We start from the raw sequence: 115,343 nt of genomic DNA on the forward strand, positions 1-115,343 counted from the left end.
CTTTAAATCATTTTTTTTTGTATTGAAAATTACTTTTTTCAAACTTTTTTAGATTGTGCAAAAAATAAATTATTAAAAATTTATGCTAATGTTATTTTTTATCTTAAATTCAAATATTTTTAGTTAGAATTCAAATTCATTTTTTAAAAAAAGGAAAAATCATGAAAAAAATTTTATTTTTAATCTTTGCTTTTGTAGGATTTTTATTTGCTACTATAAATATCAATACTGCCACAATAGATGAATTAAAAAGTTTAAATGGTGTTGGTGATGCAAAGGCTAATGCTATCATAGAATATAGAAACGAACAAAATTTCACTAGTATCGAAGATATTAAAAAAGTAAAGGGTATTGGTGATAAAATTTATGATTCGATTAAAGATTCTATCAGCGTTGAATAAATAAATTTAAAGCTTAAAAATCGCTTTTATTAAGCGATTTTTATATAAATCTCAAATTTGCATTTTTTTTTAATTTATAGCACTTGATTAAGACAAACCCTGTTAAAATTAAAAAAATACATTTAAATGTAATTTTTTTACTTTTCAAAATTGCTAAAAAATGTTATAAACTTATTCTTTTATAAATTAATATAAGTCTTGTAATTACTAAAAATTAACACTTTTACTTAAAACTGACATGTTCTTATGAAATAAAAAAATAATAATTTTTATATGAAATACACTCGAAAAAAAGTAAATAAAAAAGAATAAAGAAATCATAAAAAAACAAAGTCCGCAATGAGCTACTTTCCCCATGTCAGTAAGACGTAGTATCATCACCCACGATATGCTTAGCTTCTTGGTTCGGGATGGAACAAGGCGTTTCCACATCTGTATAATCACGGACATTGTTATATAAATATTTTTTTAAAATATTTATATAACAATGTTAAGAAGCAAGTTTAAAAACACTATAAAACCTTAACAAGGAAGTGATGCTATTAAAGTAAGCCAAACGCTCTATTAGTACTGGTCAGCTAAAGGACTTTCATCCATTACACACCCAGCCTATCAAACTAGTAGTCTACTAGAGAGCTAAGAGAAGATTCATCTTAGAGTTGGCTTCACGCTTAGATGCTTTCAGCGTTTATCCTATCCAAACTTAGCTACGCTGCGATGCTCTTGGCAGAACAACAGCTACACCAGTGGTTTGTTCAACCCGGTCCTCTCGTACTAGGGTCAAATCTCTTCAATCTTCTTACGCCCACGGCAGATAGGGACCGAACTGTCTCACGACGTTCTGAACCCAGCTCGCGTACCGCTTTAAATGGCGAACAGCCATACCCTTGGGACCTGCTCCAGCCCCAGGATGCGATGAGCCGACATCGAGGTGCCAAACCTCCCCGTCGATGTGAGCTCTTGGGGGAGATCAGCCTGTTATCCCCGGGGTACCTTTTATCCTTTGAGCGATGGCCCTTCCACTCAGAACCACCGGATCACTAAGACCGACTTTCGTCTCTGCTCGACTTGTATGTCTTGCAGTTAAGCTGGCTTATACCTTTATACTCTGCAAACGATTTCCAACCGTTTTGAGCCAACCTTTGTAAGCCTCCGTTATTATTTGGGAGGCGACCGCCCCAGTCAAACTACCCACCAGACATTGTCCTACTTGAGGATAACTCAAGCTAGTTAGCTACCCAAATAAGAAAGAGTGGTATCTCAACAATGGCTCATAATAAACTGGCGTCTATTACTCAAAGCCTCCCACCTATCCTGCACATTCTTATCCAAGCAGCAGTGTCAAGCTATAGTAAAGGTCCACGGGGTCTTTCCGTCTTGCCGCGGGTAGGAGGAATTTTCACCTCCACTACAATTTCACTGGATCCCTCTTTGAGACAGCTCCCATCTCGTTACGCCATTCATGCAGGTCGGTATTTAACCGACAAGGAATTTCGCTACCTTAGGACCGTTATAGTTACGGCCGCCGTTTACTCGGGCTTCGATCAAGAGCTTCGCTAATGCTAACCCCATCAATTAACCTTCGAGCACCGGGCAGGCGTCACACCCTATACATCCTCTTGCGAGTTAGCAGAGTGCTGTGTTTTTGGTAAACAGTCGGGAGGGACTCTTTGTTGTAAGTTTCTTTGCTTTCGCAGTAAATGCTAATACAAAGCTAACCACACCTTATACCGAAGATACGGTGCTATTTTGCAGAGTTCCTTAAAGAGAGTTCTTCCACGCGCCTTAGAATACTCATCCCACCCACCTGTGTCGGTTTACGGTACGGGCAACATAAACTAAACTTAGAAACTTTTCTTGGCTCGACGGCATCAGGGGTTCTCCTCGCTATCCGAAGACTTTGAAGAGCCTTTCAGCTCTCGGAGTATTCTTATACGGATTTGCCTATATAAGCTCCTACAACCTTAGACTAGCACTTCCATCCGCTAGCCCCCCTAGCCCTAAGCGTCCTTCCATCGCACATTTATGTTGGTATAGAAATATTAATCTATTTGCCATCGCATACCCCTTTCGGACTTTGCTTAGGACCCGACTAACCCTACGATGACGAGCATCGCGTAGGAAACCTTGGGTTTACGGCGAATATGATTCTCACATATTTTATCGCTACTCATGCCTGCATGCTCACTTCTATTCGCTCCAGCACTCCTTACCGGTATACCTTCAACGCAAATAGAACGCTCTCCTACCACTTGCACTTAATTCTAATTACTTTTATGTTGATAAAGTTTACAACTAAAATCAAAGAATATTGTATAAAATTTCTATATTTGCTTTATAGTTTGACATCAAATAAGATATTGAATTTATACAAGTTAATTTTTTTATTTTTTTGTTCTTAAATAACTAGAATTAAGTGCAAGTCTAAAGCTTCGGTACTCATTTTAGCCCCGTTATATTTTCCGCGCAAAATCACTAGACCAGTGAGCTATTACGCTTTCTTTAAAGGATGGCTGCTTCTAAGCCAACCTCCTGGTTGTTTAAGTAACTTCACATCGTTTTCCACTTAAATGAGATTTAGGGACCTTAGCTGTTAGTCTGGGTTGTTTCCCTCTTGACGACGGATTTTATCACTCGCCGCCTGACTGCTATGATTACATTAAAGGTATTCGGAGTTTGATAGGGTTTGGTACATTGGTGTATGCCCTAGCCCATTCAGTGCTCTACCCCCTCTAATTACGACATAACGCTATACCTAAATATATTTCGGAGAGAACCAGCTATCACGAAGTTTGATTGGCCTTTCACCCCTATCCACAAGTCATCCCGGGGCTTTTCAACGCCTATGGGTTCGCTCCTCCACTAGCTCTTACACTAGCTTCAAGCTGCTCATGGATAGATCACTTCGTTTCGGGTCTGCAGCATCTGACTATATGCCCTATTAAGACTCGCTTTCGCTACGGCTTCGCGTTTGCTTAACCTTGCCAGACACCACAACTCGCAGGCTCATTATGCAAAAGGCAGTCCATCACACTTATGAATCCTTTTGAAGAATTTTGGCTTTGCTTTTTAGCTTAGATAAATTTAGAAAGAAAAATTTAAAGTCTAAACTTATTTTTTATAATTCCTCAAAAGGACTCATAATAGTGCTCTGAATGATTGTAAGCAAATGGTTTCAGGTTCTATTTCACTCCGCTCACCGCGGTTCTTTTCACCTTTCCCTCACGGTACTTGTTCGCTATCGATCTGGTATTAGTATTTAGGGTTGGAGAGTGGTCTCCCCAGCTTCGGACAAAATTCCACGTGTTTCGCCCTACTCAGGATACTGCTAGCTAAATCTTGGTTTCGCACACGGGGCTATCACCCTCTTTGACTATCCTTTCCAGAATATTATGCTTACCGTAATTATTGCACATTGCAGTCCTACAACCCCCAGTGCAAGCACTAGGTTTGCCCTCTTACGTTTTCGCTCGCCGCTACTAACGTAATCTCTTTTGATTTCTTTTCCTAAGGGTACTAAGATGTTTCAATTCCCCTCGTTCGCTCCATTTAGGTAATATATATCTCTAATATATTGGGTTGCCCCATTCGGAAATCTATGGATTAAAGCTTCTTGACAGCTCCCCATAGCTTATCGCAGTCTAGTACGTCCTTCATCGCCTTTACCAGTCAAGGCATCCACCATTCGCTCTTAGTAGCTTACCTTTTTGATTTACTTTTTAACGCACGTAGTAAATTCGTGCTAAAAGTAACAAAAGTTAAAAACCTACCCCACCAAGCCTTATAAAAGCTTGAAAGTTTAAGCTTAACTTTATCACTTAATTAAAAAGTATTGTGCATAAATAAGCATTTAAATTTAAAAATTAAATTTAAGCTGTATTTATATAATTCTAAAACGCATCACTTCCTTGTTAAAGTTTTATACGATTAAATTCTTTTATCTAAGACGGAAAGCATTCAAAAACTTATATTAAGCAAAAATATAAGACGTGATATTTGAAACTTATATCTTTAAAAATTTAAAGATAAAGATAAAATTCTTTAATCCCTTTAACAAGTCCTGTAAAATTGTTTAAAAACTTGCTTGTGACTCTTAACAATGATAATTAAAAGAACATATAATAAAAAAATTATTATCTTAGGTCTTAAAACCTAAAATAAAATTATAAACTATAATCTTATTTTAGCTTTCAAGACTAGTTATTAATAAATCTTACTAAGATTGATAAATAATGGTGGGCCTAACAAGACTTGAACTTGTGACCTCACCCTTATCAGGGGTGCACTCTAACCAGCTGAGCTATAGGCCCTTTATGGTGGAGAATAGCGGGATCGAACCGCTGACCTCCTGCGTGCAAAGCAGGCGCTCTCCCAGCTGAGCTAATTCCCCGAATTATCTCGTATTTTAAGTTAGCTTAAAATTTATATTTATTTGCACTATTTTTATTATCAATCTTTAAAATCTAAACAAATGAGGATTGAGTTTTAGTAAGTCTTGTGAGAGAACTTACTTTGTACTCTAGAAAGGAGGTGATCCAACCGCAGGTTCTCCTACGGTTACCTTGTTACGACTTCACCCCAGTCGCTGATTCCACTGTGGAGAGTAGCTAGTTTAGCATCCCCTCTTCGAGTGAAATCAACTCCCATGGTGTGACGGGCGGTGAGTACAAGACCCGGGAACGTATTCACCGTGACATGGCTGATTCACGATTACTAGCGATTCCGGCTTCATGCTCTCGAGTTGCAGAGAACAATCCGAACTGGGACATATTTTATAGATTTGCTCCACCTCACGGTATTGCGTCTCATTGTATATGCCATTGTAGCACGTGTGTCGCCCTGGGCGTAAGGGCCATGATGACTTGACGTCGTCCCCACCTTCCTCCTCCTTACGAAGGCAGTCTCCTTAGAGTGCTCGGCCGAACCGTTAGCAACTAAGGACGAGGGTTGCGCTCGTTGCGGGACTTAACCCAACATCTCACGACACGAGCTGACGACAGCCGTGCAGCACCTGTCTCTAAGTTCTAGCAAGCTAGCACCCCTTTATCTCTAAAAGGTTCTTAGGATATCAAGCCCAGGTAAGGTTCTTCGCGTATCTTCGAATTAAACCACATGCTCCACCGCTTGTGCGGGTCCCCGTCTATTCCTTTGAGTTTTAATCTTGCGACCGTACTCCCCAGGCGGTATGCTTAATGCGTTAGCTGCATTACTGAGATGACTAGCACCCCAACAACTAGCATACATAGTTTAGGGCGTGGACTACCAGGGTATCTAATCCTGTTTGCTCCCCACGCTTTCGCGCCTTAGCGTCAGTTAAGTTCCAGCAGATCGCCTTCGCAATGGGTATTCTTGGTGATATCTACGGATTTTACCCCTACACCACCAATTCCATCTGCCTCTCCCTCACTCCAGATTATCAGTTTCCCAAGCAGTTTAATGGTTAAGCCACTAGATTTCACAAGAGACTTGATAATCCGCCTACGCGCCCTTTACGCCCAGTGATTCCGAGTAACGCTTGCACCCTCCGTATTACCGCGGCTGCTGGCACGGAGTTAGCCGGTGCTTATTCCTTTGGTACCGTCAGAATTCTTCCCAAAGAAAAGGAGTTTACGCTCCGAAAAGTGTCATCCTCCACGCGGCGTTGCTGCGTCAGGCTTTCGCCCATTGCGCAATATTCCCTACTGCTGCCTCCCGTAGGAGTTTGGACCGTGTCTCAGTTCCAATGTGACTGATCATCCTCTCAGACCAGTTAAGCGTCATAGCCTTGGTAAGCCATTACCTTACCAACTAGCTGATACTATATAGTCTCATCTTTTGCCGAAAAACTTTCCCATTTTATCTTGTGATAAAACGGAGTATAGGGTATTAGCACTCATTTCTAAATGTTGTCCCCTAGCAAAAGGCAGATTAACTATATCTTACTCACCCGTGCGCCACTAATCCACTTCTAGCAAGCTAAAAGCTTCATCGTTCGACTTGCATGTATTAGGCACGCCGCCAGCGTTCACTCTGAGCCAGGATCAAACTCTCCATAAAATAAAGAAAGTTTAATCTTTTATAATCTTTTTTCAAAGACTTCAAAGAAAATTTATAAGCTTAAAGCTTATCTCTGACTCAATCGATCACTTATTTAGATTTCAAAGATTGACTAATAAGATTTAAAAATAACAATACTAAATTAAAGAACAAAATTCAAAACAATACTAAAATTATTTTGGATTTGAGTTTCGTGTTTTTTGACGAAACGAAGTGAAATTATATAGAATTATTCTTAAATGGAGTTTAAAAAGGTAAGGGTTAGGTGGGGAATTTGGAAAAAGTTTTTTTTGTGAGTTGAAATTTAATAAATTTATAGAAGTGGGAAAAATTAAGGATATAAAGATTGATAGGATAAGTACAAAGCTTGGAGGCTTTGCATTAAAGAACCTTTAAAACTTTGTTTAAATTATCTTTTTTAATACCTTTCCATACAAAAAAATCAAGCCATATCCAAAGTCCCAAAGTAAGCCACCATAAAAATAATTTAGCAACGCCTAATCCCATATCGCCTTTATAAAATCTATCTACCCCAAGGGTACCAAGGAAAATACCTAAGATAAGCCATATAATAGGATTTTTAAGATTTAAAAATGGCAATTTAACATTAAAATCTTCCATTTGTTGTGGTGAAAGCTTATCTAACTTGCTTTTTAATAATGGAGCACCTTCTGATGATATCTTATCTTGTAGCGACATAAGTACAATGTTTGAGTCCATGTTTTCTCCTTTTTGTAAAATTTGAAAACGCATTTTATTAAAAAAAAAAAAAAAAAAAAATCAAGTTGCCCTAAAAGCTATTTGCTTGAAAGCTTTATAGCAAATTTTACTGCTTGCTTGTAACTTTTTGTATTTAGTTTAAGTCCTTTAAATGCCTTATCAAATGCTGTTCCATGGTCTACGCTTGTGCGAATTATTGGTAAATTTAAACTTACATTAATGCTTTTTTCAAAATACAAGGCCTTTAAGGGTGCAAGGCCTAGGTCATGATACATTGCAATAAGCCTATTGCAATGCTTTAAATTAGCCTTTAAAAAAGCTGTATCTGCTACCAATGGATAAGGGATAAAAACATTTTTTTTATGCTTTATAATTTCATTTTGTAAATTTTCATTATCTAAAAATTCTTTAAGTTCTTTTGTATCGCCTGTTGTGTTTAAAAAATTTATATAAGCGTTTGTAAACTTAATCGCTTTTTTTATGATGAGTTCTTCTCTTCCACCTATTACTCCATTATCAGATGCATGTGGATTAAAGCCTAAAACACCAATTTTTTTAAATTTGCTTTCTTTGTAAAAATCATAAAAAAACTCACACAATGCCTTAAATTCAATCTTTGAACTTACTTCATTTAAGGCAATATGCTCAGTAAAAAGCCCTACAAATAACTCCTTGCAACCTAGCATCATAATGGCTTGTTTATTATAAAATTTTCTTAAAAATTCAGTATGCCCTTTAAACTCGATACTCGCCCTACTCCAAGCTTCTTTATTTATAGGCAAGGTTACAAGGGCATTTGCACGTTTTTTTGCTACAAAATTATTTGCTGCTACAAAGCTTAAAAAAGAATACATTCCACTTTGTTCGCTAACCTGTCCAGGTCTTATTTTAAAATCTCTGCAAACTTCAAAGTTTATAGCACTTGTATAAGAATAAATATTAAATTTCTTGCCCTTTTTGATTAGTTTAAAACTATCATTTACGCCCTTGTGAAATTCCACTAAATTAACATTTTTAAGCCCTAAATTTGCAAGTTTTAAACCTTGTTTTAATAAATTTTTATGCACAAAATAAAAAGGGATGCATATCTTGCAAAGTTCCTTGTGAGTTTTTGCTAAAAGTTCGACGCTAATGCCGTTTATATCGCCTATGCTAATGGCTATTTTTTTCATCTTTTAAGCAAGGCCTTCATTTCTAAAATCGCTTCTTTAAGCCCTACAAAAATAGCCCTTGCAACTATGCTTTGGCCTATATTTAACTCACAAATTTCATTGATTTTAACTATTTCTTTTACATTATGATAATTTAAACCATGTCCAGCAGCTACTTTTAAACCCAAGCTTTTGGCCTCTTTTGCACAAATTTTAAGCTTATTTAATTCATCTTTAAGTCTTTGTTTAAGCTCAAATTTTGAAAGTTTAAGCTCATCTAATGCAAAAGCTGTATTATTGATATTTGTAAATAAGGCATTATATAAATTTGCATAATTACCTGTATGAAGTTCAATAAACTGGGCTTTTAATGCAAATGCCTTTTTAATATCCTTTAAATTTGGATTGATAAATAAAGATATCTCAATGCCAGCATTTTGTAATTTTTCAATGCTTAAAACAAGGTCTTTATTGTCTAAATTTAAACCACTCTCAGTTGTTAATTCTTCTCTTTTTTCAGGCACCAAAGTAACCCTGCTAGGTCTTAAAGTCGTAGCTAAATTTATAATTTCATCCACACAAGCACATTCTAAATTTATAGGTAATTTGCAAAATTTAATTAAATTTATTAAATCAAAATCTTGGGTATGGCGACGGTCTTCTCTTAAATGTATAGTGATTTGTTCGCACAAATTTTCGCATATAAAAGCTGCTTTTAAAAGGTCTGGGTCATTTACCATTCTTGCTTGTCTTAAAATGGCAATGTGGTCGATATTTACACCTAAAAACATTAATTTTCCTTTAAAAATTTTTGCTATTATACTAAAAAATTTAAAGGAAAAGTTTATGCTTGGGATTGATTTGGGTTCAAATACTATGCGTGGCGTTGTAATGGATGAAAATTTTAAAAAAATTGATAGTTTTGAATTTATAATTGGGGCTGCTAAAAATCTTAATGAAAGTGGCAAAATAGGAGATGAGGCTATTTTAAGACTTAAAAATGCCCTTACAAAGCTTAAAAAATATGATTTAAAAAATGCTAGAGCCTTTGCTACTGCTGCCTTTCGTAAGGCTAATAATACAAATGAAATTTTTGAAAATTTAAAAAATGAATTTGATATAAATTTTAAGACAATTGACGCAAAAACTGAGGCAAGATTAAGCATTTTGGGTATGAAATTTGGGCTTAGAAATTTAAAAATGAGTGGTGAGTTTGGCTTTATTGATTTAGGTGGGGCGTCATGTGAGTTTACTTTTAAAAACTATTTTCAAAGCTTTGATTTTGGCATTATTAGCTTTTATGAAAGGGCTATTGAAAACCCCCTAGTAATGCAAAGTGCTTTAAAATGTCCTTTTTTAAAAAATACAAAAAATAAAAGGCTTAAATTACAAGCTGTGATAAAAGATAAAAAGCTTTTAAACCTTGCATTTAAAGCCTTTGAAGAGGTAAAATTTATGAAAAAAATGATTCATAAAATGAAGTGTAAAAATATAGTTTTAAACTCGGGCGTTCCTACTACTTTAGTCTCTTTAAAACAAGGGCTAAGATATGATGAGTATGATTCAAATTTAATAAATGGTAAAAGTTTAAGCAAAAATGATTTTTTATATCTAGGGCTTAAAATTTGGTCCATGAGTGAAAACGAGGCTAAAAAATGGGTCGGGTCCATGAGAAAAAATTATCTCGTAGCAGGTTGCTTTTTATTTTACTCCCTTTTAGAAAATGAAAAGATTATAGTAGTTGATGAAGGTTTAAGGGAGGGAATTTGTCTTGAAAAGGTGATTAGTACCTTTTCTTAAATTTTCTTTTTATTAAAAATATATCTATTAAGACAAATTTTATTAAACCCCCAAGATACCAGTATTTATAGGCTTTGATAAAGCCTTGACCTAGTTTATAGCTTAAATGTTCTTTGCATTTTAAACCATCTTCGTAATTTGCATAGCTTTCAAGTGGTGATAAAATGTGCTTGTGCTGCTGAGTAGCTAGTTTAAATTTAGCACTTTCTTCTTTGTGAAGTGTGTAAATATAACTTAGCACGAAAGGCAATCTTATGAAACCCATGAGGGATTTTGAATTTTGTATCATTACAAAACCAAGCTTATATGAGAGCTGGTTTTTAACCCTTGCTACAGCGTTTGTTTTAATATCTTGTGAAATGCTAAGATTGACATTTAAATTTTGATATTTTTTATTTAGTTCTTTTTTAAGGGCTATCGTTTGAAGTTCTTTAAATTCGCGTTTTGCCTTAAATAATCTTAATTCTTCTAAGTCCTTTTGTTGTGCTATATTTGGATTAGCCCTTAGTTGTTTAATGGCTTCTAAATCAAGTTTTTCTTTATTTATATAAGATAAAAGTTTATACATTTTGCTTTCTTGTAAATCAATGTCAATTAAATCAAGTCTATCAATAAAGCCAAATTCATTAACGCAAATTTTGTAATTTACCATACATTCGTAAAGGCAAAATAGTATATCCTTGTTTCTCCAAGGTTTATTCGCAAATCCTGATAAATGCCAAATATCGCTACTTGCACTACTAAATACTGGATTAACATTTGCAAATGGAAATAAATGTTTAGTATTTAACTTATATTTATCAATTAAAACCCCAAAGGGTGATTCATCGCTTAGGCATAAATCATGATGTCTTTGTACTTCAAAAATAAAACGTAAATTTTCAAATCATTCTTTAGTTAAATTATTTTGTGTTTTTTCTAGTAAGGATTTGTTTAAATGAAAGAGTCCACCATTTGGATTTATATTTTCGCCCTTTATACCAAGGCTTTTAAGATACGGCTTTGTGATATATGCATTTTTTTCCATAAAAGCCCCCCCATGTCATAATCAAAGCTAAGGGCTCTATCAAAGATATCACGGGTTACTAACATATCGCTATCAAGCCATAAAACGCTATCAAATTCTTTTAAAAGTTCAAAAATATAAAATTTAGCATACAGTATATATCCATTGCCCCATCTTTTATTATCTGGCCAAGGAATTTTATCTATATCCCCCGGATAATCTTTTTTAAAATCTTGTATACCATAATATCTAAACTCAACCACTCCCGGCCAAATGCTTTCAATCTGCCTTTGAATCTGCTCACTTATACCATCATACATTACAATAATCTTTGTAATATCCTTTTTATTATACCTTTTAAGCCCTACTATAACATTTGCCACAGCAAAGTCTAAATTTTCATCACTTGCCATTAAAACTGCAAAACTCATTTTATTCCTTAATATAATTTAATATCCTTACTATTTAACTCCTTATAAATAGCACAAGATTGCTCATGTCTTTTATCACAACCCATAGCAAAGTATCTTTTTGCCATATTTATCTCGTTTTTTTCTTTTTGATAATAACGACCCAATAAATAACAAGCCTCTCCAAAATCTAAACTACAAGACTTTGAGTAATAACTAAGGGCAGTTTTTAGATTCTGCCTAACTAGTGTCCCATTTTCATAAATAGAAGCTAGTTTATAACAAGCCCTACCATCTTTTAGATTACAAGAAGTGTGATAAAAATAAATAGCCATTTCCCCATCTTTTTCCTTTTCATAAAAAAGCCCTAAAGTGTTACAACTTTGCGTATCATTTAGCTTACAAGCATTGTGAAACTGCAAAAGAGCTTCATTTTCCTTGCTCTCACTTCTTAAATTAATAGCTAAATTTGAACAAGCCTTAGCAAGTCCAAAACGACAAGATTTTTCATAAAATTTATTTGCATTTGTTATATTTTTACTAACGCCTTGGCCATTTTCATTCATGTAAGCTAAGAAAAAACAAGACTTTGCACTGCCCTTTTCGCAAAGATAATCAAAAATTTCATAGGCCTTTACAAAATTGTTTTTATCATAAAATTTCATGGCCTCGTTTATATCTCCAAAGGCAAAAATGCTTAAAAATAACAAAAGCAAAATTCGCATTTATAAGTTCTCCAAGTCTTTTTTTATACTTAAAATCAAGCTTAATCTTTTATTTAATTCGCTTTTTTTCTCATCTATAAAGGAATTTTTCTGACTAATAATATCAAAATTTTCATTAAAAAAAGACTTAATAATCTTAGTAATAACTGGCTTAGATATAAGCAAGGCTTCAAATTCATATACATTTAACTCGGTTAAAACCCTTTCATAAATTTCACTTTTTTTAGGATAAAAAAGTGAAAATTGCGTGCTGTCTAGCTCGTAAAATGCTCTGCTTTCATTAATCTTTCTACTAAAAAAACTAAGACTTAATTTTGTAGCATTTTCATAATTTGCAAAGGCCTTTAAATTCAGTTTTTCAAAAAAGATATCGATTTCTAAACAATGCTTAAATAAAGCCTTTTCAAAGTCCTTTAAAAAATACTCATCACTTGCATTTGCAAAGGCCCTAAGTTCGCTAAAATTAATCTCGCTTTGCAAAAAATTATCCTTTTGCAAATTTGAAAACCTAGCCTTAAAAAGCAAGATATCCTTATGTAATTTCTCAAAACCTTGCCTTAAATCGCTTTTTAAATTTTCAAAAGAAATACCTAATTCATTTTTCGTTTTTTTAAATTCCTTACTCATAATATCAGAATTGTAAAACATAGCCAAAAAGGCATCATCACTTGATATATAAGGACTTTTGTAATCATATTTAATAAATAAGCCATTTTTTAAAAAGCCCTTAGCCTCTTTGTAAAAATGAGCGTCCTTTTCCTTTACATAAGAAAAAATCTCCGTACTTATTCGCTCACTTATGCTTTTAAGCTTATCTAAAAGCTGGTGACTTAAAATTTCTACCCTTTCAAGCAAATTTTTAAAATACTCTTTTAAATAGCTTTCAAAGTCTTTAAATTCATTTTGTAAACGCGTAAAAACCTCTTCAAAAAGCCTTGTTTCATTTTCTAAAATTTGAGTGTAATAAAGCATTTTTCTCTTGGTAAAATTTTCTTTCAAGCTTTTTTTATCCAAATTTTCAAAATATTTTAAAAGCAAAGGAAAATTTGATTTTTCATAGCTTTTTTCTTCTTTTGCCTCTTTGCAAGAAATGGCAATTACTTCTTTAAAATATTGATTAAAAACGCCCTTTGCATAGTTTAAAACATTATTAAGCTCACTTTCATTTAGCTTATCTTTTTGATTTAAAACGCAAATGCTTTGACCCCCTAAAAGTTCTAAATTTGCCTTTATAGCATCTTCTTCGCTTTTTTTACCTGCATTGTCAATCAAACTTAGCCACACTACAGCGTGAGTGTTTGATAATTCTTTCATAGTTGTAAGTGTGTCTGTATCGTTTGCATTAAGGCCTGGGGTATCTACAAGGGTGATTTCTTGCAAGATTGTTGCAGGGGCATAAATGTGCAAAGAGGTTGCTTCTTTATTGCTTTGTCTTTGGTCTGTATAACTTGCTAACTCGCTAATATCGGTTACCTTATCACTACCATCTTTAAATTTAATTCTTAAAAAATAATCCTTTCCAAAGTGCAAAAAAGTAGGCTTAAAGGTAACGGGGATAACGCCTGTTGGAAGACATTCTTTTTTTAATAACAAATTTAAAAGGCTTGATTTTCCACTTGAAAATTGACCTATGATTGCTATATTTACATTTTTATCAAGGCTAAAAAGAAGTTCGTCTAATTCATCAGTCATAGCCTTACTAAGATGCATAAAGGGTTCTTTTAATCTTTTGCAAAGGGCGTTAATCTGCCCCTTAAAGCTTTCATCAAATTTTACTTCAAAGGCATTATTATAAGCGTTTATAAAGTCATTTAAAATTTTAATTTGCATTTAAAAGTCCTATTTTTAGCTGATTTAAAAGAGCTATTTTTTCGTTATTTTCTTCGTAGGCACTGGTAAAATTTACATTTTCATTATTTAAATTTGAAAGCAAGGCTTGTAAATTTTGTAATTTTTCATTTTGCATTTTTTCAAAATGTTGCAATTTTTCATTTAAAAAATTAAAAAAGGTGGAATTTATATTTAAGCTATCAAGCATTTTATTTAATTCAAAATCCTTGAAACCCTGTAAAATCATAGTATCAAGTTCTTTTTCAAGCATGAAAAGTTCCATTTTTTGCTCACACAATTTTGAAATTTGCATTCTTAAAAGGGCGAATTTTTCTCCTGAAAATATATTATCAATATTTTTAGAAATACCGTCTTTAAAGGCTTCAAAGCCGTTATCAAAATCATCTTGCAAGAATTTATACTCAATGCTTAATTTTGTCTTTATATCATCAATCTTTTTTAAATTTTCAAACTTAACCTCTCTTAAAATATCATTTATCCCATCTTTTACGCAAATATCAATAATATTTAAAATACGGGCTAAATTAAGCTTTTTAGCATTATTTTTAATATAGCTAAGCTCGTCAACAAGCCTTTCTTTAAGCTTTTTAGCCAAAAGTAATAATAAATTTTCAATCCCACTTTGGATATTTTCTAACTTATCCTTACTAAATTTAATCTCGTTTTTTGCAGATTCTAAGGCCTTTTTTTGTTCCTTAAATTCCTTTAATAAATTCTCATTTTCAAGGCTTAAATTCGCACTTTTATCCTTTAATAATTTATTTGCAAGTTCATATTCTTCAATAAGGGCATTTAATTCTAGTAAAAGTTCTTTTTTATAAGCATTTAGGGCAATTTTGCTTTTTTGCCCTCCATAAAGGGCATTAAATAAATATTCTTCAAATTCTAGCATTTTGCTTTCTTTTAAAGAATTTTCATTAGCCTTTTTTTGATAAAAATCACTAGCCTTTTTTGCACTAACACATAAAAAATCAATCTTTTCTACTAAATTTATATCAACTGCTTCAAGTCTATTTTGAAGGCTATTTTTAGTATATTCTATCACTTCATCAAGTTCATTTTGACTTAATAAATCAGCCTTGGTAAGTACTATTAAGAATTTATTTAAGCGAGAATTTAACAAACAATTTATTAAAAATTCGCTATCTTTTTGCGTTAGACTTTGACTTGCATTCATAAGGTGTATTAAAAAATCGCTTTCTTTTAAATACTCATTTGTGACAATCTCCCTTTGAACCACTATATCATCAAGCCCCGGAGTGTCAACTACTGAGATATTATTTTGTAAAAATTCTAAATTTGTGTAAAGTTCGATCTTTTTAATAAGAGCTGATAGCTTATTTTTAGCACTGCTAAAATCCTTTAAAGTATTTATTGGAATTTCTTGTATTTTATTTTCTTTAAATACATAATCTTTTATATTTACTTCTTTTTCTAACTTCAAAACAAAATCATTTAACTCGTCACTAAACTTAGCCGATTTTATTATATTTTCCCATTCATTTTCATTCCAAAAATAAATTTTAGCTATATTAGAATCCCCATATTTTAAAATGGTTAAATTTGCAGTTTCAGGTATATTAGAAACGCCTAAAAAATCTTCTTTTAATAAAGCATTTAAAAGGCTTGATTTACCAGCATTCATAACGCCTGTAATAGCTATGTTAAATTCTAAATTTTTAAATTTATGTAACGTACTTTGCAATCTTTGTTTTGTATTTTCACTTAAGCTAAGTTCTTGTAATTTTAAATTTATACTATCAAGTTCTTTAAAACTTGCTTTAAATTCGGCTTTTTTATCGATTTTATTAACTTCTAATTTTTGTAAAAATTCACTTATTAAAATATTATTTGAAACATTTTCTAAAATTTTTAACGCCTTTAATAAATCATTTTTATCTAAAAAACCTTCTTTTATAAGCTTTATAAGGCAAAGTTGAGTGTTTTGAAGTTCAAAAATATCAACCCTGCATCCTATTTTTTGAAAAATGTTTTTAAATTCTTGTAATAAAAAATATCTTTCATAATTTTGTAAATTTGCACTTAAAATTATGGCACATTCTGAAATATCAAGGTCACACTTAAAATTAGCATTTATATCTAAAAATTGTAAGCGATTTTGCCAAGTTTGTTGTAAAAACTCTTGTAAGTTCATTAAGAATTCCCCCTAAAAATAGGGGAAATTTTATTTATTAGCTTGTGAAACAAGTTGTCTTCTCATGTAAGCAATTTTACTTTGCAAAGGTAGAGATTTAGGACAGTTATCCTCACAAGCTAACAAGGACATACAACCAAATGCTCCATCATCATCACCAACTAATTCATAAAAATCTTCTATGCTTCTATGATCATGTGGGTCTTGCAAATATCTAGCTGTTCTTAAAAGCCCAGTAGCAGCTATGAAATTTGGTCTCATCAATTTTGTAGCACAACTTGCAACGCAAATTCCACACTCTATACATCTATCAAGTTCAAAGGTTTCATAAGCAACAGCAGGGTCGATTGGCTCTTCTAGCTTAGAAATATCAACTTCTTTATCATTATGAACCCAGCTTTCAACTCTCTTACACATAGCCTCAAACCACTCACCCGTATTAACGCTTAAATCCTTAATGTGTCTAAACGCTGGCATAGGCATTAATTCAATCTCGCCATCAGGATAATCCTTTGTCAAGGTCTTACAAGCAAGTTTAGGAACGCCATTAATCATCATCGCACAACTTCCACAAATACCAGCACGACAAACAAAGTCAAAACTCAAATCAGCATCCATTTTTTCGCGAATTGTAGTAAGACAAACAAAGACTGTCATAAAAGGAGTCTCCTCAAGTTCATAGGTCACAAAATGTGGCTTAGAAATTTTGCTTAAAGGATTATATTTAAAAGCCCTAATTTTTAATGTTCTACTCATAATCTACTCCTACTCTTTGATTTAATGCTTTATATTTTGCTTGAAGTTCATAAGGCATTAAAGCGTGTTGAATTTCTTGTCGGCTTTTGCCCTCACTTTCCATTTTTTCACGAATCGCATCAACTTCTGCTTGACGTTTTTCACTTAAAGGATTTTCTATGATATTACCCTTTGCACCATATCCACGAAAGGCCGGTGGCATTTCCATTTTCATAATATCAAGTTCATCATACTCAACCCTTGGCATAGTTTCACCCTCAACCCAATAAGTAAGTGTTCTTTTACACCAATTTAAGTCATCTCTTTTTGTATAATCTTCTCTATAATGTGCCCCACGACTTTCAGTCCTATCTAGTGCACCCTTAGCAACGCAAAGTGCAACTTTTAGCATTCTAGGCACCCTGTAAGCTTCTTCAAGTTCAGGGTTTGCAGTGTCTAATTCTTTACTATGAACCTTAACATCTAAAGAATGCTTATAAAGTTCTTCAAGTTCATTAACTGCTTCTTGTAAGCCCTGTCCTGTTCTAAATATAGCTACCTTATCCCACATTAACTCTTTCATTCTGTTTTTTATCTCAAAAACATTATATTTTCCTTCCTTAGTAGTTAATGATTTAAGATATTGATATTCTTTGCTTAAAAAATCTTTTACTATATTTGTATCAACCACCTCGCCATTATTCTTACAATAATCAGCAAAATAATCACCTATAATCATACCAGCTACAACCGTTTCAGCACAAGAATTTCCACCTAAACGATTAAAGCCATGCATATCCCAACAAGCTGCCTCACCACAAGCAAAAAGACCATTTAACCATTGGCTTTCACCTGTTGGCTTAGTGCGAATTCCACCCATTGAATAATGTTGCATAGGTAAAACAGGAGCCCAACCCTTTGGACCCTCATCTGCTGGGTCTATGCCATTAAAGGTTTTACATATATCTTGTACGTCGCGTAAATTTCTTTCAATATGAGCACGGCCAAGTATTGAAATATCAAGCCATAAGTGATCTCCATAAGGACTTTTTACACCCTTACCCTTACGAATATGTTCCATCATGCGACGACTTACGACATCTCTACTTGCAAGTTCTTTTTTTTCAGGTTCATAATCAGGCATAAAGCGATAACCATCAACATCACGCAAAATTCCACCATCTCCACGACAGCCCTCAGTAAGTAAAATTCCACTCGGTACAATAGGAGTTGGGTGAAATTGCACTGCTTCCATATTTGAAAGTCTGCAAAGCCCTGTTTCAAGTGCTATAGCTGCACCTGTTCCTTCACAAATAACTGCATTTGTAGTTTGTTTATAAATTCTACCATACCCACCAGTAGCTAACATTGTCCCTCTTGCTATATAAGCAATTAATTGACCATTTGTTAAATCTCTAGCTATTACACCTAAGCATTTTTTGCCATCGTGCATAATGCGTACTGCTTCCATTCTATCTATAATCTTTACTTGGTGTTTAATGGCCTCATTTGCTACGCCATAAAGCATACAATGCCCTGTCGCATCGGCTATATAACAAGTTCTCCATTTCTTAGTACCACCAAAATCCCTTGCATTTATAAGTCCATGAGAGGCTTCTTTTTCTTCGATAACGGTTTTTTGTGCGTTAATAACAACCGTTCTTGGACCCTTTGTAACTCTAGTCCAAGGCACACCCCAAGAGGCTAATTCACGTACTGCTTTTGGGGCAGTTTGTGCAAACATTCTAGCTACTTCTTGGTCGCATCCCCAATCCGAACCTTTTACCGTGTCGGCAAAGTGTAGATCCTCATTATCACCCTCTCCCTTAGCTCCATTTCCTAAACTTGCTTGCATACCACCTTGAACAGCTGCTGAGTGCGACCTTTTAACAGGACAAATACTCAAAAGTGTTACACTTTGACCACTTTTTGCTACTTCAATGGCTGCACGAAGACCTGCTAAACCTCCACCTATTATCAAAGCATCACTATATTGTATATTCATAAATTTGCTCCATTAATATAAATTTGAATAACCGATTTTTGCAAAGGCTGCAAGACTTAAAATTCCTAAAACCAAGAAAATAATACCTATAATCCATTTTGCAGCTTTTAACTTTTTACGGCTTTGTTTTGTATCTTTTCCTTCAAACCAACCCCATTTAACACAAAGTCTATAAAGACCTATACTACCATGAAATTCAACGCAAAGAAGTAAAACTATATAAAATAACCACATAAAATGATTTACAACTCTAGCACCTGATAGCTCACCTGTGATTTTATCAGCATTTGTAATAATAATAACTAGGTGCGCAGAACCAAGAAAGAACATTATAAAACCTGTGAAAGCTTGAACCCACCAAAGTGAAGTATCGCTATGTTTCATCTTTTTAGTATGTGTTCTTAGAATTTGGTATTGACGATAATTTATAGGAAATTTTCTCATCGCCAAACAAGCATGTATAATAAATATGATTAAAACACAGGCTGCTAAAAACGAGGTTACATAACTCATAACAGGGTTATCATAAACAAATTTTAATTCTAAAACATGAACAACAGAATTAAAAAACTCTTCGCTAACTAAAATAGTCGATACAAAAATCATATGTATCCACATAAAAAGCCCTAAGAAAAGGCCAGTAGCACTTTGGATAAAGTCTAATCTTGCAGGTATTCTACTTTTTTTACCCTCAAGCGACTTACCAAAATATCCTTCGATAAGCTGAGTACTCATCTTTACTCCTTAAAATTAATGTTTGAAAATGTAAGTATTATATTACATTAGCCTTTAATATAAATTAAATCCCTTGTTTTTTAAATTTTAGGTGAACATAAAGTAACATTGCACAAAAAAACATTAGTAAACTAAGCACTTGACCCATGCTAAAATTAAGCCATACAAATCCCATACCAAAATCAGGTTCCCTATAAAATTCACAGATAAAACGAGCTAATGAATAAAGTCCGGCATATGCTATTATTAACTCACCTTTAAAATTTTGTTTAATTTTAATTAAATAAATAAAGACAAAAACCACAAGACCTTCTAAAATGGCCTCGTAAAGTTGTGATGGATGCCTTAAAACATCATTTACATAAATGCCCCAGGCTACATCAGTAACACGTCCAAATAATTCTTGATTTAAAAAATTTCCAATTCTACCAAAAAAATACGCCAAAGGTACGCTTAAGGCCACTAAGTCTAAATATAGCCAAGCATCTTGTTTGTGTCTTTTACAAAAGGCAAAGGTTGCTATAAAAAATCCAAGCACTGCCCCATGATAACTCATGCCACGAATTCCTACAAATTCGCCATTATGATAGGGATTAAAAATTTCCCAAGGTCTTGTTAGATACCAAAGGGTATTATCATCATAAATTAAAATATAACCAAGTCTAGCCCCTAAGATTACGCCAATTTCTACCCATACAAAATAATTATCAAGCATAGCATTGCTAATATTAATCTTAAATTTCTTAACAAAGAATTTTCCCAAAACCAAGGCTAAAAGTAAGGCAATAACATACATAATGCCATACCAATGAACCTTAAAACCAAATATAGAAAACGCTACTACATCGAAATTTGAATAAATATTTTGCCAAAAATTCACAATCTTTTCCAAAAAATTTTGTAAAAATATAGCAAAAAAACTTTAACTTGTTATAATTTCACAAAAATTTCTAAAAAAGGTTTAGCAAATGAAAAAATATCTGCTCATTATAAGCTCTTTGTCTTTAGTGATTTCCTTATTTTTCGCAGCGTGTGGAGGTGCTAGTTCTACCTTTGTAAATGTTTCTATGCCAAATTTCAAGCCTCAAGTTAATCCTGATATAAAGCCTGTAAGTTCAGGTGCCCGGGTAGCTTTACAAGAAATAAACATAGAAAGAAACAACAACTACACTGATTATTTTGAAAATTCTGTTTTAAGGATAAGGATAGATGAAGAAATAGAACTTTTAAAGCAAAATTTAGAAGAACAAATGAAAAATATTATCGCCTTAAAGGGCTATGAGTTAAGCAATTCCAACCCTCATTATAAGCTTACAAGTAATATTACAATTTATATTGATGAAAGTAACGCCCAAAAAAGTGAACAATGGCTAAGTGGCGAGTCAATAACTTCAAATTTAGGACTTAGATTTGAAGGACATATTGATTTTATCAACGCAAATAAGCCTCAAAGTGCGACAAATATTAAAAGCAATACCCAACTTGATTCTAATGTAGAACTTGTATATCCTATAAAAAGCACAGAAGGAGTAAACATGTTTAAAACCACGCTTTCTTCTGTGCCAACTCAGTTAAATAAGGGCTTAGAAAGACCTGCCTTTGAGATAGATAAAAGCTTTTTATCCTTTTATAAAAGTACTTTAAAAAGCCTTTATGAAAATATGCCAAAGGCTACAGGCTTTGAAGGTAGTGAAACACAAAACGAGGAAGGTTATGCTGAATTTAATATAGATAATAGCTTTGATGAAGAAAATGTTAAAGCTGTAGAAACAAGCACAAACGAAAGCCAAGAAAACATACATAAACACGAAGATGATGGCTTTGTAATATTTGATTAAAAAAGGATAAATTATGAGAAGTGATGCGATAAAAAAAGGACATTTAAAGGCCCCAAATCGCTCTTTATTAAGGGCTTGTGGCTTAAAGGATGAAGATTTTAATAAGCCCTTTATAGCAGTAGCCAATTCCTATATAGATATAATACCTGGTCACTTTTTTTTAAATGATTATGCAAAAATTATAAAGGATGAGATTAAAAAAAATGGCTGTGTGCCCTTTGAATTTAACACTATAGGCGTTGATGATGGCATTGCTATGGGGCATGGGGGTATGCTTTATTCTTTGCCAAGTCGCGAACTTATAGCAAATTCTATAGAAACTATGATGAACGCTCACCAACTAGATGCCCTTATTTGTATTCCAAACTGCGATAAAATAACCCCTGGAATGCTTATGGGTGCATTAAGGGTAAATGTACCTACTATCTTTGTAAGTGGTGGTCCTATGAGTGCTGGTTATAGTAAAAGTGGAGAAAAACTTACCTTAAATAGCGTTTTTGAAGCTGTTGGGGCCTTTGAAGTAAATAAAATAGATGAAGATACCTTAAAGGATATTGAGTGCAAGGCCTGTCCTGGAGGAGGTAGTTGTAGTGGTATGTTTACAGCAAATTCTATGAATACATTGTGCGAAGCCATGGGAATTGCCTTAGAAGGAAATGGGACTATCTTAGCCCTAACCCCACAAAGAGAAGAATTGCTTAGAAAGGCAGCAAAAAGAATTTGTGAGATTGCCTTAGATGATAAATTTAAAATAAAAAATATTATAAATGAAAAAGCCGTTAAAAATGCTATGGTTGTTGATATGGCTATGGGTGGAAGTTCAAATACGATTTTACACATGCTTGCAATTTCAAGAGAGGCAGGTTGTGCCCTAGATATAGCTAGTTTAAATGAGATTAGCAAAAAAACAGCCCATATTGCTAAGATAGCCCCTTCTTTACCTAGCGTTGTAATGAGTGATATACATGAGGCCGGTGGCGTAAATGCTGTAATGAAAGAAATTTCTCTGCAAAGTGAAAATTTATTAGAACTTGATGCATTAACAATAACTGGCGAAAGTATAAGAGAAAGAATTAAAAATGCTACAACTCATAATAAAGAAGTGATTAGAAAAATAGACAATGCCTATTCAAAGGTAGGAGGTCTTGCTATTTTATTTGGAAATTTAGCCTTACAAGGTTGTGTTGTAAAAACTGCTGGTATTATGGGAGAGCGTAAATTTAGTGGCAAGGCTGTTTGTTTTAATTCACAGGACGAGGCAATAAAGGGCATTATAAAGGGTTCAGTTAAAAAGGGTGATGTATGCGTAATTCGCTATGAAGGGCCAAAGGGAGGCCCTGGTATGCAAGAAATGCTAAGTCCTACTAGTTTATTAATGGGAATGGGTCTTGGAAGTGATGTAGCTTTAATAACCGATGGTAGATTTAGTGGGGCTACAAGGGGTCTTTGTATAGGTCACATTAGCCCTGAGGCTGCTGAGTCTGGTTTAATAGGACTTTTAAGGGATGGTGATATTATAGATATTGATGTTGATTCTTATACAATAAATGCTCGTTTAGACGAAAGTGAGATTAAAAAAAGAAAAAAAGAATTTAAAATACCAGAAAAAAATCTAAATTCAAGATGGTTAAAAATGTATCAAAAACTAGTAAGTAATGCTAGTAAGGGTGCAGTACTTGACATGGATTAATTTAACTAATGGTAGGTTTAAATGAATATTATTTTTATGGGGACTCCTGATTTTGCTGTGCAAATCTTGCAAGGCTTAGTTGGTTATAATATTAAGGCAATTCTTACACAAAGTGATAAAAAGGTAGGTAGAAAGCAAATTTTAAGCCCTAGTGCTGTTAAGGATTATGCCTTGCATAATTTAAAAGAAGTACCCATTTTTACGCCAAAAAATTTTAATAATGATGAATTAATAGTTAAAATTAAGGCTTTTAAGCCTGATTTTATAGTAGTTGCTGCTTATGGAAAAATTTTACCAAAGGCTGTTTTGCAAATCGCCCCTTGCATAAATTTACACGCTTCTTTGCTTCCAAAATATAGAGGGGCAAGTCCTATACAAAGTGCTATTTTAAATGGTGATGAAAAAAGTGGCGTTTGTGCTATGTTAATGAATGAAAGGCTTGATGAAGGAGATATTTTAAAAAGCGTTGAATGTGATATTAGGGGTAAAAATGCAAAAGAAGTTTTTAATGATTTAGCAAATTTAGCAAGCATACTTTGCAAAGAGGTACTTTGTAATTTTAATAACCTAAACCCTATAAAACAAGATAACACAAGGGCATCGTATTGTACTAAGATAAAAAAAGAAGATGGGCTTGTAAGTTTGCAAAATGCAAAAGAACTTTATCAAAAATTTTTAGCCTTTACACCTTGGCCAGGTATTTTTTTAGAAAATGGCTTAAAATTTATAGATATAGAATTTATAGATGAAAAAGAACATGAAAAAATGGGTAAAATTTTAGCCCTTGAAAAAGATTCTTTTTTATTAGCTTGTAAAAAAGGGACATTAAGGATAAAAAAAATACAAGAAAGTGGTAAAAAAATTTTAGATGCTAGAGTGTTTTTAAATGGAAAAAGGCTTAAAAATGAAGATAATTTGTGTTGAAAATTTACCTTCTACTCAGATTTTTTTATGCGAACAAATTAGACAAAATAAAATTACACAAAATACTGCCATTTATGCCTTAGAACAAAGTAGTGGCATAGGTAGTAGAGAAAATTTATGGACTAGCTTTAAGGGAAATTTACACCTTTCTTTTTGTATAAAAGAAGATGATTTAAGCAAGGATTTAAAATTAAGTTCAGCTAGTATTTATTTTGCTTTTTTATTAAAAGAATGCCTTGCAAAAAAGGGTTCAAATGTATGGCTTAAATGGCCAAATGACCTTTATATAGATGATTTAAAGGTAGGTGGGCTCATGAGTTCAAAGATAAAAAATTTTGTTATAGTTGGAGTTGGTTTAAATTTAAAAAAGGCCCCAAATGGTGCAGGAATTTTAGATATAGAGATTGATTTAAAGGAACTTGTGCATGATTTTGTAAAATATTTAGATGAAAAAATTCAATGGAAAGATATTTTTAATAAATATGTGCTAGAATTTGAAAAATCAAGAAAATTTAGTGTTCATTACAAGGGCAAAAAATATCCATTAGATAATGTTTTGCTCTATGAGGATGGATCAATTTTATTAGATAATGTGAGGGTATATAGTTTAAGATGAGTGAGATTATTACTATTGCAAATCAAAAGGGTGGTGTTGGAAAAACGACTACAGCAGTAAATTTAGCTGCTTCTTTGGCCGTGGCTGAAAAAAAAGTTTTACTTGTTGATGTAGACCCTCAAGCAAATGCTACAACAGGGCTTGGCTTTAAAAGAAGCACTTATGAATATAATATTTATCATGTTTTCATAGACAAGAAAAAACTTTCTGATATTATCCTTAAAACAGAACTTCCTCAACTTCACCTTGCACCCTCAAATATAGGTTTAGTAGGCATTGAACAAGAACTTGCCGAAAGTAAAGATAATGAAACAAAACTAGTTTTAAAAAATCAATTAAAAGAAGTGATTGACGAGTATGATTTTATAATTATCGATTCGCCCCCAGCACTAGGAAATATTACAATAAACGCCTTTGTTGCAAGTGATAGCGTTATCATTCCTATACAATGTGAATTTTATGCACTTGAAGGCGTAGCAATGGTATTAAATACGATTAAAATTATAAAACGAACTCTAAATCCAAAGCTCAAAATTCGTGGCTTTTTGCCTACTATGTTTAGTGCTCAGAATAATCTTTCAAAAGACGTGGTTGCTGATATTAAACAAAATTTTACAGACCAATTATTTAGACTTGACAATAGTAAAAAAGATGAATTTATAATCATTCCTCGCAATATAAAACTAGCTGAAAGCCCAAGTTATGGTAAGCCTATTATTTTATTTGATATTAAATCGCCCGGTTCTGTTGCTTATCAAAATTTGGCATATTCTATTTTAGGTTAAGAAAATGGGTTTAAATAAAGAACAAGGCTTAAGTTTTATATTAGGTGATATGGATGCAGTTTATAGCAAAGAATTAGGACTTGATAAAAAAGAGATTATAGAACTTTCAATCGCTAAAATTAAGACAAATCCTTTTCAACCTCGTAAAAATTTCAATGAAGAAGCCTTAAATGAACTTGCCCAATCAATCAAAGAACACGGCTTAATCCAACCTATAATTGTAGTAAAAAATGGTACAGATTTCACACTTGTAGCGGGTGAAAGAAGACTTAGGGCTAGTAAAATTTTAGGCCTCAAAAAAATTTCGGCCATAATTTGCGATGCTAAAGAAGATAAGCTTAGAGAACTTGCCTTGATTGAAAATATACAAAGGGAAAATTTAAATCCTATAGAATTAGCACATTCTTATAAAAGTTTGATTGAAGAATATAAAATAACACAAGAGAATTTATCTACTCTCATACATAAATCAAGAACTCAAATAACAAATACACTAAGGCTTTTAAATTTAGATGAAAAAACTCAAAAATTAATAGCCCAGGGTAAGCTTTCACAAGGTCATGCTAAGGTGCTTGTCGGGCTTAATAAGGATGATGAAAAGGTTATAGTAGATAGCATTATAGGGCAAAAATTAAATGTTAGACAGACAGAAAAGATTGCACAAAGTGTTAAAAATAAAGAAGTGCAAAATTTACCCAATAGACTTGAGTTTGAAGCTCAAATGCAAAATCTTAAAAAAATACTTGAAAAACTAGGTTTTGAGTGTAAAAACAGCAAGGAAAATCTTACCATTTGTTTGAGTAGTATTGAAAAAATTAAAAAATTAGTAAAAATTTTAAAATAATTTAAGTGAATCTTAGCTTTTTTTAGATAAGATTTTAAAGATTTGTTAATAAATTATAAATAAAGGAGAGTTATGTTTGATGATATGAGCCCTTCCATAATGATAGCTACAGTAGCGATATTTTTAGCTATGATAGTTATCTTAAATGCTATATTTTATAAGCCACTTTTAAAATTTATGGATGAAAGAGATGATTCTATTAAAAAAGATGAAAACAAAGTTAAAGAAAATTCAAAAGAAATGCTTGGTGCAAATGATGAAGTAGAATTGATTTATAAAAAAACTAGAGAAGAAATTCATAATATTAAACAAAGTGCGATTAATGAAGCAAGAGTAGAAGCTGATCAGCTTATACAGGCAAAAAAAGATGAGTTAGAGCGAAAAATGGCTCTTTTTTACACAGAACTTGAAACGCAAAAACAAGAATTAAAACAGCAATTATTTGCCTATTTGCCCGATTTTAAACAAAGTTTGCAAAATAGCATTAAAAAGGTTTAATTATGAAAAAAATACTTTTATTTTTATTCCCTTTATATCTTTTTGCAAGTGCTGGTGGAAGTGGCGAATATGACATAGTTCCAAGACTTATAAATTTTATTATTTTTGTTGCTATTCTTTATTATTTTATAGCTTCTCCTTTAAAGAATTTTTTTAAGTCTAGAAAGGATAAAATTTCAAATAGACTTGATGAAATTCAAAAAAAACTTAATGAAAGCAAGGCAAAGAAATTTGAAACTATGAAAAAGCTTGAAGATACAAGGCTTAGTTCAGTAAATGCAATAGCTACCGCCAAACAGGAAGCCGAACTTTTAGCACAAAAGATAAAAGATGATGCAAAAAAAGAGTTAGTGTTATTTGAAAAGCATTTTGAAGAACAAAAAGAATATGAACTTAGAAAAATGCAAAAAGAAGTTGTTTCTCAAGTTTTAACAGAACTTTTCAACGACAAAGAAGTAGCACTTAAACAAAATGAAGTTATTGATATTATAACGAAAAAGGTATCCTAATGAATGATATAATAGCAAAACGATACGCAAGGGCTGTTTCTAAACAAGATATTAATGAAATTTATGAAACATTAAGTGGTCTAGTCCCTGCTTTTTCCTTACCAAAATTTAAAATAATAGTAGAATCAACGCAGGTTAAAAAGAAAAAAAAAGCGGAATTGCTTTTTTCTTTTTTTGAAAATTTAAGTCTAAATTGTAAGAATTTTTTAAATTTATTAGTTGAAAATTCAAGAATTTCTTATATTCCTCAAATAGTCAAAGAACTTGAAAGACAAAAAATAACTGAGGAAAATATTTATATAGGACTTGTTTATACAAAAGAAGTCTTAGCCCAAGAAAAGCTTGAAGAATTACAAGCTAAATTAAGTCAAAAATTCAAGGTTAAAATTCAGTTGCAAAATCAACTTATAAATATTGATGGCGTTAAAATTGTTTTAGAAGAGTTAGGTTATGAAATTTCTTTTTCTATGAAAACACTTCAAAACAGAATAAGTGAATTTATATTAAAAACTATTTAAGGAGTATGAATAATGAAATTTAAAGCTGATGAAATCAGTTCAATCATCAAAGAAAGAATCGCAAATTTTGATTTAAATTTAGAAATCGAAGAAACAGGTAAGATTATTTCTATTGGCGATGGTATTGCTAAGGTTTATGGTCTTAAAAATATCATGGCTGGTGAGATGGTAGAATTTGAAAATGGCGACAAAGGGATGGCCTTAAACCTGGAAGAAAGTAGCGTTGGTATCGTTATTCTAGGCAAAGGAAGTAATTTAAAAGAAGGTTCTTCTGTAAAAAGACTTAAAAGACTTTTAAAGGTTCCTGTTGGCGATGCTATGGTAGGTCGTGTTGTAAATGCATTGGGTGAGCCAATTGATGCTAAGGGTGCTATTAATACCGATAAATATCGCTTTGTTGAAGAAAAAGCAAAGGGCATTATGGCTAGAAAAAGCGTTCATGAATCACTTCACACTGGCATAAAGGCCATTGATGCACTAGTTCCTATTGGTCGTGGTCAAAGAGAATTAATCATAGGCGATAGACAAACAGGTAAAACAACAGTCGCTATTGATACAATCATTAGCCAAAAAGGACAAGATGTTATCTGTATTTATGTAGCCATTGGTCAAAAGCAAAGCAATGTGGCACAAGTCGTTAAAAGACTTGAAGAACATGGGGCTATGGATTATACTATAGTTGTGAGTGCTAGTGCGTCTGATCCCGCCGCGCTTCAATACCTAGCACCTTATGCTGGTGTAACAATGGGAGAATTTTTTAGAGATAATTCAAGACATGCCTTAATTATTTATGATGATTTAAGCAAACACGCTGTAGCTTATCGCGAAATGTCGCTTATTTTACGTCGTCCTCCAGGTCGCGAGGCCTATCCTGGTGATGTTTTCTATTTACATTCAAGATTGCTTGAAAGGGCTAGTAAGTTAAATGATAGTCTTGGGGCTGGTTCATTAACAGCCTTGCCTATTATTGAAACACAAGCTGGCGATGTTTCTGCTTACATTCCTACAAATGTTATTTCAATTACCGATGGACAAATTTTTCTTGAAACCGACTTGTTTAACTCAGGCGTTCGTCCTGCTATTAATGTTGGTTTATCCGTATCTCGTGTTGGAGGGGCAGCTCAAATTAAGGCTACAAAACAAGTTTCAGGTACGCTTAGACTTGACCTAGCACAATATAGAGAACTTCAAGCCTTCGCACAATTTGCAAGCGACCTTGATGAGTCAAGTCGTAAGCAACTTGAAAGAGGACAAAGAATGGTAGAGGTTTTAAAACAACCTCCTTACGCACCATTACCTGCTGAAAAACAAGTAATTCTTATCTTTGCAGGTACTAGAGGCTTTTTAGATGATATTGATATTAGCAAGGTTAGGGAATTTGAAACGGGAATTTATTCTTTTATTGATACTAAGTATCCTGAGCTTTTTGAACAAATTCGCACTAAAAAGGCTTTAGATAGTGAGTTAGAAGAAAAAATTAGCAAAGCTATTAACGATTTTAAAGCAAATCATTTATAAGGTTTCTTTATGTCAAATTTAAAAGAAATTAAAAGAAAAATCAAAAGCGTTCATAATACGCAAAAGACCACAAATGCTATGAAGAATGTTTCTTCTGCTAAACTTAAAAAAGCAGAAGAAGCAGCCAAAAGAGCTAGGCTTTATGCGGAAAAGATTGATGAAATTTTAAGTAAAATTTCTTTTCAATTAAACAAACTTATATTAAATGAATCTGATGATAGATTTAATTTATTTCATCCAAAAGAAGTGGTTAAAAATATCGACCTTATTTTCATAACTGCTGATAAAGGGCTTTGCGGTGGTTTTAATTATAAAACCATTAAGGCAGTTAATGAACTTTTAGAAGATTATAAAAGTAAAAATATAAATGTACGCTTGAGAGCTGTTGGAAAAAAAGGCATTGAATATTATAATTTTCAAAAGGTAGAACTTTTAGAAAAATATCTTCATCTTAGTTCAAGTCCAGATTATGAAAAGGCTTCTGCTGTAATACATGCTGCGATTAAGGATTTTATGGATGGCATTACTGATGGCGTAGTTTTAGTACATAATGGATATAAAAATATGATATCGCAGGAAATTAAAATAGGTCATATAGTACCTGTTGAACCTTTGATATTAGAAGAAGAATCACAATCTCATTCTATTTTAGAATTAGAACCTGAGAGCGAAAATTTATTACAAGATTTAATGAAAACTTATTTTGAATACAATATGTATTATGCCTTGATTGATTCATTAGCTGCTGAACATAGTGCTAGAATGCAGGCAATGGATAGTGCTACAAATAACGCTAAAGATAGGGTTAGAGAGCTAAATTTAGCTTACAATAAAGCAAGACAAGAGTCAATTACTACTGAACTTATAGAGATTATCAGTGGTGTTGAGGCTATGAAGTAGAAATTTTAAGGAGAACAAAACTTATGCAAGGATTTATTTCACAAGTAATTGGTGCGGTTGTTGATGTTGATTTTGAAGAATATTTACCTCAGATTAATGAAGCAATTATTGCAAATTTCGAAGCTGAGGGTAAACAACATAAACTTGTTTTAGAAGTAGCTGCACATTTAGGAGACAATAGAGTTAGGACTATAGCTATGGATATGACCGATGGCTTAGTGCGTGGAACAAAGGTTGAGGCCTTGGGAAGTTCTATTAGCGTACCTGTTGGCGAAAAGGTTTTAGGTAGGGTTTTTAATGTCGTGGGTGATTTAATAGATGAAGGTGAGGAGATAAATTTTGAAAAACGTTGGACTATTCATAGAGACCCACCAGCCTTTGAAGACCAAAGTACAAAGAGTGAAATTTTTGAAACAGGCATTAAGGTAGTTGACTTACTTGCCCCTTATGCAAAGGGTGGTAAAGTAGGACTTTTCGGTGGTGCTGGTGTTGGTAAGACAGTTATTATTATGGAACTTATACATAATGTTGCCTTTAAACATAGTGGGTATTCTGTATTTGCGGGTGTTGGAGAAAGAACTAGAGAAGGAAATGACCTTTATAATGAAATGAAAGAAAGTAATGTTTTGGATAAGGTTGCCCTTTGCTATGGACAAATGAACGAACCACCAGGTGCAAGAAATCGTATCGCTTTAACAGGTCTTACAATGGCAGAATATTTTAGAGATGAAATGGGACTTGATGTGTTAATGTTTATCGATAACATTTTTAGATTTTCTCAATCAGGTTCAGAAATGTCAGCACTACTAGGTCGTATCCCATCAGCCGTTGGATACCAACCAACCCTTGCTAGTGAAATGGGACGTTTCCAAGAAAGAATTACTTCTACTAAAAAAGGTTCAATTACCTCTGTTCAAGCTGTTTATGTTCCAGCTGATGACCTTACAGACCCAGCGCCAGCAACCGTTTTTGCACACCTTGATGCCACTACAGTTCTTAATAGGGCCATTGCTGAAAAAGGAATTTATCCAGCTGTTGACCCTCTTGATTCTACTTCTAGAATGCTTGACCCAAATATAGTAGGCGAAGAACATTATAATGTAGCTCGTGGGGTTCAATCCGTACTTCAAAAATATAAAGATTTACAAGATATTATTGCTATTTTAGGTATGGATGAGTTAAGTGAAGAAGATAAACTCACTGTTGAAAGGGCTAGAAAGATAGAGAAATTCCTATCTCAACCATTCTTTGTGGCAGAAGTTTTCACAGGTAGCCCGGGTAAGTACATTAGCCTTGAAGATACAATAGTAGGCTTTAAAGGAATTTTAGAAGGCAAATATGATAATCTACCAGAAAATGCCTTTTACATGGTAGGAAATATTGACGAGGTTATCGCAAAAGCAGATAAAATTAAGGGCTAAATATGAGTGATTTACTTAAATTCGAAATTGTTACGCCTATGGGTAGAATTTATGAAGGTGATGTAAAATCTGTAAATTTGCCAGGAAGTGAAGGTGAATTTGGGGTTTTAAAAGGACATGCATCTTTAATATCTTCTTTAAAATCAGGTGTTATTGATATAGAAAAAAACGACGGAGAACATGAATTAATAGCCATTGATGAAGGTCATGCCCAAGTTGATGAATTTGGGGTTTGTGTTTTAGCAAAGGGTGCTGTTTGGGTTGCAGGTGGCGATGAAAGCGAAATAGAACGTAATCTACAAAAGGCTAAGAATTTAATCCAATCAATTAGCTCAGATAATGTAGCTATGGCTGCAACCTTTTCTAAACTTGATACTGCGAAAGCTCGTAAATGAACATAGAAGCAGCCTTTCATTTTTTTAATAGCTCAAGCCTTATAACTTACATAGTTTTGGCTTGGCTTTCTTTTTATTTTATAATCTCCTTTGCCATACTTTTTGCAAGATCTACTTATCTGGCAGCATGGAGATTAAGAGAAAAACAAAGCTTAGAAAGTTTGCTTTTAGGACAAAAAGATATTAGCAAAACGCGTTCAATTCTAAGAAAAAGCACTGATAGTAATCCTTTGCATTTAGAAATTTACAAAAATTTAGCACAAAGAAGGGCAACTGGAGGTCTTACTTGGTTAAGCATTATAGCTTCAACTTCGCCCTTTATAGGTCTTTTTGGAACGGTTATTTCTATATTAGAAACCTTTGGAGGACTTGGAACACAAAATTCACTTAGTATAATAGCCCCGAAAATTAGCGAGGCGCTAGTAGCTACTGGTTGTGGAATTTTAGTTGCTATCCCTGCTTATACCTTTCACCTTATTATAAAAAGAAAGGCTTATGAGTTAATAAGCGTTATAGATAGCGAGATAAAAGTTATAAGTAGCAAGGCTTAAAATGCTCTTTGATGATGAAAAGCCAGAATTAAATATTACTCCCTTAGTTGATATTATGCTTGTTCTACTTGCAATTTTAATGGTAACAGCCCCAAGCATTACCTATGAAGAAAAAATAAACCTGCCTCAAGGTTCTCAAAAAAATTCAAGCTCCCCAACCGTTAAAAGCTTAATAGTTAGCATTAATGCAAATAAAGATATTTTAATCAATCAAGAAAAATTTAATTTTGTTAGCTTTGCTGATAACCTAGCTCAAAAAAGGTCTCAATTTAACCCTGAAGAAACGGTTTTTATAAGGGCTGATAAGAATTTAAAATATGATGATGTTATTTTTGTATTAAGAAGTATTAAAAATTTAGGCTTTAATAAAGTGGCCTTGCAGACAGAGTAATGAATAATTACGGCATAGGAAATTTTAATTCTTTTTTATTAGCAGTGCTTTTTTATGTACTAGTGATTGCCTTTATATTTTTTCGCTTTGTACAAATGCAAGAAAACGCCATTCGCTACACAGATATACAAGATAGCTTTGTGGATATAGAATTAGCAGACCCTGCCCCTGCTACGCCAAAGCCCATAGCTACTCCACAGCCAAAGCAAGTTGAAGAAGAAGTAAAGCCACCAGAACCTGAACCTGAAAAGATTCAACAAGAAACTACAAATAAAGCTGTTGAAACAAGTCCTATTAAACAAGAAGCTACAAATTTTGACGCACTTTTTGGCGATGTAAAAGAAATTCAAGTAGCAAAGGATACCAAAGTTCAATCTTCTAAAAAATCAGACTCTAAAACAAGCACTCCTAAAAATTCAGCAAGTGAGATTGTAAAAAAAGCTACTGATAATTTATTGCAAGATGAAAATCAAGGCAAGGGCGAAAACACGCAAAAGCAACGAACAGGCGTTTATGATGCATTTTTAGGTAGGGTTACTAGGGTTATACAAGAAAGATGGAGTTTGTATTATCCAAATTCTAAAAAGATTACTGTTGTGGTTAAAATTTTCATAGATAAAGATGGAAATTTTGGGTATACAGAGGTGGCAAAAAGCTATAACGAAGCCTTTGATTCTAAGGTTTTAGAATTCTTAGAAGGACAAAAGGGCAAATTTATAGCAAACCCTCCAAAATCTCAACAAGTAAATATAACTATGAATTTAGGCGATGATATAGAAGTTGTAAATTAAAATTTAATTTTAAAAATTTATATTTACATTTTCATCATTTATAATTTTTTCTATATTTGAGTTTAAAATTCTTTTTATATATTTAATACTTTTATCTAAATCATAAATTCCTGCATTTTCACAAAATATATTATCAACTTCGTTAAAATTTTCTAAAGTTAATTTTTTATAATCTAAATTAATATTTAGATTATGATATAACTTTGTGATTTCTTCTTGTTTTTGAGTTGGAAAATTTGGAAAAGATAAATATTCCAATATGTTTGAGCAAAACTGCCACCATGCCCACCAACTTTCACAAAATCTATAATTTTTTTACTTACAAAAAAATCTAAAAAACACTTTATGAACATACTTTTGATTAAATTATTTTTATAAAGTGTAATGCCATGAATGTTTGTAATATAATTTTCATTACTATCTATAACTACCATACCCCTAAATGTAGCTTCTGCATCGAAAATAATTTCTCCTTTTGATAATATTTTTAATTGATTTTTATTACCTAAATATATAATTTTATCAATAGTTCCATATTTAGAAAAATATGTTGGCAATGCCAATGAATAAAAATTTTTTGCATAATTTCTACCATAAACACTTTACCGATACAGCTTTCTTATAAATTTTGTTCTCTACTAAATTTAAAGTCCCATTCTTCAAAATTATTATAACCATATTTATAATTTTTTATCAAGAATGCAATATATTTAAACTCCTTAGAATAAACTCCAGTATCTAAAGCGTCCACTTGTTTGCAAATCTTTTGTAGTTGGTTCTTGATAGATAAATTTATGTTCTTTTTGATTGTTTAAAAGCTCATTTTTTATAAGTTTTAAATTTGTTTGTGTCGTTCCTTGATTAACTTTTCTTTTTTTTATGATGGACTTTGTTATGGTTTCTATGAAAGTTATAGTTTGGTCAGCATTATGATTTGGAAAAGAAATTTTACAATCTAAAAATAATGTTTTTGCGTATCTTATTGTAGCACCCTTTGAAACCATAAAATCTAATTGTTGCCTAAAAATACCATGTTTTATCATTGCTAAAATATAAAATTTATATTTTGTAATAGGAAGTTTATACAATGCACCCGATAATATAGCATTTGGATAATTTTTTTCAAGTATAACTACTTCGCCAATATTGCTATCTTTTTAAATAATTATGTCATTTTCTTTTAAATTCATATCGATAAAAGCTTGTGACATAATATACTCGCTCGCACTTTTTTCAAGGTTTAACAAAAATGAATGCTCTTATAAAGCCCTACTTTTAATAAAAAAATATTTTGATGATTTTGCATAAGCTAATGAACCTACTTTATAGCCTAAATCTTGCCTTAATAAATTTCTATCTAAAAGTTCTTTAAGAGATTTTAAATTGTAATTTTTTACAATTAAACATTTATAAGCATTGCTTGAAAGATTACAATAATTTTGCATAATATCCTTATAATTTATAATACTTGGTATATCAATAAATGATTTCATTGTAAGCTTATTTTTCCTTTATAAAAATATCTTGCAGGTCTTGTTCTTGTCCTAGACACCATTTTTTAAACTCAAGTATGGTTTGAGTAAAATCTTCATCAATCATAGCCTTACCATTTTCATATATGATTATCTCAAAATTTTCAAGATTTATTTTATATATTGATTGAAAAAATTTATTTCTATTTTTGGTTACTACCTTATATCCTAAATTTTCTATGTTTTTTACAAAAACTTGATAATTATTTTGCTGTAAATTTAATAATATTTCCTGTCTAGGCTTATAAACAACAATTATTGTTGTATTTACTCCTGTTTCAGCAAAGGCATTTGAAGACAAATCAAACAAAGCAACAATTCTCATATTTTTCATTAGCCACTCTCTTACTTTTATATGAGTATCAATGCTTACTATTGAATTTGATAAAACTATGCCAAGTATGCCATTTTCATTTAAAATTCTATAAGCATTTTCTAAAAACAAAATTTCTAAGTTAGTAGGGTCATCTTGTGTGTATAAATTCCAAGTTTCATAACAGCTTATTATCTCTCTCGTTTCGTGGGTAAAATGCCCTTTCTTGTCCAAAAGGTGGATTTGTCAAAACTACATCAAATTTTTTAAGTGCTTTATCATCAGCCCTATTATCCCAAAGCCCGTTAATATTTATATTTGGGTCAAGTTTTATTATATTATTTTCTTTATCAAATTTATAAAGTATAGAACCTAAATCACTTCTTTGTTCTATGTTTGCATTTCCATCACCATTTAAAAGCATATTTAGCGTAGCAAGTTTAACCATATCAGAATCAATATCCATTCCAAAGATATTATTATCATCTAATTTACTGCTAGAATTCACATAAGAAATCGATAAAAAATCCGCAATCCCAGCAGTTGGGTCAATTATAATTTCATCATTTATTGGATTAACTATTTTTACTAAAAAATCAATAACAGGAATAGGTGTTAAAATTGCCCATTTATACCTTTTGCAAAATGTGAAGCAAAATTACTAAAAATTAATTGATATAAGTCAGTTTTGTATGATTTTACAAATGAGTAATCTTGAAATTCTTTAACAACGCTAACTAAAACTTTTGTATGGTTATTATTTTTAAAATCCAATTCTTTTTCTTTTAAAATACGGCGATGATTGCCACTTGCATCATCAACAATCTTTTCAATACGTTTTATAAAGTTCATAAAAATTTTTATCTGAAATATTTGTATAGTTTTTCTAATCTTTTGTAATGTAAAATTTTAGATATAAATTACTATTTTTTTCAACTCTTTTTTCATTAAAAATTCTAATTGCTAGAATTTGAATTAAAATAGAATAACCTTTTTGATTAGTTAAGCTACCTTATCCATAGCTTCTAAGATATTATGCATAGCGTTACTTATTTGAGTAGAATGAATACCTGAAATAGTATCTAAATCTTTTAATATTCTTTTATCTCTTTGTAATTGTTTTGATTGTGTTTGATTTAACAAATCTGTAAAATTTGGAATATACTCATAAGGGTCGGTTAAGTGTAGATTTAAATCTTTTGTTTTTGAGTTATAACCAAGTGAATTAAATTCTTCTACGTAACGCAAAAATTTATTATTTACCTTTTTAAATAAAAATAATTTTTCACTATCATAATAAATTCCAAGGCAAAAATCTCTTTCACTTTCTTTTAAATAAGACTTTACTTGCTTTTCATAAATTTCTTGTACACTTTTTCCATTATTTTTTTTAAACTCAATTATTGCAATAATATGCTGTTTAAGCCATTCTAAATCATCTATATCATTATTTTTTGATAATTTTGATATTTTTCAAACCAAGTTTTATCATCAAAAATACAAGCATCTATTTTTATTGATTTACTATCTTTATTGCCCTTTGGCAAATGTTATTTCTGTGCCTATAAATTCTTTTGTGTAAAGACCTGAATTTGTTATACTATAAAGAAATTGCTATTTATAAAATTGTTCTATTTCATTTGTTTTTGCTTTGTTTAGTAAATTAACATTTTTATCTAATGTTAAATGTTCTGGCAAAAAGGCTTTGTAATTAGTGTTCTTTTTATTTTTTCATCAAATTCTTGTTTGCATTGCAAAAAATTAATATTTTAGTTTCCTTTTTTGCTAGTTATAAATTTATTTGAAATTTCGCTACCTTAATTATTATTTTTAATTAAAAAATTTTATCAAATTAAAGTTTCAAAATTTTATAACTAGTAAAAATTAAATACTTTTTTAGCTTTCTTATTTTAAAAATTTATAAAAAAGCGTTAAAAAAAGTCTTTAATTTACTTTATTTTCAATATAATTTTGATAAAGTAAATAAATTTATATAAGGAAAGAAAATGCTACCTTTTAACGATGAAGAGCTAATAAATCCTGTTAAATCGAGTCTTGCAAAGAATTTACATATCTTAGAACAAGATGGTGGAGGATTGGAGTTTTTAGGCGTTAAAAATGGCGTTGTCTATGTGCATTTAACGGGTGCTTGTAGTGGCTGTGTGGCAAGTTCAGTTACTTTAAAATATGGGCTTGAAAGGCAATTAAAGATTGATATTCATCCTGATATAAGCTTAATAAATTTAAATGGTGGGAAAGATGAGTTCGCAAAATTATAAAAAATTAGCTATAAAACACTTTTATAATAAAGATTTTAACACAGCTAGAACCTATTTTTGCCTAGCTTATGAAAGACGTCCAAATAAACGTTTATTAAATTTCATAGACCTTTGCAATTTGGCCTTTAAAGCTCCAAAAGAAGCCTTTTTACTATTTGAGTTTTACCTTGCTCATTATACAATCCCTAATATAGACAAGGACTTAGCTGAAATTTTAGAAAATGTGGATTTAAGGCAAGAACAAAGAGAACGACAAAACGAGGTTGAAGAAAGCAACGCTCTTTCTTATGGTGATTTTTTGCAAAGCGAAAGAGTACTTGGCTTTAAAAAAAGCTTTGAAAATGTGATTTTTAATACAAAATTGATTATAGATAATAAAGATGATTTTTTAGATTTTTTAGAAAAACTTTTTGATAATGGCTATAAGGATATAGTTTTTACCTATCTTGAAAATGTATCGCCACATTTATGGTCAAATGAACGTTTTATGAGATTGCATAAAAAACTTATAGGATTAAAAAAGTGATTATAAAACTTTCAAATTCTTTTATTAGTGATAATTCTAAAGAATGTGTTAAAGATTCATTTTTTTTAAAAAGCTTTCAAAATGCTAGTTTTGCAGACGAGGCTAAAAATAAGGGTGCCATAATCATAGATATAAAAAAGGCAAAAAAGCTTTTAAATATAGATGAAAATATCAAAATTATAGGCATTACAGGGACAAATGGCAAAACTACAACAGCTGCTGCAATTTATTCTATTTTACTTGATTTAGGATTTAAATGTGGTCTTTGTGGTACAAGAGGGGTTTTTATAAATGATGAACAAATAGCAGACAAAGGCATGACAACCTCGCCACTTTTGCAAACTTTAAGTTTTTTAAAAAGTGCAAGTGAGAGAAAGTGCGATTTTTTCGTTATGGAGGTAAGTTCTCACGCCCTGGTGCAAAAAAGGATAGAAGGGCTTGAATTTAAGGCTAAAATTTACACAAATTTAAGCCAGGACCACTTAGATTTTCATAAAAATTTAAAAGCTTATCAAGAGGCTAAGGAAAGTTTTTTTACTGATGAGAGTTTAAAATTTATAAATAAGGATGCTAAGACTATTAAATTTAATGTTAAAAATTCTATAAGTTATGGCATAGAAAATCCTTCTTTTTATCATATTAAGGCATATTCTTTGCAAGATGGCATTGATGCACTAGTTCAAGCAAGGGATATTAGTTTTCATATAGAATCAAAATTAATAGGACTTTTTAATCTTTATAATCTACTTGTAGCTAGTGCTTGTGTGTATGAATTAACAAAGCCAAATTTAAAAAAATTAGAAAAGGCAATTTCTGGCTTTGGTGGAGTTTGTGGCAGGGTTGAAGAAGTTAGTAAGGGCGTTATCGTGGATTTTGCCCATACACCTGATGGCATTGAAAAGGTGCTTGACTCATTAAAAAATAAGGATTTAATCGTAGTTTTTGGGGCTGGTGGCAATAGAGATAAAAGCAAAAGGCAAATAATGGGTCAGGTTGTTGAACATTATGCAAAAGTTGCTATTATTACAAGTGATAATCCACGCGATGAAAACCCACAAGATATTATAAATGAGATTACAAGGGGTTTTAAAAATGCTGATAGGGCTTTAAAAATTACAGATAGAAAAGAGGCCATTAAAAAGGCTTTAACGCTTAAAGAAAAGGACGATTTAGTAGTTATTTTAGGCAAGGGTGATGAAACTTATCAAGAAATTAAGGGTGTAAAATACCCATTTAGTGATAAGGAAGTAATTTTACAAATCGTTGCAAATCAAGGATAATAAATGTTTGAAAATATGGATTTTTCTAAAATGGGTGAGCTTTTAAGTCAGGTTCAAGAAAAGGCAAAGAGTTTAGAATTGGAACTTGAAAATCGCGAATTTAGTGCTAAAAGTGGAGCCGGGCTTGTTAAGGTGAGTGCAAATGGCAAGGGTGAAATAATCGATGTTAGCATTGATGATTCTTTACTTGAAGATAAAGAATCACTACAAATTTTATTAATCTCTGCTATAAATGATGTACTAGCCATGGTAGCACAAAATCGCAATAGCCTAACAAGCGATGTTTTAGGTAGCTTAGGGGGAAAATTATGAGAGTATTTTTAGTATTTTTGTTAAGTTTAGGCTTTTTATTTGGCGTTGAAAGACCAAAACTTGAAGACTTTGTTGCTTGTTATGAAAAAAATAAGGCAAGCGTTTTAACCTATGAGGGCTTACCAGCCTTTGCTTTAAGTGAAAATTTGCTAGCTGTTTTAAAACAAGAAAATACAAAGCTTAACAAATATGTAAAGTACGACCCTTTTTTAAATTTGTATCTTGTAAAAACTGAATTTAGCCTTATTCCTACAAGAATGATAGAAGAACAAAATTTAACTCGCAATGATTGGGTAGGTATATTAGACCCTAGCCGTGCCTTTATAGGGCATATTAAGTATCTAGCACAAGATATTAACGAAAAGGACCAGCTTGATTTTACTACAAAAATCGGACTTTTAAATAGTCCTTGTTGTAATATGCTAGGCATTGGGCTTGATAATGGGGCCTTTATAGGCAATAGATACTTAAAACATTTTATGAAGTATAATGATGTCTATTGGGGTGATATAGGCGTTGATTTTGCTGTTAGGGAAAATAAAATTTATGTAAATAGCGTTAGAAAAAACGGGCAATTTTTAATAAATGATGAGATTGTAAGCGTTGATGGAGAGATTGTAAAAGACCTTAGAAAATTAAATGAAAAAGTACTTTTTGCTGATAGAGGTAGTACGCTTTATTTTGGCGTTATAAGGGATAATTTTGATTTAAATATATCAACCTTGGTTACTGAAAAGGATTTAAGTCGTTTTAATTTACCAGATAATAAGCCAAAACCCGTTCCAACAGGATATAGAAGTAATCTTGGCTTACACATTAATAAGGCTTTAGTGGTTACAAAGGTTGATGCAAATTCAAAGGCTTCTTCGGCTGGTTTTATGGTAGGAGATAAAATTTTACGCATTAATAATAAAGTAGTAACAAGTACTCAAAATATCCAAGATATACTAGCAAATGGTAATGATTTTAATGTTTTAGTAGAAAGAAAAAGAGAAAAATTACCCTTGCATGGCTATGGTGATAGTATAGGAATTTACGCAGACAAGGGCGATGGTAAATTTCAATTTTTCATAAGGTTAAATAAGTGATAAAGACACTTTTTACCCAGCATTTAAAGCACAATTTACCCTTTGTAAAAAGCTTTCACCCCTTTTTTAATAAAGCACTTTCTCAAATGCTTGAAAGTGGTGGAAAACATTTTCGTGCCCAACTCTTACTTGGCGTAGTTAATGTAAAGTATCCAGAATATCTAAAAAAAGCACTTGATGCAGCACTAGCCTTAGAATTTATCCATACTTATTCACTTATACATGATGATTTACCTGCTATGGATAATGCAGATTTAAGAAGAGGAATTGCCACTTTGCATAAAACATATGACGAATCAAGTGCTATTTTAGTAGGAGATGGCTTAAATACCGAGGCTTTTTTGGTACTTTCAAAGATGAAAATTAAAAAAAGCATTAGATTAAAGCTTATAAAAACGCTTAGTTTTAACGCGGGAATTAACGGCATGGTGTTAGGACAAGCCTTAGATTGCTATTTTGAAAATAAAAAACTTGATTTAGAGTCTTTAAAATTTTTACACATTCACAAAACTGCAAAATTAATAGCAGCAAGTTTAAAAATGGGTGGGCAAATTTGCAAACTTAGCAAAAAAGAAAATAAAAAGCTTTATAACATAGGCTTAAAATTAGGACTTGCCTTTCAAATAAATGATGATATCATAGATGCTACAATGTCTAGTTCTCAAAGTGGCAAAACTAGTTTAAATGATAGTGATAAAAATTCCTTTGTAAATTTATTAGGACTTGAAGAAGCGAAAAATAGCCTTGAAAGCTTAAAAAATGAATGTTTTCTTTCTTTAAAAGAAGTAGATAAAAATATAGGTCTTATGATAAAAGAACTAATCAAACAATATTTATGAGGATAATTAATGCAAACACAAATTCTAGCTTTACAAGCAAATACTTTAAGATTTTTAAGTACAGATATGATAGAAAGGGCAAATAGTGGCCATCCAGGGGCACCCCTTGGCTTAGCTGATATAATGGCAGTTTTAAGCTATCATTTAGTGCACAATCCTAAAAATCCACACTGGCTAAATCGCGATAGATTAATTTTTTCAGGAGGACATGCAAGCGCCCTACTTTATAGCTTTTTACATTTAAGTGGCTATGATTTAAGCTTAGATGATTTAAAAAATTTTAGACAACTTCACTCAAAAACCCCGGGTCACCCTGAAATTTCAACTCCTGGCGTAGAAATTGCTACAGGTCCCTTAGGTCAAGGCGTGGCAAATGCAGTTGGCTTTGCTATGGCGGCTAAAAAGGCTGTAAATTTACTTGGCGATGAACTTATCAATCATAAAATTTATTGTTTGTGTGGGGATGGCGATTTACAAGAAGGAATAAGTTATGAAGCCTGTTCGATAGCAGGTTTACACAAGCTTGATAATTTAATAATAATTTATGATAGCAATGAAATTTCAATAGAAGGCAATGTAAATTTAGCCTTTAATGAAGATATTAAACAAAGATTTATAGCACAGAACTTTGAAGTATTTAGTATAAATGGTCATGATTATGATGAGATAGATAAAACCTTAAATTTAGCAAAAAAAGCCTTAAAACCTGTATTAATCATAGCAAAAACAACCATTGCTAAAGGGGCTTTAGAACTTGAAGGAAGTCATAAAAGCCACGGAGCTCCCCTTGGGGCTGATTTGATTAAAAGGGCTAAGGAAAAACTAGACTTTAAGGATGAATTTGAGATTGATGAAAGTGTTAGACTGCGTTTTGAAAGTGCTATTGAAAGAGGTGATTTAGAAGAAGCAAAGTGGAATAAAATTTTAAAAGAAAATGGTAAAGAAAACCTTTTAAACGAACTTTTAAAACCAAATTTTAATGATATTAAATTGCCAGATTTAAAGGGACAAGATATGGCGACAAGGGATAGCAATGGCTTAATAATTAACGAGATTGCTAAACAATTAATAGGTTTTTTAGGTGGAAGTGCAGACCTCGCCCCTTCAAATAAGACAGAATTAAAACAAATGGGCGATTTTGTAAGTGGTAAAAATATTCATTTTGGCATTAGAGAACACGCCATGGCTGCCATTAATAATGCCTTTGCAAGATATGGAATTTTCTTACCTTTTTCGGCTACCTTTTTTATTTTTAGTGAGTATTTAAAACCTGCTGCAAGACTTGCTGCTTTAATGAAATTAAAACACTTTTTTATATTTACGCACGATAGCATAGGCGTTGGAGAAGATGGCCCTACTCACCAACCTATAGAACAATTAAGCACATTTAGGGCTATGCCAAATTTCTTAAGCTTTCGTCCGGCTGATGGTCTTGAAAATGTAAAAGCTTGGGAGATAGCTTTAAAAAGTAATTGTCCTAGTGCTTTTGTTTTATCTCGCCAAAAGCTTAAAGCCTTGCCTAATAGCGTATATGGCGATATTAGCAATGGAGCTTACTTAATAAAAGAACATGAAAATGCAAAATTTAGCCTTCTTGCAAGTGGTAGTGAGGTAAATCTTTGTTTAGAAGTGGCAAAGGAACTTGAAAAAAAAGAAATTTCATGCAATGTAATATCCATGCCTTGTTATGAACTTTTTGAAAGACAAGATAAAGCTTATAAACAAAGACTTTTAAAGGGCTTAGTAATAGGCGTTGAGGCCGCAAATTCAAAAGAACTTTATCAATTTTGCGACAAGCTTTATATTATAGAAAGCTTTGGAGAAAGTGGCAAGGATAAAGACGTGTTTGAGTATTTTGGATTTAGCAAAGAAAAGCTTTTAAACTTTGTACTTAAAAATTAATTCTTAATTAATAATTTTGTAATATACTTTACATTTTTAAAAAAGGATTAAGAAAATGACTTTAAAAAATTTGGAATTTTAAAATTAAAAAATGGCAAATTTTAATATTCAAAACGATAGCTTTTTGCTTTTTGGCAGCTGGGATAAAGATAATATTTATAAACTTGATTTAAAAAATATACTAAGTAAGATTAAAACAAGAAAGCTTATAATTGATTTTAAAAATCTAAAATTTATTGATATGACAGGGGTGAGATTTGTACTTGCCCTTGAAAATGACTTAAAAGCAAAGGGCGTAATGGTTGAGAGAATAAATTTAAACGAAAGGTTTGAAAATCTTTTTTCCCTTTGTCAAAAGCATTTTATACGCGTTAAAAAGATACAAAAAAAGAAAACAAGTATAAAAGAACGTTTTGAAAATTTAGGCATATTAACGCATAATTTATTTAAAATTTTATATAGATTTATTAATTTTATCGGGGCTTTTTTTGCAAGTTTTGCGAGATGCATTAAACATCCTAAACATTTTCGTTTTATTTCTTTTTTATATCACATTGAAACATCTGCCCTTGAAGCCTTACCTATTATTATCTTAACCTCTTTGCTAGTTGGTATTGTTTTAGCCTATCAAGCAGCTAATCAATTACAACAATTTGGGGCAAATATTTTCATAGTTGATTTAATGGGAATTTCAGCCACTAGAGAACTTGCCCCCTTAATAGTAGCTATTGTAATAGCAGGTAGAAGTGCCAGTGCTTATACAGCCCAAATTGGAGTTATGAAAATAACTGATGAGATTGCAGCTATGAATACTATGGGTTTTCGTAGCTTTGAATTTATCATATTGCCTAGAGTTATGGCCCTTGTTATTGCTATGCCTTTAATAGTGGCTGTTGGGGATTTTATAAGCATAGTTGGAGGAATGATAATAGCACAAATTAGCCTTGATGTAAGTGCTATTGAATTTATTCGTAGATTTCACGAGGCAGTGCCCTTAAAACACATTGTAATAGGACTTGTAAAGGCCCCTATTTTTGGCTTTTTAATAGGGCTTATTGCTTGTTTTAGGGGCTTTGAGGTGAAGAATACCACTCAAAGCATAGGAATTTACACTACAAAAAGCGTTGTAAATGCAATTTTTTGGGTGATTGCTTTTGATGCTTTATTCTCAATAGTATTAACAAAAATGGGGCTTTAAATGGTGGTTGTAAGGGCTGAAAATATTAAAACGCGTTTTGGTTCTAAGCTTATACATGATGGAGTAAGCTTTAATATAAAAGAAAATGAAATTTTTGGCATTTTAGGGGGTAGCGGTAGTGGTAAATCTGTGCTTTTAAAGCAAATGTTAATGCTTGAACATTTTGATAGTGGAGAATATGAAATTCTAGGCTATAAATTAAAAAATATAAGTCAAAAAAACGCCTTAAAATTGCAACAAAAATGGGGCGTGGTTTTTCAATTTGCTGCCCTATTTAGCTTTTTTAGCGTCTTTGAAAATATAGCCATACCCTTAAAAGAATATACAAAACTAGATAACATGGCCATTTATGAAATTGTCTTAATGAAGCTTAAAATGGTGGGCTTACAAGAACATGTTTTAAATCTTTATCCTAGCGAATTAAGTGGGGGTATGCAAAAAAGAGTGGCTATTGCTAGGGCTTTAGCACTTGATAGTAAGCTTTTGTTTTTAGACGAGCCAACCTCGGGACTTGACCCTTATAGTAGCCGTGAATTTGATGAGTTAGTTTTAAACCTTAAACATAGTTTTGATTTAAATGTTATACTTGTAACTCACGATAAGAATAGCATGAAAACCCTGCTTGATAGATTTATCATTTTAGAAAATAAAAAAGTAGGATTTATAGGAACTTGTGAGGAGTTAGAGGAACAAAATGAAAGACTTTTTAAGAAATTTATGGAGTAAAAATGGAAAACAAGGCTAATTATTTTTTCGTAGGACTCTTTGTTTTTGGAGTGTTTTTTGCAAGTTTAGGCATTATGCTATGGCTTGGTGATTATGGAGAAAAAAAAGAAATTTTTGATTATTATGAAATTTATACAGAAGAATCTGTTTCAGGGCTTAATATAAAATCACCTGTTAGACTTTTGGGCGTTGAAGTTGGTAATGTTGAAAAGATTGATTTTTTCACAAATGAAGGTCTTAAAATAAAAATTTTAATAAAGGTTAAAGAAAATATCCCTGTGAAAGAAGATACCTATGCAAGTCTTGAAACTACTGGTATTACAGGGCTTAAATATATACAACTTCAAGGAGGAACTAGAGAAAGCAATATGCTTACTAGCGTTAGTGGGGCCTTGCCTGTTATAAAAATGAAAGATAGTTTCTTTAAAAAGCTTGATGCACAGGGCGAGCATGTATTTTCTTTGATTAAAAAAACCGAAGAGGCCTCTAAACAATTACTTAGCGATAAGAATTTAAAAAATATAGAAATTTTATTATACAACATAGCTGAATTTAGTCAAAATCTAAACGCTCATTCAAAGGACCTTTCAAAGAATTTAACCACTTTGAGTGCTAAATTTATAGTAATGTCTGATAATATTTCTGCTTTGAGTAAAAAGCTACAAACTAGCTTAGATAGCGTGGATAAGGGCATTAATTCTATTAATGAATTTACTACAAAGGCTAGTAAAAAGCTTGATTCTTATGATAGCATTCGCTATAGCTTAACACAGGATTTAGAACTTTTAAAAAATGTGTTGCAAAATGCAAATTCTTTATTAATGCAACTACAAAAAAGCCCATCAAATTTGATATTTAAAGAAACAAAAACAAAATTAGCCCCAGGAGAAGAATAATGAAAAAATTTTTAATAGTACTTATAAGCTTAGTTTTTATATCTTGTTCTATCAAGGATGCACCTCAAGTTGATAAAACTCAAATTCTACGTCTTAAAAGTGAAAGTACATTAAATCTAAATAACACAAATAAAAGCATTAAAATTTTAACCCCTTCCATGCCTTCAATGTTAAATTCTAAGGATATTATATACGAACAAAATGGCATTATGCAAACTTGGGCTTATCACTTTTTTGAAGATACACCAGCTAAAATTATCACTTCTTTTTTGATTCAAAAAGCAACTAGTGGCTTTAAAGTGGTACTTAGTCAAGATAGCATTGTACAAAGTGATTTTATACTCGAAAGTAGACTTAATGATTTTACTCAAATTTATAATGAAAATGGTGAAAGTTATGTGCGTATAAGTATGGATATTACTTTAATTGATTCTAAAAATTTACAAGTAATTTTAAGTAAAAATTATATTAATGAACATGAAAAATTAGAAAATGATAATGTCAATTCTTTAAGAAAGGCCTTTGAGAATGCCTTAAATTCCATTACTAATTCTATTATTAAAGATTGTTCTTTAATGACTAGTAAAAATTAGGAACACTTATTGCTTTTTTAAAAACAAATGCAACTTTGAAGGATGAAAAATGAATGAGTTAGATGTTTTAAAAAAGCACTTAGGTGATGTTGATAATATAGGCGTATTTAAGGCTAAGCAAATTTGTTCTCAAATTAGCGATGCAAATGATTTTATAGGGGCTTTACAGGTTTTAGATATAGCCTTGAAAAAAATTCATACTAGCCTTAGTCAAAGGATTGATGAAAGCCTTGATGATATGCAAAAAAGGACCCTTGATGCTGATGCGTCTTCTATTATACAAAATTGTTCTTTTATGGGAACTGCTTTATTTGATAATGTCTTTAGCGTTTATGTGAGAAAGCAAAATTTTGAATTTGAGATTGCAAACCCCTTATTAGTGCTTGAAAAAAGCGATTATAACGGCGTTTTGGCCTATATAGAAGATAAAAGAGAAGAAATTTCAAATATCTTAGTTGATGTTACTATGGCTATTACTTTGGGACTTGATTTTTCAAATGCTGGTGTCTTTGAAGAAAAACAAACACAAAAATTTGACCTTAAAAATATTTTTGCTACTAAATAACCTTGCAAATTAGCAAGGTTATAATTCTTATCAAAATTTACATGTTAAATTAACTTTTCTTAAATAAACTTAAAGCCCTTAAAATATTATGTTAAACTTACAAATTTTATAAAATATTAAGCGATAACTTTGTATAAGTTCTCTTTAGAATAAAGAAAACCTTTATCAAAATTGAAAGAAGTTATATGAATATTTATTTTGTGCATTTCATAAGTTTTTTTATGCCACTTTTTATTTTTGTAAGTTTAATAGTGCCTAAAAAAGCTGTTTTAAATAATTTTTTAGCCTTATTTTTAGGTGTTTTATTTTCATATTTTGCATTTTTTATAGCAGCCCAGTTTCTAAAAACGCAAAATTTAGCCTTTGTTTTTAACTTTGTTTTTATTGTAACTTGCCTTTTTACCCCTATTTTGTTTTTTTGGCAAAATAAAATTTTATCTTATATAATAAGCTTTTTACTTAGCTTTTGCTTAGTGCTTGGATACTATACAATTTCACAAGACTTTCCTATTTTTAGTACCTCCTTACTTGATAGCGTTGCCATTTCTTCGCTTGGTTTTATAGGTCTTGGCATGGTTTTTTGTGTAGTGATATTTTTCTTTTTAAAATGGCAAAAAACATACAATAAAACACTTTCTTTTATCTTTTTAATCTTGCTTATCTTATTTGAATTTGACAAGGTTCTAGCTAACATTTTTCTTACCTTAATGAGAAATGATATAATCCCTACTTACTCAGTCTTGCTTAGTTTTGTAGCAAAAAGCCTTTATTTTGGTGGCTTTTTTATATATATTTATCTTTTTTATATAATTTTTCTAGCCTTTTTTACCCTAAGAATTCGCCTAGATATCAATCAAAAAAAGGGCTTTTTAGATAGTGAATTTAGAAAAAAAATAGCTCAAAGAAGCTTTGTAAATAATTATTTTATGTCAATTTTATTTATAAGCCTTTGTTCTTTATTTATCTTAGCTTATTTTCATACTATATCATCAAAACCTATTAAAATAGACCCTCCAACTGAACTTGTACCAAATGAAGAAGGAAATTTTGTCTTTAATGTAGATTTATTAAATGATAATAACCTGCACCGTTTTTCTTATGTAAGTTCAGAAGGCAAGGTAATAAGATTTTTCTTAATAAACAAAAGAGAAGATAAAAGCTCGCCCGTAGCCGTCTTTGATGCGTGTATGATTTGTGGTGATTTAGGCTATATTAAAAAGGGAGGGGAGTTAATTTGTATAGCTTGTAATGTTAGAATTTTCTTACCAAGCGTTGGTAAATTTGGAGGTTGTAATCCAATACCCCTAGAATACAAAGTAGAAAATGGCAAAATAATAATTGCCTTAAAAGATGTGGTAGCTGGGTCAAGTTATTTTAATGAGATTAAGGAGATTGAGGTAAGTGATCCTGTTTCAAAAGAAAAGCTTATTAATCTTAAAGCACCTTATTCTTATTCTTACAAGGGCATTACTTATTATTTTACAAATGAAAAAAATTACGAACTTTTCAAAGAAGACCCTGCTAAATTCGTAGATGAAAATAGTGCTATATTTTTAATTCAAAGGCGCAATGATGTTAGTTAACATGGTAAAAAATTCAATATTTAAAAATAAATTACAAAAATTTCTAGCCTTTTTAACCTGCTTTTTAGCTACCTTATTGATTTGTACTATGCTAAATATTACCCTTAGCATAGGCAATGAAATTACTAAACAATTAAGAAGTTATGGCTCAAATATAGTAGTTTTACCCAAAGGTTCAAGCCTTAGCATAGAAATAGGCAATCAAATTTATGAACCTTTGAAAAATAAAAGCTACCTAGAAGAAAAGGATTTAAAAATCATAAAAGAAATTTTTTGGCAAAACAATATAACGGCCTTTGCTCCTTTCTTAGAAGGAGAACTTAACATAAATGATAAAAAGGCTTTAGTTGTTGGGACATATTTTAATAAAGATATACCCTTGGAAGATGAAGATTTTCAAACAGGCATTAAAACCCTTTATCCCTTTATTGAAATTCAAGGAAAATTAGCTAAGGATGATAGCTTAGAAGAAATTATGCTAGGTGATGAATTTGCTACAAATAATAATCTAAAAATAGGCGATAAACTTTTATTAAACAACAAAGAAGTAGAAGTTGTAGGCATTATTTTACATGCAAACAAGCTTAGCAATAAAATTATCACCTCTTTAAAATTAGCCCAAAATTTATTTGATAAAGAAGGACTTTATGCAAGGGCTGAAGTTTCTGCTTTAACTATACCAGAAGATGATTTAGCAAAAAAAGCAAGAAGAGATGTGGCAAGTTTGGATGCGATTGAACATGATACTTGGTATTGTAGTGCTTATGTTGGTTCTATTGCTTATCAAATAGAAGAAGAATTGCCAGGAGTTAGTGCAAAGCCTTTAAATTCCATTAGCGATGCAGAAAGTTTAGTGGTTAAAAAAATTCAATCCTTAATGGGTGTTACAAGCTTAATTTGCATTATAGTAGCTAGCATTGCAATTGCTAGTTTAATGAGTTCTGAGATAAATTCACGCAAAAAAGAAATAGGACTTTTAAAGGTTTTAGGGGCAAACACCTTTCAAATTTATTTAATCTTTGCTAGTGAAAATCTCATTGTAGCCTTAGTCGCAGCAATTTGTGGCTTTATTTGTGGTATAGGAATTTCAGAATTAATAAGCTTTAATATATTTGGTTATTTAATACAAATTTCTTTTATAGCCCTGCCTTTAAGTTTAATCTTTGCAGGTTTTATTGCGATTTTGGGTTGTTTGTTACCTATTAAAAGCATTATGGGCTTATCGGCTTGGGAGGTGCTTTGTGGCAGGTAAATTTTTTATAACAGAAATTCTAAAAAGCCTTAGTTTTTCTTATCATAGGCTTTTTATAGTATTTTTATCAATCTTTATAGGGGCTATGGTAAGTTCAGCATTTTTAAATATTTATTTTGACATTGATATAAAGCTTTCAAAGGAGTTAAAGGCGTATGGAGCTAATATTAGCATTACTTCAAAGGACATTGAAAGAAATTTTATAGATAATGATGAGTTTAACACCATAAAAGAAAGCTTAAAAGCAAGGGCTATAACGCCTTTTTTATTTGATTTTTTAAATTTAGGAAGTACGAGTGGCATTGTTTTAGGTACTGATTTTCGCTCTTTAAAGGTTACAAAGCCCTTTTTAGAGGTTAAGGAAGGAAGTTTTAATCTAAGCGATTTTAATGATGATACTTGCTTTTTAGGCATTGACTTAGCAAAAAGCTTACAAGCAAAGGTTAGAAATAGCATTCAAATTTATAATCCTAACACTTCAAAAAGCGTTAAACTAGTGGTTAAAGGAATTCTATCAAGTAGCGATGAATTTGATTCTTTATTAATAGCCCCTTTAAAAATAGTTCAAAATTTAAGCAATATAAGTGGGATTAATTACGCAACTGCCGTGCTTGATGGTTCTTTTGAACAAATTAACGATAAAACTGCAAAGCTAAGTAATGATTTAATAAGCATAAAGCCTATTTCATCAGTATCACTAAGCGAGGCCATGGTACTAGATAAAATTAAGGCCTTAATGTTTTTAATAATATTAATTATTTTAGTAATAGTTACAACAAGCGTAAATACCACGCTTAGTTCTATTATTTTTTCAAGAAAAAAAGAAATAGCTCTGCGTTTAGCCCTTGGTGCTAAAAAAAATGAAATTTTAAAACTTTTTTCAAGCGAGTATGCTGTATTAGCCCTTATTTCTAGCATAATAGGGGCAAGTTGTGGGATATTTTTAGCAAACATTTTTGGTTATATGATTTTCAATGCAAGTATTGATTTTAGATTTTTTGCCTTAATTTTAGCAGTGTTAATATCTTTGATATTTTCAGCATTTGCAGCCTATTTTCCTATTAAAAAGGCTTTAAAAATCAATGTTTGCGATAATTTAAAAGGAGAATAAGTGAAAGAAATTATTAAAATTCATAATTTAAATAAAAAATTTGGCAAGGTAAAGGCCTTAAATAATATAAATTTAAGTGTTTATGAAGGGGAGTGGTTAGCCATTATGGGACCTTCTGGCAGTGGAAAATCCACGCTTTTAAATATTTTATCCTTAATGGATTCTCCAAGTAGTGGAGAGTATATATTAAATGATAAGCATTTGCAGGATTTAAGTGAAGAACAAAAAATCATTATTAGACGCGAAAAAATCGGTCTTGTCTTTCAACAATTTCACTTAATCCCCTATCTTAGTGCCTTAGAAAATGTAATGTTAGCACAATATTATCACTCAAGCCCTGATGAAGAAGATGCTAAAATGATGCTTGAAAAAGTAGGACTTTCTCATAGAATTTCTCACTTACCAAGCCAATTAAGTGGAGGGGAACAACAAAGAGTTTGCATAGCAAGGGCCTTGATAAATAATCCTGATATTATTTTAGCTGACGAACCAACCGGTAACTTAGACGAGACAAATGAACAAATCGTGCTTAACACATTAAAAGAACTTAAAAAAGAAGGTAAAACTATAATCTTAATCACGCATAATCCTGAGCTTGCAGAAAGTGCTGATAGGAGCATACACCTTCATCATGGTATAATGCAATGAAAAAAATTATTTTATCCTTTTTATGCGTATTTTTTTGTGCTTGTTTTAATGAAGAAAGTGTAGGAAAGGTAGGAAGTAAATCAATTGAAATTTTAGCTAAAAATATGCAGGGTGAAAACATTAAACTAAGCAATTCAAAGGCAAATTTAAAGGTCTTAGTTTTTTTTCAAAATGGCTGTTCATCTTGCCTTGAAGAATTACCAAGGCTTGATAAATTCGTGCTTGATAATAAAAACAAAATAGAAGTTTTTGCTATAAATTCAACCGATAGCAAGGAAGTAGTACAAGTAATAGCCGAACAATTAGGGCTTAAAAATGTGTATATTTTAAAGGATGATTTAAAGCTAACCTCGCAAAAATATGGCATTTACGCAACCCCCACTACAATTATAATTAAAGATAATCTCATAAAAGAAAGAATTCTAGGAGAAAAACCTTGGAAAAATATAGAATCAAAGCTTGTATCCTTTCTTTAATACTCATTTTTTTAAGTGCTTGTAGTGAAGAATTTAAAAGCATAAATACTAATGAAAGATTAGCATTTTCTTATAATGGCTTTGAAAAAACCTTGAGTTTAAATTCTAAATTAGATAATTTTTTGCTAGTTTTTTTTACTAAAGAATGCAATGTTTGCAATGAACAAATTCCTATTTTAAAAGACTTAGCCTTGAAAAATGATTTAAAAATTTTTCTTATTTTAGACGGGATTAAGGATGAAAACGAAGCTAGAATTTGGAGCAAAAAAAAGGATTTAAAATTAAGCACCTTTTATGAAAAAAGGGCTGGGAAATTTTTTTCAAGTGTGGTTAATGGAGTGTATGGAGTGCCCGTTTTAAGCGTGTTTAAAAATGGAAAAATGAGTGATAAATTCATAGGCTTAACACCTTTGTCTGTACTTGAAAAATCACTTTTTGAATTTAGCTAAATAATAGGCTAAATTTAATAAAAACTTTGTAAACAGCTTGACAAGAACATACTTTTTTAATATAATACAACTTTTATTCTGGATTAGCTCAGCGGTAGAGTAGTCGGCTGTTAACCGATTGGTCGTAGGTTCGAATCCTACATCCAGAGCCACTTTTAAAATTTTAATAATATCCAACACACATTGTATCAGTGATTTTAATGCGTTTTTCAAAGGGTGCAGGGCTAAAAAAATGGCATTTTTCTATATAAATATGCTTGTTATATTCAAGCCCTAAAAAATCATAAAAGGCCTTTAAATTTACAAATTTAATCCCACAAAGTTCTTTTATATCCAAAAGCTTATAAATGGCTGAATTATTTTTTGCTACAAGGTGAGATGGGGCTAAGGTAGTAAAAGAACAAAAAGCACTAGCTAGGACATAACCACTTAAATCATCGCATTTTAAAAGGGCATTTTTATGTTTTTCAAGTATATAATTTTTATGTAAAAAAATGATTCTTGTACCTTGATATCTTCCAACTTGAACCTTTTTCCAAAATTTATAAGCGTTTTTAGAAATACTAGCAAGTTTATGGAATTGAGCGTTTAAAATGTAATTGTCTAAAAATTCATTAGGAGGTAAAATAAGGCTTGTCATTTATAACAATCAAGCTTTAAAAGCTTGATTAATCTTCTTTGTCTAAATTTTCTACAGCCTTAGCTGGAAGTTTATCAATAAAGGTCTTTAATTTAAAAGGCACACCCACGCTAATAGCCTCTTTAACTAGTGCCACTGCAGCCTTAGCACGAAATGGAGAATTATTACTATAAGGTGCAAAGAGTCGGTCGGTGATTGCTAGGGCATAGGTTGCTTTTTTTATGCTATCATCGGCAGAATGTGGGGTATTTACAAAACAAATACTTTCTATAAGGCTTTCATCAAAATTCCACCTATGCAATAAAAAGCCTAAAAACGAAATATGATCAACACCTAAAATTTCATTTTCTACCATAGTTATATTTTTAAATTTATTTTTTTCTAAAAGGGCATAAAAAAATTTATCCTTCTTTTCTTGTATTAAAAAATTTGAAAAAACAATGATTCCAAGTCTTAAAAGCATGGCACAAGGAACAAGGGAGCGAGAAAGTCTTACATCTTCTTCGCCTAGCCAATGGGTTATAAAATTTACTTCTTCATTACAATTAGCCAAAAAATCCTGGGTATCTAAGCCATAAGGGCTAACATCAATTTTAAAATTATCTCTTATTGAATTTGCTATAACTATATTTTTAATATTTCCTATACCAAGTAAGGTTATAATTTGAGTAATTGTGGTTATTTCGCTTGTAAAGCCGTAAAATGGCGAATTTGCAAGTTGTAAAAGCTTAGCTGTTACGACAGGGTCAGCTTGTATAATCTGGGCTACTTTTTTAGTATCAACCTCAATCCCAGCCTCATCTGTATATTTTCTAAGTTTCATAACTGTATCAGGCAATGGAGGTAAAACTTCAACACTTTTTAGCAAAAGTTCGTTCATATCTTCATTCATAAATATTTCCTTAAATTGAAATGTATCATTATAGCTAAAATTTGATTTATTTATTATTTTATTTGATTAATTTTATGAAAGATTTTTTTGTAAGTTGATGAGAAAAATTCTCATCAAACACTAAAGAGCTTTTTTAACCTCTTCAACTACCTTTGAAAAAGCATTTAAGTCATTCATAGCTAAATTTGCTAGAATTTTTCTATCAAGTTGAATATTTGCTTTTTTAAGCCCGTTAATGAATTTAGAATAACTTATATTATTAAATCTGCAGGCTGCATTAATGCGAATTATCCACAATCTGCGAAAATCTCTTTTTTTACGTCTTCTATCACGATAAGCATAAACTAAACTTCTTTCAAGCTGTTCTTTTGCCTTTCTAAAATGCTTACGACGTCCGCTATAAAAACCTCTTGCTAGTTTTAGAATTTTTTTATGTCTGCGTCTTCTAACCACGCCTGTTTTTACTCTTGCCATTTTTATCCTTTCATAAAGTGGCGTCCAAATTGGAGCTTTCCCTTATATAAGGGGAGTTTGAATGACCAATGTCAAAAACTTTTTGCTATAAACATAGCATTTTTTCAACTGCCTTTACATTTGTGCTGTGAACATATTTTGTTGTTCTTAAATCACGCATTCTTTTAGCAGGTTTTTTAGTTAAAATATGGCTTCTAAAAGCTGAACCTCTTTTAATCTTGTTTTTACCTACTTTAAAACGTTTAACAGCACTTTTTACGCTTTTCATTTTTGGCATAACTTTTCCTTACAAAATTTGTTTTAAGAAAAAAGGTTAATTTTACTAAATTAATTCTTTTTTTACTCTTAAATGCTTTTTTAAAATTGGCACATTTATTGCTTAATTTTGTTTAGCAATAAGGAGAATGAATGAAAGTTGATTCGGGTTTAAATTATCAAAACGTAGCCTATGCTTATGAGAGTTTAAAGACAAAAAATTCACTAAATAATAAGACAAAAGAAAGCGAAAATAGTGACTTGTATTTTAATTTTAATCAAAATTATGCTAGTGAATTTGGTTTTAGAATCGATGATAATGGCTTTTTTGAAAAAGAATTAAATAAACTAGCAAATATCCCAAATAACTACGATATAAATATTAAAAGCATTAGACTTATCACAAAAGAAATTGCTAGTAAGCAGGATAATATTAATTACGCTCATGTTGATTTACCTCAACTTTTAAATAAATATCACAATGCCCTATCAGCCGTAAATGATGAGTTTAATAGCAATGATGAAAGTTTATTTAACCGGTCTCAAATTAATAGCTTAGCCCAAGGTTTTTCTACTAGTAATGGTGATTTTATGGGTGATATTCAAAGAATTTATAATAATAAAAATGAGCTAAACAAGGCCCTTGAAAAGCAAAATAGTTTAAATACCTTAATGCTTGATAATAAGATTATAAATTTTCATTTTGACAAGGCTGTTAATGATACTTCAAATAATGAAATTTTAAAGCCTTATCTAAATAAAAGTGGTCAAATTTCAAAGTCTGGTTTATTAATGAATTTTATTTATCAAGATATAAAAGAAGCAAATAAAAATGAGTTAAGCTTTTTAAGCGAAGATAATGGGCATGAAAAATTATATAAAATTTTACAGGGTGAAGAAGATATAGAAGAATATGTAAAAAAAAATAACGAAGAACAAATGAGTTTTGATTTATATCTGTATGTAAATAGCGTAGATAAAAACTCAGCATCAAAAGAACAATTATCAAGCCTTTATAATCAATATTTAGCTTATAGCAAGGATTTAGATATAAAGGAATTTGCAGATTCAAGTTCTACTTATCAAATTTATATTGACGGAGTGAAAGCTGAATTTAAAAGCTTAAAAGATGAATACAACGCACAAGATAAAGAAAAATTAGAACAAATAAGCCTACAAAGACAAAACGCCCAAGAAAAATTTATTTATAGAAGACAAAGGCAAGCCAGTGTTGGCAAGGTTTTAAAGGCTTATTATTCTGTAATGAGATAAATTTAATATTTTTTTATTATAATTAAATTTTTGGAGTTTGTATGAATGAGATATTTTTTTTAAATAATACAAAAGCACTTTTTCAAGTAGATGAAATTTTAGCATATAAACTAAAAAGCCTAAAAAAGCCCTATACTATGAAAGTTGTAAACGAAGAGAACGTAGCAAATTTTAAAGATGATAATGGGCATATACTTTATAATAATGCAAAAGCAGAATTAAACGAACATTTAAATTTGTTTAATACAACTTATAAAAAATATCCCGTTTTGTTTTTTTATGGCTTTGGCAATGGGGCATTAATAAAACAATTATGTAAAAATGAAAAGCATAAACATATAGTAGTTTTTGAAGATAATCTTGAAATTTTAGCCCTAGCCTTTCATTTAAATGATTTTAGCAAAGAATTAAGTAGTGAAAAACTTATACTTTTTTATACGCCAAATATCACAACTGCCCAACTTAGCACCCTTTTTACCTATAATGAAATTCAAAAAAGCGTTAAAATTTATAATCTTTTCATACATAGCGATTTTTATATACAATTTTATCAAAATGAAATTCAAAAATTAAATTTAAAACTAGTAGATATTATAAGATTTATAGTAAGAAATCACGGAAACGACCCTATGGATTCACTAACTGGCATAGTCCATACCCTGCAAAATATCCCTAAAATGCTAACTCACACGCCTTTTAAGGAATTATTAAAAAAAAGAACTAGTAAGCTTAAAAATGCAGCTATTGTAGCAACTGGTCCAAGTCTTATAAAGCAACTACCGCTTTTAAAAGAATATCAAAACAAAGTTGCCATTTTTTGTGCTGATTCTTCTTACCCTATACTTTATAAGCATAATATAAAGCCTGATTATGTTTTTTCTCTTGAAAGGGTAAGTTTAAGTAGTGAGTTTTTTAATAATGATTTTGGCGAATTTGACAAAGATATAATTTTTATACTGGCCTCCTTAGTGCATGAAAATACCATTAAATACCTAGAAAAAAATAATAGAAAATACATGCTAGTACAAAGACCCTTGCAATCATCCTTAACCCTTAAGCTTGATGATTTTGGTTATTTAGGCGTTGGGGGAAGTGTGGCAAATATGGCATTTGAATTAATTGCCTTGCTTAAATTTGAAAATGTTTTTTTAATAGGGCAAGACTTAGCCTATGCAAATGATGGTAGTTCTCATCCAAAAGAACATATTTATGGAACACAAGGTGATGAAATAAGAGGACACCTTTACACAAATGCTTATGGAGGGGTTGGGCAGGTTAGAACGCAAATTACTTGGGAAGGATTTAGAAAGACCTTTGAAAGAGATATATTTTTTGCTAGGACTAAATTAGGACTTAGTACTTATAATTGTACAGAAGGTGGGGCTAGGATTGAAGGGTGCAAAGAACTTCCTTTTAAAAATGCTTGTGAGCAGTTTTTAACGCAAGATTTACAAAAGCCCTTTGAATTTGTAGGTTCCTTTAATGAAGAAAAGATTAAAAAAATAGCACAAAGAATGAAAAAACTTATCAAAAAAAATCTCTTAGAAAGCAAAAATTATATAATTAAGGTCAACAAAGAACTAGACAAACTAGAACCAGAACTAAGGCAAGAAAACCCAAATTATAGTAACTTAAATAAGATTAAAGATAAACTTTTATCATATTTTAAAGACTTTAAAAAATTAAAACTTTTTAACGAGCTTACTAAGTCTTTACATTTTCACAACGAAGCAAATATAGTTAAATTTGAAGTTTTAAATGATGAAGAACAGACTCAATATTTGATAAATTTTTTACTCTCTCAAAGGCATTGGTTTTTACAAGGCTTATCGTACTTGCAAAAACAAAATGAAGTGATTGAAAAGACTTTAAAAATTTGGGAAAGTAACGATTTTGTTTAAGTACTCCAAAAAAGGATAAAAAATGATAAAAAATGAAATTTTTGAAAAAAATTTAGAAGCAATGCTTGGAAGGGCTAATAAAGATTTAAAAGAAGCCTTGTTAGAGATAGAAAAAACAAAAAAATTTAGCATAAAATTTGGCAAGGATAGCTTGGATATAAACTTTATAGACAATGAAACTGGCGAGTTAATGTATAAAGATACACTCTTAGAACTTCAACAAAACTTAGACAAATTTAAAGATTCTTCCTATATGCCTATTTTGTTTTTTTATGGCTTAGGAAATGGGATTTTTTACAAGGCATTACTCAAAAATACCTTTCATAAAAGAATAATAGTTTATGAAAAAGAACTTGAACTTATATATTTAGTGCTAAGCTTATTTGATTTTTCACAAGATTTATATAGAGGTAGATTGATGATTATTTATTCTAAACACTATCACTATGCTATTGCAAATGCTTTATTTAATATAAAAGACTTTGTTTTATTTTATAGAACCTATAATATTAATTTACATTGTGAATTTTATAAAAGATATGAAGAAGATATAAAAGAAATTAATAAATACAATCACCAAGTGATAGTTACAAGGTCCCTTCAAAGAGGGAATGATCCTCATGATGCAATGATTGGCATTGACCAAATGCTTTATAATATGCCTTATATGCTTTCAAATTTAAGCTATAAAGATGTTATTGAAAAAAGAAGAAATATCTCAAAAAATGCTATCATAGTAGCTACTGGACCAAGCCTTGCAAAGCAACTTCACTTACTTAAAAAATACGCTAAAAATGCTATAATCTTTTGTGCCGATTCTTCTTATACTATTTTACATAAACATGGTATAAAGCCTGATTATGTAGTATCCCTAGAAAGAGTACCTTTAACTAGTGAGTTTTTTAATAATGATTTTGGCGAATTTGATAAGGATATTATCTTTATGGTACCTACCCTAACGCATCCAAATACCATAAAATACCTTGAAAAATATAAAAGGAACTATGCTGCCTTTTTAAGAAATTTACCCTTTGCTATATCTTTGAAACTTAGAAAAAGATTTGGTGGCTTAGGAGGAGGAATGAGCGTAGCACATGTTGGATATGAGTGTGCACAAGCTATGGGTTGTACAAATATCATTTTAATAGGACAAGACTTAGCCTATGCTAAGGATGGAATGTCACACTCAAAGGATTATATGCTAGGAAGTGATTTTGATACAAAAGAAGAAATAGACCATCAATTTGATACCATTGCTTATGGAGGAGAAGGCATTGTTCATAGTACTAAGGTTTGGACCGTGTTTAGAAATCTCTTTCAATCTTACATAAATGCAAATAAATTTTTTGTTAATACTTATAATTGTACAGAAGGTGGGGCTAGAATTGAAGGTGCCACTGAAAAGCCTTTTAAAGAAGTTTGCGAAGAACTACTTACAAGTGAGTTAAAAAGACCTTTTAAAAGGGTAAAAAAGATAAGTAGAAAAGAACAAAATGAACTAATACTAAATACCTATAAAATAATCAAAAAAAATATGAGTTTAAGCATGACCTTTAAAAAAACAACTAAAAAGCTATTAAACCAAATTCAAAAAATAACCCTTAAACACGATGCAAATAAGTTAAAAGAAACCGTTGTCGCTATTGATAAATTTAGAGAAAAACTTGCAAATAAAAGATATGAGTTTTTATTTGAGATTTTAGGACCTACCCTTTATCACGAACAAAATTTACTAGCCCCTATTTATGCAAGAATTGTAAAAAATGAAGGCGATAAACAAAATAAAATGCTTGCTTGGGTTTATGCACATGAATCCTTACTTGAAAGTATAATCGACTTAATAGATGTCCAAAACGAACACTTAAAAATTTCTATTATGCCTTTACAAGACGTGCTTGAAAAAAGAAAGTTGATTTAAACTTTATTTTTAAATTTATTGTGTTTATTATCTAAAATGTCAAAACAAAGCCCTTAATAGCTTTGTAATTAAAAAAATGTTATGTTTTTAGCTGGTTTATAAATTTAAGCTTATTACTAAATTTATTAAAACAACTCACAAGGATTTATTTTAAATTGTAGCATTTTAGCAGTTTTTCTGCCATTATCCCCGCCCTTTCTTTGCATAGTAATTTTACCAATTTTTAAACTACCTTGTTTAGAAAGTTCTACCTTGCCACTATAAAAATTTATTACTTCATTAATGGGTTTTAAAATCCATTTTAATGGCTCTTCTTTGATTTTTAAAATCACTAAAAACCATTCACTTGCAAATTGTCCACGTCCTTTTAAAATATCATTTAAAATTAAGGGTTGATTTAAAGTGAAAAAATCAATAAGTAAGCTTTGTTCTTTCAAGTCAAATTCATTTAAAAACATTCTACGACAATCTTTGGGATTATTGATTTTTGGTTCTTTTTCTCCAACAAAATATTGTAAAAGTTCTAAAATATCATCTGGTATATTCCACAATTCTTTATAAGATTTAAGCCATCTTTTATCAATTTGATTAAAGCCACTTGGATTTGAAACAAGTTTTACTTGGATATTTTGTATATCTTGTAAATTTTGAAATTTAATTTGTATTAAAATAATTACTTGCACATCAGCCTTATAACTTTCTTTAATTTTTCTTGCTTGTACTTGTGTAATTTCTTTTAAATTATAATTCATTGCCTTAAGCCATTCTTGTGCTAATAAATTATTTTTCCAATCATTAAAAGTAGCTACTACAAAATTTTCATTTTTAAAACCATTTTTTGCTGTTTTTGACCCTAAAATTTTATCCATTTATTTTCTTTATATTATAGGCTAAATTTTCAATAACATTTACACTCATTGCGTTACCACATTGTTTTAAAAGATTGTTTTGACTAAGATTTGAAATTTTATATTCAAGCTTTTCAATCTTATCAAATCCTTGTAATTTAAGTGCTTCTAAGCCATTAAGCTTATAAAGATTTTTATTAAAAACATATAATATTCCTTGCCTATCTCTACGCAGAGTTGGAAAATTATTGCGATATAATCTTAAATCAGATTGCCTAGTATCAAGCACTAAATAATTTTCTTTTAAAATATCATTTAAATTTATTTTATTACCAAATTTTTTCTTATTATATTTATTTTCTAGATAGGCTAAAAATGTTTGATAGTTTGTCGTATTTTTATCAAAAATATTTTTCTTGCTTGGAGATAAAAAATCATTTAATTTAACTTCTTTTAATATACTTGGTGCTTCAAAATAAAATTTTTTATTTAAATTATTTCTAATACCTATAAAATATATCCTTTCTCTACTTTGTGGCAAATTAAAATTTAAAGAATTTATTAAACGATAAGATACCTTATAACCACAATTTTCCAAAAGTTCTAAGATAATTTTTAAAGTCTTGCCCTCATTGTGATTGATAAGCCCTTTTACATTTTCAAGTATAAAAAATTTAGGTTGTTTTATTTGTAAAATTTTTGCTAAATAATAAACAATTTGTCCCTTTTGTGTATTTTCAAGCCCTTCTCTTTTGCCAACAATGCTAAAACTTTGACAAGGAAAACCACTAATTAATAAATCAAAATCGGGCAAGAATTTAGGATTAATACTAGTAATATCCCCAAATTCTAATTCATTTGTAGTATCAAAAAAACTCTTATAAGTCTTAATAGCCTCTTTGTCAATTTCACTAAAACCTAAGCATTTAAAACCATTAAGCGTAAGTCCTAATCTTCCACCACCAATGCCTGAACAAAAATCAATAAAGGTCATTTAAGCTATCTTGTATCCTAAATATACTTTCAACGCATTTTTTTAATCGTTTAATATCAAGCATGTTTAGACCATCACATAGGGCATCGCAAGGATTTATATGAGTTTCAAAGAAAAAGCCATCTACCCCAACCCCAGCAGCTGCCCTTGCAAGAGGTTCTACAAATTCGCTTTTTCCCCCACTACTTCCTCCTGCTGCCCCTGGCATTTGTACGCTATGGGTTGCATCAAAAACAACTGGGGCAAACTCACGCATTATAACTAAACTTCTCATATCTACAACCAAATTTCCATAGCCAAAACTAGAACCTCTCTCAGCTACAAAAACTCCATTTTTCCAAGCTACTTCCTTTCCTTCTTCTTCAATGCCCCTAGTTTGAAGCACCTTTTTAACGCTATATTTTATATCATAAGGGTTTAAAAACTGTCCTTTTTTGATATTTATCTTTGCCCTTGTCCTTGCAGCACTTACAAGTAAATCAGTTTGCCTACATAAAAAGGCTGGAATTTGTAAAACATCAGCAACATTTGCAGCTATTTCTGCTTGGCTATTTTCGTGAATGTCAGTTAGAATTTGCATATTAAATTCTTTTTTTACACTTTCAAGTACTTTTAAACCATCATCAATCCCAGGTCCCCTAAAGGAATTTATACTAGTGCGATTTGCTTTATCAAAGCTTGATTTAAAATAAAAATCAATCCTTTCATCATCTCTAAAACTTTCAAGTTCCTTTGCAACCTTAAAAACTAAATCCTTGCTTTCTATTACGCAAGGTCCTGCTATTAAAATCATTTTTTGCATTATTTTTCCCTTTTTTTCTTTTTAATAACTAAAATTAATCCACCGACAATTATACCTAATATACCTATAAAAACCATAAAGCTTGGTAAATTATCCCCTAAAATAATACCAACTATTAAAGAAAAAAGCACGTCTAAATAGCTAATCCCGGCCACAATCCCAGCTTGTTTTGCTATGCCATAAGATTTTGTAGCATGAATTTGATAAAGTGTTCCAAAACAACCCATTAAGGCTATTATAAACCACTCCCATATGTTTGGCATTACAAAGGCTGCTATTATAAAATCAAATTTTTCATAATGATAAAATTCCCCTAAAATCATAGAAATTAAAGGCATTATAGTGCCTATAAAGATAAAAGATAATGCGATTTTTTCTGTAGTATAAAATTTTCTAAGTTCTCTAACGCTAGTTAAAGCAAGGGCTGCAAAAAAGCCGCTTAAAATACCTAGACTTGAGTTTTTAAAATCAAAGCCAGTATGAATTTCATCATTTGCAAAGGGTTGAACTATAAAAAGTACGCCGATAAAGGCTATAAAAATTCCTAACCAGCCCTTTATGCCTATATTTTCTTTAAAAAATAAAAAAGCTATTAAGCTTATAAAAATGGGTGCAGTTTTTTGAAAGGCAAAAGCCCCACCAAGCGTTATATTAGATACATTATAAAAAAATAAATACAAAGACAAAGTCCCAAAAATTCCTCTAAAAACTAAGAGTAAAAAATGCTTACCTTCTTTATGAACCTTTGATTTTTTAATCAAATAAAGCATAAAAACAAGCCCTATAATATTTCTAAAAAACATTAATTCAACAGAAGGAATATCAGTGCTTAAAATTTTCACACAAGCACCCATAAATGCAAAATCTAAACAAGCAAGTATCATAAAATAAATGCTAAGATTGTGTTTTATTATCCTTAACATATTAAGCCTTATAAAAAATCTTGCAATTGTAGCTATTTTTTACTTAAGTTAGAAAAAAGGCAATATTAAATTTAACTTAAAGCATTGCCTTTGATTAATATTTTATTAAGCAAAAGTTTAGTAAAGTTAAAAAGTCTATTTAATGCATTTAGCATTATTAAACGCCTATTAATAGGCAAATTCTAAGAATTCATAAAGGAGAAATTATGAAAGCAAAAAAGAAAAAAGAATTAGCTGATAAAATCAAAGAAGCTATAGAAGAACAACTCAAAGAAAGGGCCATAGAACAAGAAAATGAAAAATGGAGCTTTGAGGAACGTTTAGGTGAGATAAAAGAAGCTATTTGCATTCGTTTAGATGAACTTCACAATCTTAACATTTTGGAAACTATGGAAAGATTGAATAAAACAAAGCTTAGTTTTTTCTCTGAGAAAGATATAAAGACTAGAAAAGATATCATTAAAGATATAAAAAATCTTTTAGAAATTCTAGTTGAGATAGATTTAAAGGTCGAATTACTTGACAATCTTATCAAAAAAGATAAGGTCCCAACTGATATCGCACCAGCAATAAATGCAAATACTATTTAAATTTAAGGCTTTAATTTTTTAAAGCCTTTTGTAACTTTTTGTAATCTTTCTTATTTTTTATTCTAAAGTTTTAAAAAATGCTTTTTTAAGTTTTATTTAATAAATTCTTTTTACAAAAAAAGAGATAAAATTTATACTAAATACTATTTTTAAATATATTAAAAGCATTTAACAAAAATTTAAGCCTTTAAAATGTGAAAAATTGAAACAAGATTATATAAAAATAATAAAGCTAAATTTTTATATAAGAATTTTTTAGTAAAATACAATTTTATTAAAGACAAAAAAGGTTTATAAAATGTCTGTTAGCACTCAACACCCATATTTTGGTATTTTTGCTATGTTAGCCTGTGCTGTGATTATATTTTTTGGATTAGTTTTTTTAGCAGCTAAAATAGGCAATAACCTAGCAGCTAAAAATCGTAAAAAATTAGGACTTGGAATTTATGAGTGTGGTCCAATCCCTGTAAAACAAGCTAATAAAATAAATTCTCAATTTTTCGTAGTAGCCCTTATTTTCATACTTTTAGATATAGAAGTTGTATTTTTGTTTCCATGGGCACTTATTTTTAAGGATTTAGGCTGGTTTGGGTTTTTAGAAGTGGTTGTTTTTATATTGCTTTTAGGCATAGGATTTTTATATGCTTATAAAAAAGGAGCTTTTCAATGGCAGAGCATCAAGTAAATTATACAAATGGTTTGCCTGTTGTTTTAACAAGCGTTGATAAATTAGTTCAATGGGGCAGAAGTAATTCTTTATGGGCTCTATCTTATGGCTTGGCCTGTTGTGCTATTGAAATGATGGCAACTGGTGCCTCGCGTTATGATTTTGATCGCTTTGGTACTATTTTTAGGGCTAGTCCAAGGCATTCTGAGGTGATGATAATAGCAGGTACTTTATGTAAAAAACATGCTGAATTTACAAGAAGGTTATACGACCAGATGCCTGATCCAAAATGGGTTATTTCTATGGGAAGTTGTGCAAATACGGGTGGTATGTTTAATACCTATTCAACCGTGCAAGGTGTAGATAGAATAATACCTGTTGATATTTATGTACCAGGCTGTGCACCAAGACCTGAAAGTTTTCAATTTGCCTTAATGATTTTACAAAAAAAGATACGAAAACAAAAGGCAAGTCATAAAATTCAAGTAAAAAGGCTAATTTAAAATGAGAAAATATACAAATAAAAAAAACGCTCAACTTAAAAATTATTATCAAGATAGATTTTATCACGCCCCAAGCACTACAAAAATAGACATTAAAGAAAGTAAATTTAAAGATGATTTTGAAGTTTTAAAAACACAGATAAATATTATATCTTCCTTTGTTGAGCTTGATTTTTGGGTACTTTACATAGAAAAAGAAGATAATGTTAAAACCTTAAATTTACTTAAAACCCTTGGATATTTAAGCTTTACAGAAGCAAGTGCTATTGATTTTATGGAAAGTAAAAACGGCTTTGAAGTGTTTTATCAACTTTTAAATTTAGAAAATAAAACAAGGGTTAGGGTAAAAACCTTTGTAGGTGTAAAAGAAAGATTAAATAGTGTTACTAGCGTATTTAAGGGGGCAAATTGGAGTGAGAGAGAAATTTATGATATGTTTGGAATTTTTATCATAAATCACCCAAATTTAAAACGTATCTTAATGCCTGATGATTGGTATTCTCACCCACTTTTAAAAAGCTATCCTTTGCAAGGTGATGAATTTGCAAAATGGTATGAGATTGATAAAATTTTTGGCAAAGAACATAGAAAGGTAGTGGGGGCTGAACAACGAGATAGTGGCTTTGTAAATGAAAAAGATACTATAAATTTCGCAAAGCTTTACCATGAAACTCCAAAGGGTCAACCTAGAGTTCAAAACGTTAGCAAGCAAGAATACCAAGAAGAAGAAGGCGTTGCCTTTGTTAAAAAGCTAAAGAGAGCTAATAAAAAAATACTAAATACAAGGCGTTAAAATGCAAATTCCTAGTAAATTAAAACCATATTATGAAAATATAGCCTTTGAACGCGATGATACAAATATGATTATAAATTTAGGTCCTCAACACCCCTCAGCACATGGAAATTTAAAACTTGTTTTAGAACTTGATGGAGAACAGGTTAAAAAAGCCAGACCTTGCATAGGCTATATGCACAGAGGCATGGAAAAAATGGCTGAAAATATGATTTATCAAGAATTTATTCCTACTACTGATAGAATGGATTATATAGCTGCAAGTTCAAATAATTATGCTTATTGTGCCACGGTTGAAAAGCTTTGTGGACTTGAAATTCCAAGGCGTGCAGCTGTTATTAGAATGATACTTTTAGAATTAAATCGCATTGCCTCTCACTTGCTTTGGCTTGCTACACATGCCCTTGATATAGGTGCTATGAGTGTGTTTTTGTACTGTTTTAGGGAAAGAGAATATATACTTGATTTAATAGAAAAATATTGTGGCGCTAGATTAACTCATTCTTCAATGAGAATTGGTGGGGTAATGCTTGATTTACCCGATGGCTTTTTAAAAGAAATGCTTAATTTTTGTAATAAATTTCCAAAAGACATAGCAGATTATGAGGCCTTGCTTGATGATAATAGAATTTGGCGTGCTAGAACTGAAAATATAGGCGTAGTTAGCAAAGAACAGGCGTTAAATTGGGGTTGTACTGGAGTTATGCTTAGAGGAAGTGGCGTAAAATACGATATTAGAAAAGAAGAGCCATATTTACTTTACAATGAGATTGAATTTAGCATTCCTTATGCTACGCAAGGTGATTCTTATGCAAGATACAAGGTTTATATGCAAGAATTTAGGCAGTGTTTAAATATCTTAAAACAATGTGCCTTGCTTTACAAAGATACAGGACCTGAGCTTTTATGCAATCACCCTGAATATGTAAGTGCGTCAAAGGAACAAATTCTAACTCAAAATTATTCTTTAATGCAACATTTTGTTTTAATAACTCAAGGCTTAAAACCACCAAAGGGTGAAGTTTACGTGCCTACTGAAAGTCCCAAGGGCGAGCTTGGCTTTTTTATACACTCTGATGGTAGCAGTCGCCCTTATCGTTTAAAGGCTAGAACCCCTAGTTTTTGGCATTGTGGTTTTTTTGAAGAAATGCTTGTGGGAACTTATTTAGCTGATGTCGTGGCTATTATGGGAAATGTAAATATTGTACTAGGTGAGATTGATAGATGAGACGGGTGGATTTAAGAAAAAGCAAGGATTTTTTTAAGGATTTAGAAAATACCATAAAAAAAGCTAAGATAAACGAGGTCTTGGTAGTTTTGTTTGAAATAGGCGATTTTAGCGTGGTTGAAAAAAGCTTTGCCTTTGTTAGCGAACATGGTTGTGAGCTTTTAAATTCTTTAAAATTTAATCAAGTTGACTGGACTATCACATTAAAAAAGGTTAGTAAATGAATTATGAAAATGTGTTTTGCTGTGTAGATATGTTAAGTCTTAAAAATAAAAATTTATGTGAAAAAATAAGGGGGCGAAATGTCAATATTTCTTGCCTTGATGATAAAAATTTAAAGGCTAAATTTTATAAATGCGAGATTGCAAGTTTAAGCTTTGTTTTAGCCTTGCTTTGTAAATTAAGCGACAGTAAGCATTTTAGTGACTTTGATGAGGGTTTTTTAAGTGCTGAATCTTGCCTTGGAGAAGAAGAGGCCCTTGAACTTTTAGATTTTTTAAAGAATGCAAAAACTATTATCATAGATGAAAATTTAAAATTTCATAAAGATTATGAAAGTATAAAATATTTTTTAAATTTTCTAGCTAATAAATTTAATTGTGAAATTTTAGATTCTAATGAAAACAAACAAGATTTTTCAAAGGCTAAATTTAACGACTTAAAAGAACTTGATAATTATGATGGCTTGGTACTTTTTCGCACAAAATTAAACGATAAATTCTTACATTGTTCTAAGCAGTTTTTACAAATTGCCAAATGCCAAAACCACGCAAAAATCATTATAGAAGCAAAAAATTTAACGCTTGAAAAAGAACTTTTTCTAGATGAAAATTTACAAGGTACAATAGCCTTTTTAGACTTTGAAAATAAAAGCTTTGATTTTATGAAAATTCGTGTAAAGGAAGCAAAATGAAGCTTGTTATAAACGGCATAGAATGTAGCTTTGAAGATGGTGAATATATTTTAAATATAGCAAGACGAAACGATATTTTTATACCTGCAATTTGTTATTTAAGTGGTTGTAGTCCAACTTTAGCCTGTCGTATGTGTATGGTTGAAGCAGATGGAAAAAAAGTGTATTCTTGCAATACAAAAGCAAAAGATGGAATGGTTGTAGAAAGTAATTTAGAAAATTTATGGCAAGAAAGAAACGAGATTATGCAAGCATATTGCATAAATCACCCCTTACAATGTGGAGTTTGTGATAAAAGCGGGGAATGTGAGTTACAAAATTTCACACATAAGGCTAGGGTAAACGTACAAAATCAATGGATACAAGATACGCATAAACCACATAAAAAATGGGGCTTTATAAATTATGACCCAAGCCTTTGTATAGTGTGTGAAAGGTGCATTACAATTTGCAAAGATAATATAGGAGAAAGTGCCCTAAAAACTACATCTCGTGGTGGGGTTGCCCCTGATGCATCCTTTAAAGAAAGCATGGGTAAGGATGCCCTAGCTATTTGGACAAAATTTCAAAAAAGCTTGATTACTCCAAGTGCTGGCGATGTGCTTGATTGTTCATTTTGTGGAGAGTGTACTAGTGTTTGTCCAACGGGTGCTTTGATTGGGGCAAATTTTCAATATACTTCAAACGCATGGGAGTTAAAAAGAATACCTGCGTCTAATCCTCATTCTAGCGATTGTGAATTAATGTATTATGATATTAAACAAAGTGCTATTAATGATAATAATCCTAAAATTTATAGGGTTAGTAATGATTTTTCCTTTGCTACCTTAAATAAGGCTGCAAGATATGGCTTTGATACGCAAAATATTACCTTAAAGGATGAAAAAGCCTTTAAAAATTTAATAAATTTAATTGAAAACAAAGAAATTCAAAGCATTAAATTTAATAGTTTTATCACAAATGAAGAAGCCTTAATCTTGCAAAATTTAAAGCAAAAATTTAACTTAAAGCTTGTAAATGATGAGGCACTAGCTTATCAAAAATTTTTAACTTGCTTTTGTGACAATGCAGGTTTTATTTATAATGGTACAAGTAAGGACATTATAAAAAGTGATTTTATAATAGTAGCTGGCACGCTTTTAAGATATGATGCCCCAACCCTTAGTTATAAGGTAAATAATGCCCTTGTTATGAGTAAGGGGGCTGGTATTTACTTTCACCCACTTGAAGATAGTGGCGTGGCAAAGTATTCTAAGAATTTTTTAAGTTGTATTCATAGAGTGGGCGATGAAGAAAATATTTTATATTTTATACTTCAAAAATTTAGTTCTTATGAAAGCATAAAAGAAAAATTAAATGAATTTTATGAAGAAGTAGACAAAGAAATCGAAGAAGATATTAAAGAAGAGATTGAAGAAGAAGTAAGTAAGCAAAATGAAAATGGCGAAGAGATAAAAGAAATGGTTAAAAAAACTATTATAAAAAAGGTGAAAAAAACTATAAAGGTAAAAAATTCTATCTTTGCTAAAGCTTTAAATTTAGATGAAAATAAGCTTGATGACTTGCTTTTGAAAAAATCAAATTTTACCCTTATTATAGGTAGTGATTTTTATTTTTCTAAAAATGCCTTAAAACTTGCAAAACTAGCAGCCCTAGTACAAAGTACAACGCCTTTTAAGGTATTTTTAAACCCAACGCATACAAATACCTTAGGCGTTAGTTTGATTTGCGATTTAGATGAAAGCACTCAAGGTAAAATTCTAGGTTACAATGAAAAAGGCGATTTTAGCTTTTCTTATGAAGAAGGGGCAAATTTGGCAAGTTCAAGTTTAAACCAACAAGAAGGAAGCTTTGTAAATTACGATAAAAGGCTAGTCCCAACAAATGCAGCCCTTGAATTTAAGGGTTATTTTTTAAATGATTTAGCAAATGCCTTAGGTTTTGATGAAAAATATACCATTGATTATACAAAAAGACTTCCTACAAATAAGGGCTTTTTGCCTATAAATTTTGATGATTTAAGCAATTTTTACGACAATGGTGGAGTAAATCACAGAGGCTATATTTTAAATTTAAAAAACTTTGAAAAAGAGGCAAAATTTGAATTTGAAATGCCAAATTTAGAAAATAAAGAAGATAATACAGATGAAATTTTACTTTATAGTGCAAATCCTAGTTATCAATTTGGTAGATTTTCAAATAGGGCAAGTAGTATAAACGAGACTATATTTTTAGGACTTAGTGAAAGTTTAGCAAATGATTTAGGATTAAAAAACAAAGATTTAGTTAAATTAATAGTTAAAAATCATAGCTTAACGCTAAGTGTTCGCATTGATAAGGATTTAAAAAATGGTGCGTATTTGCCTTATTTTGATGATAAAATCGATACATTAAGCTTTTTTGATGAAAGATTTACAAAGGCAAAAATAATAGGAGTAAATAATGAGTGAATTTGGTTTTTTTGCACTTGAAACTATAATAAAATGTATTATTGTAATAGCTATTTTTGCAACCCTAGCAGGACTTGCAACCTATGCAGAAAGAAAGGTTTTAGGATATTTTCAAAGAAGAATCGGTCCTGATATGGTAGGACCTTTCGGGCTTATCCAACTTGTAGCTGATATGATAAAACTTTTCACAAAAGAAGATATAATCCCAACGAATTCACAAAAAATTATCTTTGCAATAGCCCCATTAATAGCTGCAATTTGTGCCTTTGTATCCTTAGCTGCCATTCCTATGCTACCTGAATTTACGCTTTTTGGACATACTATAAAGCCTATAATTGCTGATATAAATGTAGCTGTTCTTTTTGTAATAGGGACTTCTGGGCTTTGTTTTTACGCTACCTTTTTAGGAGGTATTGCTAGTAATAATAAATGGTCCATAATAGGTGGGGCAAGAGGTCTGGTATCTGTTATTTCTTATGAAAGCGTTAGTGCTCTTGCTTTAATTGCTGTGATTATGCTGGTTGGTTCTTTTTCCTTGGTTGAAATTAGCAATTATCAAAAGGATGGAATTTTATCTTGGTTAATTTTTAAACAACCCCTAGCCTTTATACTTTTTGTTATAGCTATGTTTATAGAAACAAATAGAACTCCTCTTTGTTTAAGTGAAAACGAGGCTGACATAGTTGCAGGTTATGGTACTGAGTATTCTGGTTTAAGATGGGGAATGTTTTTCATAGGAGAATATGCATCCATGATAGCAGGGGCGATTTTAATCACCCTTTTATTTTTAGGAGGATATAACGATTTTTGGTTTATTCCTGGTTGGATTATGATAATACTTAAATCAAGCTTTATTTTCTTTTGGTATTTTTGGGCAAGGGCTGCCTTTCCACAACTTCGCCCCGACCAAGTAATGAAAATGTGTTATTTAATCTTAATACCTTTGGCTGTTTTAAATTTACTTTTCACAGCCTTAGCTATTTTGATATAAGGAAAGTATAATGAAAAATTATTTTATAGTAGATGAAAAAAGGAAAAATCCAAATACAACTTGGCAAAAAATTTCACAATGCTTAATTCGTTGCGTTAAATTAGAATTATTCGTAGGTCTTTATGTAATGATGAGAGAATTACTTAAAAAAGGAAATTCAGCTACCATTAAATACCCACTTGAAATGGTAGAACTTGACAATAGATACAGGGCCGTTCATCGTTTAATGCGTTTTATTGAAAGTGAAAATGAAAGGTGTATAGGTTGTGGGCTTTGTGAGAAAATTTGTATAAGCAATTGCATTAGAATGGAAACTTCATTAGGTAAAGATGGTAGAAAAAAAGTAAATAATTATAGTATAAATTTGGGTCGTTGTATATATTGTGGCTTTTGTGCAGAGGTTTGCCCTGAGTTAGCCATTGTTCATGGTACTGAGATTGAAAATGCGGCCGAGCAAAGATCTTATTATGGTTTTAAGGAAGATTTTTTAACCCCACTTGATAATTTAAAAAACCAAGTTGAATTTCAAGGGGCAGGTAGTTTAAGAAGTGATGCAGATAATTTTGTTAAAAAAACGCCAAATTATTATGATGCGATAAAGGAAAAAGAATGTTAGAAGAATTAAGTTTTTATTTTTTTACCATAATAACCCTAGGCTTTTTCTTAATATCAGTGTTTAGTAAAAATATGCTTTACGCCCTATCTTCTTTAGCTGGTGGCATGGTGTTTTTATCTAGTTTTTATTTTTTACTTGATGCTGAATTTTTAGGAGTAATTCAAATCATTGTTTATAGTGGGGCAGTTTTAGGACTTTACAGCTTTGCTATGATGTTTTTTGATGCTTCAAAAAATTTAAAAGAAAAATTAAGTTCAAAATTTACAATCTCTATTTTAATTATTTTAAGTGCTATCTTGCTACTTGCTATTATACAAGGCTTTAATCCTCAAGGTTTAAATGCAAATTTAACCCTAATTGATGAAAATATCTTTGATTTTAATAAACAGCTTGGCTTAGCTATTTTTTCAAAATACCTTTTAGCCTTTGAATTTATAGCAATCTTGCTTTTAATAGCCCTAGTTTGTGCTATTGTACTAACTCATAAAGAACTTATTAAGGATAAAAAATAATGATAGAAAAATACTTCATACTAGCATTTTTAATGTTTATAATAGGCTTAATAGGCATTTTAAAAAGACAAAATTTAATCATGCTTTTTATATCAAGTGAAATTTTATTAAATAGTGCAAATTTAGCCCTTGTAGCAGGGTCTAAGTTGCATTCTGATTTAAATGGACAAGCCTTTGCTTTGTTTGTCATGGGTGTAGCAGCTTGTGAGGTAGCAATTGGCGTAGCCTTATGCGTACTTTGGTATAGAAAAACTGGTACCTTAGAACTTTCAAGTCTAAAAGAAGTGGAGGCATAAAATGCAAAATTTAGTCTTAATTGCCTTATTTGCACCCTTTATATCTTTTTTATTAGCAGGGACTTTTTCCTTTGCTAAAAAAAGTATTGTGCTTGGCTTTGTATGTTCTTTGTTAATAAGTCTAAGTGCGTTATGTTCTATAATTTTATTATTTATGGGGCAAAATTTTAATATTGAATTTATAGAATGGATAGGACTTATAAATCTTTCTTTTGGTTTTAATATAGATACTATAAGCCTTGTTATGATGAGCGTTGTTGGGGTTGTTGCAAGTTGCGTTCATTTTTATAGTATTTTTTATATGGCAGGTGATGAGAAATTTAATAAATTCTTTTCCTTTTTAGGACTTTTCGTATTTTCAATGCTATTTTTGGTAATGAGTGATAATTTCTTGGGGCTTTTTGTAGGCTGGGAAGGCGTTGGGCTTTGTTCTTGGTTATTAATTGGCTTTTGGTATCAAAACAATACCTATTCTTTTGCTGCAAATGAAGCCTTTATTATGAATAGAATGGCTGATTTAGGTATGTTACTTGGCATTTTTTGGCTTTATTTACAAACTGGAAGTTTAAAATTTAACGAGGTCTTTGCTAATATTTCAAGCTTTGACCACACTTCTTTAATCTTAATTGCAAGTTGCCTTTTTATAGGAGCTATGGGAAAATCAGCCCAATTTCCTTTTCACACTTGGTTAGCCGATGCCATGGCAGGTCCTACCCCTGTTTCTGCATTAATTCACGCTGCTACCATGGTAACTGCAGGAGTTTACTTGGTAATTAGGGCAAGTGCAATTTATGATTTAGTCTTTGAAGTAAGCTATTTTATAGCCATACTTGGTACCTTTGTAGCCTTATTTGCTGCTTCTATGGCACTTGTAGCAAAGGATTTAAAAAGAATTATTGCATATTCTACCCTTTCGCAACTTGGCTATATGTTTGTAGCAGCTGGTCTTGGGGCTTACTCAATAGCACTTTTTCACCTTGCAACTCATGCCTTTTTCAAAGCCCTTTTATTCTTAGGGGCTGGAAATGTTATGCATGCTATAGATAATGAATTAAATATTAAAAAAATGGGTGGACTTTATAAAAGCATGAAAATAACAGCTATTTTTATGTGTTTGGGTTCATTAGCTTTGGCTGGAATTTATCCTTTTGCTGGATTTTTCTCAAAGGATTTAATTATGGGCTATGCCTTTATTAGCCACAATCACGGGCTATTTTTAGGGCTTTTAATAGCTACTTTTTTAACTGCCTTTTATAGTTTTAGATTATTAATGCTAGTATTTTTCACACCAGCTCGACATTTTAATCACGCACACGAAGCAAGTAAACTAGCAATTTTAGCAATGTCTCCCTTAATGATTTTAGCTTGTATAATGGGCTTTTTTGAACACCAATTTTTTAACTTTGTAAGTATTGATTTACCTTTTATAGATGCCAAAAATACCTTAGTTATAATACTTGCCCTTAGTGTTACCTTGCTAGGAATTCTTTTTGCAATCCTAGCTTATAGAAATAACTGGTTTAAACCTAGTTTAGAAAAAAGGTGGTTTTATAAAATTTTAGCTAATGATTATTTTATTCCAAAATTATATCATCAATACTTTGTTGCTAAATTTTCAAGCTTGTGCGTACTTTTAAAAGACTTTGACATACAAGTAATTGATAACTTTGTCCAAGGCATAGCAAATTCTTTTATGAAAACTTCTCAAAGTTTAATCATGCCAAATAATTTAAATTTAATGCTTAAATTTATAGTTCTTGCCTTTGTGCTTTTACTTTTGATAGTGTGGGGTATTTAAATGCTTAATTATTTAATATTTTTTCCTTTAATCGTAGCCTTTGTTGTACTTTGTTTAAATCGTGGTGGAGTAAAATTTTTTAGCGTTCTTGCTTCTTTAATGATTTTAGGCTTAAACTTAAAAATTTTTTATGATTACTTAGTCTTTGAAAATAGCTTTGAATTTAAACTACCTTTTAAGCTTTTAAATTTTTTCAGCTACCATATAGGCGTTGATAGTATAGCCTTAAGTTTAATGATACTTTGTTCTTTAATGATTTTTTTAGCCTTTATTTTTTTAAAGGTAGAACAAAAATCAATGGTAGCAGCTATTTTCTTTTTAGAATTTGCCATTATGGGACTATTTAGCTCCCTTGATGCCTTGCTTTTTTATATATTCTGGGAATTTTCACTTTTACCACTTATTTTTATAATAGGCGTTTATGGAAAAGAATATATTATAGGCTTGAAATTTTTTATTTATGCCTTTGCAGGTTCGATATTAATGCTTGTTTCTATGGTTTATTTAGCCTATTTAAATTATCAATTATTAGGAATTTGGACCTTTGATATTGAAATTTGGAAAAATAATGTCTCAGCAGCAAGTTTTACCCAGCAATTAATCCTTTTTTGTGCCTTTTTCTTTGCCTTTGCCATTAAAGCCCCACTTTTTCCAGTTCACACCTGGGCTCCAAAGGTTTATGCAAATTCACCTATTTTAGTATCTGTAATGCTAGTAGCCTTTAAAATGTCGCCCTTTGGCTTTTTGCGTTTTTGCTTACCACTTTTTCCCGATGCAAGTGTGTATTTTTTGCCTATGATTGCGTCTTTTTGCATATTAAGCATTTTATACACAGCCTTCATAGCCTTTAAGGCTGATGATTTAAGGGAGTTAATCGCTTATAGTTCTATCTCTCACCTTGGCATTATGGTACTTGGAATTTTTTCCTTTAATACCATAGGAATTAGTGGTTCAATTTTTTATATGTTTGCACATGGCATTGTAACCGCAGCCCTATTTTTACTAGCACAAAGCCTTTATGAAAGATACAATACAACAAGCCTTGATAAACTTCACTCACTAGCTCAAAAAGCCCCACTTTTTACACTTTTCTTTGCTATTATGAGTTTTGCAAGTATATCCTTACCTATTACTATAAATTTCGTTGGCGAGTTTTTGGTGCTTTTAGGTATAGCAAAACTACATATAATTTATGGACTTTTTGCTGGATTAATAGTAATCTTAGGTGCCATTTATATGCTTTATGTATTGAGAAAAATTTGTTTTATGCAAGAAAAATCAAGCTTAATAAATTTTAGCTTACACTCAAGAGAAATCATAGCCTTAATCCCTATGGTTTGTCTTGTTTTTTATCTAGGAATTAGCCCAAAAGTACTTTTATACCCTATTGAAAAGGATGTTGATAAAATCTTAGAAGTTATGAATATCAGGGCTGTTGAACAAGATACTATAAATTTTTTACATGCGTTAGGAGCTAGTAAATGAATGAATTATTAAATTTACAAGAATTAAATCTAAGTCTAGCTTACCCTTTTTTATTTTTAATTGCAGTAGCTAGCATACTTTTACTTTGTGCTTGTTTTTATAAATTTCATAGAAGTTTTTATATAAGTGTAAGTGCCTTATCCTTGCTAGTTAGCTTTTTATTAATGCTTTCAAATGTAAATGACCAAGGCTTTGAGGCAAAGGCCTTTTTAGGTACCTTAAATAATGATTTAATAGCCTTTTGTGCAAGTAGCATTATATTAATTTTTTCATTTTTATATATTTTAATGCAAAAAGAAGAAAATCAAGGCGAATTTTATGCCTTATTTTTATTTATGAGTGCTTCTTTTTTATTAATGGTATCAAGTTCAAATTTAGCCTTAATCTTTATAGGCCTTGAAAGTTCTTCTCTTGCACTTTATACCTTAATAGCCATGAGAAGCACAAATAATGCTATAAGTTCAGCCATTAAATATTTTAGTGTTGCAGCCGTTGGTTCTGGCTTTTTTGTAATGGCAGTAGCCCTATTTTATGCAAGAAGTGCTAGTTTAGATTTAGCTGTTTTGTTGCAAAATTCCACAAAGGACGTTTGGCTTTTAGGTGCTGGGGTGTTAATCTTTATCTTATGTGCTATAAAGCTTTCATTAGTACCTTTTCATTTTTGGTTAAGAGATGTGTATTATGCTTCACATGCTAATTTAGTAGCCTTTATTTCAGTTGTTCCAAAAATAGCAATGCTAGCTGTAATCGTTCGTTTGTTTGATTATTTAAAAAATACAGGCTTTGAACTTCCTATATTAATACTAGCTTGTTTTTCTATGCTTATGGGAGCAATCGGGGCAATTTCTCAAAAAGATATTAAAAAAATGTTTGCATATAGTTCTATAGTGCATTCTTCTTTTATAGTAACTGCTATAGTGCCACTGCTTACCCCTGCTAAAAATATACTTGAATTTAGCTTATTGCCAGTTTTTGGGTATTGGACTCTTTTTGGCTTTGCAAATTATGGGGCATTTTTGATTTTAAGCACCTTAAAAGATAGCAATTATAGTTCTTTAAATGGACTTTTAGCAAAAAAACCATTAACCGGCTTTTGCCTTGGAACTTGTGCACTTTCTTTAGCTGGAATTCCTCCATTTGGCGTATTTTGGGGTAAATTTATGGTTTTAGTTGCTACTATTACCAGTGGTTATTGGTTTGTAGCAATTATAATAGCATTAAGTTCAGTTATTATCTTATATGCTTATCTTAAATTAATCATTCACGCCTTATTTATCAAAGGAGAAACAAGCCCTATGCAAAAACTAGATTTAAAGCAAAATTTGATTTTAAGTCTTTGCGTTTGTGCTGGAATTTTTGCTGTTATTTCTATGTTGTAAGTTTATGATATAATAACATATGAGAATTTTATTATTATGCTTAATCAGCCTTTCTTGGCTATGCAGCTTTGAACTTATTTTAAATACTGGACGCGAAAATAATCAAGCCTTTGCCGTGTTACATGCAAAAAATGACCAAGAATTTACTTGTAAATCTATCATTATTGATGCAAAAATGCATTTTGAGTGCGAAATTCCAGGCTCACTTGATAATGAATTAAAAGATAAAAGTTTTGATAACTTTGATTTAAAATTTATAAAAGAAGAACAAAAAATAAGATTAATTATTTACCCAAAAATTCCAGCCCGACTTTTTGAATTATCTCAAAATATTTATTTAGATAAAGAACTTAGTCTTTCTACTACACATAAATCAAAAGGCTTTACTTTTTTATTTTCAAAGGATATTATAAAGGCAAAAGAAGTTGATGGCTTAAATTTTAGTATAGATTTTCCTCACCAAAGCATGCCTTATGTTGGTGCACTTGATTTAAACTCAGATCCCGTAGTAATCCCACAAAGTGCTGATATAAACACCTTTTTACGCATTAAAGAAGAATATGATAAGGGAAATTATGCCCAAGTTGCAACTGATAGTGCTAATGCTATTATTCGTTATGTAAATAGTATTTTTATGAGTGAGTTTATACTTTATAAGCTTAGGGCACAAGATAAAATTTATAATAACAATATAGAAATGCGTGACCAACAAGTTTTAGAAAGCATGATAAATGATGCTAAAAACTGGACTAGGACCTATACAAGCGATAGGCATTTTCCTGAAATTTTGCATATCATGTTAAAAACTTATATGTCCTTAGCCCAAAGGGCTGATGTTGATTATACCATGTCTATTTTAGAAAATGAACAAAGCGATAGTTATTTTACCGAACTTTCAAGGCTTGAATTTGCTGATTATATTTATAATTTAGGTGAAAAACCAAAGGCCATGCAAATTTATGAAGATATTTATTATAATACTGCAAATTTACACCTTGCAGCAAAGGCTGCTATGTCTTTGGCTAGGGATTTACTAGCTAATAACAATACTCAAGGTGCACTTACTTATATAAACACTATTTTTAGAGCAAACCCTAATTATTTTGGAGAAGATATAACAAGGTCCTTAGAACTTGCAAGAATTTTATATCAACAAAAGCTTTACGATGAAAGTGCTGTGATTTATGAAAGTGTCTTTAAAAAAATGCCTAGGATTGATGAAAATTACGAACATACCTTAAAAGACTTAGCCCTAGCCCTAAGCCACACTTCAAGAGGGGTTGATGCTAAAAAATATATTGATTTATATTTAAATGAATTTGTAGACGGGGCGTTTTTAGGTGAAATTCATAAGGCAAATGATGAAGTATTTTTAAGCCTTAAAGATAATAACGCAAGTTATTTACACCAACGTTATCAAGCCCTAATAAAACAATATCAAACAGAAGATGAAAACATAGCTAAACAAGCACTTGATGAGGATATGAAGCTTTATTATGACGAGGGTAATTTTAATGCTATTTTAGACTATAAAGACCAGATTGAACAAGCAGGGCTTAATGATTCTGCTAAGCTTTTAGAAGAAGCTGCTATAAATGCTTTAAATAATGACTTAAAAGATGATGAGTGTTTAAAAGCTGTGGCTGTTTTTGATGATTTTGCAAGTTATAATATAGGGCAAAAAATCAATGATAAAAAGAAAATGTTTGAATGCTTAGAAAGGACTTCTAAGATAAACGAGGCTTTAAAGTATGCTGATACAAATTTGAACGATGACCTTATTTATTATGGGCTTAAAAAGGCTTATATTTTGTATGATAATAAAGATTATAAATCTAGCATTAAAATAGGACAAGACATAGCAAGTTCAAGGCTTTTAAAGAGTGAAGAAGAAAATTTTAAGGCCTATTATATACAATTTGTTTCGCTTTTAAAGATGAATGAGTATAACGAGGCTATAAAAATTTTACGCATTTTAGAAAGCTATCCTATGAATTTTAATATGGTTGAAGCCTATGATTCTTTGCTTAGCTTTGCAAAGGATAATAATATGCAAACTACTATTTTAACCTATGCCCCAAAGGCTATTGATTACCAAAATTTAAGAGGCATAAATTTATTTAGTCCTACTTTAGAATTCTTATATCTTGAAGCCTTAAAAGAAAGTTCGCAAAACGAATTAGCTCTTGAGGTCTTAAAGGATTTATTAAAATTAAAATTATCACCAGAAGATAGGGCCAGGGCATTATATACTCAAAGTCTAGCTTATGAAGCCTTAGGCAATATAAACGGGCTTAATGAAAGCCTTAAACAATGTATGGAAGTAAATGCTACTTCAAATTGGCAAAGTTTGTGCATTGATAAAAATCAGCTTTTAAGTCAGCAAAATTAAGCTTTTAATTTTAATATTCTTTGATAAAAAAGATGAGTTAGAAAGATTACAAAAAATACTTGAAAGATAAGCCCACATACTGGTATGCAAGCAATTATATAAAAAATTAAGGTAGCAAATTTAAACTCAATAGGACTAGTTTTAGCATAGAAATTTTCAAAATTATCTTTATCTAAAACACAACTTGCAACATCAAGCATTAAAAGCTTATGAAAAAGATAGTAAAACACCACATTATAAATAAATAAATTCACAAAGGGAAAAAGTAGCAAAAAACTAGCCACACCAAATAAAAAGATAAATTTAACAAAAATCCAAATAATTTTAAGGATAATTTTGAAAAAATTTACAGAATTTATTTGCTTATAATGATAGTGTTTTTTATTAATACTAGCAACTATAAAGGGCGTTAAAAAAGATACTATAAACATAGAAAAAAATACAGATACAATAATTACTACAAAAGATGATAGTAAAAAGCTAAATATCACTATTAAAACATGTACAAAGGCAAGGCTATAAAGCCAAGCAAAAAAACTACCTTCTTCTAAACCACTAAAAAATTCATCAAAATAATCAAACAAGCTTGAAAAGCCAAAATAACAAAGCAAGATAAATAAAACAAAGCTAAAAAATAAGGGTAAAAGCGAGAATTTTAAAAATTGTTTGCTTAAAGAATCGCTTATTGAAAGTTTTAAAATTTCACTCATAATTTTTTATAAATTTCTTCTAGCTGTTTATAAATTTCATCGTATTCTAATTCTTGATTTAAAATTTCACTTAAAACCTCGTTATCTTCTTTACCATTCCAGTTTTTAATATATTTATTTTCTTTGTAGCCATGGTTTTGACGAAAGGCATTTAAGACATTTTTGCCTATATAAATTTTATATAGACTATACAAATTTAAACCACATTTTATAGCTAGGGTAAAGTATGCTGATAAAAGTTCTTCTAAATCAAAACCAAAGCCACTACACTTATGAATGATTAGTTCTATATCATTTAAAATCGCATAAACATTGCTTTCATTAGGATTATTTTCTTCCTTGCAAAAATCCATAAAAGGACGCAGGGTTGAAATTTGCATGGCTAAAAAATCAAAATTTTTATCCTTACTTTCTTCTAAAATCAAACTCATTATAAAATGCCAAATATCCACTATCTCAATACGTACATTTTCCCAATTAACAGGGGCGTTTATATTTTTCCAATGCTTCCACGCAAAAGAGTCGATTAACTCGGCACATTCCATATAAACGCACCTTCTAAAACTAATAAGCTTACCTTCTTTTGTATAGCCATTTTCCCAACCTATCCCATTTGTTTCATCGTTTAATTTTTGTTGAAGTTTTAACATGCTTACTAGAATTTGCGTATTTTGCACTTTTTATCCTTTTTAACTTTTGAAAGACTTATTATAACTAATTTTTTGTATAATTTTAATAAAGGAATAATATGAAAATCAAAGAAATACTTATTACAAACGATGATGGCTATGAAAGCATAGGTCTTAAAAAGCTTGTTAAAATGCTTAAAAAGGAATTTAAGGCAAAAACCACCATTGTCGCCCCTGCTAGTGAAAAATCGGCTTGTTCTCATTCTATAACCCTTACAAAACCTTTAAAATTTATCAAGGTTGCAAAACGTTTTTATAAGCTTGATGATGGAACCCCTGCTGATTGTATTTATCTAGCCTTACATGCCTTATATAAAACGCGTTTGCCCGATTTAATCATAAGTGGTATTAATAAGGGGGCAAATATAGGAGAGGATATTACTTATTCTGGTACTTGTGCTGGTGCTATGGAGGGCGTTTTGCAAGGAATTCCAAGCATAGCCTTATCGCAATTTTATAAAAAAAATGAAAATATAGAAAAACTAAATTTTGACAATGCCTTAAAGATTACAAAATATTTAATAAAAAAGATTGAAAAAAGTGGTTTTCCATTAGGTGAGAAGGAATTTTTAAATGTAAATTTCCCCTCACCAAAGACAGAATTTAAGGGCATGAAAGTATGCAAGGTAGCAAAAAGGGTTTATAATTATAAGGCAAGTTCTAATATTAATCCTAGAGGGGTTGAGTATTTTTGGCTTTGTGTTGCTGATTTTGATTTTGAACCGGATAAGAATTGTGATTTAGCACTTTTAAAAAAGGGTTATGCTACTATAACACCTATTATGCTTGATTTAACAGCTTATCAAAGACTAAAAGAAGTTAGTTTATGGTTAAAAGGAGATAAAAATGTATGATAGATATACGCGTATAAAATGGCTTATAGGTGAGAGTAATTTTGAAAAATTAAATAATATAAGGGTGCTAGTTTGTGGACTTGGTGGCGTTGGTGGCATGTGCGTTGATTCTTTGTTTAGAAGCGGGGTAAATAATATTTTTGTAATTGATAGTGATAGCTTTGAAATAACCAATCAAAATCGCCAAATTCATAGCGAATATTTAGGAGAAACCAAAGTAGACGTTTTTATTAAAAAATATAATATAAAGGGCTTAAATGCTAAGATTAATACTGAATTTTTAGCAAATTTTAATCTAAATGATTTTGACTTAATCATAGATGCCATTGATGATATACCTGCTAAGATTGCTTTAGTAAATAGCGTTGATTTTTCAAAGCAAATTTTTATTTCTTCAACTGGAGGGGCTAGAAAGATTGACCCAACTCGCGTAAAAATAGCTAGTATCTTTAAAACTCATGGCGATGCCTTAGCTAAAAAATTTCGTTATGAACTTAGAAAAAGTGGCTTTATAGGCGATTTTGACGTAGTTTTTTCAGATGAAGAACCACTTTGCAAGGATTTAGGTTCTTTCATGGGAGTAACTGCAACCTTTGGTTTAACACTTTCTAGCTTAGGACTTAAAAAAATTCTATTAAAATTTTAAATTCACTAAAAAACATAAATAACCGTTACAATGGTTAAAATTCCCATTATGAAAACAAAGCCATCAAGGGCTTTGTTTTGGAATTTTTTAAGTTTTGAAACAGAATATATAGCAATTATAGGCATTAAAAATAAAATCGCTGCAATGATTGGACCACCTAAATTTTCTATAAAGCCTAAAACACTAGGATTATAATAGCCAACCAAAAGCATAATCACATACATTAAGCTAGTACAACTTATAGAAATAAATTTTAAATTTGGATTTTTACCACTAAGTTTTACGCATTTTCTAACAATTCCATAAGCCCCTTCTCTAGCCCCAAAATAATGACCAAAAAAAGAACTTGAAATAGCTAAAAAGGCTACTAAGGGACCTCCATAGGAAATAAAGGCATTATCGAGCTTATTTGCAAAATATGATAAAACAGGGATATTTTGGACCCTTGCCATTTGAAGTTCTTGTGGACTTAATGATAAAACAGATGAAAATACAAAAAACATTACAAAAACTAAAAGCATAGCAGAGGTATTAAAAAGAATTTGACTTGATTTTTTATCATAATCATCGTATTTTCTTTTAACGCTTAAAGAAAAGGTTGAAATAGCAGGAGAGTGATTAAAGGCAAAAACAAGCACGGGCAGAGTTAGCCATACTACTATAATAAAATCTTTAAAATTTGGCACATTTACTAGACTTGATAAATTCCATTGTGGTATTAAATACAAAGAAAAAACAAATAAAACAAAGCATAAAGGATAAACAAGCCATTCACAAACCTTTGTGATAAATTCTTCGCTAAAAAGCATGATAAGCATAAAAATACTTACCAAAATAAATACTAGCAAAGCCCTATAAAAAGGAAGCAGTACCATTCCTTTATCGGTGCTAATATAAGCTTGATTTATGAAATTTGCAAAATTTGTATCTAAGAGTGGTAGTAATTGATGATAAATAAAGCTTTCAAAGGTATTTGTAATACCCACACAATATGCCAAACATATAGGAAAAATAGCAAAAAAATACAAGATAGAAATAAAAATACTAGTCTTAAAACCAAAATACTCCTCGGCTGCGTGAGTTATATCTTTTTCGCTCCCATTTGCTTGTGCTACAAAGCGAGATAATGCCCTATGGCTTAAAAATACAAGAGGAAAGATAAGAAAACACATTACAACAACTGGCCAAAAACCTCCCCCACCAGCTCTAATAGGTAAATATAAAATTCCAGCCCCAACAGCAGTACCAAACAAAGAAAGCACCCAACGAGTATCAAAAGAAGTCCATTTATTCATTAATAAAACCTTGTTTTTAAATAATAGAAGCAAAAATTGTAACGATTTAAAATTAATTTATAAGCTACAAAATTGTAGCTTATAAATTATTTATCAACGCCTACTATGACATTGTTTGCTTTAATTAGGCAACTTACCTTATCGCCTTGTTTTAAAGCAAGATCTTGCAAAGATTGCATGGTAATAATAGCTACTATTGTATAGTCCCCACATTTCACATCAATTTCAGCATTTACAGCACCTTCGCGAACTTCGCTAATGATACCTGTTAGCTCATTTGCCGCACTTGTTTTAATGTTAAATTCTTCCTTAGCAAGAATTACGCTACTTGCCTTAAAGATAAAATAAATAGCCTTATCCTTTGAAAGTTTTAATCTCTTAGCACTCTCACTTGTAATAATAGCCCTAAGCTTGTTTTCACCAAGACTTGCACTAACTTGCGTTAAAACAGAATCAGATTTTAGCTTTTTAACATTTACCTTTAAAATATTCCTAGAACTTAGCATATTCTCTCCTTCTTTATTTATAAAATAAACTATGATTCATTTTAAAGAAAAATGACTTAATTTTAACTAAATTTTAGTATAATACCTTAATTTTGATTTTAAAGGATACATTCTGTTTAGCCGAAATTATGGTAAAAAAATTCGTAAAAAAATTTTAAGCCTACAACAAGATAAGAGTGCAAAATCCTTAAAAGAACAATTCGTACTTAAAATTTCTATGTATTTTGCCTTAATTTTAGCTATATTTGGCGTTTTATTTGGAGTTTTTGCAAATAGTTCAGCCATTATTTTTGATGGCTTTGTCTGCCTTGTAAGCGTAGCTTTGGGCTTTTTAAGTGTGTTAACCTCTCGTTTTATTTATAAAGAGGACGATGACGTGTTTCAATATGGCTATGTTCGCTTTGAACCCCTTGTTAATCTTTTTAAAAGCCTTGTTTTATTGATAGTTTGCATATATGCCTTTATAAGTGGAATTTCAAGCATTATACAAGGAGGCTATACCTTAGACCTTGGAAAAAGCGTTATTTATACAATTTGTGCCTTTATGGTATGTTTTATAATTTATATTTATATACGTTTTTATTCTAAAATTTTAGACTCAGAATTAATAGGCGTAGATAAAGCAGAATGGCTTATAGATTGTGTTTTATATATGGGTGGAATTTTAGCCTTTGGAGCTGTTTATATAATGGATCCCTTGCAAGAATTAGCACTTAGTAAATTTATAGACCCTGCTCTTTTAGTTATACTTTCTTTGATATTATCCTTTACTCCTATGCGAATTTGTATCTCAAATTTAAAGGATTTAATAATGATAGCCCCACCCTTGCTTGATGAGAAGATTACACAGGTAATGGAGGCTTTAAGTAATGAGTATGAATTTGAAGATTATGATACGCATGTAGCAAAAAGTGGGCGATTTTTTATGATAGAAGTAAATATTTTAAGTTCAAACGCAAGTAAGAAAATTTCAGGTGGCGAACTTGATAAAATAAGGGATAAAATTTTATCCCAGCTTGAAATTCCAAGTTATAGAATTTGGCTTTTAGTAAGTTTAACAGCTGATAAAAAATGGCTTTAAGAAAGAAGTAAGATGAAAAAAGAAGATATTAAAAGTATAGTTATGTGTGCTTATGGCTTTGGTGATTCTATGATATATATGAAAGCCTTATATGCTATTAAAAAACTTTACCCTAATGCAAGATTAAGCTTATTGTATAGGACTAATTTTAAGGATATAAAATTAGATTTTGTAGATGAGATTGTAAGTTATAAGGGGATAGAAAGTGATAAAGAAGGCGATTTTTATGAAAAATTAAAAGGGCTAAATTGTGATATTTTAATTATTCCTAGAAGAAGTACCACATTGCATAAAACCTTAGATAAGATAGCTAAAAGTTTAAATATTAAAAAAATTATAAGCTTTACAAATCTTTATAATATTTTCAATAAAAATTTCAAAACCCCCTTTCCAAGCATTATAAGAAATAAGCATTTAAGCGAATTTATTTTAAGCTTAGTAAGGCAGATTGATAAAAAGCACTTTGATGAAAATATTAAAAATATTGATTTTTCACAGGTTAAAGAACATATATATAAGGATTTTAGCATAGTTGATAGCTTTTTAAATAGTATTAAATACGATAAAATCATAGGCATTAATTGCTTTTCTTATCATAGCCAAAATGAAGGAGTTAATTTTTTTATAAGGGATTGGATAAGATTAGCCCAAAATATAGCCTCTACTCATAAAAATTTTCTTGTTATTTTAATGCATGCAAAATTTGAAAGTATAAATTTTAATATAGATGAAAGTGAAAATTTAAGGGTATTTACAAATGATGAGTCTTTTGCTAGTTTAGTTGCAATCTCAAGCAAGTTAGATTATTTTATAAGCATTGATACAGGTAATGTTCATTTATGTGATATCTTACAAATTCCGAGCTTTATTTTAATAAGACCAAAGGCTACCAGGCATTTTTTAGGGGGAAGTTATAATGGAGTTTTTGATAAAATGGTAGTAAAGCCTGGCTTTCAAAAACATTATAAAAAAACCTTTAGTGCATTTGCAAAAAAGGTTGAAGAAAAATTAAGCACCTTATAAAAAATCATTCTTAAAACTCACATAGTTTTTAGCTGATTCTTTTAAAAATTCCACTTCTTCTTCTTTTAAGGTGCGAACTAATTTAGCAGGATTGCCAAGTATTAAAGAACGAGGTGGAAATTTCTTTCCCTTTGTCACAACAGCCCCAGCCCCAACTATGCTATCATCATCAATCAAAGCATCATCCATAACAACTGAATTCATACCAACCAAAACGCGATTTTTAATCACACAAGCATGGATTACGCAATTATGCCCTATGGTTACGTCATCGCCTATTATAGTAGGAAAGCCATTACCTTTTATACTACCATCTTCGTTAAATTCCTTATGCCAGACATGGATAGTGCTTAAATCTTGTATATTTGTCCTTTTGCCGATTTTAATGAAATTTACATCCCCTCTTAAAACGCAGTTAAACCAAACACTACTATCATCACCAATGCTTACATTACCAATAACCTTAGCACCCTTTGCTATAAAAACATTTTTGCCAATTTTAGGCTTAATTTTTTTAAATTTAATCAACATATACTCTCCTTTTCAAGGCTAGTATAGCAAAATAAGATTAAAAATTTAATTTTTTTAGTTACAATTAGGCTTTTTAAAGGAGAATTAATAATGGATGCTTTTGAATATAAACGTTGTAAAAATATGGCAGAAGAAATTTCACAACAAATTTTTATAAACGAAACCCTTTTTAACGCCTTTTGCGAGGTACCTCGTGAAATTTTTTCTCCTCTTAAAACACATGCTTATAGACTTGATGCTATGCCACTAGCAAATTCGCAGTGGATTAGCTCGCCCTTAACGGTTGCAAAAATGACTATGGCATTAGAATTTAAAGATGCCGATAGCGTGCTAGAAATAGGCTGTGGAAGTGGCTATCAAGCAGCCATTTTAAGCAAGGTTATAAGACGAGTTTTCAGCATTGAAAGGATAGAAAAACTTGCAAAAACAGCAGCACAAACCTTTAGGGATTTAGGCTATAGCAACATAAATGTACGCTTTGATGATGGACAAAATGGTTGGAAAAATTATGCCCCTTATGATAGAATTTTATTTTCAGCTTATACAAAACAAATACCTGAAATTTTACTTGATCAATTAAGCGATAGAGGAATTTTAGTAGCCCCAATCTTGCACGATAACAGACAATTTATAACTCGCCTAACAAAAAATGGTACCTCTTTACAAAGAGAAATTTTAGAAGAATGCTTATTTGTGCCCGTGCTTGATGGCAAGGAAAGTTTTTAATTTATTATGTTATAATCTTTTTATGTTATAATCTTTGCTATTTTTTTACAAGGAATGACCATGAAAAAACTTCTCTTTTTACTACTTTCTTTTCTTTTTGTATACGCAAAACCTACCATTAGCGTAAGCATTGAACCACAAGCCTTTTTAGTGCAAAAAATCGCCAAAGATAGTGTAAATATCAATGTGATAATCCCTAAAAATATAGACGAACACAGCTTTGAATTTAAACCAAGCAATATTAAAACCCTAGAACAAAGCGATATTTATTTTACTATAGACTTAGAATTTGAAAGAGTATTTTTAGATAAATTTAAGGATAATTTTAAAAATTTACTTATAGTTGATATGCAAGAAAATATCTCTTTAATGTCAAGCAAACACGAGAGACATGAGCATAAAGCACATAGCGACCATAAAGACCACGAAAATTTAGATATTCATACCTGGCTTGACCCTATTTTACTTAAAATTCAAGCTACAAATATAAGCAAGGCACTAAGCAATAAATATCCACAAAATGCTAAAATGTATGAAGAAAATTTAAACAGCCTTGTAAAAGAACTTGATGAGTTAAATTCTAAGATAAAAACACTTTTAACAGGCATTAAATCAAATAAATTTATAGTTTATCATCCAAGTTGGGGCTATTTTGCAAAAAGATATAATTTAGAACAAATTCCTGTTGAAATAGAGGGTAAAGAACCAAAACCAAGGGATTTACAAAGATTAATCAATATAGCAAAAAATGAAAATATAAAGATTATTTTTATGCAACCTGGCTTTTCACAAAATGCAGCACAAAATATAGCTAAAGAATGTGGTGCGAAAATTCTTTATATTAATCATTTATCTTATGATTTAGAAAAGGAGCTTTTAAGTTTAGCAACACATTTAGCTAATAGCTTGAAAGAATAAAAGTGTTATTTTTTGAACTTTCAAATTTAAGTTATGCTTATGATAATGAAGAAATTTTAAAAAATGTAAATTTAAGCTATGATAGCAAAGATTTTATGGCTATCATAGGACCAAACGGGGCAGGTAAATCAACGCTTTTAAAGCTTATTCTTGGTTTACTTGATGATAAAAAAAGTATTAAATTTAATAAGCTTAAAAGAAGTGAGATAGGATATGTACCTCAACATACTATAGCTAATGAAAATTTCCCTGCTCGTGTTATTGATATAGTTTTAATGGGGCTTTTAGGGAAAAAAATTTTTGGCTTTTATACTAAAAAAGATAAAGAAAAGGCTAAAGATGTCCTTAAAAAAGTAAATTTAGAAAATTTTTGGGATAAAAGAATAAACACCTTAAGTGGAGGTCAAAAACAAAGGGTTTTTATAGCAAGGGCCTTGGTTGATGAGTGCAAGATGCTTATTTTAGACGAACCTACTGCTAGCGTAGATAGCAAATCAGCCTTGCAAATTTTTGAACTATTAAACGACTTACACACAAAAGGAATAGGCATTTTAATAGTATGCCATGATATAAATTTTGTCCTTGCCTATAGCGATAAGGTAGCTTATTTAAACAAAGAATTATTTTTGCATTCTAATACAAAGGCAAGTGATAAAAATGTATTTTTAAAGCATTTGTATGAAAATCACTCACATTTTTGCGATGTTGAGATGAGTTTACATAATTGTCTATGCGATGATTTAGGCTGTAAGGATAAAAAAATTTGCGAAAAGGAATTTCAAAAAAGAACTATTTTAAAAAGTAAAATTTTTAAACCTATAGTTACAAATTTACACAATTTTAGAGAACAAAATGGAAATTCTTAGCTTTACCTTTTTTCAAAATGCAATAATTGCTGCTATTTTAGTCAGTGTAGCCTGTGGCATTATGGGCGTTTTGATTATGATTAATCGCCTTTTTTCAATGGCTGGAGGTATAACGCATGGAAGTTTTGGAGGCATTGGCATAGCCCTTTATTTTTCCTTGCCATTAATGCTAAGCGTTAGTGCTTTTACCCTTTTTTTAGCCTTTATACTAGCCTTTTTGTCCCTTCGTTTTGAAAATAGAAGCGATAGTTTTATAGCTGTTATTTGGGCGTTTGGAATGGCTATTGGAATTTTGCTGATTGATTTAAGCCCTGGTTATAATGCTGATTTAATGGCTTATTTATTTGGCAATATCTTAGCCGTTTCAAGTGCTGATTTATGGCTAATGCTTGGGGTTGATAGCTTAATTATCCTATGTTTAGTATGCTTTTTTAGACAATTTGAAGCCCTTAGCTTTGATAGGGAATTTGCAAGTTTAAAAGGAGTAAAGACAACTTTTTTTTATTATCTATTAATTGCTATGCTTTCTTTTTGTATAGTAATTTGTATAAGATTAGTTGGCATTGTACTAGTAATGGCACTGCTTAGTATTCCAAGCTTTATAGCTGAAAATCTTGCAAAAAAACTAGGCTTAGTGATGATTTTAGCCTCTTTTCTTAGTGCTATTTTTTGCATTTTAGGCTTATTTTTAAGCTATTATTTAAATTTAGCAAGTGGGGCAAGCATTATAATAATTGCTTGTATTGGCTTTTTTATCAATATAATATTTAAATTTTTCAAAGAAAATTAAGGAGATTTAATGAAAGAAAATGTATTACTATTTGGAGATTGTTATCTTATGGCTAAAAATAGCTTTTTTGACGGCTTTCAAGGTGAACTAACGGGGAGGGGTTGAGTGTATAAACGAAAGCCTTGAAGGAGCAATGGCTTTATACAAACTCATAAAAAATAAAGAAAATATCAAAAATACAAAACTTATAATAGTTGCTAGTAACATAAATGATATATCTCATCATATCAACCTTTACGAACAATTATCCTTAGAAAAGATAAACAGTTATTTGTACTGGCTTTATGAAAGCTTGTATCTTACGCAACAAAAGGTTGTTGTTTAAATCTATCCTTGTGACAAATATAAAAATGCGAATGTGATAGCAAATTTACATAGATTTTATGCCTTGAAATTTGGCTTTAATGTGCTTGATCTGCAAAGGTATTATCAAAAATTTGATTTAAGCAAATTGTGTAATATGCTAGATACTTGGCACCACTTTAACACTATTTCAAGAAATATTGGAAAGCAAGTAGCCTTAAATATAGATAATTTTTACGCACCAAAGCCCTTAAAAGAAAATTTAAAAAATTCTAAATTTATCATAGTTAAGCCAAATGAAATGAACTTAATAAAAGGGAGTTTAGAAGAACTTCATAAAAGTAATTCTATCTTTAATGAGATAACCTTTAGGATAGATAAAAATACCCTATTAAAATTTAATGAAAAATACAAGGGCTATAAACTTATAGGCATTCGTACTTGGAATGATGCAACGAAGTGGCAAGAAGAATTTGAACCAAAAATAAATCCTACAAAGTGCTTTTCTAGTATATTATTTAAAAATAAAACAAAAAATTTTAGCAAAGAATTTAAATTTAATAACGCCTTTATCAATGTTTGCAATGAATTTATTATAGATGATGAAAACTTTGTGAGTTTAAATGAGAGTGATGAATTTAGCGAGTATGCTCATAATTGTCATAGCTGGGATAAAAACTCAAAAAGGCTGAGTGTTTGTGATATAGTAGTCTTTTTGCTGGTAAAAGATGAAAAGAAAGCCCCTGAAATTGATTTTGAAAAGTTAAATGATTATAATATTTTAATAGATGAAAAATATAATTTTAATCATATCTTGCCTGATATTAAGGCATATTCTGATTTAATAAACGAGTACGAACAAAGAATAGTACCACGATTTACAAGGCCTTTAAACATAAAAATCGATACTTTAAACAAAGAAATTTTAGCTACAACTAGGGTTAAAAATCATCTTGCTTATAAGATGGCAAAAGCTTAGCTAACAACTCAAAATCCTTAATGGGTTATATGATACTACCCATAGAATTATATTTTATAAACAAATTTCACAAAGAAAATTTAAAAGATTCAAAGCCAAATTTAAAGCCATTAAACCAGTATTGTGATTACAAAGAAGCCTTAAAGATACAAAATTATTTTTCCTATAAACTTGGACTTGCTTGGTGTAAGGCTTATAAAAACTGGTATAAGGGTGGCTTTATTAAATTTTATTTTGAGTATAGAAAGCTTAAAAAGGAATTAGGTCGCTAATAGGACTAAGGATAGGGCCATTATAGCCATGCCCATTAACAAGCCATAAAGGCTATCGTGTGCCCTATCATAAGTCTTTGCTGCTGGTAAAAGTTCATCTAATGATATAAAAACCATAATCCCAGCTACAAAGGCAAAGCAAATAGCCAAAGTTAGTTCGTTTATAAAGGGTAGTAAAATCAAAGCCCCAACAAGAGCACCTAAAGGCTCAGCAAAGCCTGAAAGCACAGAATAAACAAAGGCCTTTTTTTTATCATTTGTAGCATGATAAATAGGCAAAGAAACGGCAAGTCCTTCGGGTATATTATGTATAGCAACGGCTATTGCAATGGCAACGCCAAGGGTTAAATTTTCAAGGCTTGACATAAAGGTAGCAAAGCCTTCTGGAAAATTATGTATAGCAATGGCTAGGGCTGTAAAAATTCCCGTTCTTTTTAGGGTATGGACATTTATTGGCTTGATTCCTGGGTGATATTTAGGCGTTTTTTTAGGATTTTTAGGCAAGGGACAAATTTTAAGTTCGCTAAAATCATCCTTTGGAATGTGAGGGTTAACATCTTCTGGTATTAATTTATCAATAATTAAGGCAAATAAAATTCCACCAAAAAAGCAGAGCAAGGCTAAAAGCTCGCCCCATTGAGAATTAAAATAAGTAGAAAAATCTTTCAACGCACTTGGCAACATCTCCATAAAGGCTATATATATCATAACCCCTGCTGAACAACCAAGCCCAAGAGATAAAATTCTTAAATCATCTTTTTTTGAAAAAAAGGCTAAAATCGCACCTATTGAGGTAGAAAAACCTGCAAAAAGGGTTAAAATCATAGCTATGATGATTTGTTCTAGGCTAAAATTCACTTATTCCCTTGTAGCATTGCTATCTAAATTTTTTAGCAATAAAGTAAGTTCGCTAGCCTTTTGAGGCTCCATTTTTGAAAGTATGCCTGAAACCTTTCTAGTTTCTAGTGAAAGCATTATTTTACTGGCCTCGTCCGTATCCATTGTAGATAATACATTTGCCACGGCACTATCTTTCATTTGTGAGTAAATTTCTTTTATCCTGCCATCTGTTTTTTCATTTATAGAATCTTGAAGTTTTTTGGTTTGAGCTAACAAGGCCTCGTTTTCTTTTTTTAAATTTTCAATCCTTTTTAATGTAGCATTTACCTCGCTTTCTTTTTCAATTAAGGCTTGTAATTTTTGATTATGTAAAATTTCAAAAGAAGCCTTATAAGCTTCTAAGGACTGCCTAGCCTCGTCAAATTCCCTTGTTTGAAGTTCTATTTGTTCTTTTCTTGCCTCAAAATATTTAGCACAATCAACGCCTTCTTGTGCTACACTCAAACAAAGCAAAATAGCACATAAACTAGCTTTCTTTAACATCTTTATCCTTTGTAAAAAAACGTGTTATAGCGATTTCATCTAGAAATTTTTGCTCATCTTTTAACATTTGTTTTTGAATTTTTTTAAGCTCCTCGCCTTCAAGGGCCTTGATTTTTTCATAATCCATATAGGCTTTTTTATATAAAAATTGATAATGTGCCATTTCTTTTTTACTAAGTTCAACCTTTTCTTTTGCCCTATTTAAAGTATCTTGCCCTATGTGAGATAATTCTACACTAGATTTTAATTCACTAATACTTCCTTGAGTTGGCAAGGAATTTGCCATTAAAAATTCAGCATAACAAAGCTCATAAAGCCTTTGGTGTTGTAATTGTCTTTGTTTGGCTACATTTAGATTATTTTCAGCATCATCAAGTTGCTGTTTTCTTACCTTTACAATCACGCTATATTTATTTGTTTTCATAATACTATAGTATCTTCTCTTTCCCAACTTGTGGATATAAATTCTATCTTAACACCGACTAATTCTTGAATTCTTTCTAGATATTTTTTAGCATTTTGAGGCAATAAATCATAATCTCTAATACCAAAAACCTTATCCCAGCCCTCAAATTCTTCATAAACTGGTTCAACATTTTCTAAATCACTGGGCATATAATCAATAATTTGCCCCTTATATTTATAAGCATAACAAAGTTTAACATTTTTAAAACCATCAAGCACATCAAGCTTCATTAAAGATAAGCTATCAAGCCCATTTAACCTAGCAGTGTATTTTACTGCTACTGCATCAAACCACCCACACCTTCTTTTACGACCAGTACTAACCCCTATTTCTTTACCTATTTGTGCGATTTTTTCTCCATCTTCTGTAAGGTCTTCACTAGGAAAAGCCCCATTTCCAACGCGAGTTGTATAAGCCTTTACCACGCCTATTATAGAACCAGCATCCTTAGGATTTAAACCAAGTCCGGTAAGTCCTCCTGCACTAATAGTACTTGAACTAGTTACAAAAGGATAGGTCCCATGGTCAATATCAAGCATAGAACCTTGTGCCCCTTCAAGTAAAATTCGCCTATTCTCATCAATTGCTCTCCACAATAAACGAGTAGTATCTGTTATATAAGGACTTAAAATCAAAGAATAATTTTTTAATTCTTCAAGTAAGCTTTTTTCATCGGGTAATTCAATACCTAAACTATTAAAATAAATTTGATAGGTATTAAAATAATCCATTAATTTTTCACATAATTTTTCAGGATTTAAAAGCTCTCCAACCCTACAACCACTACGATTAATCTTATCAGCATAACTTGGTCCTATGCCTTTTCCAGTGGTACCTATAGCAGTTTTTCCTTTAAGCTTTTCTTGTGCTATGTCTATTAAGGCGTGGTGTTTTAAATTTAAATGTGCCCTATCGCTTATATAAAGTCTTCCTTGTAAATTTTCAAATTGAGCTATTTCTGCAATAAGTGCTTCAGGACTTACAACAACACCATTTCCTATAACATTTATACAACGAGTATGTAAGATTCCACTAGGTATTAAGTGCAAGGCATAGCGAACGCCATTAACCCAAATAGTATGCCCAGCATTGTGCCCACCAGCACTACGACAAACAAAATCATAATTTGCGCATAATTTATCGACGATTTTTCCCTTTCCTTCATCGCCCCATTGAATTCCTACAACAATATCTACCTTAGACATATTCCCTATCCTTTTTTAAACAATGCAAATATTATAACCTAAAATAAGCAAATTTATCCAAATTTAAAAAATATCTTTTAAATTTAAATCCCATAAAAGCAAGTCAAATTTAAGCAAAAATCCATAAATTACAGCCGTTAAAAGCCCGGCAAATAAACCTGCTAACATATCATCTAACATAACGCCAAGCCCACCTTTTACACCTTTGTCAACCCTGCCTATGATTGAGGGCTTAGTAATATCAAAAAGGCGAAAAAATACAAAGGCTAGAATAAAATTTAATATAGAATTACTAGTACTTGCTGCTATGCTACAAGCTAAGAAAACTCCGGCTACCTCATCAATTACTATATGCTTATCATCGTGCTTTTTTGTTTTTTTTTCATAATCATCTATGATTTTAATAGAAACAACAAAGATAAGAATAGAAAGTAAAAATAAGGTTTGAATTCCTAAATATTTTAAAATAAAAAAAGCAGGTATTAAGGCTACAATTGTCCCAAAGGTACCCGGGGCAAAATTAATAGCCCCAGAATAAAAAAAGGTTAAAAATAATCTTTGCATAATCTTTCCTAAGCCATATAAGAAGTTTGGTGTAATTCTAAAAGCTTTTCATAAAATTCCTCATCTTTTTTGTATTCTAAAATTCCATTTGTAGAAAATAAACTATTATAAATTGTTTGCATATTTTTAAAACGATGAGGAAAAAGCTTAGCTAAAATTAGGGCTGAAATTTCTTTTCTAACAAAGACAACAGGAGGTATTATACCAGCCCTTAAAAGTTCTTTTAAAGAATGGCTATTATAATGCAAATGGTGATGCGTGCCATGTGGGCAAGAATGGGTACTAACTATCATTTTACATTTATCACAAAAGACAAATTCGGGTAAAATGATGATTTCTATATTATAATCCCTTGAAAATTGGTCTAAAATCGTGCAAGGTTGATTGTGAGAATAATGCATTCCAAGACCACTATGATTTTGCCCAACTACAAGCTTAGTACAACCCAAACCCTTAGCTAAAATGCTCTCAAGCCCCGGATTTAAATGTGCATGAAAGATATCAATATCCTTTAAAGGAAAGATAAAAATTCTATCCATTGGCAGATATTTTTGTGCAAAAATTCTTAAATATTGTTCTTTTAATTCAAAATTAAAGCCATTATCCTCATAAGATTCAATCAAAAAAACAACTACAAAATCAGCCTTATCAATGGTCCACCTAAAAATTCGCTCATGTGCTCTATGCAAGGGGTCAAAACTAGAAACAATAGCAGTAATTCTTCTTGCATTGTGACTTTTTTTAAGCTCAATAAATTCATTTTTAGATTTTTTAATATCTGAATTATAAATTTCAAATTCCCCACTTAAACAAAACTCGCTAATATCATCTAAAATGCAAGTATTAGGATTAAAAATACTAGGTCTATCTTTATCATTTTTAAATTTACTTTCTATATCAATGAACCCTACAATCTCATTATCAAGACATAAATTAAGCCTTTGACCGGACTTTACATTTTTTAAATTTTCATTTTTTATCCTTGGGGCAAAGCTTAGTGGATAAGGAAAACTTTCATTATTAAATTTGCCCGTTTTAAGCACATTTTCGCTTTCTTTTTCATTCATTAAATGCGTACAACTACCAAGCAAACCTTCTTTTATTAAGGAAAGTATGCCAAATTCTCTTTTATCTATATAAATACTATCTTTTTTTGCTAAATCCATATTTTTTCCTTTTTTCCCATAAGGACTTGCGAGAAATGCCTAACTTCTTTGATAAATCAGTATCAGGGAAGACATTTTGATAAGTTAAGATGATATATTTTACATATTCATCAATAGTTAAAATTTCGTTATTATCCATATTTTTTTCATTAGTGCTAAAATTTAAAACATTTATCTGAGAATCTTGTATATTAGAATTTGTATGCAAAATAACATTTTTATCTTTAATATAACTTAGAAGCTTTTCCTTTTCATTTGCATTTAATACTTGAAAATTGCTTAAAAATAATAATTTATTATCTTCTAATTGTTTTAAGGCCTTATCAACTGCATTATTTGTAGAAAGATTTATGTAAGAAAAGCTAATATCACACTCATTTATATAATTAAAGACAAAGGTATCAGCTAGAATTTGCTTATCTGCTTTTATAATTAAGGGAAGTTTGATTTTTTTGTAATTAAATTCAGGGATTTGAATCGTTTCTAAGCGAGATTTTATATAGTTTTTATACGCATTATTTAGACTAGAAATTTTTTTAAAATGTTGATAATGCTTGATTTTTCTAACTAATTCTTCTATCATAAAAGGCTTTTGTATGTAATCGCTTGCCCCTATATTTAAAGGATTTGAAACCGTGTCTGTGCTAATGTAAGAAATAAGCAAGATTACTATTGAGTTTTTAAATTTTTCAACCACCTTTAAAAAATTACTAGTGCTTGCAGAAAGCAAGACTATATCATAATATTTATCCGTGTTAAGCTCATTAAATGAACCTACTATATCGCATTCATAACCCATATCAGCAAGTTTCATGCTAATGCTTTGTGCTAAATAAATTTCATTTTCTACAATCAAAACTTTCATATTTTCATCCAATCAAAATATTTTAAATTCACGCTACTAAGCACCCCAATGCCTTCTTTTCTACCTATAAAACCAAGTTTTTCAGTAGTAGTAGCCTTTATATTGATTCTAAAATTTTCAACATTTAATACGCTAGCTATATTACAGGCGATTTTATCCTTAAAATCCTTTAATCTAGGAGTTTGAGCTATAATAGTAATATCAGCATTCACAAGTTCAAAGCCATATTCTTTCACTAAATCATAGGCCTTTTTTAAAAGCTTCATAGAATCAGCATTTTTATAGGCCTTATCAGTATCTGGGAAGTGTTCTCCTATATCGCCAAGACTAGCAGCCCCTAATAAAGAATCGGTTAAAGAATGGGCTAGTACGTCTCCATCACTATGTGCCTTTAAACCCATGCTTTCATGCACCTTAACCCCACCTAAAATCAAGGACCTTTTTTCGCCAAATTCATGCACATCAAAACCATTGCCTGTAAAAATTTCACTACTAGGTGGTGGTAAATCAAGCTTTTTTAAATCCTCATCAAAGGTAATTTTATGCGTTTTTTCCTCGCCCTTTATAAACCAAATTTTACCACCCACACTTGCAATTGCCGTACTATCATCGCTAAATTCGATATTTTGAGCTAGTGCCTTTTTTAATAAGGATACGCGTGAAAGTTGTGGAGTTTGAATGAGTTTAATCTTTTCACGAGCAACTACTTCATCTTCTAAAAGCGTGGTATCAGCAACCTTTAAGGCAGGTGTTATACAATCAGCATTATTTATATTTTCAATCAAATTTTCAAATAATTCCTTGCTTACTAGTACCCTAGCAACATCACTAACCATTACAAATTCACTTGTCACTAAATCAAGGGCATTTTTTAAAGATTGCATTCTAGTATCACCACCCTTAACAAATTCATATTTTTCGTTATGATGTATAAATTTTTGCATATGAGAAGTATTACTAGAAGTAACAATTATCTTTTTAAATGGATAAAAAGAACTCAAATTTTTAGTAGCATATAGCCATAATGGAAGACCGCCTAGCCGAATAAATTGCTTTTTTACACCAAGATTAAAACGCGAAGAATTACCAGCAGCAAGCATTATCAAGCTAATATCTAACATATTTTACCTTCAATTTCTTTTTTATGCAATGTTACCATATTACACGATATATTTAACTTAAATTTAATAAATTTACACTCTTTTATTTTAAATGGATTTAAATTTTTTTGGTTATAATCGCAAAAAATTTCAAGGATAAATTATGGTAGATAAAATCAAACAAAGACTTCAAGGCGTTAAATATCCTGGTTTTGAAAAGGATATTATAAGCTTTGATTTTGTAAAAAATATAGAGGTTAAAGAAAAAATCGCTTTTATAAACTTAGAAATTCCATCCTCAAACCCAAATCTTGCAAAAGAACTTAAAGAAAATATTTTAAGAACCTTAAAGGACCTAGATTTAAAGGATATAAATTTAAACATTAAAACACCTAAAATTCCAGATGAAAAAAGCAATTCAAGGACTAAAAAAAATATAGCCCCACAAATTAAAAATTTCATTATGATTTCAAGTGGAAAGGGTGGAGTTGGAAAAAGTACCACTGCTGTAAATTTGGCTATTTCTATGGCAAAGATTGGTAAAAAAGTTGGACTTTTAGATATGGATATTTATGGACCAAATATCCCTAGAATGCTTGGAGTTAGTAAAGATGACATAGAAGTAGTAGGGGAAAAAATAAAGCCTGTACTTAGCCATGGAATTTATATGATGAGTATGGGCGTTTTTATGGAAGATGGTCAAGGACTTATCTGGCGAGGGGCCATGATAATGAAGGCTGTTGAACAACTTTTAAGCGACGTGCTATGGGATGATTTAGATGTATTATTTTTAGATATGCCACCAGGCACAGGAGATGCACAACTTACGGCAGCACAAAGCATACCTATTACAACAGGAATTTGCGTTAGTACCCCTCAACTTGTTTCAATAGATGATAGCAAACGCTCGCTAGATATGTTTGAAAAATTACATATCCCAGTAGCTGGTATAATAGAAAATATGAGTGGCTTTATCTGCCCTGATAATAATAAAGAATATGAAATTTTTGGAAAAGGGGCAGCTTTGAATTTAGCTAAGGAATATAACTGTGAGTGCTTGGCACAAATTCCTATTGAAATGAATATTAGAGAAGGTGGAGATAATGGTAAGCCTATAAGTTTTTATGAAAGTGAGAGTGTGAGTGCAAAAAGATACTTAGAGGCTGCTGAAAAACTTTGGGAATTTATAGAAAAGGTTAATAAAGAAGGTCTGGCTGATAATTCACAAATTCAGCCTATCACAAATGGCAAGAGTGCCTGTTCGCATTAAAAAGGAGATTAAAATGCAAATACAATCAAAAGAAAATTTTATACTTTTTGTAAAACAAATAGAACAAAAAACAAATTATAAAAAACCTAAAGCCTTTGGTATAGCAAGAGTTGATAGAGGACAAATTAATAAGGATAAAATTTTACAAGCTAATTTTGCCTTGATAAATTACGAACAAAATTATGGCTCAGCTGCAATCTTGCTTGAATCTTTCATGCAAAGAGGAATAAACATAGACTTTAATCTAAGCGAATTTACTCAAAATTTAACAATCCAAGATATAAATTTTGCCCTTGAGTGTTTTGCCCCTTTTATAGAAGAAGAAGGACATAAAAATATAGATTTATTAAAGATTATTAAAGAAAATTTTAAAAATGAAAGCTTTGTCTTTGTGTGTTTATTTGAAAACGAAGCCCCGTTAAGCGTTGAAGCAGTTTATTTAAAGCTTTACTTACTTTCTCATAAAAAAATGCCTTTAAGAAGTGTGAATTTAGACGGGGCATTTGGGCTTTTAAGCAATGTTGCGTGGAGTAATGATAAGCCTATAGAACTTGATTATTTAAGAGAAAATGAACTTAGTTTAAAAATGAAAGGTGAGTATCCTAAGATTGATTTTGTAGATAAATTCCCTCGTTTCTTAGCCCATATTATACCTGATGATAATACTAGAATTTTAGATACTGCTAAGGTTAGAATGGGTGCTAGTTTAGCAGCTGGTACTACTATAATGCCGGGTGCTTCTTATATAAATTTCAACGCTGGAACAACCGGTGCTTGCATGGTAGAAGGTAGGATAAGTTCATCAGCCATAGTAGGAGAAGGAAGTGATATAGGAGGAGGGGCATCCATTTTAGGCGTATTAAGTGGGACAAGTGGCAATGCTATAAGCGTGGGTAAGGCTTGTTTACTTGGGGCAAATTCAGTTACTGGAATTCCATTAGGGGATAATTGCATAGTTGATGCAGGAATAGCCGTTTTAGAAGGTACTAAATTCTTATTAAAAGATAAAGAAAAGCTTAAAAAGATAAATACAAATTTTGATTTTAGTAAAGAAATTTATAAGGGTATTGAGTTAAAGGGCTTAAATGGGCTACATTTTCGCCAAGATTCAATAAGTGGGGCTATGATAGTAAGTGCAAATAAAAAGGTTGTTGTTTTAAATAGCACTTTGCATTAATTTCTTTTTTTATACCCTAAAATAGCCCAAAGGCAAAAAATAAAGGCAAAAGCAAGTAAGATAAGTAAATTTGGCCATAAATTACTTATCCCGCTTCCCTTTAAATAAATTAAACGCAAGGCTTCTATAAAATAGCGAAGTGGATTAAGAAAGGTAATATTTTGAGCCCATAGTGGCATTGATTTAATAGATGTCATAAGACCACTAAGTAATATTAAAATAAGTATAAAAAAATAGGTCACAAACATGGCTTGTTGCAAGGTGTTTGAGTAATTTGAAATAACCAAGCCAAAGCCTGTTATTACAAGTATATACACAAAAACAAAGAGATAAATTAACAAAAAACTTCCCTTTGGTAACAATCCATAAACTAAAAAGGCTAAAATAAAACAAAGGCTAACTACTAAAAGCCCTATTATCCAATAAGGTATAAGTTTTGATAGTATAAATTGAAATTTAGAAATGGGTGTTACATTGATTTGTTCTATATTGCCCTTTTCTTTTTCTAGTACTATATTAAAGGCTGGTAAAAAGCCACAAATTAGCGTTAAAACCATTACCATTAGGGCTGGAATCATGTATTGTTTATAATCTAAATTTGCATTAAATCGATAAGTGCTTAAAATTTGAGTATTATTGATTGTTACTTTTTGCCCCTGCGATGCCTTTTCATTGCTAAATTCTAAAATAATATTATTTAAATACCCATTACCTAAAGAACCCTTAGTGCTGTTTATAGCATTTGCATAAAGAGCTAAATTTGCATTTTTTGCCTTTAAAAAGTCCTTTTCAAAATTTAAGGGAAATTCTAATATAATATCGCATTTATTTTCGTATATGCACCTATTTGCCTCTTCTTTATCTTGTAAATGTTTGCTTAAAATAAAATAATCACTTGCTTTAATCTTTGTTATTAAATCCTTTGAAAGCATTGATTTGTCATTATCTAAAACGCCTAGATAGATATTTTTTACCTCCAAGGTAGCTGCCCAAGGCATAACTAAGATTATCATTAAAGGGAAGACAAAAATCATTTTTGGAAAAAATTTATTTCTAAAAAATTGCTTAAATTCCTTTTCAATCAAAAAAAGCATTTATTTTTCCAATCTTATATTAAAATTTTTAATGCTTATGAAAAGCACTAAAATTAACATAAAGCTTAAAACTAAAAGCTCATTTAAGACAAATTCAAATCCAAGCCCTTCAAGCATAATTTTTTTAATCCCTGCTACAAACCACCTAGGAGGTACTACATAAGAGATATATTGCAAGATTAAGGGCATACTTTCAACAGGAAAAATCATGCCAGAAAGAAGTACCACGGGCAACATAAACATTAAAGCACAAACAAGCATAGCTACAACTTGAGTTTTAGCAAGGGTAGAAACCAATAAACCTATGCTTAAAGCAAGGCTTATAAAAAGCATACAATAAAAAATTACAAAAAATATATTCCCGCTAATTTTTACCTCTAAAACAAAGATAGTTATTAATAAAACAATGCCTAAACTAATGCAAGATATAACAAAATAAGGCAAAATTTTAGCCATTATCATAATAATAGGCTTTACAGGAGAAACAAGCAAAATTTCCATGCTGCCTTGTTCTTTTTCACGCACTATTGATATAGAAGTCATCATAGCACAAATTAACATTAACACAAGCCCTAATAAACCAGGGACAAAATTATAAGCACTTTTTAAACTTGGGTTAAAAAGCATAGTAGAATGGATATTTATAACACTATCATTATTAATTTTTAACTCACTCAAAATAGCATTTTGCAAAACACTACTTGCATATAAATTTACTATACTTGCATAATTTGGGTCACTTGCATCAAGCAAAAATTGTATATTTGCCCCCTTTGAAAAATCATTTTCAAAGATAAGGGCTAAGTCTATATTATTATCATTAAAAACCCTTTGAATTTCATCTTTATTAAAAAGTTCTTTTTTAAAATCAAAATAAATATTTTTAGAAAAATGTTCTAAAATTTTTTGAGTAAAGATATTTTTATCAGGGTTAAATACAGCATAATTTATATTATTAACCTCAGCACTTAAAGCAAAGCCAAAGATTAAAATTTGCACAATAGGCATTAAAAATACTATCATCATGGTCCTAGTATCTCTAAAAATATGAAAAAATTCCTTTTTTACAAAGGCCTTAAATGCTTGTATATTCATCTTTTTTTAGTAGCCACTATGTAAAAAACCTCATCCATGCTTAATACATTAAATTTAGTTTTTAATTCTTGTGGAGTGCCCAAAACTACAATCTTGCCATCAACCATTATACTCACCCTATCGCAATACTCAGCCTCGTCCATATAATGAGTAGTTATAAAAACGCTAGTTCCCATTTGAGCACTTTCATGGATTAACTCCCAAAACTGCCTTCTTGTAATGGGGTCAACCCCACCAGTTGGTTCGTCCAAAAAAATCACCTTTGGAGAATGAAAATTTGCTATACAAAAGGCAAGTTTTTGTCTCCAACCAAGAGGTAAGCTTGAAACTAAGGCATCTTGCTTGTCTTCAAAGTTTAAACGTTTTAATAAAAGTTCAGTTCTTAACTTAATCTCCTTTTTACTAAGCCCATAAATTCTACCAAATAAATATATATTTTCCCATACCTTTAAATCCTCATAAAGTGAGAATTTTTGACTCATGTATCCTATATTTTGCTTGATTTTTTCATTTTCCTTTCTTATGTCAAAACCAGCCACCATTCCCTCGCCCTTACTTGGATAAGAAAGGCCACATAAAATTTTAATAGCCGTTGTTTTACCTGCCCCATTAGCCCCTAAAAAACCAAAAATTTCACCCTTTTTTACATTAAAGCTAATATCATTTACAGCATAAAAATTTCCAAAAATTTTATATAAATTTTTAATCTCTATGATATTTTCACTCATCTTAAAAATTCCATAAAACAATCTTCAACATTTGCATTTATAGGCTCTAAAAGGGCACCTTTATATTTTTTTAAAAACTCATTAATATTAAAATTTTCATCCTTAAAACTTATGTGAAAACTATTTGCAAATAAATAACAACTTTGCACATAAGGCAAAACTCTTAACTCACTTAAAGTATTAACAGGCACATTTGAAAGCTTAAAAAGTTTTCTTGGATATTGTTTGCAAAGTTTGCTAGGGGAATTTGTACTTAAAACTTGGCCTTCATGCATTAAGGCTATTTCATCACATATACTGGCTTCATCCATGTAAGGTGTGCAAACTATTATACTCATATGCTTTTTAAGTTCTTGTAAAATTTCCCAAAATTCCTTTCTACTAACTGCATCAACGCCTGTGGTTGGTTCGTCTAAAAATAAAATTTTAGGCTTATGAATGAGGGTACAACATAGGGCTAATTTTTGTTTCATTCCTCCAGAAAGTGCTTTGGCGCGACGATTTTTAAAGGGTCTTAATTGTTCATAAATTACTTTAATAAGATTATAATTTTCCTTTATATCAATGCCATAAACCCCTGCGAAAAAATTTAAATTTTCTTCAACGCTTAAATCCATATACAAGCTAAAATTTCCTGGCATATAACCTACAATTTGTCGAATTTGCATAAAATCTTTTTTACTATCTAAGCCATTTACAAAGCATTTTCCACTGTCACTTAATAAAAGTGTAGTAGATATACGAAAGAGCGTACTCTTACCTGCCCCATCAGGTCCTATAATGCCAAAAATAGAATTTAAAGGGGCATTTAAGCTAACATTGTCAAGGGCCTTAATCTTGCCAAAATTTTTACTTATATTTTCTACTTTTAAGCTAAACATTTATTTAAGCTTTATCTCACCATAAGAACCGATTTTTAAAAAGCCATCATTTTGCACATCAACCTTTATAGCATAAACTAAATTCTTTCTCTCATCCTTACTCATAATAGTCTTTGGCGTAAACTCAGCCTTAGATGATATCCAAGTAATAACGCCCTTATATTCTTTATACTCATTGCCATAATCACTAAATACCCTAATCTCATCACCCAGCTTAATTCTCGTTAAATCAGTATCAATCAAATAAGCCTTTAAACGTATAATTTTAATATCTGCTATTTTAAAAATAGCCCTTTGTGCGTTACTAAGCTCGCCTTCATAAGCGTATTTTTCAAGTACAACCCCATCAATTGGTGCTTTTATCAAACTTTTTTCAATCCTATCTTGCAAAATTTCAATTTGAGTTTTACTTTCTTCAATTTGTGCCATTAAGCTATTATTAAAAAGAGTCATACTAGAAAGTTTAGCATCTAAGTCCTTGCTTAAAATTTCAAACTCACTAGTCGCATCATCAAGGGATTTTTGAGTGCTAGAATTTGCACTTACAAGCCTACTTTGCCTTAATTTTTCGCGATTAGCCTTTTTGATTTGTTCTTTTAAGGGGGCTAGTTCTTTGTCAATATTGTATTTTTTATTTTCTAAAACTACAATTTCACTTTCTAAACGTTTTATTTCAAGCCTTAACTGCGTATTGTCAATATTTCCTACCAACTCGCCCTTTTTTAACTCATCGCCTTCTTTAAAGTTTAACTTTTCTATTATCCCACTAATCTCAGAACTTACCAAAATCTCATCGCTTTCAAAGATACCCATTGCATCAAAATCTGTATCTAAACTACAAGACATAAAAAATAAAGCTATTAAAGAAAACAAAAAATTTTTCATTTTAATTCCTTAAATTCCACTCATTTACAAGCTGTTTTATTTGATAAATAATAGATAAAAATTGAATTTGCCTATAACTTCTTTGAAGTTTAGCAATATAAAATTGATTAACATCGCTTAAAAAATCATTAATGCTTAAAACTCCATTTAAAAATTTTGCCTTAGAATTTAATACGATTTTTTCTTGCAAAGCTATTATTTCATCATCTTGGCTAAGTTGAAAAATAAGGCTTTTGGCTGTTTTGATATTTGAATTTAAGGAAATTTTAGCATTTAAATAAAATTCATCTTCTAGTGAGCCTATTTGAAGTTGTTCTTTGCGAATTAACTCATCTTGTTGATATTTTGAGTAAAGATTGCTAAAATCCCAAGTAAATCTAAGTCCTACTATATAAAAACTATCGGTCCCATTTTTTAGCATATTAAGACCAGGATTTCCATACCCTCCTTGTACAAAGGCATCAACATAGGGCAAACTTTTAGAAAGTTCAAGTTTTTTTTGAGTTTGTGCTTCTTCTTTTCTTAGATAAAAATAATCAAGCTCAGGTCTTTTGCTAAAAATATTACCCCTTGAATTTTCAAAATCAAACTCAAATTTAAAAAGTTCTTCCTTACAATTTTCAAAACTAGGTATTTCTAAATTAAAATCTTTTAAGCCTATAAGACGGCTTAGGGTATCATTTGCGATATCTTTTTGACTTTGCAAATTCTGCTTATCTTGCTTTGCGTTTAAAAGTTCTATTGAAATTTTATCCACATTATCCTTTAAAGCAACGCCATTTTTATACCTTGAAAGCATATTTTCATAATCTTTTTGCAAATCATTAATATAAATTTCATTTTGTTTTAATTGTTCATCAAACAATAAAGAACTAAAAAAGGCATTTATAACACTTTCTTGCACCTTATAAAGCTCATTTTGCACACTTGCCTTTGAAACAGCATTTGATGCCCTTTGCAATGCCTTATTTGCCCATGCACTTCCTGAGTCAATTATAGGCAAGGAAAGTTCAGCTGCAACTTGATATTGAGTTTTATCAATTGGTTCATATAGTGGGCTACTAACCCCTAAAAATCTAGCATCAGTTACTTCATTTTGATGAGTAAATTTGCCTGTAAATTTAAGGCGAGGCACGAAGGTAAGATTGATTTTATCAAGGCTAAGATTAAGGGCTTGTTCAAGCAGTGCAGTATTTTTATGTAAAGGATAATATACCCTTGCTTTTTGAATGCAAGTTTCAAGGCTTAAATTTTCAAACTCACTAGCAAAAAAAGGCACACATAAACAAAGTAAAAATAATCTTATCATAAAAAAAAAATTACCAAAGTGCTTTTAAAATATCCTCAAAGGCCAAGCAAAATTGATTTAAGCCATCATCAAGTAAAAATTTATCTACTTCTTCTTTTTTGTCAGGGCTAATTAATAAATTTAATTCCTTGTAAAGTTCATCATTATACAAAGGCTTTTTAAAATTAAATTCACCCTTAAAGGCATGAATGCTTTCAAGTGGGGCAGTATTTATAGCATTATCAAAAAGCAATTCTTTAATATAATAATCCTTAGCTAAATCATCACCCTTAACACCTGTACTAGCAAAAAGTGCCCTAATATTTGATTCTTTATTTCTTTCAATTAAATTATAAGCTAAATTCGCGTTTAAAATGCCTATTTTATCATTTTTTAAAAGTCTATCAAAGCGACTTACAAAAATACTTATAACTCCTTGTGGGGCTCTTAATCTTGGATTTTGTTTGCGAAATTCTTTTAAGCCTAAATTTAGCGCGTCAAAGCATTCTTGGCATTGTTTTGTTGAAAATATCAAGGTAGCATTGACATTAATGCCTATTTTCATAAGTTCATACATAACCTCGTAGCTATTTTTAGTAGCTGGAATTTTCATCATTACATTATCTTTTGCAATCACGCTATATAAACGTTTTGCCTCGGCTAAACTCAAACTTGTATTATCATGCAATCTTGGGTCAATCTCCAAACTTATAAAGCCATCATCATTTTGAAAAAATTTATAAGCTAGTTTATCGGCCGCCTTTTTAATATCAGCAATGGCAAGTTCTTCATAAAGTTCCTTTGCCTTTTTTACCTTTGATTTTGCTATTTTATCCTTATAAATGCTCGAATTTAAAATGGCTTGTTTAAAAATAGCAGGATTTGAAGTAGCCCCATTAATCCCCCTATTTAACAAGTTTAAAAATTCATTATCTAAAAAACTATGTTCTATAAAATCACACCACAAAGAAAATTTACTCATTTTATAAGCCTTATTAATTCTTTTAAATCTTTATTGTCTACGCAAATATCAGCCTTTTCTTTAAGTATGGCCTTTGCACAAAAGGCTATTTTTAAACCACACTCTTCAAACATTGCTAAATCATTTGCCCCATCGCCCACACAAGCTACCTCGCTAGAATTTAATTTTAAAAAATTTTTCATAGCCCTAATCATTAAACCCTTTGAATTTGAAAACATCATCTCACCACCAACAAGACCTGTTAAAAAGCCATCTTTATGGTGTAAATAATTTGCAAAGCCAAGATTAAAATTTAATTTTTTCATAGCAGGGTCAATTCCTTCGTGAAAGCCACCACTTAAAACTAAGCTTAAAATATTTTTAGAAGTTAAATACGCAAGAAGTTCATTTGCCCCATTCATTAAAGGCAAATTCTGCCCAAGTTCAAGCACCTTTTCATAAGGCATTCCCTTTAATAAAGAAACCCTCTTTGTAAGACTTTCAAAAAAGTCAAATTCACCATTCATTGCCTTATGAGTGATAAGTTTTACCTCATCACCCACTCCATAGGCACCGGCGAAAATATCTATAGTTTCGCCATCCATTAAGGTAGAGTCAAAATCAAAAACACAAAGCTTTATCATTAAAACTCACGCTTTAATAAAGCTTCTACCTTTAAAATTGTAAGTATGCTATCATCTCTTTTACCGATACCATATATCATACCCTTATCCCTAAGTAAAGTTTCAGGTGGCGGGTCAATCCTGCTTTTATGAATTTTAATAGCCTCTGTTAGTCTATCTATAACAAAACCAGCACTTCCTCTAATGCCTATTGAGGTAGTATCACCTCTAAGCACTATATAACGAGTTTGTGAAGTAATCTTAGAAGTACCAAGATTAAAACGTTGTGCTAAGTCAACCAAAGGCATTACATTACCACGCATATTAAAAACGCCCAAAACATAGCTAGGGACCCCGGGAACCCTAGTATATTCAATAGGCTTAATAATCTCTTGTATATTTAAGATAGGAATAGCATATTCTTCATCACCAACAATAAAGCCTACAAGTTGGACAATATCATCATCTCCTTGCTCTGTAGGACCTACAATTTGAGACTTTTGCTTTTGCAAAATTTGTTCTAATTTTTCATTTGCCATTGTCTTATCCTAATTTCAAATTTTTTCTAACCACATTTTCCAAATATTCAGGAGAATAAGGTTTAGTAATATATTCTGTCATACCAACTTCAACACCTCTTAATCTATCAGTTTTACTTGTCCTTGAAGTAACTGCAATCAATGGTAAGTAACGATATTTAGAATATTTTCTAATCTCACCAGCCAAGGTATAACCATCCATCTTAGGCATTTCAATATCAATTAACACAGCATCAATATCATGTTCGCCTGATTTAATAACATTTAAGGCCTCAACGCCGTTAGTTGCTTCAATCAAACTAATGCCAAGTGGTTCTAAAGCCTTTTGCATTAAAGTTCTATCCATCTTAGAATCGTCAACTACTAACACCTTGTAATCTGCTGGTTTTTCTTTTGGCTTCTTAGCATTTGATTCAATTTGTGCCTTAATATCTACCTTAATTTCTTTGGCTATATCCATCATGGCAGCTATATCTACGATTAAGGTAATTCTACCATCACCTCTCATTGTAGCCCCTGCAATACCTCTAATATTTTGCAAGTAATCACCCATTGACTTAATAACGATTTCTTCTTGACCCACCAAGGTATCAACGATAATTCCAAGCTTATTTTCAGCAATAGCTACAACTACAACATAAGTTTTATCCTCGCTTTCAAGCACTTGTTTAACGCCAAATACATCAGAAAGTCTAACAAGAGAAAGCACCTCATCTCTTAGACGCAATACGTTCTTACCCTCAATAGTATAAATATCATCAACAGGCACACGCACGGTTTCTACAACACTGCTTAATGGAATAGCATAATATTCTTCTTGAGTTCCAACAAGCAAGGATTGAATAATAGCTAAGGTAAGTGGAATTCTAAGTTTAAATATACTTCCCTTTCCAACCTCACTATCAATCTCAATGGTTCCATTAAGCTTTTCAATATTTGTTTTTACAACATCCATTCCAACACCACGTCCAGAAACATTTGTCACCTTAACAGCTGTTGAAAAACCAGGCTTAAATACTAAAGCAAAGGCTTCTTTATCATTCATCTGATCAGCTTCTTTTTCGGTAATCAAATTCTTTTCCATAGCCTTCATTTTAAGAGCTGTTGCATCAAGTCCCTTACCATCATCAGTAATTTCTATAATGATATGATTACCTTCATTATATGCCCTAAGTTGAACAACGCCTCTTTCAGGTTTGCCATTTGCTAAACGAGTAGCAGGTTCTTCAACCCCATGGTCGCAAGAATTTCTAATCATGTGCATAATAGGGTCGCCTATTTCTTCGATAATTGACTTATCAAGCTCAGTTTCTTCACCTGAAATTTCAAGTTCTATTTGCTTTCCAAGCTCACGGCTTAAATCACGTACAACACGAGGGAATTTATTAAATACCTTAGCAACAGGCTGCATTCTTGTTTTCATAACAGCAAGTTGTACATCAGTAGTAATAGTACTTAAACTTGCTACTACTTGATTTAATTCTTCAAGGAATTTCTCACCCTCATATCTTTCTTCAGTATCATCATAAATTTTTATCAAGCGATTCTTGCCTAAAACAAGCTCTCCAACCAAATTCATTAAATGGTCAAGCCTTTTTACCTCAACGCGTATGGTTTGATCCATCGAACCAGAACCCCCACCTGAAGCAGGTACCTTTTTATCATCAGCCCCACTTGCCTTTACTTGTGGTGTAGGTTTAGGAGTAGCTGGCTTAGACGTAGCCTCGCTTTTTTTCCTTTCACGTCTTGCTTGGTCTTCTGCCTTTCTAACCTTTAAAAGTCTTTCAATCTCTGCTTCAACTTCTGAATCACTTAACTGATTAACATCAACTTCTTCTTCATTGCTTGTAGCAGGATTTTCTTCTTTTTTAACTTCTTCTTTTTTAACTTCTTCTTTAGGAGCTTCTGATGCAGGTGCAACTTCTTCTTTACCAGGAATTTCTTCTCCTTCTGAAATAGCAGTAAGTCTAGTACAAATTGGTTCTATATCCATTCCAATAGCTGTATCACTACCATTATCGCGTATAGAATTTAATAAGGTTTTCATCTTATCAACTGATTCTAAAACCACATCCATAATATCAGGTGTTATTTTTAAATCCCCATGTCTTGCTTTATTTAAAACATCTTCCATATGGTGAGTTAATTTAGTTAAAACATCAAAATTTAAAAAGCTTGATGAACCCTTAACTGTATGTGCAACACGGAAAATTCTATTTAATAACTCTAAATCCTCCGGACTATTTTCCAAATCCACTAAATCATGGTCGATTTGCTCAACTAGTTCAAAAGCCTCGACCAAAAAGTCTTCTAGTATTTCTTGCATATCTTCCATTTTTTACCCCTGTGTTTGAGTTTGGCTTTTTTTCAAGATGCGAGAAATTTCATTGAAAAAGCTACTTGCATTAAATTTAACCAAATAACCTTCTCCTCCTGCTTCTTGAACGCCTTTCTCATTCATAAATTCATTTGATAAAGAAGAATTAAAGACTATAGGAATATTCTTAAATCTTGCATCTTCTTTAATCCTTGCTGCAAAGTGAAAGCCGTCCATTTGTGGCATTTCAACATCACTTATAATTATCCTTAAATTATCAGTTAAAGAATCACCATAAATTTGACTTAATTCTTCTAATTTATTAATCCCTTCTACGCCATCCTTTGCCTCGATAACTTGAAGACCCATTTTTTGCATCATATCCCTTACACGTTTTCTAGCTGTTAAGCTATCATCAAGGATAAGGGTAAGTCCACTAAATTTTTCTATCTTATCGTATTCTACTTCGGTTTTAGGCGTATAAATTCCTAAATCCTCAACCACACTTTCAAGGTCTAAAATAAGTAAAACCTCATCATCTTCAATGCGAGTAACACCTGTTATTTTACCCTTATCAAGTGCACCTGAACCTGTAGAAAAACTTGCTGGTTCTATATCTTTCCAGTTAATTCTACGAATTCTTTTAGCTTCATGCACTATAAAGCCTATTAGTATATTGCTAAATTCAGTAATAATTACCCTAGGTTTTAAGGTAGCACTTTCTGGCTCAGTGATTTGCATCCATTTAGCAAGATTAACAACAGGAATCACCACGCCACGAAGGTCAAAAATCCCTTCTATATAGTCTGGAACGCCCGGAAGTTCTGTCAAGGTTGGAATTTTAATGATTTCTCTTACTTTAGAAACATTGATCCCATAAATTCCTTCATACACCTTGTCAGCACTTTGCTTAAAGATACGAAAATCGACAAGCTCCATTTCATTCGAACCCGTTTTCACGATTTGCTCATCAAACATTTGACACCTTCTGTTCTTGAAATTTAATTTCTTGGTTATATTCTACTACAAAAAAACTTCTCTTATGTGCAAAAGTAGAAAGATTAAAATATTTATATTCTTTTTCCTTTAAAATAAAATTTTGATGATAATGCCCTTCTACTACCCAAATGCCTGAAACTCCATATTTTAAATATCTTTTTTGTGCTAAATTTTTAAAATTTTCTATCTTATAAAAAAGGTTTTTTTCCCTTTGTTTTATTAGAATTTTATCAAAAAATATGTGTTTGCTAAATTCGTTAAATATGTTTAAAAAGCTTAGTAAAGTATGATTTCTTAACTGTTTTAAGATAAATTGTACAAATGGATTTAAAAAAATGTCCCCGTGTGCTAGAAAAATTTCTTCTTTTTTAACTTTACTTATATGCAAAATAGCCTTGATAGGTTGGTCCTTTATGCTAAAAATTTTAACCCTTTTAAATAAGGAAGAAAGATTAAAATCATGATTGCCCTCTATGTAAACAATCTCCATTTTGTCGCAAAGTTCTTCAAGTAGATTAATATAAGGCTTTGCAAATTCCCAAGATGCCTTTATTTCGCCAACTAAGACATCAAAGATATCGCCCATTAATATAAGTTGAGTGGTATGTAATTTATCAGTTTTTAAGGCTTGTAAAAATTCCCAAAATCCCTTTCTTTGTGTATTTTCATGTGCATCAGCTACTAAAAAAGCACCCTTTTTTAAGACAATTTCTTGCAAATTAAAACTTTAAAGGCTCATAACTTATAGAAACTATCTCAAATTCACTCTCACCCTTAGGTAAAACAACCTTAAATTCATCGCCTTCTTCCTTACCAAGCATAGCCCTAGCAATAGGAGAAGCAATGGAAATATAGCCTTTTTCTAAATTTCCTTCGCAAATTCCAACTAGGGTATATTTGCTTTCTTTTTCTGTATTTAAGTCCATTATAACAACAGTTGAACCAAATTTTACCTTATCATGTTCATAACTTCCAGGGTCAATTACTTGAGCGGTTGATAAAATATGAGAAAGTTCTTTGATTCTACCTTCAATCAAGCCTTGTTTTTCTCTTGCTGCGTGGTATTCAGCATTTTCTTTTAAATCACCATGACTTCTTGCGGTATCAATTTCCTTAACCACTTGTGGACGTTGATTTGTCTTTAAATCTTCTAGCTCACTTACTACTTTATCGTAACCAAATTGACTCATAGGTTCTTTTTTCATTATCTATCCTTTAACTCCATTAAGCATTTTTGCCAAATTTGACGCACTACCAAATTTTAAATACTCTTTTAAAAATGAAACTTTATCAAAAAAATCTTTATAATCATATTTAAGATAGGCTGAATATAAATTTTTTACATTTACACTTTCTTGTATAAATTCAGGGTGCACCACGCCCTTATTTGCAAAGGTACAAAATATATTTGCCAAGCCTATATAATTAAGCTTTACAAAGCATCTTGCTAAAAAAATATCCAAGACCTTTGCCTTGTAAGCTAATACAAAAGGCGTTTGTATTAAAGCTGCCTCAAGGGTAGCCGTGCC

General features: G+C 30.9%; 122 protein-coding genes, 3 tRNA genes, 3 rRNA genes and 1 pseudogene (1 of these 129 running past the window's edge). 69 read left to right on the forward strand and 60 right to left on the reverse strand.

Going from position 1 to position 115,343, the window contains the following annotated elements; translation table 11 throughout:
* Nucleotides 1-161 precede the first annotated feature (161 nt).
* Nucleotides 162-401, forward strand: coding sequence for a ComEA family DNA-binding protein (locus FMM56_RS04715; protein ID WP_150140806.1), 240 nt, complete (start codon nt 162-164; stop codon nt 399-401).
* 331 nt (nt 402-732) lie between these two features.
* On the opposite strand, the gene rrf is transcribed toward FMM56_RS04715, so the two are convergent.
* The 8 genes from rrf to FMM56_RS04755 all read right to left on the reverse strand — a co-directional run bounded on the left by rrf (nt 733) and on the right by FMM56_RS04755 (nt 9,099).
* Nucleotides 733-849 (reverse strand): 5S ribosomal RNA (rrf, locus tag FMM56_RS04720).
* A 95-nt stretch (nt 850-944) separates the two neighbouring features.
* A 23S ribosomal RNA gene (locus tag FMM56_RS04725) occupies nt 945-4,106 on the reverse strand.
* A 528-nt stretch (nt 4,107-4,634) separates the two neighbouring features.
* Nucleotides 4,635-4,711: transfer RNA gene (locus FMM56_RS04730), tRNA-Ile, on the reverse strand.
* Nucleotides 4,712-4,715: 4 nt separating this feature from the next.
* A tRNA-Ala gene (locus FMM56_RS04735) sits at nt 4,716-4,791 on the reverse strand.
* A gap of 133 nt (nt 4,792-4,924) precedes the next feature.
* Nucleotides 4,925-6,437 (reverse strand): 16S ribosomal RNA (locus FMM56_RS04740).
* Together the 16S, 23S and 5S rRNA genes with 2 tRNA genes alongside form the textbook arrangement of a ribosomal RNA operon.
* A 381-nt stretch (nt 6,438-6,818) precedes the next feature.
* On the reverse strand, nt 6,819-7,157 hold the full coding sequence (locus FMM56_RS04745) for an NINE protein (protein ID WP_150140804.1): 339 nt from the start codon (nt 7,155-7,157) through the stop codon (nt 6,819-6,821).
* A gap of 77 nt (nt 7,158-7,234) precedes the next feature.
* Nucleotides 7,235-8,329: a 4-hydroxythreonine-4-phosphate dehydrogenase gene (pdxA, locus tag FMM56_RS04750; RefSeq protein ID WP_150207913.1), complete on the reverse strand. Its 1,095-nt coding sequence runs from the start codon at nt 8,327-8,329 to the stop codon at nt 7,235-7,237.
* Nucleotides 8,326-9,099: a pyridoxine 5'-phosphate synthase gene (locus FMM56_RS04755; RefSeq protein ID WP_150207915.1), complete on the reverse strand. Its 774-nt coding sequence runs from the start codon at nt 9,097-9,099 to the stop codon at nt 8,326-8,328. The genes pdxA and FMM56_RS04755 overlap by 4 nt, the downstream gene beginning before the upstream one ends.
* A gap of 55 nt (nt 9,100-9,154) precedes the next feature.
* On the opposite strand from FMM56_RS04755, the gene FMM56_RS04760 reads away from it, so the two are divergent.
* Complete coding sequence (locus tag FMM56_RS04760) at nt 9,155-10,108, forward strand: Ppx/GppA family phosphatase (protein WP_150207917.1); 954 nt, start codon at nt 9,155-9,157, stop codon at nt 10,106-10,108.
* Here FMM56_RS04760 and FMM56_RS04765 read toward each other — a convergent pair.
* The 10 genes and pseudogenes from FMM56_RS04765 to lgt form a co-directional block, all read right to left on the reverse strand.
* Nucleotides 10,092-10,760: a hypothetical protein gene (locus FMM56_RS04765; protein WP_150207919.1), complete on the reverse strand. Its 669-nt coding sequence runs from the start codon at nt 10,758-10,760 to the stop codon at nt 10,092-10,094. The genes FMM56_RS04760 and FMM56_RS04765 overlap by 17 nt on opposite strands.
* A 234-nt stretch (nt 10,761-10,994) precedes the next feature.
* On the reverse strand, nt 10,995-11,135 hold the full coding sequence (locus FMM56_RS08715) for a hypothetical protein (RefSeq protein WP_190319022.1): 141 nt from the start codon (nt 11,133-11,135) through the stop codon (nt 10,995-10,997).
* A complete protein-coding gene (locus FMM56_RS04770; RefSeq protein ID WP_150207921.1) occupies nt 11,084-11,545 on the reverse strand; it encodes a glycosyltransferase in 462 nt (153 codons plus the stop codon). The genes FMM56_RS08715 and FMM56_RS04770 overlap by 52 nt, the downstream gene beginning before the upstream one ends.
* Before the next feature lie 8 nt (nt 11,546-11,553).
* Entirely contained in the window at nt 11,554-12,249 is a 696-nt protein-coding gene (locus FMM56_RS04775) for a tetratricopeptide repeat protein (protein ID WP_150151083.1), read from the reverse strand.
* Nucleotides 12,250-14,079, reverse strand: a complete 1,830-nt coding sequence (locus tag FMM56_RS04780; protein ID WP_150140790.1) for a dynamin family protein — start codon at nt 14,077-14,079, stop codon at nt 12,250-12,252.
* Nucleotides 14,069-16,255, reverse strand: coding sequence for a dynamin family protein (locus FMM56_RS04785; protein ID WP_150207923.1), 2,187 nt, complete (start codon nt 16,253-16,255; stop codon nt 14,069-14,071). The genes FMM56_RS04780 and FMM56_RS04785 overlap by 11 nt, the downstream gene beginning before the upstream one ends.
* A gap of 30 nt (nt 16,256-16,285) precedes the next feature.
* The gene (locus FMM56_RS04790) at nt 16,286-17,011 is read right to left on the reverse strand and encodes a fumarate reductase iron-sulfur subunit (RefSeq protein ID WP_150207926.1); all 726 of its coding nucleotides are present in this window, start codon (nt 17,009-17,011) and stop codon (nt 16,286-16,288) included.
* Nucleotides 17,004-18,995 (reverse strand): fumarate reductase flavoprotein subunit, encoded by a 1,992-nt coding sequence (locus FMM56_RS04795; RefSeq protein WP_150140785.1) that lies wholly within the window; start codon nt 18,993-18,995, stop codon nt 17,004-17,006. The genes FMM56_RS04790 and FMM56_RS04795 overlap by 8 nt, the downstream gene beginning before the upstream one ends.
* 21 nt (nt 18,996-19,016) lie before the next feature.
* Nucleotides 19,017-19,730: pseudogene (locus FMM56_RS04800) on the reverse strand (fumarate reductase cytochrome b subunit); the annotation flags it as partial.
* Nucleotides 19,731-19,794: 64 nt separating this feature from the next.
* Nucleotides 19,795-20,610, reverse strand: a complete 816-nt coding sequence (gene lgt / locus FMM56_RS04805; RefSeq protein ID WP_150206056.1) for a prolipoprotein diacylglyceryl transferase — start codon at nt 20,608-20,610, stop codon at nt 19,795-19,797.
* Nucleotides 20,611-20,698: 88 nt separating this feature from the next.
* On the opposite strand from lgt, the gene FMM56_RS04810 reads away from it, so the two are divergent.
* The 16 genes from FMM56_RS04810 to FMM56_RS04885 all read left to right on the forward strand — a co-directional run bounded on the left by FMM56_RS04810 (nt 20,699) and on the right by FMM56_RS04885 (nt 33,919).
* Nucleotides 20,699-21,568 carry a hypothetical protein gene (locus tag FMM56_RS04810; RefSeq protein WP_150140779.1) on the forward strand — a complete coding sequence of 290 codons (870 nt, stop codon included), beginning with the start codon at nt 20,699-20,701 and terminating at the stop codon, nt 21,566-21,568.
* Between the two features lie 13 nt (nt 21,569-21,581).
* Nucleotides 21,582-23,258: a dihydroxy-acid dehydratase gene (gene ilvD / locus FMM56_RS04815; protein ID WP_150140777.1), complete on the forward strand. Its 1,677-nt coding sequence runs from the start codon at nt 21,582-21,584 to the stop codon at nt 23,256-23,258.
* Nucleotides 23,259-23,279: 21 nt separating this feature from the next.
* Entirely contained in the window at nt 23,280-24,182 is a 903-nt protein-coding gene (gene fmt, locus FMM56_RS04820) for a methionyl-tRNA formyltransferase (protein WP_223810216.1), read from the forward strand.
* Nucleotides 24,145-24,798 (forward strand): biotin--[acetyl-CoA-carboxylase] ligase, encoded by a 654-nt coding sequence (locus tag FMM56_RS04825; RefSeq protein WP_150140775.1) that lies wholly within the window; start codon nt 24,145-24,147, stop codon nt 24,796-24,798. Before fmt ends, FMM56_RS04825 begins: the two co-directional genes overlap by 38 nt.
* Entirely contained in the window at nt 24,795-25,583 is a 789-nt protein-coding gene (locus FMM56_RS04830; protein ID WP_150140773.1) for a ParA family protein, read from the forward strand. Before FMM56_RS04825 ends, FMM56_RS04830 begins: the two co-directional genes overlap by 4 nt.
* A 4-nt stretch (nt 25,584-25,587) precedes the next feature.
* Nucleotides 25,588-26,427 carry a ParB/RepB/Spo0J family partition protein gene (locus FMM56_RS04835; protein ID WP_150140771.1) on the forward strand — a complete coding sequence of 280 codons (840 nt, stop codon included), beginning with the start codon at nt 25,588-25,590 and terminating at the stop codon, nt 26,425-26,427.
* Nucleotides 26,428-26,499: 72 nt separating this feature from the next.
* Complete coding sequence (locus tag FMM56_RS04840; protein WP_150140769.1) at nt 26,500-26,925, forward strand: FoF1 ATP synthase subunit B'; 426 nt, start codon at nt 26,500-26,502, stop codon at nt 26,923-26,925.
* A gap of 2 nt (nt 26,926-26,927) precedes the next feature.
* Nucleotides 26,928-27,434, forward strand: coding sequence for a F0F1 ATP synthase subunit B (locus tag FMM56_RS04845; RefSeq protein ID WP_150140767.1), 507 nt, complete (start codon nt 26,928-26,930; stop codon nt 27,432-27,434).
* Nucleotides 27,434-27,952: a F0F1 ATP synthase subunit delta gene (locus tag FMM56_RS04850; RefSeq protein ID WP_150140765.1), complete on the forward strand. Its 519-nt coding sequence runs from the start codon at nt 27,434-27,436 to the stop codon at nt 27,950-27,952. The genes FMM56_RS04845 and FMM56_RS04850 overlap by 1 nt, the downstream gene beginning before the upstream one ends.
* 12 nt (nt 27,953-27,964) lie before the next feature.
* Entirely contained in the window at nt 27,965-29,470 is a 1,506-nt protein-coding gene (gene atpA, locus FMM56_RS04855; RefSeq protein WP_150140763.1) for a F0F1 ATP synthase subunit alpha, read from the forward strand.
* A 9-nt stretch (nt 29,471-29,479) separates the two neighbouring features.
* A complete protein-coding gene (atpG, locus tag FMM56_RS04860; protein ID WP_150140761.1) occupies nt 29,480-30,370 on the forward strand; it encodes an ATP synthase F1 subunit gamma in 891 nt (296 codons plus the stop codon).
* A 23-nt stretch (nt 30,371-30,393) separates the two neighbouring features.
* Entirely contained in the window at nt 30,394-31,791 is a 1,398-nt protein-coding gene (atpD, locus tag FMM56_RS04865) for a F0F1 ATP synthase subunit beta (RefSeq protein ID WP_150140759.1), read from the forward strand.
* A gap of 2 nt (nt 31,792-31,793) precedes the next feature.
* Nucleotides 31,794-32,186: an ATP synthase F1 subunit epsilon gene (atpC, locus tag FMM56_RS04870; RefSeq protein WP_150140757.1), complete on the forward strand. Its 393-nt coding sequence runs from the start codon at nt 31,794-31,796 to the stop codon at nt 32,184-32,186.
* A complete protein-coding gene (locus FMM56_RS04875; protein WP_150140755.1) occupies nt 32,183-32,737 on the forward strand; it encodes a MotA/TolQ/ExbB proton channel family protein in 555 nt (184 codons plus the stop codon). Before atpC ends, FMM56_RS04875 begins: the two co-directional genes overlap by 4 nt.
* A 1-nt stretch (nt 32,738) precedes the next feature.
* Entirely contained in the window at nt 32,739-33,128 is a 390-nt protein-coding gene (locus tag FMM56_RS04880; RefSeq protein WP_150140753.1) for an ExbD/TolR family protein, read from the forward strand.
* Nucleotides 33,128-33,919: a TonB C-terminal domain-containing protein gene (locus FMM56_RS04885; protein ID WP_150140751.1), complete on the forward strand. Its 792-nt coding sequence runs from the start codon at nt 33,128-33,130 to the stop codon at nt 33,917-33,919. The genes FMM56_RS04880 and FMM56_RS04885 overlap by 1 nt, the downstream gene beginning before the upstream one ends.
* Before the next feature lie 9 nt (nt 33,920-33,928).
* Here FMM56_RS04885 and FMM56_RS04890 read toward each other — a convergent pair whose 3' ends face one another.
* The 7 genes from FMM56_RS04890 to FMM56_RS04925 all read right to left on the reverse strand — a co-directional run bounded on the left by FMM56_RS04890 (nt 33,929) and on the right by FMM56_RS04925 (nt 37,012).
* Nucleotides 33,929-34,177, reverse strand: a complete 249-nt coding sequence (locus FMM56_RS04890) for a hypothetical protein (RefSeq protein ID WP_150140749.1) — start codon at nt 34,175-34,177, stop codon at nt 33,929-33,931.
* Nucleotides 34,178-34,638: 461 nt separating this feature from the next.
* A complete protein-coding gene (locus FMM56_RS04900) occupies nt 34,639-35,007 on the reverse strand; it encodes a hypothetical protein (RefSeq protein WP_150140748.1) in 369 nt (122 codons plus the stop codon).
* Between the two features lie 171 nt (nt 35,008-35,178).
* Entirely contained in the window at nt 35,179-35,412 is a 234-nt protein-coding gene (locus FMM56_RS04905; protein WP_150140746.1) for a hypothetical protein, read from the reverse strand.
* A gap of 7 nt (nt 35,413-35,419) precedes the next feature.
* Nucleotides 35,420-35,998: an N-6 DNA methylase gene (locus tag FMM56_RS09200; RefSeq protein ID WP_190318953.1), complete on the reverse strand. Its 579-nt coding sequence runs from the start codon at nt 35,996-35,998 to the stop codon at nt 35,420-35,422.
* Nucleotides 35,943-36,386 (reverse strand): N-6 DNA methylase, encoded by a 444-nt coding sequence (locus FMM56_RS09205; protein WP_150151091.1) that lies wholly within the window; start codon nt 36,384-36,386, stop codon nt 35,943-35,945. Before FMM56_RS09205 ends, FMM56_RS09200 begins: the two co-directional genes overlap by 56 nt.
* Entirely contained in the window at nt 36,380-36,616 is a 237-nt protein-coding gene (locus tag FMM56_RS04920; RefSeq protein ID WP_150151094.1) for a hypothetical protein, read from the reverse strand. The genes FMM56_RS09205 and FMM56_RS04920 overlap by 7 nt, the downstream gene beginning before the upstream one ends.
* A 150-nt stretch (nt 36,617-36,766) precedes the next feature.
* On the reverse strand, nt 36,767-37,012 hold the full coding sequence (locus tag FMM56_RS04925; RefSeq protein ID WP_150140739.1) for a hypothetical protein: 246 nt from the start codon (nt 37,010-37,012) through the stop codon (nt 36,767-36,769).
* Between the two features lie 758 nt (nt 37,013-37,770).
* Here FMM56_RS04925 and FMM56_RS04930 point away from each other — a divergent pair.
* The 19 genes from FMM56_RS04930 to FMM56_RS05020 all read left to right on the forward strand — a co-directional run bounded on the left by FMM56_RS04930 (nt 37,771) and on the right by FMM56_RS05020 (nt 53,639).
* Nucleotides 37,771-38,043 (forward strand): NifU family protein, encoded by a 273-nt coding sequence (locus tag FMM56_RS04930; RefSeq protein WP_150140737.1) that lies wholly within the window; start codon nt 37,771-37,773, stop codon nt 38,041-38,043.
* Nucleotides 38,012-38,569 (forward strand): histidine kinase, encoded by a 558-nt coding sequence (locus FMM56_RS04935; RefSeq protein ID WP_223811471.1) that lies wholly within the window; start codon nt 38,012-38,014, stop codon nt 38,567-38,569. Before FMM56_RS04930 ends, FMM56_RS04935 begins: the two co-directional genes overlap by 32 nt.
* Complete coding sequence (locus tag FMM56_RS04940; RefSeq protein ID WP_150151097.1) at nt 38,566-39,849, forward strand: UDP-N-acetylmuramoyl-L-alanyl-D-glutamate--2,6-diaminopimelate ligase; 1,284 nt, start codon at nt 38,566-38,568, stop codon at nt 39,847-39,849. Before FMM56_RS04935 ends, FMM56_RS04940 begins: the two co-directional genes overlap by 4 nt.
* Nucleotides 39,850-39,852: 3 nt before the next feature.
* A complete protein-coding gene (locus FMM56_RS04945) occupies nt 39,853-40,161 on the forward strand; it encodes a YbaB/EbfC family nucleoid-associated protein (RefSeq protein ID WP_150140731.1) in 309 nt (102 codons plus the stop codon).
* Entirely contained in the window at nt 40,158-41,249 is a 1,092-nt protein-coding gene (locus FMM56_RS04950) for a PDZ domain-containing protein (RefSeq protein ID WP_150180548.1), read from the forward strand. The genes FMM56_RS04945 and FMM56_RS04950 overlap by 4 nt, the downstream gene beginning before the upstream one ends.
* Entirely contained in the window at nt 41,249-42,088 is an 840-nt protein-coding gene (locus FMM56_RS04955) for a polyprenyl synthetase family protein (protein WP_150180570.1), read from the forward strand. The genes FMM56_RS04950 and FMM56_RS04955 overlap by 1 nt, the downstream gene beginning before the upstream one ends.
* 9 nt (nt 42,089-42,097) lie before the next feature.
* Nucleotides 42,098-43,990 (forward strand): transketolase, encoded by a 1,893-nt coding sequence (tkt, locus tag FMM56_RS04960; protein WP_150140727.1) that lies wholly within the window; start codon nt 42,098-42,100, stop codon nt 43,988-43,990.
* 91 nt (nt 43,991-44,081) lie between these two features.
* A complete protein-coding gene (locus tag FMM56_RS04965; RefSeq protein WP_150207930.1) occupies nt 44,082-45,188 on the forward strand; it encodes an ABC transporter permease in 1,107 nt (368 codons plus the stop codon).
* 3 nt (nt 45,189-45,191) lie between these two features.
* Nucleotides 45,192-45,914, forward strand: coding sequence for an ABC transporter ATP-binding protein (locus FMM56_RS04970; protein WP_150140818.1), 723 nt, complete (start codon nt 45,192-45,194; stop codon nt 45,912-45,914).
* Between the two features lie 2 nt (nt 45,915-45,916).
* Nucleotides 45,917-46,810 (forward strand): MlaD family protein, encoded by an 894-nt coding sequence (locus FMM56_RS04975; protein WP_150151105.1) that lies wholly within the window; start codon nt 45,917-45,919, stop codon nt 46,808-46,810.
* A complete protein-coding gene (locus FMM56_RS04980) occupies nt 46,810-47,403 on the forward strand; it encodes an ABC-type transport auxiliary lipoprotein family protein (protein ID WP_150140721.1) in 594 nt (197 codons plus the stop codon). Before FMM56_RS04975 ends, FMM56_RS04980 begins: the two co-directional genes overlap by 1 nt.
* 49 nt (nt 47,404-47,452) lie before the next feature.
* The gene (locus tag FMM56_RS04985; RefSeq protein WP_150180550.1) at nt 47,453-47,968 is read left to right on the forward strand and encodes a flagellar FLiS export co-chaperone; all 516 of its coding nucleotides are present in this window, start codon (nt 47,453-47,455) and stop codon (nt 47,966-47,968) included.
* A 185-nt stretch (nt 47,969-48,153) separates the two neighbouring features.
* Entirely contained in the window at nt 48,154-49,551 is a 1,398-nt protein-coding gene (locus FMM56_RS04990) for a Fe-S-containing protein (RefSeq protein ID WP_150151111.1), read from the forward strand.
* Nucleotides 49,541-50,803, forward strand: a complete 1,263-nt coding sequence (locus FMM56_RS04995; protein WP_150140715.1) for an ABC transporter permease — start codon at nt 49,541-49,543, stop codon at nt 50,801-50,803. Before FMM56_RS04990 ends, FMM56_RS04995 begins: the two co-directional genes overlap by 11 nt.
* Entirely contained in the window at nt 50,793-51,914 is a 1,122-nt protein-coding gene (locus FMM56_RS05000; RefSeq protein ID WP_150140713.1) for an ABC transporter permease, read from the forward strand. Before FMM56_RS04995 ends, FMM56_RS05000 begins: the two co-directional genes overlap by 11 nt.
* Nucleotides 51,915-52,562, forward strand: coding sequence for an ABC transporter ATP-binding protein (locus FMM56_RS05005; protein ID WP_150151114.1), 648 nt, complete (start codon nt 51,915-51,917; stop codon nt 52,560-52,562).
* Complete coding sequence (locus FMM56_RS05010) at nt 52,559-53,038, forward strand: TlpA family protein disulfide reductase (protein ID WP_150140709.1); 480 nt, start codon at nt 52,559-52,561, stop codon at nt 53,036-53,038. The genes FMM56_RS05005 and FMM56_RS05010 overlap by 4 nt, the downstream gene beginning before the upstream one ends.
* The gene (locus FMM56_RS05015) at nt 52,999-53,487 is read left to right on the forward strand and encodes a thioredoxin family protein (protein ID WP_150151117.1); all 489 of its coding nucleotides are present in this window, start codon (nt 52,999-53,001) and stop codon (nt 53,485-53,487) included. Before FMM56_RS05010 ends, FMM56_RS05015 begins: the two co-directional genes overlap by 40 nt.
* A 77-nt stretch (nt 53,488-53,564) precedes the next feature.
* Nucleotides 53,565-53,639 (forward strand) — tRNA-Asn (locus FMM56_RS05020).
* A gap of 11 nt (nt 53,640-53,650) precedes the next feature.
* Here FMM56_RS05020 and cheQ read toward each other — a convergent pair.
* The 4 genes from cheQ to rpmI form a co-directional block, all read right to left on the reverse strand.
* The gene (cheQ, locus tag FMM56_RS05025; protein ID WP_150207932.1) at nt 53,651-54,127 is read right to left on the reverse strand and encodes a cheVAW transcriptional regulator CheQ; all 477 of its coding nucleotides are present in this window, start codon (nt 54,125-54,127) and stop codon (nt 53,651-53,653) included.
* A gap of 28 nt (nt 54,128-54,155) precedes the next feature.
* Entirely contained in the window at nt 54,156-55,019 is an 864-nt protein-coding gene (locus FMM56_RS05030) for an HDOD domain-containing protein (RefSeq protein WP_150207935.1), read from the reverse strand.
* A gap of 120 nt (nt 55,020-55,139) precedes the next feature.
* Complete coding sequence (gene rplT, locus FMM56_RS05035) at nt 55,140-55,493, reverse strand: 50S ribosomal protein L20 (RefSeq protein ID WP_150207937.1); 354 nt, start codon at nt 55,491-55,493, stop codon at nt 55,140-55,142.
* A gap of 85 nt (nt 55,494-55,578) precedes the next feature.
* Nucleotides 55,579-55,770: a 50S ribosomal protein L35 gene (rpmI, locus tag FMM56_RS05040; protein ID WP_150140699.1), complete on the reverse strand. Its 192-nt coding sequence runs from the start codon at nt 55,768-55,770 to the stop codon at nt 55,579-55,581.
* 131 nt (nt 55,771-55,901) lie between these two features.
* On the opposite strand from rpmI, the gene FMM56_RS05045 reads away from it, so the two are divergent.
* The 3 genes from FMM56_RS05045 to FMM56_RS05055 are packed head-to-tail and all read left to right on the forward strand — an operon-like array spanning nt 55,902 to nt 60,839.
* Entirely contained in the window at nt 55,902-57,020 is a 1,119-nt protein-coding gene (locus tag FMM56_RS05045; protein ID WP_150207939.1) for a hypothetical protein, read from the forward strand.
* A 41-nt stretch (nt 57,021-57,061) separates the two neighbouring features.
* Nucleotides 57,062-58,921 (forward strand): motility associated factor glycosyltransferase family protein, encoded by a 1,860-nt coding sequence (locus FMM56_RS05050; protein ID WP_150207941.1) that lies wholly within the window; start codon nt 57,062-57,064, stop codon nt 58,919-58,921.
* 22 nt (nt 58,922-58,943) lie between these two features.
* The gene (locus FMM56_RS05055; RefSeq protein ID WP_150207943.1) at nt 58,944-60,839 is read left to right on the forward strand and encodes a motility associated factor glycosyltransferase family protein; all 1,896 of its coding nucleotides are present in this window, start codon (nt 58,944-58,946) and stop codon (nt 60,837-60,839) included.
* A gap of 125 nt (nt 60,840-60,964) precedes the next feature.
* Here FMM56_RS05055 and FMM56_RS05060 read toward each other — a convergent pair whose 3' ends face one another.
* The 4 genes from FMM56_RS05060 to FMM56_RS05075 are packed head-to-tail and all read right to left on the reverse strand — an operon-like array spanning nt 60,965 to nt 64,406.
* Nucleotides 60,965-61,708 (reverse strand): type II restriction endonuclease, encoded by a 744-nt coding sequence (locus FMM56_RS05060; RefSeq protein WP_150207945.1) that lies wholly within the window; start codon nt 61,706-61,708, stop codon nt 60,965-60,967.
* Complete coding sequence (gene dcm, locus FMM56_RS05065) at nt 61,701-62,681, reverse strand: DNA (cytosine-5-)-methyltransferase (RefSeq protein WP_150151126.1); 981 nt, start codon at nt 62,679-62,681, stop codon at nt 61,701-61,703. The genes FMM56_RS05060 and dcm overlap by 8 nt, the downstream gene beginning before the upstream one ends.
* Nucleotides 62,668-63,483, reverse strand: coding sequence for a 3-deoxy-8-phosphooctulonate synthase (gene kdsA, locus FMM56_RS05070; protein ID WP_150151129.1), 816 nt, complete (start codon nt 63,481-63,483; stop codon nt 62,668-62,670). Before kdsA ends, dcm begins: the two co-directional genes overlap by 14 nt.
* A complete protein-coding gene (locus FMM56_RS05075; protein ID WP_150140689.1) occupies nt 63,483-64,406 on the reverse strand; it encodes a DMT family transporter in 924 nt (307 codons plus the stop codon). The genes kdsA and FMM56_RS05075 overlap by 1 nt, the downstream gene beginning before the upstream one ends.
* 206 nt (nt 64,407-64,612) lie before the next feature.
* On the opposite strand from FMM56_RS05075, the gene FMM56_RS05080 reads away from it, so the two are divergent.
* The 16 genes from FMM56_RS05080 (at nt 64,613) to FMM56_RS05155 (ending at nt 81,019) form a co-directional block, all read left to right on the forward strand.
* Complete coding sequence (locus tag FMM56_RS05080; protein ID WP_150140687.1) at nt 64,613-64,996, forward strand: hypothetical protein; 384 nt, start codon at nt 64,613-64,615, stop codon at nt 64,994-64,996.
* 298 nt (nt 64,997-65,294) lie between these two features.
* On the forward strand, nt 65,295-65,681 hold the full coding sequence (locus FMM56_RS05085) for an NAD(P)H-quinone oxidoreductase subunit 3 (protein ID WP_150140685.1): 387 nt from the start codon (nt 65,295-65,297) through the stop codon (nt 65,679-65,681).
* Nucleotides 65,663-66,166, forward strand: a complete 504-nt coding sequence (locus tag FMM56_RS05090) for a NuoB/complex I 20 kDa subunit family protein (RefSeq protein WP_150140683.1) — start codon at nt 65,663-65,665, stop codon at nt 66,164-66,166. Before FMM56_RS05085 ends, FMM56_RS05090 begins: the two co-directional genes overlap by 19 nt.
* A gap of 1 nt (nt 66,167) precedes the next feature.
* Nucleotides 66,168-66,959, forward strand: a complete 792-nt coding sequence (locus tag FMM56_RS05095; RefSeq protein WP_150140681.1) for an NADH-quinone oxidoreductase subunit C — start codon at nt 66,168-66,170, stop codon at nt 66,957-66,959.
* A gap of 1 nt (nt 66,960) precedes the next feature.
* The gene (gene nuoD / locus FMM56_RS05100; protein WP_150140679.1) at nt 66,961-68,187 is read left to right on the forward strand and encodes an NADH dehydrogenase (quinone) subunit D; all 1,227 of its coding nucleotides are present in this window, start codon (nt 66,961-66,963) and stop codon (nt 68,185-68,187) included.
* On the forward strand, nt 68,184-68,411 hold the full coding sequence (locus FMM56_RS05105) for an NADH-ubiquinone oxidoreductase subunit E family protein (protein ID WP_150140677.1): 228 nt from the start codon (nt 68,184-68,186) through the stop codon (nt 68,409-68,411). The genes nuoD and FMM56_RS05105 overlap by 4 nt, the downstream gene beginning before the upstream one ends.
* Nucleotides 68,408-69,100 carry a hypothetical protein gene (locus FMM56_RS05110; RefSeq protein WP_150140675.1) on the forward strand — a complete coding sequence of 231 codons (693 nt, stop codon included), beginning with the start codon at nt 68,408-68,410 and terminating at the stop codon, nt 69,098-69,100. The genes FMM56_RS05105 and FMM56_RS05110 overlap by 4 nt, the downstream gene beginning before the upstream one ends.
* Nucleotides 69,097-71,550, forward strand: a complete 2,454-nt coding sequence (locus FMM56_RS05115; protein ID WP_150207947.1) for an NADH-quinone oxidoreductase subunit G — start codon at nt 69,097-69,099, stop codon at nt 71,548-71,550. Before FMM56_RS05110 ends, FMM56_RS05115 begins: the two co-directional genes overlap by 4 nt.
* Nucleotides 71,543-72,541: an NADH-quinone oxidoreductase subunit NuoH gene (gene nuoH, locus FMM56_RS05120; RefSeq protein WP_150140671.1), complete on the forward strand. Its 999-nt coding sequence runs from the start codon at nt 71,543-71,545 to the stop codon at nt 72,539-72,541. Before FMM56_RS05115 ends, nuoH begins: the two co-directional genes overlap by 8 nt.
* 10 nt (nt 72,542-72,551) lie before the next feature.
* Nucleotides 72,552-73,157 carry an NADH-quinone oxidoreductase subunit NuoI gene (nuoI, locus tag FMM56_RS05125; RefSeq protein WP_150140669.1) on the forward strand — a complete coding sequence of 202 codons (606 nt, stop codon included), beginning with the start codon at nt 72,552-72,554 and terminating at the stop codon, nt 73,155-73,157.
* The gene (locus FMM56_RS05130) at nt 73,151-73,669 is read left to right on the forward strand and encodes an NADH-quinone oxidoreductase subunit J (protein WP_150140667.1); all 519 of its coding nucleotides are present in this window, start codon (nt 73,151-73,153) and stop codon (nt 73,667-73,669) included. The genes nuoI and FMM56_RS05130 overlap by 7 nt, the downstream gene beginning before the upstream one ends.
* Entirely contained in the window at nt 73,669-73,965 is a 297-nt protein-coding gene (nuoK, locus tag FMM56_RS05135; protein WP_150140665.1) for an NADH-quinone oxidoreductase subunit NuoK, read from the forward strand. The genes FMM56_RS05130 and nuoK overlap by 1 nt, the downstream gene beginning before the upstream one ends.
* A 1-nt stretch (nt 73,966) precedes the next feature.
* Nucleotides 73,967-75,763, forward strand: a complete 1,797-nt coding sequence (nuoL, locus tag FMM56_RS05140; protein WP_150151135.1) for an NADH-quinone oxidoreductase subunit L — start codon at nt 73,967-73,969, stop codon at nt 75,761-75,763.
* Nucleotides 75,764-77,248 carry an NADH-quinone oxidoreductase subunit M gene (locus tag FMM56_RS05145; protein WP_150140661.1) on the forward strand — a complete coding sequence of 495 codons (1,485 nt, stop codon included), beginning with the start codon at nt 75,764-75,766 and terminating at the stop codon, nt 77,246-77,248.
* A complete protein-coding gene (locus FMM56_RS05150) occupies nt 77,245-78,627 on the forward strand; it encodes an NADH-quinone oxidoreductase subunit N (protein WP_150151138.1) in 1,383 nt (460 codons plus the stop codon). The genes FMM56_RS05145 and FMM56_RS05150 overlap by 4 nt, the downstream gene beginning before the upstream one ends.
* Before the next feature lie 19 nt (nt 78,628-78,646).
* Nucleotides 78,647-81,019 carry a tetratricopeptide repeat protein gene (locus FMM56_RS05155; RefSeq protein WP_150140657.1) on the forward strand — a complete coding sequence of 791 codons (2,373 nt, stop codon included), beginning with the start codon at nt 78,647-78,649 and terminating at the stop codon, nt 81,017-81,019.
* On the opposite strand, the gene FMM56_RS05160 is transcribed toward FMM56_RS05155, so the two are convergent.
* On the reverse strand, nt 81,016-81,729 hold the full coding sequence (locus tag FMM56_RS05160) for an EI24 domain-containing protein (protein WP_150140655.1): 714 nt from the start codon (nt 81,727-81,729) through the stop codon (nt 81,016-81,018). The genes FMM56_RS05155 and FMM56_RS05160 overlap by 4 nt on opposite strands.
* The gene (locus FMM56_RS05165) at nt 81,726-82,406 is read right to left on the reverse strand and encodes a dUTP diphosphatase (protein WP_150140653.1); all 681 of its coding nucleotides are present in this window, start codon (nt 82,404-82,406) and stop codon (nt 81,726-81,728) included. The genes FMM56_RS05160 and FMM56_RS05165 overlap by 4 nt, the downstream gene beginning before the upstream one ends.
* Before the next feature lie 77 nt (nt 82,407-82,483).
* Here FMM56_RS05165 and surE point away from each other — a divergent pair, with 77 nt between their 5' ends.
* The gene (gene surE / locus FMM56_RS05170) at nt 82,484-83,272 is read left to right on the forward strand and encodes a 5'/3'-nucleotidase SurE (protein ID WP_150140814.1); all 789 of its coding nucleotides are present in this window, start codon (nt 82,484-82,486) and stop codon (nt 83,270-83,272) included.
* Nucleotides 83,265-83,918, forward strand: a complete 654-nt coding sequence (locus FMM56_RS05175; RefSeq protein ID WP_150140652.1) for a ThiF family adenylyltransferase — start codon at nt 83,265-83,267, stop codon at nt 83,916-83,918. The genes surE and FMM56_RS05175 overlap by 8 nt, the downstream gene beginning before the upstream one ends.
* Nucleotides 83,919-83,923: 5 nt before the next feature.
* On the opposite strand, the gene FMM56_RS05180 is transcribed toward FMM56_RS05175, so the two are convergent.
* Both FMM56_RS05180 and FMM56_RS05185 read right to left on the reverse strand, forming a co-directional pair.
* Nucleotides 83,924-85,213 carry an aromatic amino acid transport family protein gene (locus FMM56_RS05180; protein ID WP_150140650.1) on the reverse strand — a complete coding sequence of 430 codons (1,290 nt, stop codon included), beginning with the start codon at nt 85,211-85,213 and terminating at the stop codon, nt 83,924-83,926.
* An 86-nt stretch (nt 85,214-85,299) separates the two neighbouring features.
* Nucleotides 85,300-85,719: a molybdopterin-binding protein gene (locus FMM56_RS05185; protein ID WP_150140649.1), complete on the reverse strand. Its 420-nt coding sequence runs from the start codon at nt 85,717-85,719 to the stop codon at nt 85,300-85,302.
* Between the two features lie 217 nt (nt 85,720-85,936).
* On the opposite strand from FMM56_RS05185, the gene FMM56_RS05190 reads away from it, so the two are divergent.
* The gene (locus FMM56_RS05190; protein WP_190318954.1) at nt 85,937-86,800 is read left to right on the forward strand and encodes a cation diffusion facilitator family transporter; all 864 of its coding nucleotides are present in this window, start codon (nt 85,937-85,939) and stop codon (nt 86,798-86,800) included.
* 12 nt (nt 86,801-86,812) lie between these two features.
* On the forward strand, nt 86,813-87,823 hold the full coding sequence (locus FMM56_RS05195) for a glycosyltransferase family 9 protein (protein ID WP_150140645.1): 1,011 nt from the start codon (nt 86,813-86,815) through the stop codon (nt 87,821-87,823).
* On the opposite strand, the gene FMM56_RS05200 is transcribed toward FMM56_RS05195, so the two are convergent.
* Nucleotides 87,818-88,354: a gamma carbonic anhydrase family protein gene (locus FMM56_RS05200; protein WP_150180557.1), complete on the reverse strand. Its 537-nt coding sequence runs from the start codon at nt 88,352-88,354 to the stop codon at nt 87,818-87,820. The two genes, FMM56_RS05195 and FMM56_RS05200, sit on opposite strands and share 6 nt — an antisense overlap.
* A gap of 90 nt (nt 88,355-88,444) precedes the next feature.
* Here FMM56_RS05200 and FMM56_RS05205 point away from each other — a divergent pair, with 90 nt between their 5' ends.
* The 7 genes from FMM56_RS05205 (at nt 88,445) to FMM56_RS05235 (ending at nt 93,208) form a co-directional block, all read left to right on the forward strand.
* Nucleotides 88,445-89,080 (forward strand): protein-L-isoaspartate(D-aspartate) O-methyltransferase, encoded by a 636-nt coding sequence (locus FMM56_RS05205; RefSeq protein WP_150140641.1) that lies wholly within the window; start codon nt 88,445-88,447, stop codon nt 89,078-89,080.
* Between the two features lie 60 nt (nt 89,081-89,140).
* The gene (locus tag FMM56_RS05210; protein WP_150140639.1) at nt 89,141-89,998 is read left to right on the forward strand and encodes a metal ABC transporter solute-binding protein, Zn/Mn family; all 858 of its coding nucleotides are present in this window, start codon (nt 89,141-89,143) and stop codon (nt 89,996-89,998) included.
* 2 nt (nt 89,999-90,000) lie between these two features.
* Nucleotides 90,001-90,864, forward strand: coding sequence for a metal ABC transporter ATP-binding protein (locus tag FMM56_RS05215; protein ID WP_150180558.1), 864 nt, complete (start codon nt 90,001-90,003; stop codon nt 90,862-90,864).
* Nucleotides 90,851-91,654 carry a metal ABC transporter permease gene (locus FMM56_RS05220; protein ID WP_150207949.1) on the forward strand — a complete coding sequence of 268 codons (804 nt, stop codon included), beginning with the start codon at nt 90,851-90,853 and terminating at the stop codon, nt 91,652-91,654. The genes FMM56_RS05215 and FMM56_RS05220 overlap by 14 nt, the downstream gene beginning before the upstream one ends.
* 133 nt (nt 91,655-91,787) lie before the next feature.
* Nucleotides 91,788-91,979: a hypothetical protein gene (locus FMM56_RS05225; RefSeq protein WP_150180560.1), complete on the forward strand. Its 192-nt coding sequence runs from the start codon at nt 91,788-91,790 to the stop codon at nt 91,977-91,979.
* A 33-nt stretch (nt 91,980-92,012) separates the two neighbouring features.
* Nucleotides 92,013-92,936 carry a hypothetical protein gene (locus FMM56_RS05230; RefSeq protein WP_150180561.1) on the forward strand — a complete coding sequence of 308 codons (924 nt, stop codon included), beginning with the start codon at nt 92,013-92,015 and terminating at the stop codon, nt 92,934-92,936.
* Nucleotides 92,937-92,956: 20 nt separating this feature from the next.
* Nucleotides 92,957-93,208 carry a hypothetical protein gene (locus FMM56_RS05235; RefSeq protein ID WP_190319017.1) on the forward strand — a complete coding sequence of 84 codons (252 nt, stop codon included), beginning with the start codon at nt 92,957-92,959 and terminating at the stop codon, nt 93,206-93,208.
* Here the strand turns inward: FMM56_RS05235 and zupT are convergent.
* The 8 genes from zupT to FMM56_RS05275 form a co-directional block, all read right to left on the reverse strand.
* Nucleotides 93,197-94,066, reverse strand: a complete 870-nt coding sequence (gene zupT / locus FMM56_RS05240; RefSeq protein ID WP_150140631.1) for a zinc transporter ZupT — start codon at nt 94,064-94,066, stop codon at nt 93,197-93,199. The two genes, FMM56_RS05235 and zupT, sit on opposite strands and share 12 nt — an antisense overlap.
* Nucleotides 94,067-94,591: a MotE family protein gene (locus FMM56_RS05245; RefSeq protein WP_150140629.1), complete on the reverse strand. Its 525-nt coding sequence runs from the start codon at nt 94,589-94,591 to the stop codon at nt 94,067-94,069. It abuts the gene before it with no gap.
* Complete coding sequence (locus FMM56_RS05250; RefSeq protein WP_150140627.1) at nt 94,575-95,015, reverse strand: flagellar export protein FliJ; 441 nt, start codon at nt 95,013-95,015, stop codon at nt 94,575-94,577. Before FMM56_RS05250 ends, FMM56_RS05245 begins: the two co-directional genes overlap by 17 nt.
* Complete coding sequence (locus FMM56_RS05255) at nt 95,012-96,262, reverse strand: adenylosuccinate synthase (RefSeq protein ID WP_150140626.1); 1,251 nt, start codon at nt 96,260-96,262, stop codon at nt 95,012-95,014. Before FMM56_RS05255 ends, FMM56_RS05250 begins: the two co-directional genes overlap by 4 nt.
* Before the next feature lie 63 nt (nt 96,263-96,325).
* Entirely contained in the window at nt 96,326-96,826 is a 501-nt protein-coding gene (locus tag FMM56_RS05260) for a phosphatidylglycerophosphatase A (RefSeq protein WP_150140624.1), read from the reverse strand.
* Nucleotides 96,827-96,834: 8 nt separating this feature from the next.
* Nucleotides 96,835-97,992: a sulfate adenylyltransferase gene (locus FMM56_RS05265; RefSeq protein WP_150206064.1), complete on the reverse strand. Its 1,158-nt coding sequence runs from the start codon at nt 97,990-97,992 to the stop codon at nt 96,835-96,837.
* A complete protein-coding gene (locus FMM56_RS05270; protein WP_150207951.1) occupies nt 97,970-98,857 on the reverse strand; it encodes a response regulator in 888 nt (295 codons plus the stop codon). Before FMM56_RS05270 ends, FMM56_RS05265 begins: the two co-directional genes overlap by 23 nt.
* Nucleotides 98,854-99,978: a bifunctional 2-C-methyl-D-erythritol 4-phosphate cytidylyltransferase/2-C-methyl-D-erythritol 2,4-cyclodiphosphate synthase gene (locus FMM56_RS05275; RefSeq protein WP_150140618.1), complete on the reverse strand. Its 1,125-nt coding sequence runs from the start codon at nt 99,976-99,978 to the stop codon at nt 98,854-98,856. Before FMM56_RS05275 ends, FMM56_RS05270 begins: the two co-directional genes overlap by 4 nt.
* A 142-nt stretch (nt 99,979-100,120) precedes the next feature.
* Between FMM56_RS05275 and FMM56_RS05280 the strand changes: the two genes are divergently transcribed.
* Together FMM56_RS05280 and FMM56_RS05285 are read left to right on the forward strand one after the other, a co-directional pair.
* On the forward strand, nt 100,121-101,227 hold the full coding sequence (locus tag FMM56_RS05280) for an Mrp/NBP35 family ATP-binding protein (RefSeq protein WP_150140616.1): 1,107 nt from the start codon (nt 100,121-100,123) through the stop codon (nt 101,225-101,227).
* A 13-nt stretch (nt 101,228-101,240) separates the two neighbouring features.
* Nucleotides 101,241-102,404: a tetrahydrodipicolinate N-succinyltransferase N-terminal domain-containing protein gene (locus FMM56_RS05285; RefSeq protein ID WP_150140615.1), complete on the forward strand. Its 1,164-nt coding sequence runs from the start codon at nt 101,241-101,243 to the stop codon at nt 102,402-102,404.
* Here the strand turns inward: FMM56_RS05285 and FMM56_RS08720 are convergent.
* The 14 genes in view from FMM56_RS08720 to lpxB are tightly spaced (at most 10 nt apart) and all read right to left on the reverse strand, a layout consistent with a single transcriptional unit that may run on beyond the window.
* The gene (locus FMM56_RS08720) at nt 102,401-103,498 is read right to left on the reverse strand and encodes an ABC transporter permease (protein ID WP_190319018.1); all 1,098 of its coding nucleotides are present in this window, start codon (nt 103,496-103,498) and stop codon (nt 102,401-102,403) included. The genes FMM56_RS05285 and FMM56_RS08720 overlap by 4 nt on opposite strands.
* Nucleotides 103,499-104,593 (reverse strand): ABC transporter permease, encoded by a 1,095-nt coding sequence (locus FMM56_RS08725; protein WP_223811472.1) that lies wholly within the window; start codon nt 104,591-104,593, stop codon nt 103,499-103,501.
* Entirely contained in the window at nt 104,590-105,321 is a 732-nt protein-coding gene (locus FMM56_RS05295; protein ID WP_150140611.1) for an ABC transporter ATP-binding protein, read from the reverse strand. Before FMM56_RS05295 ends, FMM56_RS08725 begins: the two co-directional genes overlap by 4 nt.
* Nucleotides 105,318-106,202, reverse strand: coding sequence for an ABC transporter ATP-binding protein (locus FMM56_RS05300; RefSeq protein WP_150207953.1), 885 nt, complete (start codon nt 106,200-106,202; stop codon nt 105,318-105,320). The genes FMM56_RS05295 and FMM56_RS05300 overlap by 4 nt, the downstream gene beginning before the upstream one ends.
* On the reverse strand, nt 106,203-107,087 hold the full coding sequence (locus FMM56_RS05305; protein WP_150207955.1) for an HlyD family secretion protein: 885 nt from the start codon (nt 107,085-107,087) through the stop codon (nt 106,203-106,205).
* A 1-nt stretch (nt 107,088) separates the two neighbouring features.
* Nucleotides 107,089-108,396 (reverse strand): TolC family protein, encoded by a 1,308-nt coding sequence (locus FMM56_RS05310; RefSeq protein ID WP_150140605.1) that lies wholly within the window; start codon nt 108,394-108,396, stop codon nt 107,089-107,091.
* Between the two features lie 10 nt (nt 108,397-108,406).
* Nucleotides 108,407-109,357, reverse strand: coding sequence for a transaldolase (locus tag FMM56_RS05315; protein ID WP_150140603.1), 951 nt, complete (start codon nt 109,355-109,357; stop codon nt 108,407-108,409).
* Complete coding sequence (serB, locus tag FMM56_RS05320) at nt 109,354-109,980, reverse strand: phosphoserine phosphatase SerB (protein WP_150140602.1); 627 nt, start codon at nt 109,978-109,980, stop codon at nt 109,354-109,356. Before serB ends, FMM56_RS05315 begins: the two co-directional genes overlap by 4 nt.
* Nucleotides 109,980-110,498, reverse strand: coding sequence for a chemotaxis protein CheW (locus tag FMM56_RS05325; protein ID WP_150140600.1), 519 nt, complete (start codon nt 110,496-110,498; stop codon nt 109,980-109,982). Before FMM56_RS05325 ends, serB begins: the two co-directional genes overlap by 1 nt.
* Nucleotides 110,499-110,502: 4 nt before the next feature.
* A complete protein-coding gene (locus FMM56_RS05330; protein WP_150140598.1) occupies nt 110,503-112,833 on the reverse strand; it encodes a chemotaxis protein CheW in 2,331 nt (776 codons plus the stop codon).
* Between the two features lie 3 nt (nt 112,834-112,836).
* Nucleotides 112,837-113,793, reverse strand: a complete 957-nt coding sequence (locus FMM56_RS05335; RefSeq protein WP_150140596.1) for a chemotaxis protein — start codon at nt 113,791-113,793, stop codon at nt 112,837-112,839.
* On the reverse strand, nt 113,786-114,532 hold the full coding sequence (locus tag FMM56_RS05340; protein WP_411675311.1) for a metallophosphoesterase: 747 nt from the start codon (nt 114,530-114,532) through the stop codon (nt 113,786-113,788). The genes FMM56_RS05335 and FMM56_RS05340 overlap by 8 nt, the downstream gene beginning before the upstream one ends.
* 1 nt (nt 114,533) lies before the next feature.
* On the reverse strand, nt 114,534-115,019 hold the full coding sequence (gene greA / locus FMM56_RS05345; protein WP_150140594.1) for a transcription elongation factor GreA: 486 nt from the start codon (nt 115,017-115,019) through the stop codon (nt 114,534-114,536).
* 3 nt (nt 115,020-115,022) lie between these two features.
* Nucleotides 115,023-115,343: the final stretch of a lipid-A-disaccharide synthase gene (gene lpxB, locus FMM56_RS05350; RefSeq protein ID WP_150140592.1), read on the reverse strand. It continues 798 nt past the right edge of the window; 321 of the gene's 1,119 nt are visible here — the last part of the coding sequence; the start codon falls outside the window, past its right edge; its stop codon occupies nt 115,023-115,025.

The sequence above is a fragment of the Campylobacter sp. LR264d genome (assembly GCF_008633895.1).
Classification (GTDB): Bacteria; Campylobacterota; Campylobacteria; order Campylobacterales; family Campylobacteraceae; genus Campylobacter_D.

Coding starts and splice junctions, on each gene's coding strand:
- FMM56_RS05260 (WP_150140624.1), bottom strand. CDS start 96,826: ATGCAAAGATTATTTTTAACCTTTTTTTATTCTGGGGCTATTAATTTT.
- FMM56_RS04770 (WP_150207921.1), bottom strand. CDS start 11,545: ATGAGTTTTGCAGTTTTAATGGCAAGTGATGAAAATTTAGACTTTGCT.
- cheQ (WP_150207932.1), bottom strand. CDS start 54,127: ATGACAAGCCTTATTTTACCTCCTAATGAATTTTTAGACAATTACATT.
- FMM56_RS05300 (WP_150207953.1), bottom strand. CDS start 106,202: ATGTTTAGCTTAAAAGTAGAAAATATAAGTAAAAATTTTGGCAAGATT.
- FMM56_RS04760 (WP_150207917.1), top strand. CDS start 9,155: ATGCTTGGGATTGATTTGGGTTCAAATACTATGCGTGGCGTTGTAATG.
- FMM56_RS05220 (WP_150207949.1), top strand. CDS start 90,851: ATGGAAATTCTTAGCTTTACCTTTTTTCAAAATGCAATAATTGCTGCT.
- FMM56_RS05050 (WP_150207941.1), top strand. CDS start 57,062: ATGAATGAGATATTTTTTTTAAATAATACAAAAGCACTTTTTCAAGTA.
- dcm (WP_150151126.1), bottom strand. CDS start 62,681: ATGACCTTTATTGATTTTTGTTCAGGCATTGGTGGTGGAAGATTAGGA.
- FMM56_RS05030 (WP_150207935.1), bottom strand. CDS start 55,019: ATGAATGAAGATATGAACGAACTTTTGCTAAAAAGTGTTGAAGTTTTA.
- ilvD (WP_150140777.1), top strand. CDS start 21,582: ATGAGAAGTGATGCGATAAAAAAAGGACATTTAAAGGCCCCAAATCGC.
- FMM56_RS04975 (WP_150151105.1), top strand. CDS start 45,917: ATGGAAAACAAGGCTAATTATTTTTTCGTAGGACTCTTTGTTTTTGGA.
- FMM56_RS04945 (WP_150140731.1), top strand. CDS start 39,853: ATGTTTGAAAATATGGATTTTTCTAAAATGGGTGAGCTTTTAAGTCAG.
- FMM56_RS04745 (WP_150140804.1), bottom strand. CDS start 7,157: ATGGACTCAAACATTGTACTTATGTCGCTACAAGATAAGATATCATCA.
- FMM56_RS05105 (WP_150140677.1), top strand. CDS start 68,184: ATGAGACGGGTGGATTTAAGAAAAAGCAAGGATTTTTTTAAGGATTTA.
- atpG (WP_150140761.1), top strand. CDS start 29,480: ATGTCAAATTTAAAAGAAATTAAAAGAAAAATCAAAAGCGTTCATAAT.
- FMM56_RS05060 (WP_150207945.1), bottom strand. CDS start 61,708: ATGGATAAAATTTTAGGGTCAAAAACAGCAAAAAATGGTTTTAAAAAT.
- nuoI (WP_150140669.1), top strand. CDS start 72,552: ATGAAAAATTATTTTATAGTAGATGAAAAAAGGAAAAATCCAAATACA.
- FMM56_RS05225 (WP_150180560.1), top strand. CDS start 91,788: ATGGCTTTATACAAACTCATAAAAAATAAAGAAAATATCAAAAATACA.
- FMM56_RS05315 (WP_150140603.1), bottom strand. CDS start 109,357: ATGAGTAAATTTTCTTTGTGGTGTGATTTTATAGAACATAGTTTTTTA.
- FMM56_RS05115 (WP_150207947.1), top strand. CDS start 69,097: ATGAAGCTTGTTATAAACGGCATAGAATGTAGCTTTGAAGATGGTGAA.
- FMM56_RS04950 (WP_150180548.1), top strand. CDS start 40,158: ATGAGAGTATTTTTAGTATTTTTGTTAAGTTTAGGCTTTTTATTTGGC.
- FMM56_RS05185 (WP_150140649.1), bottom strand. CDS start 85,719: ATGCTAAGTTCTAGGAATATTTTAAAGGTAAATGTTAAAAAGCTAAAA.
- nuoL (WP_150151135.1), top strand. CDS start 73,967: ATGCAAAATTTAGTCTTAATTGCCTTATTTGCACCCTTTATATCTTTT.
- serB (WP_150140602.1), bottom strand. CDS start 109,980: ATGATAAAGCTTTGTGTTTTTGATTTTGACTCTACCTTAATGGATGGC.
- FMM56_RS05250 (WP_150140627.1), bottom strand. CDS start 95,015: ATGAAAACAAATAAATATAGCGTGATTGTAAAGGTAAGAAAACAGCAA.
- FMM56_RS05055 (WP_150207943.1), top strand. CDS start 58,944: ATGATAAAAAATGAAATTTTTGAAAAAAATTTAGAAGCAATGCTTGGA.
- FMM56_RS04810 (WP_150140779.1), top strand. CDS start 20,699: ATGAAAAAATATCTGCTCATTATAAGCTCTTTGTCTTTAGTGATTTCC.
- FMM56_RS04785 (WP_150207923.1), bottom strand. CDS start 16,255: ATGAACTTACAAGAGTTTTTACAACAAACTTGGCAAAATCGCTTACAA.
- FMM56_RS05295 (WP_150140611.1), bottom strand. CDS start 105,321: ATGAGTGAAAATATCATAGAGATTAAAAATTTATATAAAATTTTTGGA.
- FMM56_RS04875 (WP_150140755.1), top strand. CDS start 32,183: ATGAACATAGAAGCAGCCTTTCATTTTTTTAATAGCTCAAGCCTTATA.
- FMM56_RS05090 (WP_150140683.1), top strand. CDS start 65,663: ATGGCAGAGCATCAAGTAAATTATACAAATGGTTTGCCTGTTGTTTTA.
- atpD (WP_150140759.1), top strand. CDS start 30,394: ATGCAAGGATTTATTTCACAAGTAATTGGTGCGGTTGTTGATGTTGAT.
- FMM56_RS08725 (WP_223811472.1), bottom strand. CDS start 104,593: ATGAATATACAAGCATTTAAGGCCTTTGTAAAAAAGGAATTTTTTCAT.
- tkt (WP_150140727.1), top strand. CDS start 42,098: ATGCAAACACAAATTCTAGCTTTACAAGCAAATACTTTAAGATTTTTA.
- FMM56_RS05335 (WP_150140596.1), bottom strand. CDS start 113,793: ATGTTTGATGAGCAAATCGTGAAAACGGGTTCGAATGAAATGGAGCTT.
- FMM56_RS04840 (WP_150140769.1), top strand. CDS start 26,500: ATGTTTGATGATATGAGCCCTTCCATAATGATAGCTACAGTAGCGATA.
- FMM56_RS05110 (WP_150140675.1), top strand. CDS start 68,408: ATGAATTATGAAAATGTGTTTTGCTGTGTAGATATGTTAAGTCTTAAA.
- FMM56_RS04755 (WP_150207915.1), bottom strand. CDS start 9,099: ATGTTTTTAGGTGTAAATATCGACCACATTGCCATTTTAAGACAAGCA.
- FMM56_RS05155 (WP_150140657.1), top strand. CDS start 78,647: ATGAGAATTTTATTATTATGCTTAATCAGCCTTTCTTGGCTATGCAGC.
- FMM56_RS04790 (WP_150207926.1), bottom strand. CDS start 17,011: ATGAGTAGAACATTAAAAATTAGGGCTTTTAAATATAATCCTTTAAGC.
- atpA (WP_150140763.1), top strand. CDS start 27,965: ATGAAATTTAAAGCTGATGAAATCAGTTCAATCATCAAAGAAAGAATC.
- pdxA (WP_150207913.1), bottom strand. CDS start 8,329: ATGAAAAAAATAGCCATTAGCATAGGCGATATAAACGGCATTAGCGTC.
- FMM56_RS05160 (WP_150140655.1), bottom strand. CDS start 81,729: ATGAGTGAAATTTTAAAACTTTCAATAAGCGATTCTTTAAGCAAACAA.
- nuoD (WP_150140679.1), top strand. CDS start 66,961: ATGCAAATTCCTAGTAAATTAAAACCATATTATGAAAATATAGCCTTT.
- FMM56_RS05150 (WP_150151138.1), top strand. CDS start 77,245: ATGAATGAATTATTAAATTTACAAGAATTAAATCTAAGTCTAGCTTAC.
- FMM56_RS04715 (WP_150140806.1), top strand. CDS start 162: ATGAAAAAAATTTTATTTTTAATCTTTGCTTTTGTAGGATTTTTATTT.
- atpC (WP_150140757.1), top strand. CDS start 31,794: ATGAGTGATTTACTTAAATTCGAAATTGTTACGCCTATGGGTAGAATT.
- FMM56_RS05285 (WP_150140615.1), top strand. CDS start 101,241: ATGCAAATACAATCAAAAGAAAATTTTATACTTTTTGTAAAACAAATA.
- FMM56_RS04835 (WP_150140771.1), top strand. CDS start 25,588: ATGGGTTTAAATAAAGAACAAGGCTTAAGTTTTATATTAGGTGATATG.
- FMM56_RS05145 (WP_150140661.1), top strand. CDS start 75,764: ATGCTTAATTATTTAATATTTTTTCCTTTAATCGTAGCCTTTGTTGTA.
- FMM56_RS05045 (WP_150207939.1), top strand. CDS start 55,902: ATGAAAGTTGATTCGGGTTTAAATTATCAAAACGTAGCCTATGCTTAT.
- FMM56_RS04880 (WP_150140753.1), top strand. CDS start 32,739: ATGCTCTTTGATGATGAAAAGCCAGAATTAAATATTACTCCCTTAGTT.
- FMM56_RS04775 (WP_150151083.1), bottom strand. CDS start 12,249: ATGCGAATTTTGCTTTTGTTATTTTTAAGCATTTTTGCCTTTGGAGAT.
- FMM56_RS04765 (WP_150207919.1), bottom strand. CDS start 10,760: ATGGTAAATTACAAAATTTGCGTTAATGAATTTGGCTTTATTGATAGA.
- FMM56_RS04795 (WP_150140785.1), bottom strand. CDS start 18,995: ATGAATATACAATATAGTGATGCTTTGATAATAGGTGGAGGTTTAGCA.
- FMM56_RS05275 (WP_150140618.1), bottom strand. CDS start 99,978: ATGTTAGATATTAGCTTGATAATGCTTGCTGCTGGTAATTCTTCGCGT.
- FMM56_RS05180 (WP_150140650.1), bottom strand. CDS start 85,213: ATGAATAAATGGACTTCTTTTGATACTCGTTGGGTGCTTTCTTTGTTT.
- FMM56_RS04930 (WP_150140737.1), top strand. CDS start 37,771: ATGCTACCTTTTAACGATGAAGAGCTAATAAATCCTGTTAAATCGAGT.
- FMM56_RS05175 (WP_150140652.1), top strand. CDS start 83,265: ATGTATGATAGATATACGCGTATAAAATGGCTTATAGGTGAGAGTAAT.
- FMM56_RS05305 (WP_150207955.1), bottom strand. CDS start 107,087: ATGAAAAATTTTTTGTTTTCTTTAATAGCTTTATTTTTTATGTCTTGT.
- FMM56_RS05075 (WP_150140689.1), bottom strand. CDS start 64,406: ATGTTAAGGATAATAAAACACAATCTTAGCATTTATTTTATGATACTT.
- FMM56_RS04995 (WP_150140715.1), top strand. CDS start 49,541: ATGTTAGTTAACATGGTAAAAAATTCAATATTTAAAAATAAATTACAA.
- FMM56_RS05280 (WP_150140616.1), top strand. CDS start 100,121: ATGGTAGATAAAATCAAACAAAGACTTCAAGGCGTTAAATATCCTGGT.
- greA (WP_150140594.1), bottom strand. CDS start 115,019: ATGAAAAAAGAACCTATGAGTCAATTTGGTTACGATAAAGTAGTAAGT.
- FMM56_RS04780 (WP_150140790.1), bottom strand. CDS start 14,079: ATGCAAATTAAAATTTTAAATGACTTTATAAACGCTTATAATAATGCC.
- FMM56_RS05205 (WP_150140641.1), top strand. CDS start 88,445: ATGGATGCTTTTGAATATAAACGTTGTAAAAATATGGCAGAAGAAATT.
- FMM56_RS05130 (WP_150140667.1), top strand. CDS start 73,151: ATGTTAGAAGAATTAAGTTTTTATTTTTTTACCATAATAACCCTAGGC.
- rpmI (WP_150140699.1), bottom strand. CDS start 55,770: ATGCCAAAAATGAAAAGCGTAAAAAGTGCTGTTAAACGTTTTAAAGTA.
- FMM56_RS05195 (WP_150140645.1), top strand. CDS start 86,813: ATGAAAAAAGAAGATATTAAAAGTATAGTTATGTGTGCTTATGGCTTT.
- FMM56_RS04965 (WP_150207930.1), top strand. CDS start 44,082: ATGGCAAATTTTAATATTCAAAACGATAGCTTTTTGCTTTTTGGCAGC.
- FMM56_RS05235 (WP_190319017.1), top strand. CDS start 92,957: ATGGGTTATATGATACTACCCATAGAATTATATTTTATAAACAAATTT.
- FMM56_RS04980 (WP_150140721.1), top strand. CDS start 46,810: ATGAAAAAATTTTTAATAGTACTTATAAGCTTAGTTTTTATATCTTGT.
- FMM56_RS05330 (WP_150140598.1), bottom strand. CDS start 112,833: ATGGAAGATATGCAAGAAATACTAGAAGACTTTTTGGTCGAGGCTTTT.
- FMM56_RS04920 (WP_150151094.1), bottom strand. CDS start 36,616: ATGAACTTTATAAAACGTATTGAAAAGATTGTTGATGATGCAAGTGGC.
- FMM56_RS04905 (WP_150140746.1), bottom strand. CDS start 35,412: ATGAAATCATTTATTGATATACCAAGTATTATAAATTATAAGGATATT.
- FMM56_RS05310 (WP_150140605.1), bottom strand. CDS start 108,396: ATGATAAGATTATTTTTACTTTGTTTATGTGTGCCTTTTTTTGCTAGT.
- FMM56_RS04885 (WP_150140751.1), top strand. CDS start 33,128: ATGAATAATTACGGCATAGGAAATTTTAATTCTTTTTTATTAGCAGTG.
- nuoK (WP_150140665.1), top strand. CDS start 73,669: ATGATAGAAAAATACTTCATACTAGCATTTTTAATGTTTATAATAGGC.
- FMM56_RS05265 (WP_150206064.1), bottom strand. CDS start 97,992: ATGGATTTAGCAAAAAAAGATAGTATTTATATAGATAAAAGAGAATTT.
- FMM56_RS05095 (WP_150140681.1), top strand. CDS start 66,168: ATGAGAAAATATACAAATAAAAAAAACGCTCAACTTAAAAATTATTAT.
- FMM56_RS04830 (WP_150140773.1), top strand. CDS start 24,795: ATGAGTGAGATTATTACTATTGCAAATCAAAAGGGTGGTGTTGGAAAA.
- FMM56_RS04850 (WP_150140765.1), top strand. CDS start 27,434: ATGAATGATATAATAGCAAAACGATACGCAAGGGCTGTTTCTAAACAA.
- FMM56_RS05325 (WP_150140600.1), bottom strand. CDS start 110,498: ATGGCAAATGAAAAATTAGAACAAATTTTGCAAAAGCAAAAGTCTCAA.
- FMM56_RS04935 (WP_223811471.1), top strand. CDS start 38,012: ATGGTGGGAAAGATGAGTTCGCAAAATTATAAAAAATTAGCTATAAAA.
- FMM56_RS08720 (WP_190319018.1), bottom strand. CDS start 103,498: ATGCTTTTTTTGATTGAAAAGGAATTTAAGCAATTTTTTAGAAATAAA.
- kdsA (WP_150151129.1), bottom strand. CDS start 63,483: ATGCAAAAAATGATTTTAATAGCAGGACCTTGCGTAATAGAAAGCAAG.
- FMM56_RS05010 (WP_150140709.1), top strand. CDS start 52,559: ATGAAAAAAATTATTTTATCCTTTTTATGCGTATTTTTTTGTGCTTGT.
- FMM56_RS08715 (WP_190319022.1), bottom strand. CDS start 11,135: ATGGAAAAAAATGCATATATCACAAAGCCGTATCTTAAAAGCCTTGGT.
- FMM56_RS04825 (WP_150140775.1), top strand. CDS start 24,145: ATGGAAAAAGGCTTAAAAATGAAGATAATTTGTGTTGAAAATTTACCT.
- FMM56_RS05190 (WP_190318954.1), top strand. CDS start 85,937: ATGTATTTTGCCTTAATTTTAGCTATATTTGGCGTTTTATTTGGAGTT.
- fmt (WP_223810216.1), top strand. CDS start 23,280: ATGAATATTATTTTTATGGGGACTCCTGATTTTGCTGTGCAAATCTTG.
- FMM56_RS05085 (WP_150140685.1), top strand. CDS start 65,295: ATGTCTGTTAGCACTCAACACCCATATTTTGGTATTTTTGCTATGTTA.
- FMM56_RS04990 (WP_150151111.1), top strand. CDS start 48,154: ATGAATATTTATTTTGTGCATTTCATAAGTTTTTTTATGCCACTTTTT.
- FMM56_RS05200 (WP_150180557.1), bottom strand. CDS start 88,354: ATGTTGATTAAATTTAAAAAAATTAAGCCTAAAATTGGCAAAAATGTT.
- nuoH (WP_150140671.1), top strand. CDS start 71,543: ATGAGTGAATTTGGTTTTTTTGCACTTGAAACTATAATAAAATGTATT.
- FMM56_RS04985 (WP_150180550.1), top strand. CDS start 47,453: ATGAATGAGTTAGATGTTTTAAAAAAGCACTTAGGTGATGTTGATAAT.
- FMM56_RS05270 (WP_150207951.1), bottom strand. CDS start 98,857: ATGAAAGTTTTGATTGTAGAAAATGAAATTTATTTAGCACAAAGCATT.
- rplT (WP_150207937.1), bottom strand. CDS start 55,493: ATGGCAAGAGTAAAAACAGGCGTGGTTAGAAGACGCAGACATAAAAAA.
- FMM56_RS05210 (WP_150140639.1), top strand. CDS start 89,141: ATGAAAAAACTTCTCTTTTTACTACTTTCTTTTCTTTTTGTATACGCA.
- FMM56_RS04845 (WP_150140767.1), top strand. CDS start 26,928: ATGAAAAAAATACTTTTATTTTTATTCCCTTTATATCTTTTTGCAAGT.
- FMM56_RS05245 (WP_150140629.1), bottom strand. CDS start 94,591: ATGTTAAAGAAAGCTAGTTTATGTGCTATTTTGCTTTGTTTGAGTGTA.
- FMM56_RS05255 (WP_150140626.1), bottom strand. CDS start 96,262: ATGTCTAAGGTAGATATTGTTGTAGGAATTCAATGGGGCGATGAAGGA.
- FMM56_RS05080 (WP_150140687.1), top strand. CDS start 64,613: ATGAAAGCAAAAAAGAAAAAAGAATTAGCTGATAAAATCAAAGAAGCT.